The following is a 115,343-nucleotide window of genomic DNA, read 5'->3' as shown; positions in this document are numbered from 1 at the left end:
CCGCTTCGCTCCGCCGGTGAGCTTTATCGTTAGGCTTTCCGCAAACACACGCATTTGCTATTCGCTCAGATTTTTGAACCATGAACATTGATCCCCACAAACTTCATGAGTTGCTCAACTACTGCATCGACTTTGCAAAGACGATGCTGAACAACTCTGGCGAGTTCTATCCGTTCGGTGCAGCAGTAGGCATTGATGGCCAGGTAAAAGCCGTTGGTGGATATGACGGAAAAGAGCACCCAAACCCACAAGACATTTATCGCCTGCTCGGCGAGAGCTTTACCAGCAACGCACAGACGGGCGAAATATGCGCCGCAGCTCTTGCTGCCAATGTCAACATTCCGCAGGAGTATCAGGCACCGGTTCCCGATGGGCTGCGCGTCCACCTAGAATGCGATGGCTTCTCTCGGTTCATCTATGTCCCTTACGAACTGGAACGGAAGGGCATCTTTCGCAAGACAACTGAGGCCAAGTTCTATGAGCCAATTCCTGTCGAAATTGGGCCCGCATTTTTCCGTCCAGCGTAACCCGGCAATGCGTGCTTCTACGCGGTGTTGTCCGATGCGTGATTCGCCGTCTGAGGCACCTGTCACCAGCCTAACGAACCACGATCCAACAAAAAGGCCGTCAATCGACGGCCTTAGTCAGTCTTAACAATACGCAGCCTACCCCACCGGCCAGACCCTAACCCGGCCTTTACTCTTCGAGCGCGACTTCCTTGGGCATATTCCTATTAATCAGAAAATACACCAACGGAATTACCACCAGCGAGAACAACGTGGATGCGATGATGCCGAAGATGAAGCTCCAGGCCAAGCCGGAAAAGATCGGGTCGAGCACGATCATCACCGAGCCCAGCACGGCCGACGCGGCGGTCAGAAAGATCGGGTTCAAACGGGTGGCGCCGGCTTCGATAATGGCGTCGGCCAGACTGATGTCTGGGTTGCCCCGATAGATGTTCTCGATGAAGTCGATCAGAATGATGGAGTTGCGCACAACAATGCCGGCCAGCGCGATCATGCCTATCATCGCGGTGGCGGTGAAGTACACCGGATCGGCATATTGGCCGACGTCCGACGCGAACAGATTGATGAACCAAAAGCCGGGCATGATGCCGATCACGGTCAACGGAATCGCGATCATCATGATCAGCGGCACACCCAGCGAGCCGGTTTGGCCGACCAGCAGGATGTAGATCATCACCATCGCCGCCGCGAAGGCCAAACCTAGGTCGCGGAACACGTCCACGGTAATTTTCCATTCGCCCTCGCCGGCCATTTCGGCGCGATAACCGGGCGGCAGCGGTTTTTCTTCCAACTTGTCGCCCAAATCCCACACTGCCTCGACCGGACTGCGGCCGGCCATTTCGCCGAGCACGTAGGACACCCGCTCCAGGTTTTTATGATAGATGGTCTGATCGCCGTGATCGTGCTCGAAGCGGCCGATTTCGCCCAGCCGCACCAGCTTGCCCTGCCCGGTTTTAACCGACAGCGCCAGCAAATCGGCCTCCGACGAACGGGCCGAACGCGGCAAGCGCAGCTCGATCAACAGCGGCTGGCGCTCGCTGGCAATATGCAAGGTGCCGGCAACCCCACCGTCCACGGCCAATTTCAGACTGTTGGCGACTTGCTCGGTAGTGATGCCAAGCCACGCGGCCTTGTCCTGATCGAGCATGAAATGCAAGCGGTCTTGCGGCGCTTCGACGTAATCGTCGACATCGACCACGCCTTCGGTTTGTTCCAATTCAGCCCGCACCCGGTTGGAAACCTTGATGATGTCCTGATAGCTCGCTTCCGGTGGACCGTAGAGCTCCGCGACCACGCTGGACAATACCGGAGGCCCCGGCGGCATTTCGACGATCTTGATGTTGGCGCCGTATTGGCGTTCGATTTTGTCGATCTCGGGCCTCATTCTTAATGCAATCGCATGCGACTGTTGTTCGCGGCGAGTCTTATCGACGAATACCACGCGGATGTCGCCGACGTAAGCGCCTTGGCGCAAATAGTAATGCCGCACCAAACCGTTGAAATCCATCGGCGAGGCCAAACCGACATAGCTTTGATAATTGGCGACCTCGTTGACGGTGGCCAGATAGCGCCCGACCGCCGCCGCGACTTCGTCGGTGGCTTCCAGCGACGAGCCGCGCGGCATGTCGATGACCAATTGCAGCTCGTTTTTATTGTCGAACGGCAAGAGTTTCAGCGGCACGACGCGGAACACCGCCATCAACGCCGACAACACGAAGGCAATGAATACGATCAGCAAAAACCCCTTGGCCTTGGCTTGATTGCCCAACAGCGGCCGCATGATGGCTTGATACAGCTTGAAGCCGCGCGTGTCGTGTAGTTTGAACTCGGGACCATGATCCTTGCCGTAATCGCCTTTCAGTAGTTTGTAGCTGGCCCAAGGTGTAACGGTAAAGGCGATCAGCAACGACATCAGCATCGCGATCGGCACGTTGAAGGCCATCGGCGCCATGTAGGGGCCCATCATGCCGGTGATGAAAAACATCGGCACGAAGGACATGATCACCGCGAAGGTCGCCAATATCGTCGGCGGACGAATCTCGTTGACCGCGGTCAGCAAGGCTTGCAGCGGCGGTTCCTTGCGCATCTTGTAATGGCGATGGATGTTCTCGACATCGACGATCGGGTCGTCGACCAACAAGCCCAAGGACAAGATCAACGCGAACAGCGTAACCCGATTGATGGTGTAACCGAAGATCAGATCCAGCAGCAGCGTTACAGCGAACGTCATCGGCACCGCCAACGACACGATTAGCGATTCCTTAAAACCCAAGGACAAGGCCAGCAACACGATGATGGTCAAAATCGCGATGCTCAAGTGCATCACCAGTTCGTTGACCTTATGGTTGGCGGTTTCGCCGTAGTTGCGGGTGACGTTGATTTGCACATCATCCGGTATCAGCGTGCCGTGTAATTGTTCGGTTAGCGCCAACACCTGTTCGGCGACGGCTACCGCGTTGGCACCCTTGCGCTTGGCGATCGCGATGGTCGCCATTTGCCTTTCCTCGCCCGCCAGGGATGATGGAAATGCGGCAGCGGGTCCGCCGCCGATTTGCACCTGTTGCCCGGAAGCATATCCAACCGTTTCCGCTTCATGCGCCGCCGGACCAAAACCAATTCGGGTGTAGTAGTCGGTATCTTGCGGACCGTCGAGGATTTCGGCGACGTCACGCAGATAAACCAAACGGCCGCCGACGTTTTTCAACACCGTGGCGCCGACGGCTTCGAGGTTTTGATACTGTGGCCCCGCTTCCAGCAAGATGTCTTTTCCGGCTTGATTGAAATGACCGATTTGCAGATTGGCATTGCCTTGCGACAAGGCCTGCCGCAGCTCCGCCAAATCCAGACCGGCGGCTTGCAGCTTGGCGGGGTCGGGGTATACCGAAATCATCCTGGGCGCCGCGCCGACCACCCAACTTTTGCCGATGTCATCGATCGCGCGCAGGCGTTCGATCAATTCCTCGGCGATCCGGCGAACCGCCATGCTGTCTTCGCCGGCCTTGGGGCTGGACAAGCTCAGCAGCACGATAGGCACGTCGTCGATTTCGACCGGTTTGACCACCCAATCGGTGACGCCCGGCGGGATGATGTCCAGATTGGCCTGCAATTTATCGTGGGTTTTGATCAAACTATCGACGATGCTTTGGCCCACCTCGTAGCGCACCGTGACCAGCGCCTGACCGGGACTGGAGGCTGAGTAAACGTATTCGACGCCCTGAATTTGCTTTAGGAACACTTCCAGCGGCGTCGTGACGCGTTTCTCGACTTCCTCCGCCGTCGCGCCGGGATATTTGACGAACACATCCATCACCGGCACGACGATTTGCGGATCTTCCTCGCGCGGCGTCAGTATCAGTGCCGCCGCGCCGGCCAGCAGCGAGATCAGCAGGAATAGCAGGGACAGATGCGACGTGGTAAACAGCCGGACAATCGCCACCGTCAGCGTGTCTTTTTTGGCCTCGTTGCTCGAACTCATAAGGCTAGCTCGCTATCCGCCAGGATGGTTTCGCCGTCGCGCAGGCCGGTCAGTACTTCCAGCCGCTCGCCGTAACGCTTGCCGGTGCGAATGTGCCGGATATGCCAAGTGCCGTTTTCGACCACGCGTACCGCCTGCAACTGGCCGAAATTCAGTACCGCGCCGGCCGGGATCAATAGGGCCGATTCGGCCGTATCGCAAGGCAGCGCCAACGTGGCGAACTGACCGTGCTGCAAACCGGGCGTGGCCGGCAAATCGATTTTGACCAGACGGGTGCGGGTTTGCGGATCGACTTCCGGGGCCAATTCGGCCACTCGGCCGATCAGATCAACGCCGTCGATACGCACCGCCGCGGTATCGCCCAAACCGATGCGGCCGCTACAAGCGCTGGCAACCGACACTTCCAATCGAAGCGCATCGGGCTGGTGAAAGCTGACCAGTGCCTGACCGGGCGCGCTCATATCGCCGGGATCTTGGTAACGTTCGCCCACCACGCCGTCGAACGGCGCGTACAACACGTTTTCGGCCATCATCACCTGACTTTGCCGAGCCGAGCTGGCGGCCTGTTCGGCCAAGGCCCTGGCCGCCTTCGCCCGAGCCAGCGCGGCGTCATAGCTTTGTCGGGTCGCGGCTTGTTTTTCGAACAGTTCGCTAGCGCGTTTTTCGTCAGCCGCCGCTTGCACGGCCTGAGCCTGAGCCGCTGCCTGCGCCGAAACCGCCGCACTATAGGCGGCACGCGGGTCGCGGTCGTCCAGTTTGGCGATCACCTCGCCTTTTTTCAGCCTGTCTCCGACCTTAACCGGAATCTCCACTATTCGCGCGGAAAATTTCGGACTGATCTTGACAGCCTGACGCGAGCGCACCACGCCCTGCCATTCCAACAGCCGATCTGCACCGGCCAACGAGACCCGGTAAGTTCGAGCGCCGGACGGCACCGAATTAACGGCGGCCGGAGTTGTGCCGACTTCGGTTTTTTCTGGGCCGCCGATGATGCCCAATGCGACGAAAATAACCAACAACAGCGCCGAAACGGCGGCCAGCGGAATTGCCCAAGCAGGCAACGCGGAATGAGTATTCGAAGAGGTCATGTTCCTTCCTGAAGTTTATTGCCAAGCACCGTAAGCCTGCTTGAGTTCCGCATCGGCGCGCAACGCGTCGTATCGGGCGTTGATTTGCCTGGTGTGGGCCTTGTCTCTAGCCACTTCGGCTTCGATATAGCGGGTAACCGTCACGACGCCAGCCTGATATTGCTCGCTGACCTGCCTCAGGGCTTCTTCGGCCGCCAACACCGCGACGCCCGCGACTTGCACGCGATTCAGGGCTTCCGACAGTTTCAGGCGCGCGCTATGCAACTCGTTTTCGATACGTAACCGGGTCTGACGCGCCGCTTCTTGGGCGGCGATCAATTCGTGCTCGGCCTTTTTGATGCGTTCTTGCGTGGCGAAACCTGAAAACAAGTCCAGCTCGACCGTGACGCCGGCAGTGACATTGTCGCGATTGGCACTGAAAGCCAAGTCCCGGCTGTCGGAGCCGTAACTGACGTAAGCATCGGCGCGCGGTAAATGCGCGCCTTGCGCGGCCGAAAGTTGCCGTTCGGCGATTTCGACTCGTTTTTGAGCCGCCTGTAATTCCGGATGGGTCCGCGCTTGATCCAACAGCTCTTCGTAAGTCGCCGGCGTGGTCGGTAACGCGGCCTCCGCCTCCGCTATCGACAATGGCTCGCCGGCACCCAAGCCGAGCAAGGTTTTCAACATGTTCTGCGCCAGTTCGATGGCGTTGGCCGCTTGAATTTCCGCATCCTTGGCTTCGGCCAATTGGACCTCCAGCGACAAGACTTCCGACTTCAGCAAGGTGCCCGCCTCGTAACGCAAGCGGGATTGGCGCAACTCGCTGTCAACCGCGTCGACCGCGCCGATACTGATCTTGTGCGCCGCGACCGCGGCCAGTTCGCCGTAATAGGCGGCGGTCACGTTATTCAGCAAATGATTGCGAAGCGCCGATTTTTCCAGCTCCGACGCCTCAACGCCCAGCTCTGCGGCCTTACCGAGATAGTAATCCCGACCGCCGCGAAACAGCGAATAACTAGCCGTGACTTGGGGGCGATAGTTATCCACGCCACCTGGGTGGTTAAAATCACCGCTGTTAAAATCGAGCCGCCGCTGAGCGATGATCATCGCGAACGCTTGCGCCGGATTGTCGCTGTGCTGGTAGGACAAGCTGGCTTTGACCTGCGGATAAAAACTGGCCAAGGCTTCGCCGAGTTGAGCATTCGCCTGCTCGATTCTAGCTTGCAGAATGCTGAGTTCGGGATTGCCGGCCAACGCTTGATCGATGGCCCGCTCCAATGTGTAAACCGAGCCGGCCGACTCGGCATGGGCCGTCAAACCCAATGACGAAGCCATCAGCAAGACTGCGAAACGTGTACCTGTTGTGTGCATGGCGTTGAAATGGGGGTAATTAAGTATTTCCTAATATATAGCCAAGCCGAGCATTTTTCCAGCCTTAAATTCATAAGACCTCGCAAGCTACCCCTCAAAAATAAACGACTTTTAAACGAATGCTTGAAATGTTTGGTCAGCATGGTAACTTTAGCGGCCCGTCCCATAATAATAACTAGCTTAAGAGGAAACATCGCATGAGCCTTGAAGAAAACACCAACGACACAGAGAACAGCAGCCCTGCCGAGGAACCCAATCAACCGGCATCAGTTGCGGAACCTGCCGCGGCCCCTGTCGAAGCCGGAGCGGCTAACGCTTTGGCGACCATATTGGCCCTGAAGGAATCCAATCCGAAAGTATTTTACGGCGGCGTCGGCGGCGTGGCCTTGCTGTTGCTCTTGATGATCTTTAGCGGCGGATCGAACCCCAAATTGCCCGTTCATCAGCAAAAACCGCTGGTCGTTGGACAAAGTTACGTTCTGAAAAGCCCGAATACTTACGATCCGAATGCCACGGTCAGACTGGTTGGCGTCCCTGGCTCTTTGGCGGCTTACGACGATACCGAGGAAAACGACCGCGACGGCGCATGCAAACATATGCCGATGAATTCGCCGGTCAAGTTGTTACAAATCCAGAACGATACCACCGACAAAAACCTGGTTTGGGCCGAAGTCGAAATTACCGCCAGCGGCGAATGCCAAGGCCGTCGCGCCTGGACTTCCGGCATCAACCTGCAATAACTGTTGACTTAAAAAATTTACACCCTATAATACGCCGGATCGGAAACAAAGCGGGAATAGCTCAGTTGGTAGAGCACAACCTTGCCAAGGTTGGGGTCGCGAGTTCGAGTCTCGTTTCCCGCTCCAAATTTTAAAGCCGCGCCGCTACGCGGCTTTTTTGTTGGACCTTAAACGGCTGCGTAGCAAAGTGGTTATGCAGCGGCCTGCAAAGCCGTATACACCGGTTCGATTCCGGTCGCAGCCTCCATAGGTATTGGACCGATGTCGATATCAAACCGACATTTTCCCAAACGGGCAATGTCATCTTCAAGCGGGAATAGCTCAGTTGGTAGAGCACAACCTTGCCAAGGTTGGGGTCGCGAGTTCGAGTCTCGTTTCCCGCTCCAAATCGTCCATTTCTTCGTCATTCTTATCGCATCCGAGCCGCTCGTACAGGCTGGATTCAGCGACATATCGGATTGAGCCAAACCCGCCGCGAGCGAATCAGTATTCGGAGCAGGGCGGAACGCGCCTCGGAAGCCAGAACTCAAACCCCTTCGTTCGAGTACACACCCTATATAAACCGCCTGCAATGCCGTCACTTGGTGACCGAAAAATCTCCGGTCTTGAGCGAACAGTTCTTTTCAAGACCGACAGTAGTTTTACGTTGAAAGCCGTTGGGCAAAGTACGGAAACACTGGTGTCGGAATATCTTCGGCGCGACTGAAGCCGCCGCCAAGCCCGCCGATTATATTCTCCAAAGCAAAAAATCATTTCCGCTTGTTGGACTAAAGCAGCACCCGCTCCACGCCGCCGCTGCCGGCCTTGGTCAAATAGTCGGCCATCCAATTTTCGCCCAACACATGCTTGGCAATTTCGACGACGATGTAATCGACTTCCAGTTGCTCGACGTCGTCTTGATAACGCTGCAATCCTTGCATGCAGGACGGACAGGAGGTCAACATTCGCACCGGACCATCGTAACCGTCGGCGCGCAGCTTGGCGGCGTCGTTCTGCAACTCCTCGGCCTTGCGATAGCGGACCTGCGTCGAAATGTCCGGCCGCGCCACAGCCAGAGTACCGGATTCGCCGCAACACCGGTCGGACTTGCCGACGGGCGCGCCCAGTAAGCCGCTAACGACTTTCAGCGGCTCTTGCTGCTTAAACGGACTGTGACAAGGATCGTGATACAGATAACGGGCACCGTCGACCCCATCCAGTCTGACGCCCTTTTCCAGCAAATATTCGTGAATATCCAATAGCCGGCAGCCCGGAAAGATTTTTTCGAACTCGTAATCGACCAACTGATCCAGGCAAGTGCCGCAACTAACGATAACCGTCTTGATGTCCAGATAATTCAAGGTATTCGCCACCCGGTGAAACAACACCCGGTTATCGGTGGTGATTTTTTCGGCTTTGTCGAATTGGCCGGCGGCGCGCTGCGGATAACCGCAACACAAATAACCGGGAGGCAACACGGTTTGCACGCCGACCTCGTACAGCATCGCCTGGGTCGCCAGACCGACTTGCGAGAACAAACGTTCGGAACCGCAACCGGGAAAATAAAACACCGACTCGGAATCCGAACGGGTCTTGGCGTGATCGCGAATAATCGGGACGATTTGATTGTCCTCGATATCCAGCAAGGCCCTGGCCGTCTTGTTCGGCAATTTGGCCGGCATCTTCCGATTCATGAAATGAATGACTTGCTCGCGCACGTCCGGCTTGCCCACCGACGCCGGCGGCTGGCGGTTCTGCGCCCTGCCCCACGGTGCCAGCATCGCCGTTCCCAAACGCTGCGCCTTGTATCCCCAATCCACCATCGCCGCGCGTAGCGCCTTCACGGTACCCGGACTGGTCGTATTCAAAAACGCCATCGCCAGCGCCTTGCCCGGGTTGAAACTCTGCTTGCCCATTTTATGCAGCAAATTGCGCATGTTCATCGACACCTCGCCGAAATCGATATCGACCGGACAAGGGTTGAAACATTTATGGCACACCGTGCAGTGTTCGCCGACGTCCTCGAATTCCTTCCAATGCGTAATCGAAATACCGCGCCGGGTTTGCTCCTCGTACAAGAACGCCTCGATCAACAGCGACGTCGCCAAAATCTTGTTGCGCGGCGAATAGAGCAGATTGGCGCGTGGCACGTGAGTCGCGCAGACCGGCTTGCACTTACCGCAACGCAGGCAATCCTTGACCGAATCGGAAATCGCGCCGATGTCGCTCTGCTGCATGATCAGCGACTCGAATCCCATCAAACTGAAGGATGTGGTGTAAGCCGAGCTCAGATCGCCGCCCGGCATCAACTTGCCGCGATTGAAGCGCCCCTCCGGATCGACCTGGTTTTTATAGCGGTGAAACTCGGCGAGCTCCTCCTCATCGAGAAATTCGTACTTAGTAATACCGATACCGTGCTCGCCGGAAATCGCCCCGCCCAGCGAGCGGGCCAGCGCCATGATTCTGGCGACTGCGGCGTTGGCTTCCTGCAGCATTTGATAATGGTCGGAGTTGACCGGCAGATTGGTGTGCACATTGCCGTCGCCGGCGTGCATATGCAAGGCCACGAACACTCGACCACGTAAAATCTCCTTGTGCGTGGCCTCGATCCGTTCGACGACCGGCCGAAAATTATCGCCCTCGAAGATCTCCCGCAAGCGCGGCAACAGCTCGGATTTCCAGGATATACGCAACGAGTAGTCCTGAACCCGGTGAAACAAGGTCGGCTCCGTGGCTCTATTGGTCAACGGACCGACGCCGATGCCGTAACGTTCGAATTCGGCCTCGGCCCGCGCCAGCGGCAAATCCAGATGATCGAACAACCACTGCCAGCGCTCGCGCACCGCCGCGACGGTTTCCACCGCCAGCGCCCGGCGGTCGCCGATCAACTCGCTTTTATCGACGCTATCTTCGTAGGCGCGCAACGGCAAATCGCCGCGCAACAAGTCGCTCAACGCGTCGCACAGCCGCAGTTTATTGCTCAGCGACAATTCGATGTTGATGCGTTCGATGCCGTCGCAATAATCGCCCATGCGCGGTAACGGTATCACCACGTCTTCGTTGATTTTGAAGGCATTGGTATGGCGGGCGATCGCCGCCGTTCTAGCCCTGTCCAGCCAAAACTTGGCGCGGGTTTCCGGACTGACCGCGATAAAACCTTCCGCGCCGCGCGCATTGCACAAGCGGACCACTTCGGACGCGGCCAGCGCGACTTGCTGTTCGTCGTCGCCGACAATATCGCCGATCAATACCATTTTCGGCCGGCCGTGGCGCTTGGCCTTGGTGGCGTAACCGACCGCCTTGACGTAGCGCTCGTCCAGGTGCTCCAAGCCGGCCAGCATCACCCGCGCCGGACCGTCTTTCGGCAGCCCGGCCAGATAATCGCGAATTTCGACGATGGACGGCACCGCCTCGCGCACTTGCCCGAAAAACTCCAGACAGAAGGTGCGCGCGTGCGGCGGCATTTCATGCAGCACCCAGCGCGCCGAAGTAATAATGCCGTCGCAACCCTCTTTCTGTATCCCCGGCAAACCGCCAAGAAACTTGTCGGTCACATCCTTGCCCAAGCCGACCTTGCGGAACAACGCGCCAGGCAGATCCAGGCGTTCTTCGCTTAGCAGATTGCGACGGCTACTGTCGTAGCGCTTCAAGTTAAAACTGACCTGCTCCTGCTCGTGGATCTTGCCCAGATTGTGATTGAGCCGCTCGACTTCCAGCCAATTGCCGTCCGGCGTCACCATCCGCCACGACGCCAGATTGTCCAGCGCGGTCCCCCAAAGCACCGCTTTCTTACCGCCGGCATTCATCGCGATATTGCCGCCCACGCAAGACGCATCGGCCGAGGTTGGATCGCAGGCGAACACCAATCCCGAGCGCTCGGCGGCTTCCATGACCCGGCGCGTCACGACGCCAGCACCGGTGAAAATCGTCGCGTACGGACTATCCACGCCCGGCAAGCGGGATTCGCGCTCAACCGCGCTCATCTCCAGCAGCTTTTCGGTATTGATGATCGCCGAAAACGGCGTCAACGGCACCGCGCCGCCGGTGTAACCGGTGCCACCGCCGCGCGGAATGATGGTCAAACCCAGTTCGATGCAGCCGCGCACCAAATGGCCGATCTCGTCCTCGCTGGACGGATACAACACGACGAAGGGATATTCAACCCGCCAGTCGGTGGCGTCGGTAACATGGCTGACCCTGGCAAAACCGTCGAAACAGATATTGTCCTTGCGGGTATATTGGGTCAACAAACTCAATACGCTACGCCGTAACTGGCCGGTTTGCTCGAAATGCGCCTCGAAATCGGCGACGGCTTGTTGAACGGCGGCGATCAACTGACCGACGCGTTCGGCCCGATCGGAATCGCCGGCAATTTCCGCTTGTCGCGTCTCCATTTGCCGCAACCGGTGACGCAACGCATCGAGCAAGGCCCGGCGCCGGTCGCGATTGTTCAGCAAATCGTCTTCCAGATAGGGATTGCGGCGCACCGCCCAAATATCGCCCAACACTTCGTAAAGCATGCGCGCCGAGCGACCGGTGATTTGTTCGCCGCGCAGCGAATCCAACACCCACCAGATGTCCTCGCCGAGCAGACGGATGACGATTTCCCGGTCGGAAAACGAAGTGTAGTTATAGGGGATTTCCCGCACGCGCGCCGGCGCGGTGTGGTCGCTTAGGAAGGATGAATTGGCCACTGGACTCGCCGAACTGAAAGTCATGATGGCCGGGATTCTAACATGGTGGGGCATTGAGCCCCATCGAAAAACGCCAGCCGCGCCAGGCGGCGCGGACGGCGCTTACCGGGCGGGAAAGACTTAAAACTCCATCCGGCCGCCCAACATGAAGCGGTTGCTGTCGATATGCCGGTAGCCTTGCAGGGTTTCGTAGGATAAAAACGCCGACACGCCGCCCGGCAACACGCTGGACACTTCCGCGCCGAAGGTATAGTAATCGCGACTCGGCGCGTCGTTGACCAACGTAAAGGTACTGCCGCTACCATCCGCGACAAAGCTACCGGTGACTTGGCGTCGGCCGTCCATGAATTGATGATGCCATTCGCCGCGCAACTGCGGAATCACTACCCCCCACGGCACGCTGACCGAATACGCGGTCTGCACGCCGACCGTCGAAATCAGCGATTGAATATTTTGCTTGCCGAAACGCACCGCGCCGGGACTGCCGGTCTCGCTATAGCTGTCGATATCCAGACCGGTATATTCGCCGCGCGCATAAGGCGCTACCGTCAAGGCCTTGAAATTGAAGTCGTAGCCGCCGCCCAGGCTGAAAGCATACTGATCGGCGCTCGGCGCCGCGCTGGCAATCGACGAAGTTCCGCCCAACTTGATGTTGCGGCTGGTTTCGAAATCGACGCCGCCGTATGACGCGGTACCCTCGACGTGCAACGCATCGGTAATGAAGTAACTGCTATAGAGCGTGCCGATGTAGTTGTCGCTCAAAGTCTCGCCGCGGCCGCTGTTAAACGTGGCATTGCCGCGCTTGTAATTGAAGGCGGCGCCGGCGGACCAGCGGTCGCTGATACGGTAATCGGCGCCGGCCATGAAATTATGATTGTCGAATTTAAAGCCGCCCAAATTCAAGGCCGTGTTGTCGTGCAAACCGAAACTACTGTCGACCTTGCCCCAAAACGACAGTTTCGAGAAATCGCCGTCGCCGGCCCCGCCGCCCAAATTGATTTTGCCGGATTGTCCGAACGGCAAGCTATTCTTGCCGCCGTTGACCCGCGTCGCGATACTGCCCATGCCGAACACCTGATCCGGCGTCAGACTCTTTAAGTCCGAGATGCTCTCGATATTACACGCGGATGGCGCGTTGGATTCCTGCTGATTGTAAAAATTCGAGCATTTGGAAATGGCGTTATCCACCGAGCTCTGGTTTTCGTTGAAGCTGGCCGGCGTCGCCCGCGCGGTAGACATCGCCGCTCCGCACAGAGCCAGCGCGACGCCCACGCCGATCCGGCTCGCCGTCGGCGACATTGACGTAACGGTATTTTGCTTATTCTTCATAGTATGTCTCCTCTAAGTCGATGCGGGCATCTTACATGCCAAATCTATTTCGACAAAATTTAAGAATGTAATTAATCATCTTGAATTATAAGCCAAAATAAGAATCACGCAGATTCACTAACTCCGCAATTTGTCTTGCAAGCTCAGCAAGCCCTTGTGACCGGGATTGACCTCCAACCCTTCGCCGACTTTTTTCAAAGCCTCGGCGCGCTGGCCTTTTTCGTAAAGCTCCCAGGCTTGCTGCTCCAACAAATCGGCGATTTTATTGATGCCGTCGACGGCTACCTGATTGTAGGGGTCGATTTTCAAGATTTCCTGATAGGCCCACCAGGCGTTGCTGCCGGTCGGTGCAGTTAGATAGCCGACATCCAAATGAATCGCCGCCAATTCCTGTAAATCCAGGATTTTCTGTACTTCTTCCGGCGTCAAGGCCTTGATCGCAACCTGAGGCACGGTTTCGCCGGGCGGATGCGCCAAACGCCAGTAAATGCTGAATCCGCCGGACAGCGCCACCAGCACCGCCGCGCCCCACAACGCGAAGAAGGCCGCCGAACGCGGCGCCAACGCCGCCAAAAACTCGCGTATCGTCGCGGTGCGTTTGTCCTGACGCAAGGCCAAGGCCTTTTGCAAGCCTTTCCACTGCCGCCGACCCAGCTTGGGAATGGCCTTGGGCTGCAAATTGACTTCTAGTACTTTCTCCGCCGACAGTTTGCCGAACGGGTGTTTGCCGGTCAGCAGCTCGTAACTGATACAGGCCAGCGCGTAAATATCGTCGCGCGGGTCCGGATCGCGGTTTTGCAATTGCTCCAAGCTGGCGTAAGCCGGCGTCAGCGCGCCCAAGTCGCGGGCATTGAACACGGTCGCGTCCTCGCCGCCGGCTTCGGAACGGCCGATCGCGCAAGCGATACCGAAGTCCAACACCCGAATTTCGCCGTCGTCGCCCAAAAACACGTTACCAGGCTTGAAATCGGAATGAACGATCTTCTTCTTGTGCGCGTAACCCAGCGCTTCGGCCATCGCGTGAATGATCGGCCAAGCTTTCTTGAACGGCAAACCGCTATCGAGATGATCGCGAATCAAATGACTGAGCGGCCGGCCTTGCAGATATTCCATCGTCATAAACACGTGGCCGGCGTCGTCGCGGTCGAAGTCGTAGACTTTAATGATATTCGGATGAGCTAGGGTCTGAGCACGCTTGGTCTCGCGCTGCAAGGCCACCAAGGCCATCGGGTTGAACTGAAAATCCCGGTTCAGCACCTTCAACGCGACAAAGGGATCCTTATCGGCCGCCTCGACCTTACGCAGGTCGGTGGCCTTGAATACCATCCCCATCCCGCCGACGCCCAGCAGTTCCTCGAGCACGAAACGTTTCTTGACGGTATGGCCGACCACCAGATCGGTGCGCGGCAGATTGGGATCCAGACCTTGCAGCAAGGACTCGGTATTCAAGGTCGGCGTCTTGGTGGTCGAAGCCGGCGCGGCTTCCGGCACCACGGTCTCGCCAACTCGAGTCGCGTCGTCGGTCGCCGCCGGGTTCAGAATTTCGTTGGCGTCCCCGTCGCCGGCCGCTGTTGCCACCCACGTCGGGTCGTCGCCCGCCTCCGGTTTTTTGGCTTGGGCGAGTTTCCGGCCATCCGCCGGCATCGCCACCAAGGTTGCATCGTCGGCCGCGGTCGGCGGCGTACTCGTGCTCTCGGCCAATCGGGTCCGGTCATCCCAAATGCCGACAAGTAGCCGGTAGGTCGCGCCGTCGAGTTCACCCTCGGCTAGCGCTTGCTCCAGGCTCAGCCGGGCGCAGGCCAAATCCGCTTCCGGTCCGGCGTTTAAGGCCTCGGCCGCCGCCAGCAATTGCGCTAAGCTGATTTGCGATTGCCGAAAGGCGGTGAATGCGTTATCAAAGGCGGACATGACAGTATGCAAAGTTTAAAGACGATGATGGATTTTAGCCTGTTTGGCTCAGGCCGTCGGCAAACCGGCGACCGCCGATGCCGATAAGCCTTGCGCCATTCCGCCGAGCTTGCGCGATTAGGCGGCGGCTGGCGGCACTGCTGTTGACGGTCGTCACGGCCGCTTGCGCCTCGCCCACCGCCAAGCTCCAAAATCAAGCCCGCCAATTCGGCTTAACCGCCGAAACCGTGATCGCCAACGGCTTCCGGCTCGATACCTATTCCCGGTCCGGCTCGACGACATCGGAACGGCTGCATGTCTACCTGGAAGGCGACGGCCGACCCTATGAAGCCGGCATCCTGCCCAGCGCCGACCCCACCACCCGCGCCTCGGTGGCATTACCGTTACAGGCCGTCGATCCGGCGCCCAGTCTTTATATTGCCCGCCCCTGCTACAACGGCCACGCCGCCGATCCCGGCTGCGCGCCGCCGCTGTGGACCGACGCCCGTTACGGCGAGATCGTGGTGCAAACTCTCGCGGACGCCTTGCGCGACTATACCGAACGGCGCGGTTTCAAAAAACTTCTACTGATCGGCCATAGCGGCGGCGGCAGCTTGGCGCTGCTATTAGCCGAACGCCTCCCGCAAACGCTGGGCGTCGTCACGGTCGCCGGTAACTACGACATCGACGCCTGGACCGATCTGCACCATTACCAAGCCTTGACAGCTTCGCTGAACCCGGCGCGGCGGCCGGCCAGCGGCTTGCCGGAATGGCATTTTCTGGGCGCCGCCGACCAAAACATTCCGCCCGCGCTAGTCCAAACGGCCTTACGCCGACGTCCGAACGCCCGCGTCGAGATCGTCGATGCCGGGCACGCCCAAGGCTGGCCCGGACTTTGGCCCGGCATACTCCGGAAAATCGCCGACGATTTGGCCGCCGGCGGCCGTTGATTTGCAGCGCGGGGGTTTTCTGCTATGGTTCCCGCACCGTCCCCACACCCGATAGGTGTCCGCATGAAAGCATCGCATCTTCGTCACCGCGGCTTGGCCCTGGCCATCGCCGGCATTCTGCTCGGCGCCTGCGCCCGCGACGTCAGCCAGGAAGAAATGGCCAAGGCGACCGAAGGCTACATCGTCGCCGACACCAACAAACTCCTGGTCGTGGACTGCCTACTGCCCGGCCAAGTCCGCAAACTCGGCGCCGAAATGACCTATCTGTCCGCCCGCCGGCCGGTCCGCACCACCGCCGCCGATTGCGAAGTGCGCGGCGGCGAGTATGTGGCTTACGACCGCGCCAACTACGCCAGCGCGTTGAAAATCTGGCTGCCCAAGGCCCAGGAAGGCGATGCCGCCGCCCAATTGACGGTCGGCGAGATCTTCGAAAAGGGCTTGGGCACCACGGCCGATTATAAGGCGGCCGCCCAGTGGTATGAAAAAGCCGCCGCCCAGGGCAATTTTCAGGCGCAACTGAATCTCGGCCATTTGTACGAGAAAGGCTTAGGCGTCCCCCAGGACAAGGATGCGGCATTGCGCTGGTACCGCAAGTCGGCGGGCCTCGATCAAACCGACATCCAGTTCGCCCCGGCGGTCGATGCCAAGGAACTGGAAACCCTGCGCGGCGAAGTCGCCGAATCGCGCAAGGAAGCCGAGGCATTGCGAGGCCAGTTGCAGGACATCCGCCAGCAGGCGCTGGACCAGCAAGACAGCCTACGCAAGGCCCAATCCGAACTGGAAACGCTACGCCACAAGCTACAACAGCAAAAAGCCGCGCCGTCCGGCGGCGACACCTCGGCGCTGGAACGGCAGTTGCGCGATAAAGAAGCCCAATTGAAGGAACAGCAAGCGCGACTCGGCACGCTGACCGAAACACTGAAGCAGGAACGCCAACGCCAAAAATCGGACGATGCCCCCGGAGCGGCAAAACACCGGAGGTCATCAAGACCAACGATGTCGAAAATCGATTGAACGAAAAGATCGAAGCCTATCAAAAACAATCGGCCGAATTGACCGCCTGGCTGACCTCGCCGGACAAACTGGACCGCTCGCGCATCGACGCCCGCAAACAAGCGCTGCAACAACAAGCCAAGGACATCGCCGAACTGAAACAACAATTGGAACAGCAAAAGTCCACGCTGCTGGCCTCCGGCTCCGGACCGAACATCGAGTTGCTTGAACCGGCCGTCACCGTGACGCGGGGCATTCCGGCGATCCAATTCAGTAGCGGCGAACGCAGCAAGCGCCTGGTCGGCCGCATCGACGCCATCAAGGGCTTGAGCAAACTGATGCTGAACGACAAAGCCATCAAGGTGGATAGCGACGGCCGCTTCGAGACCGACGTCAGCCTGCAAGGCGACGAAACCCTGGTGCAAATCGTCGCCACCGACAAACGCAACCAAAGCAGCAACCTGAATCTACGCCTGCTGGCCGGCGACAATCAGGCCCAAACCAGTTATCCGAGCAGCAACGCCAACGACATCAAGCGGCCCGGCGACATTCAATTCGGCAAGTTTTACGCGCTAATCATCGGCAACAACGATTACGGCGCCTACGCCCCGCTGAAAACCCCGATCGCCGACGCCAAAAGCGTCGAACTGTTGTTACGCGAGCGCTACGGTTTCAAAACCAAGTTGCTGATCAACGCCAATCGCCACGCGATCATGTCGGCGTTCAACGAACTCAATCAAAAGCTCACCGACCAGGACAATCTGCTGATTTATTACGCCGGCCACGGCGAAATTGACGCCAAAAGCCAGACCGCCTATTGGCTGCCGGTCGACGCCGAAGTCGGCAACAGCGCCAACTGGATTTCCAGCCAAAGCATCACCGAATTCATCGGCATCATGCCGGCCAAGCACATCATGGTCGTCGCCGATTCGTGCTACTCCGGCGCCTTGACCGGCTCGGCGATCGCCAAATTGCCGGACGGCATGGACGAAGCCAAGCGCGAACGCTGGCTGAAGGCGATGAACGCCCGCAAGGCCCGCACCGTGCTGACCTCCGGCGGCGTCAAACCGGTGATGGACCAGGGCGGCGGCGATCATTCGGTATTCGCCAACGCCTTCTTGAAAGTGCTGCGCGGCAACAAGCGCATCATCGAGGATTACGACATCTTTCGCGACGTCGCCAACCAAGTTCGCACCTCGGCCTCGCGCGGCGGTTTCGAGCAAACGCCGCAATACGCCCCGCTGCAACACGCCGGTCACGAAGGTAGCCCGTTCTTTTTCGTACCGGAGGCTTGAGGCCGGACCGCCTTCCATTGCCGGGGCGATGCGGCGGTTCACCGCTGGCTGAGCGGAGTCGAAGCCAGTTCGCTTCGACTCCGCTCAGCGAACGACATAGCTAATATCGAGGTGTTTATCCCCCGCTGCGTCGGGAGAGCAAACGCCGCAATACGCCCCGCTGCAACACGCCGGTCACGAAGGTAGCCCGTTCTTTTTCGTACCGGAGGCTTGAGGCCGGACCGCCTTCCATTGCCGGGGCGACGCGGCGGTTCACCGCTGGCTGAGCGAAGTCGAAGCCAGCCATTTCGCTTCGACTCCGCTCAGCGAACGACATAGCTAATATCGAGGTGTTTATCCCCCGCTCCGTCGGGAGAGCAAACGCCGCAATACGCCCCGCTGCAACACGCCGGTCACGAAGGTAGCCCGTTCTTTTTCGTACCGGAGGCTTGCGGCCGGACCGCCTTCCATTGGCCGGGGGCGATGCGGCGGTTCACCGCTGGCTGAGCGGAGTCGAAGCCAGCCAGTTCGCTTCGACTTCGCTCAGCGAACGACTTAGCCAATAAGGTAGCCCGTTCTTTTTCGTACCGGAAGCTTGCGGCCGGACCGCCTTCCATTGGCCGGGGGCGATGCGGCGGTTCACCGCTGGCTGAGCGGAGTCGAAGCCAGCCAGTTCGCTTCGACTTCGCTCAGCGAACGACATCACTAATATGGAGGCTTACGCTATTCGACATCGGTTGCGGCTCTCATCAGCGACCGACATAGCTAGCATCGAGGTGTTTATCCCCCGCTACGTTGGGAAAGGGCGTTTTTAGTTCGCGCTGAATAATGACCGCTCTTTTTACTCTGAACGTCGTTAGGCAAAATCAGGACATACCTGTCGTTCAAACCGCTCCCTATCCGCTCTATTTCATTGTTCCGAGTGAAACCTCCACCATGATCGTTACCTGATATTCCCGCTATCGACCTATACTTCGCATTCCGCTTGGGCAATACCGATTCTCGATCGACCCACCGGCTATTTATTCCAAAAACTCATAAGCCACGGAATTTATCCGTAAGCTCGGTGACCGCACCCGAGCCTGCCACAAGACCGATTGCGGCATCGCAAGCGGCCACACGGCACCGCAATTAAACTGTGGCATTTCACACACCTGTCAAACGTTTTACACCAGTCGCCTTTAGCGACCGACCGCGCGGCAAACCGGCCCGCAACCTCGGTCGAACGTGCAAACCATGCCAATAGAACGTCTCAAACTCCCCACCGACCGCGTCTGCTTTTTTCACTAACGCCGAATACTTGGCGGCTGCGATTATTTCTCTAATTGTTCTACGTTATTTGCACAGCGTGATTCAAATCACATAATTTTTTAATGGAAATTAGCCATTTAACATAGCTGCAATTTTCAGGTTTTCCATTTAATTGAAAACTATAGCTTTTATGAATGGCACACTTCTTGACTTTATCCAGAGTGCCGATCACCGGCCATCGCGCCAACCACTTGCCGCGATGGCCGCCGAGGCGCCGGAAATGGGCGATCTCGGCTGTTCTGAGGGGGCAGACCTTCGGCATTTACGATATCGCACCACTTACAAGGAATACCCATGTCTTATACCAAAACCAAATTTTCCTCCACCCGCAAAACCATGCTGGCACTCGCGGTTTCGCTAGCCGGCTCCTCCGCCGCGCAGGCGGCCGTGGTCACCGGCACGATTCGCGCCGCGACCGACGCGACCTACGGCGCCGGCACCACCATCGATTACTGGGCCTTCGATTTAAGCGCCGACGCCAACATCGTGATCGATGTCCGCGCTAACGAAGGCTATTCCAACGGCTGGGGTTCACATCCGAACGCTTACGTGGACTTGAACGGCGACGGCGAAATCACGCTGGCCGATACCCAGTTCCGTCTGTATCAGGATACGGTGTCTATCGATACCGAGATCACCAGTGCCGACGACGGTTCCAGCTACACCCCGCCGGGCGACAGCAACGGTTGGGCGGACGGCACCCTGATGTCGCGCGACTCCTATCTATCCACCGCGCTGGGCGCCGGCCATTACATCATTGCGTTCGGCGACTACAAACTGGATTCCAACGATGGCGCGCAAGGCTTCAACTCCGGCGACACCATCACCGCCGCCACCGGGATCAACCCCTTTACCGGCGCTACCGGCCAAGACCATTTCGACTACCAATTGACCTTCCTGGCCAGCGACTTCACCACAGGCGACAGCCTGAACGTCAATGCCTTCCAAGTCAACCTGAACGGCGATCCGATCGACCCCGCACCGGTGCCGGTTCCCGGCGCGGTATGGCTGTTCGGTTCGGTCCTGGCCGGTTATCTGGGTTCGGCCAAACGTAAATCGGCCTAACCATCCCCACTCGGAGTAACCGCAACCGGGCGAATCGCATCGATTTGCCGTTAGCGGTTACTCCCGCACCCTTGAATCATTCCGGCGCCGTTCGATTCGGCACCGAAACAGGAGACTGTAAGCATGTCTATCAATAAATTATTCGAAACCACTTTACTGGCATCAGCGTTGACCCTGGCGTTCGCGCAACCGGCCGCCGCCGCGTGGACCGGCAACGACAACAGCGTCGAATTGGGCACGACCATTACCAACCCTGCCTTCAACGGCAGCACCGTCGGTTTTTCGGGTAACCCGGCGCTGACCAACGACGCCTGGGGGATGCAAGCCGCGTTCACCAATTTCTATCTACCGACTTCCGCGCAAAGCGTCATCATCGACGCGCGTTCGTCCGCCGGCAATTACCCGGCTTTCTCGATCTTCCGGACCAACGTGGCCTATTCCGGCGACACGGTCGGCGTAGACACGCCCGCCGAGGTCACCGGACAAATCCATAAATTCAACTCGGTCGGCCAAGCCGGCGATCCCGGCATCATCTGGGCCACCGGACCGGACGGTATCGTCGAAACCCTGGGTTACGTCAGCTCTTCGTCCCATAACTACGTCAACTCTTACGGCGGCGTGATTGACTCGGGCGCACACGACATCAGTAACGACAACTTGTACGAAACCGGCGTCACCGGTGCCATCGGCGTGACCGGCAACCCAGCCTTCGCCACCACCAAGCGCTACGCGACCTTGACTTTGACCGACCTGCAAGCGGGCTGGTACGCAATATTCGTCGGCGGCGCGGACATCGCCGGCACCGGCGGGGATATCACCGTCAAAGTCACTGCCTCGGCGGCGGCATCGACCTACACGCCACCGGCGGCCGTACCCGTTCCGGCCGCGGTTTGGTTGTTCGGTAGTGCCATGGTCGGCTTCCTGGGCTTGAACCGCAAATCGGTACGCGTCTGACCGACGGCTGCCCCGCCAACCTTCGGTTGGCGGGAAGTCGGCAAATGTGACGCTAACAAAATGTCGCCAAGGATGGCGGCCCTTCAATCGGCTATCTGAACCTTCAGACACGCCGCCGTAATGAATTCCGGGCGACGGCCGATCGGCTCGGCGCCTATTTCTCTTGTTTAAATTCGCAGAGTAAGACCATGCGCATATTCCGCACTATTCGTTTATCAGGCTTGATGGCCGCCGCAATCGTTTTCAACGCACCGCTGTCGGCGGCGGAATTGGCTCTGGGACCGATGCCGATCAGCCTGAAAACGCTGCCGGTGCCGCCAGTACCAGGCCTGGTGGACGGTAGCGCCCCGATTGTCGTCAATAAAGCGGCGGCCATCGCCCTCGGAAAAGCCTTATTCTGGGATAGCAACGTCGGCAGCGACGGCATGGCTTGCGCCTCCTGCCACTTCCACGCCGGTGCGGACGGCCGCACTAAAAACCAAGTTTCGGCCGGCGGCCAATCGGCCTCGATCACCGAACAAATCTTCGACGCCACCGCCGACGCCACCCCGTTGGGTCCCAACCGGCCGCTCAGCGTATTCGACTTTCCGCTACACCAGCGTGAAAACCCGTTGGCCGATTCGACGGTGATGTTCGATACCGACAACGTGGTCGGCTCCGCCGGCACCTTCGCGGGCGATTTCAAAGCGGTCACCCGCTACAGTAGCGGCATCGACACCTGCGACCGCGCCCCCGACCCGATATTCCGGGTCGGCGCGAACGGCACCCGGCGGGTAACGCCGCGCAACGCGCCGACCGTCATCAACGCGGTCTTCAACCACCGCAGCTTCTGGGACGGCCGCGCCAACAACATTTTCAACGGCAGCAGTCCTTGGGGCGACCGCGACCCCAATGCCGGCGTCTGGGTGCTGACCGGCACCCGAACCGTGCAAAAACAACGCTTGCGTTTGATCAATTCGTCGTTGGCCTCGTTGGCGGTGGCACCACCCACCAATCACACCGAAATGAGCTGCAACAATCGGACTTTGCTGGACTTGGGCCGAAAACTGCTGTTCCGCCAACCACTACAAAACCAGTCGGTGCATGCCTCCGACAGCGTGTTGGGTCCCTATAGCTTTAGCGACGCCGACAAGTTGAGTCCGGGACTGAACACCACATACGCCGGCCTGATTCGGCAAGCCTACAACGCCAAATATTGGTCGTATTCGGGTAGAGTGCCGGTTAGCCCGCCGGTCGGCCAATCGCCTTACACCCAGTTGGAAGCCAACTTTCCGATGTTCTTCGCATTGGCGATTCAGCTTTACGAAAGCACTTTGATCTCCGACGAAGCGCCATTCGACACCAGCGCCCGCGATGCCAATCACCAACCGATAGACCTGAGTGCCGAAGAATTGAACGGTTTGAAACAATTCAGAAGCAATCAATGCGGGCTATGCCATTTGGGGCCGAACTTCAGCTCGGCCTCGATCGCAGCCAACGCCGCCATCGCCCAAACCCACCCCGAAGCCTTCGGCGAACCGACCTTCCGCATCAGCGCCAGTCCGAATGTGGTCAACCGCATTCCGCTGATGGTCGGCAACCAAGCGGTCACCGCGTTCTACGACACCGGCTTTTCATCGAACGGCGCCGCGCGCGAGGCCAACGACATCGGTGCCGGCGGCGTGGACGACTTCGGCAATCCATTGTCTTTCAGCAGCCAATATTTACAATTGTTGGCCGGCAATACCGCCGCCATTCTGGACAGCGAAGTCAATGCCGTGCGCGCTTGCGATTTTCAAAATGCGATGGCGACCAATATGACGCTCCGCTATCCGCTACCGAATTTGTTTACTCAAGCCGACGGCCTGCTGCCGCAACCGCAAACCACCGCGAATTGTTTCCTGCCGTTAAGCAACGCCTTCATCCCAACACCGGCGGCGGCGCAAGCGGAGCTAAACAAAGCGGTGAATAAACGTATGGTCGCGGCGGTCGCCGCCACGTTCAAAACGCCGACGCTGCGCAACATCGAATTGACCGGTCCCTACATGCACAACGGCGGCATGGCGACCTTGGAGCAAGTGGTGGAATTTTACAGTCGCGGCGGCAATTTCAACCTGGACAGCAAGCACGTGACGCGGGTATTTCCGCAACCCACCTTGCAGTCCAATCCGCAAAACCGGGCCGATCTAGTGGCTTTCCTGAAAACCTTGACCGACGAGCGCGTGCTTTACCAACGGGCGCCGTTCGACCATCCGGCCTTGAAAATTCCGCACGGACAAGTCGGCGACGAAACCGCAACGGTCGCCGGCAATCCGCTCAACGCGGCCTTGTCCAAGGACGAATATCTGCAGCTCCCGGCCGTCGGCGCGGACGGCGTCGCCGAACCGCTGACCAGCTTCGAACAGCGTCTGGCGCATTGAGGAAATCGAGAACCGCTTGAGCCTCGCGCGTTGCCGGAGCGAGACCGCGACCCTGATTTTCGGACCGCGACACCGGCATTGCGTCGGGGCGGCTTCAGCCGCGATCGAAAGCGTTTGGCGTGGGACACGCTTTCAGTCGCCGCTAAAGCGCCTCCCACAACTTGATGTTTGCGCCGGCCATTCCCGCGCCACGCGCGGGAATGGCCGAACGGCTTGACTTACTTCAAACCCATGCAACTGGCGTAATAGCTGACGGTGCCGGACCAATCGGAAAAGATGCCCAAAATACCGACTTCCCGCGCCAACACATCCAGCGTGGTCATGATATCGCCGTCGTTTTCCAACGCATCCAGCGTGGATTGATAATAAAACGACGGGCTGGCCGTGCCTTTGGTCGGCAACACTTCCTCGACGATACGGCCGGAACGCTCCAAGGTCCAGGTAATGATGCCCAAACCGGCGGCCTTGGCGTCCTTGGCGTATTGCGAAGGCACGATTTTGCCGGCGGCGTCCACGCTGAGCAACATCCACATCGGCGGCGCGACAATCTTGATGCCTTGCGCGGCGTATCCCTTCAGATCCGCTGCGGTCGGAACGTCGGCCGGCGTGTTGGCGTCGTCCAGATAAACCGCTTGCTGGCCGAAAGCCGGTTCATGCTGAATCCAATACAGCACATCTTCCTTGTTAAACGACTGCGCCCAAACGGTTTTCGGCGAAACGCCGGCCGCCTTGTATTCGTCGATCATGGCTTGCGCATACGCGGCCTGACTGCCGAAGACGTCTTCCACCTGCAATTTGGCGTTGCGGTTGGGGCTCTTCAATTCCGGCGTATATTTACTGCCCAGTTTTTTCAACAGCGCGATACTCTCCTGGTGCGTCAGCAGCGTGCCGCCGGTCGAGTAAAGATCGGTCCGCCAGTTGGCGGTACCCGCCAAAAACTGTTCCGGCGTCACCGCGTTGGGGTTGGACGCATCCATCTTGCCTTTCAGCGACTTGAACTCGGACAAGCTCAAATCGCTGGTGCAGCACAGCGCCGACGCGGCCTTGGTGCGCTTGCCGGTCGCATCGAACTCGGCCGGCGAAAACGGCTTGGAGCAGGCGGCCGCCAACGGCGTCGTCAAGATATTGGTCGTGGTATGCAGATCGCATTGGTCGTGACGGCACACTAGTTCGCCGTCCTTGGTAAAGGTCACGTCGCATTCCTGCACGCCCGCGCCCATCCGCGAGCCGGCTTCATGGCTTTCCTGGGTGTGTTCCGGAAATTGCAACGTGCCGCCGCCGCGATGACCGATCGAAAAATGGGTTTTATGGAATGGCCCGTCGCCGCAGCTCTCCAGTTTGGATTTCAAGCGGCCGGGGCTCATTTTATCGATCAAATAATAAGGCCGCGGCCCCACTTGCACGCTTTCGTCTTGCTGCCAGCGATCGGCATCGCGCCCCAAATCCTTACCGTCCGCGCCGGCCAAGGCCGACCACAGACAACCGCTTAACAGCAGCATTCCGGCTGCATGACGCGTCAATCTCTTGCTTATCAACATTGCAATCTCCCAGGGTTCTCGAATAGTTTGCGCCGGCCCCGCCCCGTTGCCGCGACAGCGAACGGGCGCTCTAAAACAGATAGCCGGCAATGCGTTACCGCGAACACTGTGTATCACGCCAATATTTCAACCGCGTTAATCGCAACGATCAGCGGACCTATCGCGCGATGCGCGCGATGGCGAACGACCGCGACGCGACGAGCCGCGCTCACCCTTTGCCCACGCCAACAGACAGACGACAACAAGCCAGCTCGCCGAAGCAATAGCGAGCGTCCTGTAATCAACACGGAACCTTCTCTGGCGAACATCGAGCGATCTCCGATCAACACCGGACGTTCTCCGATCAACACCGGGCGTTCTCCAATCAACACCGGGCGTTCTACGATCAACACCGGACGTTCTCCAATCAACACCGGGCGTTCTCCGATCAACACCGGACGTTCTACGATCAACATCGGACGTTCTACGATCAACATCGGACGTTCTACGATCAACATCGGACGTTCTACGATCAACATCGGACGTTCTACGATCAACATCGGACGTTCTACGATCAACATCGGACGTTCTACGATCAACATCGGACGTTCTACGATCAACACCGGACGTTCTACGATCAACACTGGCCTCCGGCTAAAAATCACTGTTGCTTGCCTGACAAACAATCGACGTTGCGTGTCCGCGCTAAATGCGTGCGTCTTCAGAATAAAAACCCGGCTTCTAAAACAGGATTGCCGGATATTGATCGGCCGACGCCCGATGTTCACCACACACCGTTGCATGTTCAAAATAGAATGCCGGCTGTTCGGCACGGAGCGCCGGAGAATGCGCGGTGCGTCTTGCCGCTTTATCTGATCAGTTCGCCGAACTCGGGCAAATCGATGTCGTTCGAAACATGCCAAGTCGCCCGTGCGACAACGCACAACCCGGTGCCTGAGCGAAGCCGAAGGCCATCCGGCTAAGCCGCCCGTGCGGCGGCGGACGACCCGGTGCCTGAGCGGAGCCGAAGGCCACCCGGCTATGCCGCCCGTGCGGCAGCGCACAACCCGGTGCCTGAGCGAAGCCGAAGGCCATCCGGCTAAGCCGCCCGTGCGGCGGCGGACGACCCGGTGCCTGAGCGGAGCCGAAGGCCATCCGGCTAAGCCGCCCGTGCGCGGACGACCCGGTGCTTGAGCGGAGCCGAAGGCCATCCGGCTAAGCCGCCCGTGCGCGGACGACCCGGTGCTTGAGCGGAGCCGAAGGCCATCCGGCTATGCCGCCCGTGCGGCGGCGGGCGACCCGGTGCCTGAGCGGAGCCGAAGGCCACCCGGCTATGCCGCCCGTGCGGCGGCGGGCGACCCGGTGCCTGAGCGGAGCCGAAGGCCACCCGGCTATGCCGCCCGTGCGGCAGCGGACGACCCGGTGCCTGAGCGGAGCCGAAGGCCATCCGGCTAAGCCGCCCGTGCGCGGACGACCCAGTGCCTGAGCGGAGCCGAAGGCCATCCGGCTAAGCCGCCCGTGCGCGGACGACCCAGTGCTTGAGCGGAGCCGAAGGCCATCCGGCTAAGCCGCCCGTGCGCGGACGACCCGGTGCCTGAGCGGAGCCGAAGGCCATCTGGCTATGCCGCCCGTGCGGCGGCGGACGACCCGGTGCCTGAGCGGAGCCGAAGGCCATCCGGCTATGCCGCCTGTGCGGCGGCGGACCAAAAGCAGCACCTATGCCTGGTTGACCCAATTTTCTAAACCGCCTGTGCGGCGGCGGACCATGGAGATCATCGCCAAGAAGATCGAAGTGCTTTCTAAGCCGCCTGTGCGGAGGCGGACTTGTCATCGCGCAAGACGGTCGTACCCATAAATTTCTAAGCCGCCTGTGCGGCGGCGGACAATATGCGGGATCTTGAGATTCGGAACGCCGTTTTCTAAGCCGCCTGTGCGGCGGCGGACGTGTCAATGCTATACTATCGCGCAAAACTTGATTTCTAAGCCGCCTGTGCGGCGGCGGACGCCATGCGGTGGTGACGGTGGGGCTGGATATTTTTCTAAGCCGCCTGTGCGGCGGCGGACCCGCGTATCTGAGCTAGAAGAGCAGGTCATCTTTTCTAAGCCGCCTGTGCGGCGGCGGACTCCGGATGGCGATGTGGGCGATGGATGACATGTTTCTAAGCCGCCTGTGCGGCGGCGGACACGCGGCAACGTGGAAATCAATGGCACGATTGTTTTCTAAGCCGCCTGTGCGGCGGCGGACTTCTAATGTATGAAAAATCGCTAATCTCGAAATTTCTAAGCCGCCTGTGCGGCGGCGGACTTTTACGAGGGCGACAGCTCGATCGCCTTCCTTTTCTAAGCCGCCTGTGCGGCGGCGGACAACGGTGCCGGCGCCTGGCTGCCGGTCGATTTTTTCTAAGCCGCCTGTGCGGCGGCGGACTTTCGAACTTCGATCATTGCTGAGCCTGTTTTTTCTAAGCCGCCTGTGCGGCGGCGGACTCGTCAATCCGGCCGTCTGGGCGGAAGTGGGTTTTCTAAGCCGCCTGTGCGGCGGCGGACTCTTTTTGATAAGCCAAAAACGACTTAAAAGCTTTCTAAGCCGCCTGTGCGGCGGCGGACCCGGTCGTAGTTGGGAGACAGCGATGTTGATTTTTCTAAGCCGCCTGTGCGGCGGCGGACATTACCGAACGGCGCGGGGCTGGTCGGGAAAAGTTTCTAAGCCGCCTGTGCGGCGGCGGACAATGCTTCGATCTTCCCGTCGAAGTTCAGGCATTTCTAAGCCGCCTGTGCGGCGGCGGACGTCGCTCGGCACCAGTTCGGCAAATACATCTGTTTCTAAGCCGCCTGTGCGGCGGCGGACTGGCGGCGGTTGACGAACACGAGAGCGAAGCTTTCTAAGCCGCCTGTGCGGCGGCGGACGACAAACTGGGACGAACTGGGACGGATTTCTTTTTCTAAGCCGCCTGTGCGGCGGCGGACTCGACGAGAGCAGTCGGATGGTGATGCGGGTTTTCTAAGCCGCCTGTGCGGCGGCGGACACCCGGTCGATTGGTTTGTTCAACAACGATCCTTTCTAAGCCGCCTGTGCGGCGGCGGACGGTTTCCGGAGTATGTGCAGGCGTTTGATGATTTTCTAAGCCGCCTGTGCGGCGGCGGACACGATGTGCATCATTACCACGATTTCATCAACTTTCTAAGCCGCCTGTGCGGCGGCGGACAGGTTATCCGGGTATTTGTTCCAGTTATGCATTTTCTAAGCCGCCTGTGCGGCGGCGGACGGCGACCCGCCGCGCAAGACCTGGGGTTGGTGTTTCTAAGCCGCCTGTGCGGCGGCGGACATTGCCCACTTTCCGCCCCATGACTGCTACGTTTTCTAAGCCGCCTGTGCGGCGGCGGACATCCTTCCAGCGCTGTTCGCCGCCAGGGTTGTTTTCTAAGCCGCCTGTGCGGCGGCGGACAGCATCCAGCATTTTTGCTAGTCCGCGCGCCTTTTCTAAGCCGCCTGTGCGGCGGCGGACTGCCGAGCCGGGCGAGCGCGTGCCGGTGCAGCTTTCTAAGCCGCCTGTGCGGCGGCGGACAAACCCGGCCGAACACGACTTGCCGCCGGGCATTTCTAAGCCGCCTGTGCGGCGGCGGACTGATTATAAATAAACGGGAAGCCGGTTGCGACAAGGGTTGCGGACGGATTAACCCATTTTTACCATCCGCAAAACCAATACCCGTAACCGGCTGATTTAGTTCACATTGTTAAAGAGCGAAAAAAATTGGGTCAAAACTCGGGGACAGTGGCCGTCCGGCTCAAACCGTAAGTGTTGAAATGACCTGCCAGCGGCGCCGCGACGGCCGATTTGCCAATCCACAAACAAAAGCTTTGGCCGTTGCTGAGACTTTGCAAGCGAATAAACGGCGTGGCGTGGCGATACGCTCGGCGCCTACTATATTGCGCCACCGAAAGCGGGCGTTGGCGAGATTGGCTGCATAACGTTTGGCGGCTGCTAAGCAATTCTCGGGATTACAGCATCTGCCGACATTATTAGCAGCGTTCAGCGATAAGAATCATGAATTCAAGAAATGGCCTTTATTCGCAATAACTTACAGATACAATACTTCCAATCATCAGTAGGTAAACCATGAAAACCAACGCCGACAACCGAAATGTTATTCAGGTATTCATAGCCTCCGCTATTCAGTGGATTAAGCGCTTTGTTAGATTGGACCAAAGCAACATCAGCCCCCAAATTACCCTGACCGCAAAAGACTTGCAGGCGCTTTTTGATTTGGAGGATCATCCACCCGAACCGACCGAGCGCATGAAAAAAGCCTTGCAAACTTACAAAAAAATTGTCGCTGAGAAAATATGAGCGGCAGCGGTTGCTAACCATGAGTTAAAAGTACCGGTAACTCTATGCCCAAATTGAACGACAAAAGGCAAGTAACCTTGCCGAAAGCCATTTGCACAGCTATTGGTTTGCATCCTGGCGACTACATCGATGTGTTCGCCCGCGATGGCATGGTTCACGTCGTCAAGATGGACGCCAGCGAAATCTCCGGAAAAATTCTAGCCCCCATCCAAAGCGAAGTTTGCTCGACCAATGAAAACATCGAGACGCCGGGCAAAACACGCGTAGCCGACGACCGTTTATCCGATAGCAACGGCTAGGCCGAGCGCGCATTTACCGCGACACCCGGCCGGTGTTCCCCTAACAGCGTTTGACGCATCGAGGCGACGACATCAACAGTCAGAACTCAGGCACGGTAGCGGTCGCGCTAAGCCCGTAACTACTAAATTCGCCGCTCGACGACTCAGCCACCGTGACCTTTTTAATCCACAAACAAAAGCTTTGGCCGTTGCTGAGACTTTGCAGGCGTATAAACGGCGTGGCGATGCGCTTATCCGACATGTCGCAATAGCGAAACGACTTGGGATAAGTCTCCCCACCCTTCGAATCGGAGCGAAGTTCCACCACGCCGTTCCATGCGGCGTCGAAGTCCAGGTCGTGCCGCTTGGCATAACGCCGCGCCAAGCGCTCCGGGTTGGTTTTGGCATGTTCGCGCCGGTAAATCGCGTAACCCGCCACCTTGTCCGGTACCGGGCGAATACTGGTGCAATGCACGTAATCGCTCAACCGCGCCAGCCACTTCGGCGCGTCGAAGCGGGCCAGCGTGGCTTCGTCTTGGGCAAACAACCGGCACTTTGCGCCGAGCACGCTGTATTTCTCGCCGATCACATATTCCGGAAACGACACGCCAATCGGCACTTGCTTTTGCTCGTCCTGCATTTCGACTAAGCCCAAGTGGATTTGCTGGACGACTTTGAACCACAGAAAATTCAGCCCGACCTCGGGATTGGGCAGCAAGGTGATTTCCAAATAAAACCGCATGGCTCAGTCCTTGCCGCTTTGGCCGAACACGCCGCCGCGCACCAATACCGCCATCACGTAATGCTCTTGCTCCTTGCTGGCAAGCGCTTCGCCGAGTGCGAAGCGGTCGAACAGCGTGTAAAAGTCGGCTTTGTCTTTAGGGGTACGGAAGGCTTTTCCCAGGTTGGTCACCGCGCCGTAAGGTTCGATGGCGATTGGGCCGATGCCAACGGTGCCATCGTCGTGGCCGGGATACCAGGTGTCGATGGTGCGCAGCGCGTTGCCGATTTTTTGCGAATGCAAGGCAGCGGTGCCGTTGACGGCATACAGGATTTTGCTTTTGTCGCCCTTGCCGTTGCCGAGGATCAATTCCTCGCTGGGGTAAACTTCCTGCGCCTTGCCGATTAAGGCGTAGGCCTCGACGCTAATCAATAAATACGGCAAGCGACCGCACAAGGCATCGGCGATTTTTCCGGCCAGTTTTTGCAAATCCGGGGTATCGGCATTGAAATCACGCAGGGAAAATTGCTTGGCGTCGAAAACCAATGCGTCCCCGTCGCCGGTATCGACCACCACTTCGATTTTTTCCGCGCCGACTCGATTGCGCCATAAATAGCGGGCGTTGGCGATGTTGACGGCGTAACGTTTGGCCAGTTCCGCAAAGCCTTCCTGTTCGATGTAGGCTTGGGCGACGCCTGGATAAACCGCGTTGAAATTCGGCCCATTGCTGGCCGACGGTTTATCCACGCCGCCCAACACTTTCAGGGTAAAGCTCAGTTTTAACGTGTCTTGATCCTCGGCCAACGCGCAGGCGTCGACGGTTTGCAAGTTGGGTTTTTCGACTTCGGCGTTGAGTTTTAAGGGGTCGTTTTGCAACGCGGGTTTCAAACGATTGGAAATCGTGCCGCGCACGGATTTTGGTGTTAAACCAAGCGGCTTGGGTTTGCTACGGTCGTCCCATGTAGTGCCATATAGATAACCGTCGGAAGGCACCAATTTTTTTCGAAAGCCAATACGGTTGCGTCGTTTTTTGCTGCCATGTTTTAGTCTCCAATAAGATTTGCTGCTGTGAGGGTTCGGCAAAGGTATAGATTGCGTCCGGTATCGACGTGGTATTGCCATAGCACGTCGTCCAGATTGGTAATGCGGTACGGCATTTTGAATTCGCCCAGCGTGACCACGCTTTCGGCGAAGCGGTGCGGTGTGTCAAGGTCGCGTTGGTTGGCGGCTTGGCCCAATTCGGAAATACCCTGAAAGCCCACCGCAATCGGCACCAGCCAACCCGGCGCCTTGCGTTGACTGCTCCATGTGACTTTGCCGCTTTCGTCCTGCTCGCTGCGGTGCATGACTTTCAGATAATCCAGCAAGGCATCCAGCGCGTCCCGCTGCTCGTCGCGCATGGCCTGCACCATCAGTTCCCGGCGCTCGACTAGCACGTAACCGAGCATCAGCCGGTTGAGTAGTTTCCTGACGCTGCGATCGTCATCTTCATCGACGATATGAATTTCCACCGGCTTAACGGTCAGCACGTCGCCACCGGCCCATTTCATCCGCCGCAGTTGCTGGTTAAGCGTGATTTCGAGACGCTCCCGTTCGTCGGTATCGAAGCCTTGTAATTCCACCAACAGCGACACGTCCAAGTGACAGCGGGCTTCTTCGACGAAGGCTGGCCTGCCACCGTCTTTATCCAACGGATTGGCGGTGCCGACAATGGAATGCACGAAATCGCCTTGGCCTTTGTAGGTCTGTAAATCGAAGCGATGGCAGCTTAACGCCACGCCGGTCAGCTCGATGTCGGTCAATCCCTGTTGTTGTAAATGGCGTTGGACGGCATGCACGCCACCCAACCAAGCGGTCATGGCCGGAAAGCCGATGGTGTACGGACTGCTCATCGCGTTGGCGTTGTGAATGCGCAGATGCGGAATTAACAGAAAACGGCGCGTCATTTGAAAAACTCCTGGTCGGCGGCAACGGCTTGCTCGGCCAACGCTGCCAACTCATGGAATTCGTCGTCGCCGAGCTTGGTGCGGCTGTCCTTGCACAGGTATTCGTAAGTTCGAATGATCCAACGGGCAAAATCGCCGGCCACCTCGTCCAGCCATACTTCGGATTGCTCGCGCTGTTCCAGATAGGCGTCGTCGAGCCAAATCCGTTGCGCTAGCGGTAAGTCGCGGTAATGCTCGGTTTGCGACCAGCCGGGACCGGTGGCGCGAATGGCGAAGGCTAGTCGCAAGACTGCGTCGATCAGGTATTTGAGGGTATGACGGATGCCGTCGCGAACGTGCATGTTGTTGACGCCGCTGCGCATCAAGCGGTCCAGGGTCTGGAAGCTGTCTTGGAAACGGCGGGCGGATAGCGAGTTTCTGAAGAAATGTCGAGTCGGTAATCTCACCTGCCGCTGCTCGAAGATTGGCGGCACACTGCTTAACAGATATGCCCGGCCGGCATTTTGATTGTTCAGGACACTGATATTCTGCGGCTTGGTGCCGCCGTACAAGGTAACGGTCAATCCCAGCATGTCGTCGAAACCGTCGGCGTGGTGTTCATTTTTACGCCGGCTGTCCTTGGCCTGTTTGGTGGCTTCGGAAAAGCGCATTGCATCAATGCGGCTTTTGGTTTGGGTTAGCATACCAGCTGGAGTCAGGATAGACAGCAGGTGATAGTCGGCATCGACCGGAAAATAGACTTGCTTGACCAAGCCGTCGGTCCGATTGCCGTCGTCGCTTTGTTTAACCGTCAAAAACCCGGAACGCAGACTGTCGTAATTTGCAGTCGGCACCGTCAACAGGCGCTTCGCTTCCTCGCTGTCCCGTTCCAGGTGCTGCAACAGCGTTTGCCCGTCATTCAGCGGCAGAGTCAAAAACTTGTAAACATCCATCGCTGCCGCGTTGCCGAATACGTCCAACTCGTAATCCACATTGCCGGTACGCAGGTAGCCGTCGTTCGCCTGTTGGCCTTGGGCGATGACCGAACTGGTTTTGGCGCTGGGATGGCTGAATTTGCCGGGATGGCTGACCATGGATAACCAGGCGGCCCGCCGCGCAGCATCCGGCAACCAGGTCGGTAAGGAAAATTTGTCCTCGGCTTCTTGTTGGATGGCGGCTTGTTGATCCGGGTCTTCCGTGGTTTTTAATTTGGTTTTCAGCCAAGCTGCTTTGCGGTCGGCGAAAAACGTTGTGATCGATTCGTGCATTGGCAATAGCCTCCTTTGAAGCGTGTTTTTATGGTTCCTGCTAATTCATGTCTTGATACAAGCCGAATTGATCCGAATAAAACCAAGGATTGTCGCTATTCGGACGAATCATGATTTCGCCGTAACGCTCGGATGCGGCTTGTAATAGCTGTTCGGGATCGACGTCGGCGCCGGCCGCTACGCTATCGGCGTGTTGGCGCAATATGCTTTGGTAATCGCGCGTCATCCATGATCGGGCCTGGGCTTTAGCCGAAAAGGGTTCCGCCGGCACGATGTTGTATACGGATTGGCGAGGGATGAATTGCCCGCGTTCGTCCTTCTCGCAAAACACCGCTTTACCGTCTCGCCAGACCAAAAATAGCGATGTTTCCGGATTGCCGGCTCGAAACGGGTTGATTTGCTGCGGCACGGCGGTTAGCCACCAATTTTCGTGCAGCCAGGCCTGCAAGGCTTGCGGGCCTTGTTGCCGGTAATCGGTCAGGCTTTGATGTAGGGCTTGGTGTTCCAGGTCAGCTAAGCGCTGTTTCGGCTCCAGCTTTTCCGGGCGTTGAATGCGCGGCACGGCATTAACGACTTTGTTCAATTCGGCTTCGTCCACCAATTGAGCAAAGTCGTGGCTGGTCAACCTTAGACTTTTGCCGTTTTCGTAACCCGGTCGGCAATAGGCCGGGCCGCCCGATTGCCGCAAGGCTTTCAGGTTGTATTGCATCACGGCGATATTGGCGTGTTCGATATCGGCCGATAGTCGACGATGGCGTAGCACCCGGCCTGCCAACTGGATGATGGAACGAAACGACGACGGTTCTATGACGGCCCAATCGAAATCGTGGTCGCGCCCCACTTCTTCCACCGGCGTCGCCACCAGTATGAACAATACGTCATCGGCTGCTGTGGAATCCAAATGCCGGCGGATTGCGGGGACCTGAAATGCTTTCGCTGTTTGGCCTGGTTTTTCCTTGCGTTGCAAAATTTCATCCAAATGTTTTTCCTGTTCATGACGTATTAGCAGCACTTGCCGGCTATGGTAAGCCATGATTTTCGGCTCAATGCTGCAGCCCCATTCCGCTTGCAACATGTAGCGTGTCAGCGCGACGCAAGGCGGAATGTTCGCCATCCGCACTACGCCGAACGATACGCGCTTTCCGGTTTTGGCATCGATGCTGTGATGATCAGCGTGCAGCCGTTCGGCGGCTAGCCGAATTTTGGCGAAATACTGTTGCCGTTGCTCAACAGGCTGGCTTTTCAAGGCAAGCAGTTCGTCGCATCGTTCGATAATGGCTTTACGTTTGACAAGTTGCTTGTGCAGATGGCCGACCCGTTTGCCAATGAACTGCCGGTGTAGCTGCGCGTATTGCCGGCAACGGCTATCGGAATCCGTGTTGTCCAGTCGCTCGACTTGCGTACCGAACTCGTCGATCCAGGCGCAGGCCACTAGCGGATGGGCGGTTTTGAAATGGCTGTGCAATTGCCAACCGGCTTGATACGCATGGAAAAAACCTTCCGCCAAATCCGGTGGAATCGTGGCGGAGGAAATCATCACCTTGCGGCCCAACATGCCGGCCAAATGGATCAAACGGCCGATGGCAATCAAATCGGTGCCGTCAAAGTCGTCCACTTCGTCGATCACCAGATCGGAGGACAACAGGCGCAGACAAGGCAGGATGAATTTGCCGCCGCGCCGGGTTTCGGTGGCGACGATGATGTGGTCTATCGTGCAAGCTAACACCGGCTTGTATAAAAATGCCTTGTGTTTTTCGGTCAGCCGGGGTTGATGCTTGGGAAACAGCACGTCGAGAAATTCGGCATGCGGCATGTCGCCAAAATCCAGATCTTCCGCCAATAGTTGTTCTCTGGATTCGGACCCGATGTCTTCGTAGCCGGGCGGCTGGTCTTTTTTCCGCGCGGCTTTGTCGTAAAGCTGTTTGATTGCCGCCGAGCCGATCAAAACCGCCAGGTCCTGGTCGGTCAAACCCAATCGATTGCGGTATTCGTTGCCGGTTTGCAAGGTCAAGGTCCGCAAACCCAAGGCCAGCACGTAGCGCAAACTATCGCCGTCGTCCGCCAGTGCGCGCATGACTTTGGCATTAGCCACGGTTTTGCCGCAGCCGGTGCTGGCCATATTCACCACGAACCAGCCGTAGCCTTGTTCTTGCTGGGCTTGATGTTGGGCTTTGAAGCGGGCGATGCCGTCCACGGCCTTATCCTGCCATTCGAAACCGGCGGGACTTTTTTGCTTGAGGCTTTTAATGTCGTAGGCGGCATCCATCTCGCTACTGAAGCGCGACAGGGTTTGGCTGATTTTCAAAGCTTGATCGCCGACGCGGACCAAATGCTCGTCCAGTTTTTGTTTGAGCCGTTTTTGGCTATCAGTGTTAGCGTAAAGATCGATTACCGACTGCCAATTGCCGTCGGCTTGGCAGGACGAGTAATAGTGATCGCCCAGCATCAGGCACAAACGCGCATGGTGCAGCAACAGCCGGTAGGCGCCGTTGTCGAGCAAGGCTTGGATCGGCACTTGGTTCTGTAGCAACTTGGCCGACCATTTTTTCAGTTGTTTGCGCCATGGATCGGATTGCGACAACAAACCGTCTGGAAATTCGAAGCAGGCTTTCAGGCGCTTATCGTCGTCGTTGGGATTTTGGTAGCCCCAGTCCGCGTTCAAGCTTTTCAGCATGCGCGCCAGACTTTCTCGATTCTGTCCCGACTCGTCGTTCGGTTTGAAGCGACTCGGCAAGCGGTGATGACTCATGATCAACCAGCCGACGAGTTGTGCAATCGGCGGTAAGTCGGCCAATGGATTTTTCAGGTTTTCGGCGGTCAGATTTTTTAACGCTGCTTCGTCCCAGTTGTCATCGCCCAACAGCCTCAGCCAAGTTTTGTCTTCATCACCCGCAAGCCGTACCAAACCATTCAACAACAGACAGGAAATCCATTCGTGGCGTAGCGGATCGCCTACGCAAGAGCTGGATTTGAGTTTGCTTTGGAACAAAGCAGTTGCCTTGCCCCAATCGTGTAGTAACGCCGCAACTGCGACCAAGGCTTTGATGGCCGGCAAATAGGTCCAGTTGTTTTCCCATTGGCTGTTCAGCAGATTCTTTTGCGTGCTGTTGACCGGCACAACCCCCTCGGCATTGAAGCGCTTGCGATTGCCGACTATCCAAACCAATTCGCTCCGGCTCCGTGACCTAATCCAATGGCAACTAACCGCCGTATTTTTGGTGGCGGTCTTGCGCAGCAGGGTTTTGACGGCGATCAGGCCTTCTTCGGTAATCACGGTTTGCCAGGTGTTGTCGCCGATGCGGTTGGCGAAGGCGTCCAGCACGCGGCGGGTGCGGGCCAGGGCTTTTTCTGGCATTGGCTGACGAAGGTGACCATCATGGGCGGTCGTCCAGTTGATGTGTTCGTGGTTCGACTGGCTCACCACGAACGGTTTTGTTTACGTCATCAGTTTGTGGTTCGACAGGCACATCACGAACAGTTTTGTTTACGCCGTCAGTTTGTGGTTCGACAGGCTCACCACGAACAGTTTTGTTTACGCCGTCAGTTTGTGGTTCGACAGGCTCACCACGAACAGTTTTGTTTACGCCGTCAGTTTGTGGTTCGACAGGCTCACCACGAACGGCATTGTTCACGTCGTCGGTTTGTTGTATGGCGGCTCGCTTGACTTGCTCGAACATAAAATCCAGCGCTTTGTGGTCGGTGAATTTTTGCAGGATTTGCTGGCGGAATTCCTGTTCGCTCATTTTTTCCTTGGCGCAGACGAAAGCCCAGGGCAGGACGATGGCGTCCTTGACCAGGTCGGCAACGTCGAACACCAGCGCGCCGCGCCGGGTTTTGCCGTGCATGACCGCGAAACCGTGCGGGATGCCCAGTACCCATAAGGTGGTGGCGGCCAGGCCGTAGGCCAGGTAATTGCCGTGGTTAAGGAAACCGTTGGCAAGGTCGGTGGCGTCGTGGTCGCGGCTGAAATCGCCGTGTTGGGTGGCCTTGGCGGCGTAACGGTAGAGCTGTTTGGTCAATAGCGCTTCGCGTTGCAGCAGGTCGCCGGTTTTTTCGGCGCTGCCGAGCTTGCCGGCGTAATTGTCCAGCGCGGCAGCTATGGCGCTGTCGTCAGCGAAGATACCTTCAGCCTGCAGTTCGCGGTCCTTGCTCCATACCTTACGAATGTAATCGACGCGGGCTTGTTGAAAAGCCTTGGCGACTGTCAGACGTTGCGCGTCGTCGAACCAGAATTTCAGCCAGCCCTGGATGTATTCGGTGGGGCGGTATTCGCTTTGCGGGGTGAGCCATTCGATTTCGCAGCCGCTAAACAAGGGCGTGCCTCCGCCGCCGCAAAATCCCACCAGCACGCCGGCGCTGGCCAGCATCCGCATCGCTGCCTGGGTAATCGAGGTGCCGGTGCCGAGCAGAATCACCGTGGTATTGGCGATGGGGATGTTCCAATACAGGTTTTCGTCCTTGGCTTCGGTCAGGTACAGCACGCGGCCGTCCTTTTGCATCACCCGGCATTTTTCCAGGTAGTAGATGTTGGCGCGCTTGGAGTGGAGGATGGCTTTTAGGTCGGTGAGTTGTTCCATAACCGTCGGATGATTGTTCCAAAACGGCCCGGATTATTGCCGCGTCGGCGCGCCAGCGTCAAGGCTAGACAAAGGAAGGGAGAACGGCCTGCCGTGCCGGAATATCAGCCATCACGGTTAAAGCCGTTGCAAAGGGTCGAATTTGCGTCGGGGCATCGGAGCGGCGGGAATGCGTAGCTGTCGGTCGAGTCGAGTGCCGCGCCTATTATAACGGCCCTTAGTTACCGTTCGCCCTGTGCCTGTCGAAGGGCTCGCCAGCGGGTTTCGACGAGCTCGGCCCGAACGGACTACCCGTGGTCAATAGGGCCGAGTTTGCGTTTGACGATACCGATTCGGAACGCGTTCCAGTGCTATTGAAGCCGTTTCCACGCCGCGAAATTTTTGCCAAAAAAAGCCCCACGAAGTCAGTGGGGCTTTTGGGGACTGGGCGGACCGGAGCCGCCCTATTTTAGGTAGCAATCAGCGATTAATCCTCGCCGCCGAACACGCCCAGCAATTGCAACAAGCTGGTAAACAAGTTGTAAATCGAAACGTACAAGGACACGGTGGCCAGAATATAATTGGTCTCGCCGCCGTGGATGATTTCACTGGTTTGGTACAGGATCATCGCCGACATCAACAGGATGAACATTGCCGATACCGCCAAGGACAAGGCCGGAATCGAGAACAAGACCGCCGCCAGACCGGCCAGGAAGGCCACCATGATGCCAACCATTAAAAAACCGGCGATGAAGCTGAAATCCTTGCGGCTGATCAGCGCGTAAGCCGACAAGCCCAAAAAGATCACTCCGGTACCGCCCAACGCGGTCAAGACCAATTGATGACCGTTGCTGTAGGCCTGGATGTACATGTTTAAAATCGGTCCCAGCGTCATGCCCATGAAGCCGGTCAACGCGAACACGAATACCAAGCCCAGCGCGCTATTGCTGAACCGGGTGGTCAGGAACAACAAGCCGAAATAGCCGACCATCGTCACGATCAGGCCGGGATGCGGCAGATTCAGCATCATCGCCAACGCGGCGGTGCCGGCGCTGAACAATAAGGTCATCGACAACAACAAATAGGTATTCTTCAAAACTTTATTGGTCGTCAGAATGCGAGATTCCGAACGAACGGTTGCAGTGTTTAAACGCATGATTGGTTATCCTCTTGAGTTGAACAAGTGTCGCTGTGACCGTTTAATCGCGCCGGAGTTTCCCGGCATCGGCAGCGCCGTCTGCTAGTATACCTAAACAATTTGCAAACTAGAGGCTAAAAGGTGATGACAAGCACCACCCCCTACGAACTGGCCGGCGGCGAAGCGGCGCTGCGCAGTCTGGTCGACCGTTTTTATTTCTACATGGACATTCTGCCCGAAGCCCAAGGCATACGGGCGATGCACGCCGACAATCTGGCGTCGGCCAAGGACAAATTGTTCAAGTTTTTCTCCGGCTGGCTGGGCGGCCCGGATCTTTTCATGCAGGAGTTCGGTCATCCGATGCTCAGAGCCAGGCATCTGCCGTTTCGAATCGGCGAGTCCGAGCGCGACCAGTGGATGCTGTGCATGAACAAGGCACTGGACGAAATCGCGATGGACCCCAGACTCCGGGACAATATCCGCGCGGCCTTGCAAAATCTGGCCACGCACATGATCAATCAGGACACCTAGGAAACCCTCCCATGTCTTTATCCAAACAATTGTTAATCCTGATCTCGGCGCTGTTTTTGATGATATTCAGCGTCAACTTCGCGCTGAGCGTCGGCAACATCAAGGATTATCTGGAAGGCGAGTCGAAAAGCCATGCCCAGGATACCGCGACCTCGCTGGGCTTATCGCTGAGCCCGTACATGACCAACCCGGACGATCAAGTCATCCAGTCGATGGCCAGCGCGATTTTCGACATGGGCTATTACAAGGAGATTCGCATCGTGGACGCCGAAAACCGCGAACTGGTCGAACTGATCAGCGAAAAGCGCGTGGAGGGCGTGCCCGATTGGTTCATCGACCGGCTGCCGATGACCTCCGCCACCGCCGAAGCCGAGATCAGTACCGGCTGGAATCTGGCCGGCGTCGTCTACGTGACCGTCAATCCCGGCTTCGCCTATCTGAAACTTTACGAGCAAGCCAAATCGGCGTTTTACTATTCGTTGGCCGCCTTCCTGGTTTCGATCAGTCTGCTGGTGTTTGTGTTGCGGATGACGCTGGCGCCGTTGAACAAGATCGACTGGCTGGCGCACCGGATCAGTGAAGGCCATTACGAAACGATACACGCGCTGCCTTGGACCCGCGAGGTCCGCAATGTCGCCGCGTCGATGAATACGATGTCGCAAAAAATCAAAACCGCGATCGCCTCGCTGCAAACCAAGCTGGACCGAATGGGCGCCAGCCTGTTGCGCGACGATTTGACCGGTTTGTATAAAAAATCGGTGTTCGAAACCGACTTGAAACCGCTGTTCGCCGAGCACGGCGACGCCCACGTCGCCTTGATCCGCCTGGACAGTCTGTCCGAATTGGTCAAGGAACACGACAGCGCGGCCATCGACGATCTGCTGAGCCGCTTCGCCAAACTGCTGCAACACACTGCGGATAGCGCGGCCCATCCGGTCAAGCCTTACCGGTTCTACGGCGCCGAATTCGCGCTATTGATCGAAACCGCCGACCAAGGCTTCGTCGAAGATTTGTTAAGAAGCTTGGCCGTCGATATCGCGCAATTGGGGGAACAGTACCGTAAACCCGACTTGGTCCACATCGGCGTCGCTCGCCTGAACCCGGTCGGCAGCGCCGAATCGCTGTTGGAAGCCGCCCACGAAGCCCACGAACAAGCTCAGCTGATCGGCGCCAACAGTTATTTCATTCGGGCCGGCGACAATATCGCCCGCGACATCACGGCCTGGAAGAGCTTGGTGTTCGATTGCGTGGACCGCTGCGACTATTCCGTGTGGTATATCGGCCAGACCGCCGCGTTCGCCACCGGCGCGCTATTGATGGAAGAAGCCTTTATCCAAGTCCACGACCGTCACGGCGAACTGGTCGCGATCGGCCCGTTCATTTCGATTGCCGAGAAGTTCGCCAAAATCGTCGACTTGGATCGGGGCATCATCGAACAAGTCGTACACCACATCCGCGACGGCCACCTTGCCCATAGCATCGCCGTCAACCTGTCGACCCGCACCGTCAGAAACGGCGAATTTCGCCGTTGGCTGGAAATTTTGTTAAAGCAAAGCCCGATCGCCGCCAAGCAACTGGTCTTTAGCCTGTCGGCTTACGCGGTCGCCAAGGATGTCGAAGCCTACCGGGATTTTATCGCCGACGTGCATAGCCTGGGCGGCCGGGTCATGATCAAACGCTTCGAAACCCAATCGCTATCGGCCGAGACCGTCAAACGTCTGCGGCCGGACTTCATCCGTTTGGCCCGCGACCTCGGCAACGGGGTCTGCGACTCGGCGCAAAAACACGTGTTCGTACAGACCGTTCAAGACATCGCGGCCCTAATGGACATTGCCGTTCTTGCCGAAAACGTTCAATCGGAAGCCGACTACCAAACCTTGAAGGCGATGGGTCTCGCCGGTGCTAGCCGTTAGTATCCGGGCGCCGCGCGGTCTGATCGGCGCGGTATTCGCCGCTTTTTGGCTGGCGTGTCTGGCCTTGGCCCAGGATTTCGGCCTCGATCCGGAAATGCTAGCGGCGGTCGAAAAAATACGGCGCGCCGGCCAAGCAGCGGCTGTTGGACTGGCAGCAACTGATCGCCAGCGGCCGCGACCTTTCCGAAGATGAGAAAATGCGCCGGGTCAACGACTTCTTCAATCAAAACGTCGAATTCGTCGACGACATCGCGCTGTGGCACAAAACCGATTATTGGGCCACGCCGACGGAGTTTTTGGTCAAGGGCGCCGGCGATTGCGAGGATTACTCGATCGCCAAATATTTCACGCTGGTGGAAATGGGCGTCAGCGACAGCAAATTAAGAATCACCTACGTCAAGGCACTGGAGTTGAATCAAGCGCACATGGTACTCACCTATTTCGAATCGCCGCGCGCGGAGCCGCTGGTCTTGGACAACTTGAAAACCGCCATCCTGCCGGCCAGCAAGCGCCGCGATCTGCAACCGGTCTACAGTTTTAACGGTACCGGCTTGTGGCTGGCTAAAAGCAAGGGCTCCGGCCAGCGCGTCGGCGGCTCGGACCGGATCAGCCTGTGGACCGAGCTGAAAGACCGCATGATGGAGCCGCCGCTGTGACCGCCGCCACCGAATTTCATCTGCGCCGCAGCAACCGGGCCAAACGCACCCGCATTGTCGTCAAACCGGGCCGGGTGGAAGTGGTCGCTCCGCCCAAGGTTCCCGAACGACAAATCCAAGCCTTCGTCGCCGCGCAACAGGATTGGATCCGCGCGGCGCTGCGACGGGTCGCCGAAAAACCCGGCCGGCGCCGGCTTGGGCACCGGCGCTATATACTGACGGCGCGGCGGTCCCGTATTTGGGCGAGCGGATTCCGCTGCGGATCGAAACCGCCGCCCGCAAAACGGTTGGCGTCGAGCTACGCGACGGTAGCGGCTTTCACGTACGCATGCCGGCCGGCGAGACCAGCGACGAATCCGAACGCATCCGACTGGCGCTCGGCGACTGGATGAAACGCCAAGCCCGTATCCAAGCCCTGCATTGGATAGAACGCCACGCCCCTCGTCACGGCTTGATGCCGCGCGCCGTCCGCATCAAAACCCAAAAAAGCCGTTGGGGCAGTTGCGGACCGAAGAACGACATCAATTTGAACTGGCTGTTGATGCTGGCACCGCCCGCCGCGCTGGAGTACGTCGTGGTCCACGAACTGTGCCATATCCGCCATAAAAATCATTCGGCCGATTTCTGGCAATTGGTCGAAGCGCATTTGCCGAACTACCGGGAGCAACGGCTTTGGCTGAAGCAACACGGCGCCGCGATCATGCAAGGTTTGTAGCATGCGAAATTCGGTTTTTTACTTGTTCGCGGCCGTGTTGATCTTCGGCGGCCAATTTTTGGTCAGCCAGGATTTGGTGACCGGCAAACCGCCGGCGATCGAGCAACGCACGTTGCAAAACCGCGATGCGCTGGCCGGGGTCGCTCAAGGCCCGGCGCTGATTTATTTCTGGGCCGGTTGGTGCGGCGTCTGTCGCGGGATTCAGACTCAAGTGGATAAGGTGTTGCGCGATTATCCCGGCCTGACCGTGGCCGAGCGCTCCGGCGATGCCGCCGAGGTGGCTCGCTATCTCAACGAACGCGGTCTGGATTGGCCGGTGGTCAACGACCCCGACGGCGAGTTGGGGCTGCGCTACGGATTGCGCGGGGTGCCGGCGCTGTTCTTTCTAAACCGTACCGGCCAAATTGTGTTTACCACGGTGGGTTATACCAGCGAATGGGGCTTGCGCGCCCGTTTGTGGCTGGCCGGACTGATCTAGCGCGATTTAGGAAAAGTCGCCGAGCGCCGCCAAATCGCGCTCCAGCAATTCGCTGTCGCCGAGATTCAATTCGACCAAGCGGCGCAAATAGGAAATGCTTTCGATGTCGATGTGCTCGCATTTGAAACCCACTTGCCCGTCTTCGGCATGGGTGGCGCTGACGGCCATCTTGATCGCCGCGTCGTCGGACAATTCGAAACTCAAGGTATAGTCCCCCCCAGACCGGCGGTCCAGGCTTGATCGAAGCGCAACAGACATCCGCGCAGGCTCAAATCGGCAATCTTGCAAGCCAGCGGACCGTCCGGACCGGTCAACACCGCGCCGGCATGGTAAAAAATCCGTTGAAACCGGCGTTTGTCTTCGCTTTTTTCGAATGCCATGGCGCTATTCCGGGAAAAATTTCATTTCGACATTGTCGACGACAATCACATCGCCGGCGTTTAATCTGACGATCCGGTCGCCCAGCGGCTCCCGGTTGACGGCCAAGCCGTCGTGACCCTGCAGCGCCGACACGAAATAACCGTCCTTGCGACGGGCGATGACCACCACGCCGGCGCCGTCGTGGCCTATCCGGGTCATGGCTTTTCTAAGCCGCAACACCCGGCCGATATGGATACCGTTCATCACCTGTAAATTCGCTTCGGTACTTTTAGCGGCCTCGTCCAAACGGCGATTCAAGGCTTCCACGCCCGCGTCCGGATTGGCGACCGGCGCCGTGAACACCGCTTCCTGAAACCGGCCGGTGGTCTGATAAAGAATGTAATGCTTGCCGATGTTGACGATATCGTTATTGCGCAAATTCCATTCCTTGGCGCGCTGATTGTTGACGACCAGCGGAAACTCCTCGTTCAGCTGCTTGATCACGCAGTCGTCGCCCTTGACCACCGCTACCGCATGGGCCGGCGCGACCGCCAGACTGTCGACGACCACGTCGTTGGTATCGTCGCGGCCGATATGCACGATGCCGGAATCGAATACGCCCGCCTGGATCGCCTTGTCTTTAAAATAAACGGTAAATTTCGCCATCGTCGATAGTCAATTAGTCCCTGCGCCGGTTACCTAGTATAGCCACTATCACTTCCGTTGCAGAGCAAACCGGAATTTGAAAGCGATCCGGCCCGTTATTGGAAAAAGAGATGTTTTACAACAAAATGACTCGGGATGTTTCCCGATTCCGCGACGGCACGAATAATCGCCTTTCGGTCCGCCGTCGCGTTCTGCGCTAAACTTGCCCTATCACCCAGTCAACCGCGACGACCGCCATGCCAGATCTATCCGCGCTCCCGAATCCCGAACCGTTGATTGCCCAGGACATCTATATCGCCGGCACCGACGAGGGCAGCGGCAAGTCCTTGATCATGCTGGCCGTGATGGAGATGCTGTCCGGTTTCGCCGGCCACATCGGCTTTTTCCGGCCTATCATCCAAACCAGTCCGGCCAAGGACGACATGATTCAATTCATCAGCCACCGCTACGCGCTGCCTTGTCCGCCGGAAGCGATGTACGGCTGCAATGCCGACGAGGCCCGCGAGCTGCTGGCCGCCGAACAATACGACGAACTGCTGAAATTGATTTTGGCCAAGTATCGGGCCTTGAAGGCGCGTTGCGAACACATTCTGTGCGTCGGCACCGCGCCGCGCCGCGACAACGCGGCCTTCGCCTTCGAATTCAATCTCGACGTCGCCAACAATTTGGGTTGCTTGCTGATGCCTGTCATTCAGGGCTCCCATCGTACTCAGGAGCAAATCCTGCATAGTCTGGTCAGCCTGAAACACACTTTGCACGAACACGATTGCGAGTTACTGGCCACCGTCGTCAACGGCGCGTCGCTCGAGCTGACCGACACCTTGCGCCACACCCTCCCCCACGATCCGGAATTTCCGGTTTACATCGTTCCCGGCGATCCGGCCCTGGAGAAACCCAGCGTCGGCGACATCGCCTGGGCCATCGACGCCAAGGTATTTTCCGGCGAGAACGGCGCGATGGGCCGGGAAGTGTCGCATTACAAGGTCGCGGCGATGCTGGTACCGGACTTTCTGGATTACGTCGAAGCCGGCGATCTGATCATCACGCCCGGCGACCGCTCCGACATCGTCATGGCCAGCCTGATGGCCTACCATTCCAAAAATTACCCGCAAATCGCCGGTTTGCTGCTGACCGGCCACCAGGAGCCGGCGCCACAAGTGCGGAAATTGATCGACGGCCTCGGCGAAACCCCATTCGCGGTTCTCGGCGTCGATTCCGACACCTTCACCACCGCGATGCAAGTCAGTCAGATCGGGCCGCGCTTACATAGTCAAAACGAACGCAAAATCGCCAAGGCGCTGGGCTTGGTCGAAGCCAATATCAACATGGTCGGCTTGCGCCTGCGGCTAAGCAGCAAAGTCAGCGGCAAGATCACGCCGCTGATGTTCGAATACGATTTGTTGCAACGCGCCAAGGCCAAAAAGCAGCACATCGTGTTGCCGGAAGGGAACGAGGAACGCATTCTGCGCGCCGCCGAAATCCTGCTGCTGCGCGACGTGGTCAAAATCACCCTGCTCGGCAACGAAGCGGAAATCCGCCAAAAGATCCAAAGCCTGTCGCTGAAACTGGACGGCGTCGACATCATCGATCCGATGACTTCCGAACTACGCCGGCTCTACGCCGAAACCTATTACGAAGCCCGCAAGCACAAATGCATCGTCTTCGATACCGCTTACGACTTGGTCGCCGACGTCAGCTATTTCGGTACCTTGATGGTCCACCTCGGCCACGCCGACGGCATGGTATCGGGCGCGGTGCATTCCACCCAGCACACGATCCGCCCGGCGTTCGAAATCATCAAAACCAAACCCGGCGCCTCCATCGTCTCCAGCGTGTTCTTCATGTGTCTGGAAGACCGGGTACTGGTTTACGGCGATTGCGCGGTGATCCCCAACCCCAACGCTCAACAACTGGCCGATATCGCCATCAACGCCGCCGATACCGCGCGATCCTTCAATATCGAACCGCGCGTGGCCATGCTGTCCTACTCGACCGGCGAATCCGGCAAGGGCGAGGCGGTCGATAAGGTCCGCGAAGCGGTGCGCATCGCCCAATCCTTACGCCCCGACCTGCTGCTGGAAGGACCCATGCAATACGACGCGGCGGTCGATGCCAGCGTCGCCAAGACCAAATTGCCGGACAGCCAAGTGGCCGGCAAGGCCACCGTGTTCGTGTTTCCGGACCTGAACACCGGCAACAACACCTACAAAGCCGTGCAGCGCTCGTCCGGCGCAATCGCGATCGGCCCGATTCTGCAAGGCTTGAACAAACCGGTCAACGACTTGAGCCGCGGCTGCACGGTGACCGACATCGTCAATACCGTCGTGATTACCGCGATCCAGGCCCAGCAAGCCGCGCCGGCGTGACGCTGCCGATGAATTCCGCGAGACTAACGATCTGGGCCTGGCTGCTATGGGCCGCGCCGCTAACGGCGGAAACCCGCATCGCGATTCTGAACTTCGAGCTCAAGGATATGACGCTGGCCCCCGGCGTACCGGCCGAAATCCAGCGGACCGCGTCGTTAAAACCGTTGCTGGAACGCGAATTGGCCGGCGCCGGTTATCGCATCGTCGATATACCGGACGCCGAACAACGCGGCGCGGACAGCGGCGTCGGATATTTGTTCGATCATGCCGACGCGGCCGCTCAACTCGGCTCGCGCCATGCCGCCGATTACGTGCTGGTCGGCCGCTTGCACAAACCGTCGTTTTTATTCGTTTACTTGATGGGCCACTTGGTGGAGGTCAAGCAGCAAAAAATAGTCGGCAACTACATCACCGAATCCAAGGGCGGCGACGCCAAATTGACCGGCAAGGCCGTCGAGGCGCTGGCCGCCAAAATCGATCAAGACCTGGAGCGCCGCTACTCGCCGCCACCGCCCGATTCGGCGCGCCGAAGCCAGCCTGACGATGACGAATTCGTGTTCACACCTGGCCGAAAATGAAGTGGCCGTGGGAGCGGCCTCAGCCGCGATCGGCGGCGCTTCACCGGCAAATGACTTTAAACCATCGACCGCCATCCAATCACCGCAAACCACCAATTACTCGCGATGAAAATTCTGGTTCTAAATGCCGGCAGCTCGTCGGTTAAATACAGCGTCGTCGAAACCGACGACCATTCCGTCTCGATTTCCGGCTTGCTGGAACGCATCGGCAGCGCCGATGCCCGCCATGCCTACCGGATCGGCGCCGACAACCGGCAAATCGACGCCGCCATCGCCGACCACGGCCAGGCGCTCGGCCTATTGTTCGAAACGCTGACCGCCAGCGGGGTCGTCAATGGTCAGCCGCTGGCCGGCATCGGCCACCGGGTGGTACACGGCGGCGAGAAATTCCGCGAACCAGCCATGATCGACGCCGACGTCACCCGGCAAATCGCCGAAACCATCCCGCTGGCACCGCTACACAATCCGGCCAATCTGTCCGGCATCGAAGCAGCGTTGCGGCAGATGGGCGAGATTCCGCAAGTCGCGGTATTCGATACCGCCTTCCACCACACGCTGCCCGACTACGCCTTCCGTTATGCCCTGCCCGGCCAGTTGTACAGCGAACACGGCGTGCGCCGCTACGGTTTTCACGGCACCTCCCATGCTTATGTCGCCAAACAAGCCGCCAAATTGCTGGGTAAGCCGCTGGCCGACACCAACCTGATAACCCTGCACTTGGGTAACGGCGCCAGCGTCGCAGCGATCGCCGGCGGCGTCAGCGTCGACACCTCGATGGGCATGACGCCGCTGGAAGGCCTGATGATGGGCAGCCGTTGCGGCGACATCGATCCGGCCATCGCCTTTTATCTGGCCCGCACGCTGGGCATGGACCTGAATGCGATCGACCAGCTCTACAACAAAGCCAGCGGTTGCCTGGGCGTCTGCGGCGAAAACGACATGCGCGCCATCCACGCCAAGGCCGAGCAAGGCGACGACTCGGCCAGGCTGGCCTTAGCGATGTACGCCTACCGAATCAAGAAATACATCGGCGCGTACTTTGCGGTACTCGGCCGAGTGGATGCACTGGTCTTCACCGGCGGCATCGGCGAAAACGATGCTTGGCTGCGCCAAACTTGCTGTGCCGACCTGACCGGCTTGGGCATCGTCGTCGATCCCAAGCTCAACGCCGCGCCGGTCAAGCCGGCCGCGATCCACCCGGCCGGCTCCCCGGTCGCGGTGCTGGTCATCGCCACCAACGAGGAATTGGAAATCGCGTTGCAGACCGCGGATTGTCTGGCAAAGCGGGCAACGTAAAGAGCGATAGTCCGGCAGCCTTTTCGCCTGCCGCGTTCCGTCACTGGAAAGACCGTGGATTTGACTCGGGCTACCGAATACCGCCGACGCTTTGCGGCCCCCGGTTCCACGCTTAAACCGCTAACCGGATTGCGGATCGGCCGCCCCTCCAAATCGTCCAGCGGGGAGACGACGCCTTGCCCACCCTGATGCAGCACATGGGTGTAAATCATCGTGGTTTCCAAATCGTTATGCCCCAACAACGCTTGAATCGTGCGAATGTCCGTGCCGCGTTGCAGCAAATGCGTGGCGAAGCTGTGGCGGAAAGTGTGCGCCGATACCCGCTTGGCGATACCGACTTGCCGCACCGCCACCCGAATCGCCTTATTGATGAGCGACTGATCGTAATGATGCCGCCGTGTCGCAGCGGATAAAGGATCGGCCGACAACGAACGCGCCGGAAACACGTATTGCCAACCCCATTCGCGCTCGGCATTCGGGTATTTTTTCGCCAACGCATAAGGCAGATAAACCGCCCCGTAACCGTCGGCTAAATCCTGATCGTGAACCGCCTTGACCTTGTCGAGATGGTTAAGCAACAACGGCGCCAGCGAGGCGGCAAACGTCGTCACCCTGTCCTTGTCGCCCTTACCGGAACGCACGGTAATTTGCTTGTAGGCAAAATCGATGTCCTGCACCCTGAGGCGGACGGCTTCGCTAATTCTCAAACCGCTGCCGTACAACAGCTTGACCACCAGTTGCGGTAAGCCCTCCAGCCGCGCCAAGACTTGCTTCACTTCGTCCACCGACAACACGACCGGAACATGGCGATGCGTTTTGGAGCGGATCGCGTCTATACGTTTGGTCAAGGGCTTATTCAGGACATGCTTATACAAAAACACCAAGGCATTCATCGCTTGGTTTTGCGTTGCCGACGCGACCTTACGCTGAGTCGCTAAGTGAGATAAAAAAACTTCTATCTTGGCCTCGCTGTCATCGAACAAAGCCTGCCGTTCCGTCATCCGATGAAACTTGACGAACTGCTTGATCCAATCGGAATAACTACGTTCGGTATGCAAGGAATAATGTTTCAGCCGCATCACGCGACGCACATCGTCCAATAAGGCTGGCGATTTGGTGCTTGACATAAAACACCTACCTGATAGAGTCAGCGGCAACATAATACGCAGGCAAGATTGCCTGATTTCCTGGCTAATAGCAAGTTATCGAGGCAAACATGCCCACTTTTCCGGATACGCAGGCAAAAGTGCCTGAAAAGGCGGTTAATATCAACTTATACGGGCAGATTTGCCTGATAATCAATAGTTATGTGGCACAACACCATGGCAACTGACCTCTTTCAGCTAGCAGACACCGTGCATGACGAAAAGACATTCCTTGCCTTCGTTGAGGCCCTGCACGCTGACTGGGAAGATGAAAATGAAAAAGAGCGTAAAACTCCAAGCCCTCCGTTTAGCTCAGGAGCAAACGGATGGGAAAACGGAAGTGTGGGTGCCTTTCTGGATGCTGCGGCAAGTTGGGGAAAGGCATCAAGTCAGGGGCTTTCCACATACACAAAACCAGAAAACCCTTGGCGTCGGGCGGCACACATTCTTCATGCCGGAAAGTTTTATGAGTAAAGTGCCACATAACACGTCGTTCGTGCCGACGCCCGAGACAACGCGCCAAGTTTCCTGGCGTTTCCGTGGCGGGCGCGGCACAACTCAGCGTTAGCGGCAAGAAAAATATGAATCAGACACTACGAACAGAATTGCTAGCTATGAGAGAGAAGGATATTTCTACTCGCGCTAGCTTGGTAGAGAGAGGTGAGCTTGATGACAAGGAGTATCACCCCGAAATGAGGTTGGTTCATGAAGAAAATAATAATAGAATAAAAGAAATAATTGAAGAGTTTGGTTGGCCACTGGAAAGCGAAGTGGGAGAAGATGGCTCTGAAGCAACTTGGTTAATTGTGCAACACGCAGTCCTAGAGCCAGAGTTTCAAGAGGAGTGTATTAACTTACTAAAGGCAGCAGTTGAAAGAAGTGAGGCCAAAGGATGGTACCTCGCCTATTTACAAGATAGAGTTTTAATATGCCAGGGTAAACTTCAAATTTATGGAACTCAGCATGAAGTGAAAGAAGGTTTAATGTATCCATTACCCACTGAAAATCCAGCGGAAGTAAATGTAAGAAGGGCTGCATTAGATCTTTGGTCACAAGAGGAACACACCGAGCATCTCCAAAAGGATTATGACAAAATTCAGTCAAACAAAGCGAGTCATGGGGGTTAGGTCAGCCGCTAACAATGCGCTTCACCCGACCAAAAACCGCGATGCGGTTTTCGTCGGGTGAGCTTGGTCGTTATAAAGCAGGGCCTGAAGATATATGGATGGGATACAACTTCTAATCAATGTAATAAATAAACTTCCACCGTATAAACTAGCGGCGCTTGTAGTAGCCTTCTCCGTTTGGATGTTTGGACTCAGATTTTTAATCAAAAAACACAGTCAACGGCTTGAATCTGAAAACAAGGAATTCACAGAAAATATTCAACTACACCTAGTGAGCGCCAAAGAGTGGCTTGTTTTCACAGTGTTTTTAATTACAGGATTCGGATTATTAGTATTTGCCGCAAATTTGTAAATTGCCTTATAACAACCACATCAACATGGAAAAAATAAAGCTACGTTCGCTATAGCTCACTCCTCTTTATTTTTCCTGTTATGTGGAGCGTTATGTGCAAAAGCATGAATAAAAGTTACGCCATCATCCATTGGGCTCAGGCCATTATTGGCATTATTTTTGGCCTGTTTGTGGCTAATGTGTCCTATGCCAATAGTATTGAAGGTAGACCAGACTTAACTCCTATTCGTGCGATATTATCGATTGTTCTTATATTGTACTCAGTCATGCAAATATGGGTTTTAATGAAAAATCAAATATCAAAAATTCAAATATTTGCGTTTCCAATTATTTACATCACATTTAGTATGTTCTGGGAATATTTAGCCAGAGGCTACACCAAGAATTGGTCACCCGCCACTCAGGCAGAAGCCACATACCAAAATGTAGTTTGTATGTTAATTTTGAGTTTTATTGTGTTTGCGGCGCTATTTACTACTTTCAAAAGGCGGGCAAATGTATAAAGCACATAACACAACGCTCAAAGGGACGCGCCGCCCGCTAGCCGTTTTGAAGTTTTGTTTTTTATCAAGGTGCGCCGGCTTCGCTCAATTCAATCAGCGGCGCGCCCCTTAGTTTGGCGTTAGACCTCACCGATCATGTCTACTGCATCATTTTCCACCGACGGATTTGTTCTCGTTTCTGGTGTATTGCCAGAGACGGAGTGCCTCGAAATTGCGGGTCGCATTACCCTTCCAGATCATCAATCGGCCGGTTCGCGTTGTCTGTTGGCGGAGCCCTGGTGCACGACCCTGGCCGATCGCATTCGTAGTTCCCCGCTTTTCGCTGGCCTCATCCCTCGCACCTCTGTCTGCGTCCAGTGCACCTACTTTGAGAAGTCGATCCAAAGAAACTGGATCGTGCCAATCCACCAGGATCTGAGCATCCCCGTCGTGGAACAGATATCCCATCCCCGCCTACACGGCTGGTCGAGAAAAGAGGGAGAATTGTTCGTCCAGTCACCGCCCGAAGTGCTTGAACAGCTTGTCGCTGTGCGCGTCCACATTGATCCTTGTGGCGCAAATGACGGCCCAGTCAGGGTCTATTGTGGCTCTCATAGCCTTGGCCGAATTGATCCAGCAGCAGCCGTTGCTGAAAAGAACAACTTCAAAGAAGTTGAGTGCACCGCTGAGGTCGGAACTGCCTTAGTCATGCGTCCATTGCTTCTGCATGCTTCCTCCAAAGCAACCGGCAGTAGCCTCCGGCGCGTTCTTCACTTTCTGTTCGGTCAGCCGATGCTCCCTTTAGGTTTGCGGTGGCGATATGCGGTCTAATCGGGTAAGGGCGAGCCGCGTAGGGTATGCACCGCATACCCTATTCAAGGTTTCCGATGAATCAAACTCCCAAGAAGGTACGCGATGCGTACCCTACATCGCTTGCAGCTCAGGCCATAAAATGCGTGCCATCTACGTTCTGTTTGCAATCGCTGCCGCCTTGAATTCGGCGATTGCGGCTACGGCAATCGAAACGGATGATCCATTGAAAGCGTTTGTGTTGGATCTATACCCCCGTGGCTCCGATTACTTCATCAACGGTAAGCACGATACCACCTTGTTTCGTTGCGTCGCCGACTTCAATGGCGACGCGCGACTTGACATCGCTTTATCGGAATTGAGCATTTGGGGAAATCGAACGGGGCCTTTTGATATTTTCACCCGAGAGCCGAACGGTCGATTCAAGTATCTTCGCACATCCGATTATGAGTCAAAGCTCAAAGCGCTCTGCCGCGAACGACTCGAATCGTGTTTCTCGAACGATTACCTGTCAACCGAGAAGTGTCAATGGAAAAATGAATTTGCAGAATAAGCACAGCCCTGCAATCAGAAAGATGTTTTATGCTGGTTCAAATCCAGCGGAGCGTTCAATGGATTTGACGGGTTACCAAATTCCAACTTTCAATCAAATCAACGAATACCGGAGTTACTATTTCTGCTCGCCGGTAACGACGTCGTTCATGGCGGGCGAATTCGACCGTTCCAAACGGCAGCGGATTTTATGGCGGGGTTTCGACCGCCTGCCGTCGAATTGTAAGGCGATATGCCGAGTTACACCGATCGAATAAGGTATGGCTTTATTCGAGGCCGGGCGGCGAATGTTAAACGGCTAGTGGAACGCGGACGTATGATCGGCTTGGTCCCCGCCTGCCGGGGATAGCTCGTCTGATAGGCCAGCCGTCGGCTGTTCTACGACCCGCATGCGCCGCACGTAAATCGACTATGCTGTCCCGATGATCGACTCTCCTTTTTCAAAGTTCAGCCTGACGGATCGGTCGATATTGGCACGATGAACGTCAAACCAGTCACCAAACAGGACTTCCCTCGCTTGAGGCGGCCATTCGCGGTTTGGCTGTTCGTGGCGTTTGCGCTCGGCACGAACGCGGCGGCGAAGGATAGCGGTGCGACCTCGGGGAGAAAAGCTGCCCGCAATTTGCCGGATATTGATGCGACCGAACCCGATGCCGTCTATATTGAACACGAAACCAATATTTTCCATAATGCGGCTGTCGCCAATCTTTCCGCGAATATCGGCCTGGCGCCGGGTTGGGATGCGGGCCTCAGTGTGTTGAACGCGCAATTTGCCTCGACGGCTTCCCCGGCGGCATCGTTCCAGCCGGATATTTTGGTGAATTTGGAAAAACATTGGACGGCTGAAAACGTACAAGTGATCGCGGGGATGCAGAACGGCTTGGGCATTGCCGCGTCCGGCAACGCTTTCATGAATCTTGCCTATCTGGAATATCAACGCCATCTACCGGATTGGGATGTCGATATCGACACTGGTCTTTATTACGCCAACGCGGCGCTCGCCAATCACGATAGCGCGGGTTTGCATCTGAATGTCGAATTGCCGGTATCGGGAGAACTGAGGTTTGACGCCGATTATTGGTCCGGATTCAACGCCTTGGGCGGTACGACTTTCCGATTGTTGTATCCGCTGTACCGGAATTGGCGGGTCGGCTTGGGCGTGCAGTGCCCGACGCTGGACGTCGGCGATCCTGTCGTCGGCGTTTTGGGTGTTTATTGGCGATAATTCCGACCTTGGCCAACGTTGATTGGGATTCGCGCGTTTTTCCGGCTCGGTCGGTGACGGGAATGACGGCTTTAGTCGCACTGGGATCGAACGTCCGTTCCGCCGTCGAACTAAAATATCGGGCGTTCGTTACCTGACGATGCTCCGACCCAGCGGCTTTCGAGGCGACCGAAGGACGCTTTCACAGCTTTTGTTAACGTTGGTATCCATTAATCTCTACCCACCATTTCGCGATGACCGAATTTATGTACGACATTGACAGCGTACTGATAGCCGGGGTGCTATTGGTTTCCATGCTTTTGGCCATAGAAAGCGGTTATCGACTGGGCTCTCGCTCCGAGCATGTCACCGGCGAGGATTTCAAGCAACACGTCAATGCAACCTCGGCGTCGTTGCTGGGGATATTGGCGCTGTTGCTGGGATTTACATTTTCGTTGTCGTTACAGCGTTACGATAGCCGCAGCGAGGCGGTGGTCGACGAAGCTAATGCGATAGGCACGACCTACTTGCGTTCGCGGATGCTGCCGGCCGGCGTGCGGGACGAAGTCGGTAAGTTGTTGCACGAGTATGTCGATCTGCGGGTGAAGGCCGGGGAAATCGATCTGACCGCTCATCAAACCCTAAGCGAGATGGCCGCCGAAACCGGCAGGCTGCACTCGGCGTTGTGGGACTATGCGCGGCGTGCGGTGGAACTCGACCCGAGACCGGTGACCAGCGGCTTGTTCGTGCAAACCTTGAACGAATTGATCGACAATTACGGTAAACGCGACGCCGAACTTGCGCGGCATGTACCTGAGTTCGTGCTGATCCTGCTCTACATCACGTTCATCATGACCGGAGCGGTAGTCGGCTATGCCACCGGGCTCGCCGGACATCGTCCTTCGTTCGTTACCCACATTTTGGTCGGACTGATCGTAATTTTGGTATTTATCATCGTCGATTTGGACCGTCCGCGCCGCGGCTGGATTCAAGTGAGCCAGAAAAGCATGCTCGATCTGCAGACCGATATTCGCGAACTCTCCGGCGTCGGCAAGCAATAAGACAATCCAAGCCAAGGCCATCGCCGGACCCATACGCCAGATTAGCGGTTTTTGGATGCTTCGTTTCCCGACTTCATCGACAAGCGTGCGGCATCAAGCCCGCCTCCAAACAGGCGTCGGAACCACGCTTGATCTCCCGAATAATTTCTAGTAGTGTTCCTGAGTCGAAAAAATGTGACCCAGGTCCGTTTGCGTTGTTCGGCGAAACCTCTAGGAAAACCTATCAACCGGGAGTTTTTATGAACCAGAATGTTTTAAGGGCAGGTGTATTGCTGTTGGCGAGTTTATCGAACGCGGTCGGTGCCGCGGTGTTGGATTTGTCGACCGACGGTTCCAATCCTACTCCGCTCAGTTTTTCCGCGGGCGACAACGTGGTCGACGTGAAATTGGACCCTAGCGCCGGCGCGGATTCGCGTTTTTTAGGTTCGACATCGGAGCTGGCTATCGACTGACTTCTATTCAATTACAGGCTTTCACGTTTAGCCAGATTGGCGGCAACCCCACCGCTACCGGCGTGGCGTTTTTCGGCTTGAAGCAAGGTACGACGATCACGCCCAGCGTTGTCGACCCGTCCGCTGTCGATGGCTACGCGCTGCTGGGCGCTCCGGTCGGCACGACCCCGATCAACGGCGTTATTCCCACGAATGTCGGGGAAGATGTGTTTCCAAGTCTGATCGCTACCGGGGCCTTTACCGGCACCCAATTGCCCGCCACCTTAGGGGTGGGCAGCTACACGGTTTGGTTGCGCGAAAGCAGAACCATGGACACGTTTTCGTTGAACTTTAAAGTCGCCGCCGTTCCATTGCCCGGCGCCGCTTGGTTGATGGGGTCGGTGTTGCTTGGCTTGGTCGGTTGGGGAAATCGACGCTCTCCCCGCTCGAACTCGGTTGCGGCTTAATCGCGGATGGGTTTACCCGTTCGTTAACTCTTCTCGAACCTTCGTCCCATCGGCTATCGCGCCGATGGGTTTTCAAATGTTTCCCAGCGTGCCTGAATTCGGAAAGGTTCTGGTCGTTCCTGATTGGGGTAGGCGTCCACGCCGTCGAGCGAAGCCGGAGCCCGGTTGATGTGGCCAATCGCTGCGGGCCAGCCACCCGTGACGGCGTCCCGACGCGCGGTTATGGACGTCAGTGTGGCGAACGGCTTCTCAGCACAATCAACGCTTTGCCATAATAAACTGCGATCAAGCCCCAGTTTCACGGAATAACTCGCCGCGCGGCCCCAAAAAGCCCTATCATATTAGCTATCTCTTATGTGAGACGGACTGAAAGGCGGTAGGGATTGCCGAAACTTTATTTCTCAATTGGAAATAAACAATGTATTCAGCATGGTATTGTAAATTAATGCCTGAGAGTTATAGTGAAGCCGTCTTCACTAACTCTGCGACTGAATTCAGTCCGGGATGTAAATATGAATGCTTCAAACAGCTTCTATAAAGATATTACCACCGGTTTATTGTTTATTATCGGTATGCTCGGTTTTCTGTCGGGCCAATTCGTAATTTCTACATCGATGTTCGGCGCGGCTTCAATTTTCAGCAATCTAACCTAAGTGATGCTATCGGGCCGTTATGGTTTCAGTTACACAACTCAAGGCGCTGGCGGTGAAAGTCCATGTCTTTCATCATCGGGTTGGGCGCCAATTCGCGTAAGGAGTATCACATGAAAATTCGAAAGGGCCGCGCAACGGTTAAAGTGAATGGGCTGGATTTTTTAGGGCGTTGAGTATCTGGCGAATACCGACGCGACATAAATTAAACGCGGCGATGCTGGTTTTGTTTGGCTTATTGCACATCGCCGATGGCGTGATTACTTATCTCGGCTTGAGCTTTACCGATGTCGACGAGGTCAATCCCATTTTAAATTACTTCGCCGGCTTGGTGGGTTTGGGACTGGCCATTACATCGCTGAAAGTGGCGATACTTCTGGTGATTGCTTTTATCTTCTTCGACCGTCACTCGATCAAAGGGCGTTGGGGTACGGCCACCTTGGTTTGGGCCGATGCCTTTTACAGTTGGGTGGTGACCAATAATTTTACATTGGTCATGGGTGCTTGATTCCTTCTAACGCACCCGTTTGAAAAGCGTGGGCTCGGTTCTTTAGGCTCACGCGGTGTTGATGTAAACCCCGTATTTCTATCGTCCGTTGCCTCGAATCCCGTTTCCCGCTCTGGCGGGAGGGGTTCCGGATTCGAAATCCCGCTTTTATTCCGATTCGTTAGCCACGACAAGGCAACCCTAAACCGTTCAATGTTGGACGCGGCAACCTCTTGCTCCTATACTGCGACCGCTTAACCGCCTGTCCAATTGACGGCCATTTCGAAACGCCGCCGGCTACGAAAAATTCCACATGAAAATTCCGTTCCTGACCTTGCTTGGCCGATTTTACGCGGCCCTGTTTATTGCCGGCTTGACCGGATGCGCCTATGTCACCGAAGGCAGCAAACTGGGGCCGATCACGCCACAGGCTAACGCGATGAGGCCGATGATAGAACATACGGTCGGCGACTTCGCGTTTACGATGGATGGCGGTGGTCTGGTGACTGATCATCTAGCTGGCGTGTTGATCAACCAGAACGTGCTGAATGCCTGGCTGGACAAAGCGTATATCCGCGATCACGAAGCGGTGGCGCCGGGCGAGTTTACCGAGCGGACCGATTATCGTCTGACCTTGTCCGGCAGCCAGCATGGCGAGTCTAGTATCGCGATGCAAATCGTCAGCGGACTGACGTTGTTTATAATCCCTTATACGGTTACCCAACATTACGATATTCGCTTTACGTTGGTCGATGCGAAATCCGGGATGTCTTACGCCGCTAAGGTCGAAGAAGCGAATAAAGCCTATATGGAATTGTTTTTGTGGCTGGCATTGCCGTTTGCCGCACACAACGAGCAGACCCTATTCGAGCGGATAGCCGACCATCTTTACGATCAGCTTTACCGGCAAGGCGCGTTTCAAACGACCAGAGCCCCGGTCGGCTTACCGTGAGGGGATTCGATTCCTGGACACTGTTAGGTCAATGCGAGCGCTATCCCCTCGCCCAAGCCTCGTCGGATTTGAATCCACGTTGGCGTGAAAGTCCACGCTCGGACTGGATTTTATCGATTAGCCATCCATTAATACTAAAGCCACTATGCATATTTGGGTTGACGCGGACGCCTGTCCGAAGCCGGTCAAGGATATCTTATTTAGAGCGGCCGAGCGTTGCCGATTAGGGACGACCTTGGTGGCCAACCAACCGATACCGGTTCCACCGTCGCGCTACATCAAAATGCTGCGCGTCAGCAGCGGCTTCGACGTGGCGGATAACGAAATCGTCAAACGGCTGGAACCTGGCGATCTGGTGATAACCGCCGATATTCCGTTGGCTGCCGAAGTCATCGCCAAGGGCGGTCACGCCATCGATCCGCGCGGCGAGCGCTATTCCAACGAAAACATCGGCGAAAGATTGCAAATCCGCTCGATGATGGACAGTCTGCGCGCCAGCGGTATCGACACCGGCGGTCCAGCGCCCTTGCATCCGCGAGATATTCAAGCATTCGCCAATCAATTGGACCGTTTTTTAGCGACCTTAAGCCGCGCCTGAAGGCGGTAATCATCCGCCACGCCGTTCGGCGAGGTGTTGTCGCGATCACCAGCAAGCCCCTTAGTGTTTCCGTGTCTAAGCGCTCCAACGTACCGACGTCGCGTATCGGACGCGCTAGTCTGTCGTTGGCTTTATGCCAAATCGTGTTGATCGCTGCCGGTATTCGGGCTGAATTGCCGTCGAATTGCCGTCGAATTGCCGGGAAGACATTAACATTTCGATGTTCCTGAGTTAGCTTCAACACCAAGGACAGAAAATGGAAAAAAGACTTCGTTGACCATTGTAAAAGCGGGATTCTGCTTATCGCTGCTTTCGCCGTTGCCGGCGTCAGCGACAAACGTCTACATCGACGTATCGAGCGGAACGCCGGTCATATCCAGCAACGATATTTGGTTTGCGCCGCTAGGTGGCGGCACGTCGGTGACGCAAATCATACCGGGCGGCTGGGCAATATCGTTTAGCATGGGAGGGGTATGGAACGGCTTTGGTGGTCCAAACAGGGGATTGGAACTGACAGATCTTTATACCGGGAAGTTAGTCGACAGTTTTGGCGTCGATTCGGTATCTTGGTCGGGTTTCCTGGATTACACCACGGTTTATTCTCAGTTATATATCCAGGACAGTGCCGGCGACGTCAGAGGACGGCCCCCAGGATCAACAACGCTCCGGTTTCCTCCGCAGTGGAAATTCCCGGGGAATTTCAAGTGGCGATGTCGAACATGCACACCGCCTACACCACGTTTGATGTTTATCTGAAAGGTTTCACCGTCAACGCATCGCCGATACCGCTACCGGCGGCTGCATGGTTGTTCGGTTCGGCGGTTTTCGGATTCGTTGGTTTGTCGCGCGGTCGCGTGAAACGTTCCGCCGGGTAATCGGTGAATAACCGCACTTTGACAAATCGCTCGGTAGCCTCGCGACGAACGCACCATCGTTGATGTTCATTCGCGGTTTTACAGTAATTTTGCCGGCATATCGGCGCGACCTCTTGGCGTCGCCGTCGAGAGATTGTCCAAGCCGGGCCGATTGGTGAACGGTATAGGTTAACGGCGTTAGGCCGTGCCCGGAATGGTTGTTACGATCCCGTTCAATGCGTTGAAGCGGGATCGAGCGCCGTGCGGTACTTATTTCTTGGTCATGAAAAAGTAGATGGACTGACATTTCAAGACCATTTTCGCGCCGTCTTTCTCGACGGCGGTGCAGGTTTCCATTTTAGAGCGGCCCGGTGCGGCTTGTTTGTTCAGTTTGCCGTTTTCCACCGAATAATTCAGTATCGCCTTCAACTGGTCGATTCGGGCGTGAGAGTCGGAGTCCTGGGTAATGCCTTCCAGGGTGCCGTCGTTTTTGAACGTCCAGGTGGTGTTCAGGCCGCGGGCGCCGCTGCCGTCGGCGTTCAAGGATTCCTTATCGATCTGCCAGGTGCCGAGCAACTCGGCTTGGGTCAATGGCTGTTCCGCCGCGCCGGCACCGAAAGAAAGAGTCAACAGCGCCAGCGCCGCCAGTTTGCGATAGGACATGATAAATTCCTTGAATTGCTTGTGGGAAAGGCTGCGATTGTAGCACGCTGGGTGCCGCTCGCTCAGTTGGAATGCCGCCGAAGCGTCGGTGGCGGGTCGCAATCGGCGAACAGCGCGCCGAGCGTCTCGGCCAGCGCATCCGCCGGACCGGCGCCAATGAAAATCAAACGGCCGCGTCTATCGTCGTTGGCGCGGGGCGGTAGCGGCGTTGCCGGGTAAAGCCGACCGGAAGCGGCCTGGATCGCGATCGGCCCATTGAAATCGGGCGGATAAACGACGCCCTTGATTCTCGGCAGCGCCGGACCGAGTTGGACGATGAGTCGCTGCAACGCGCTTTGCAATCGCGGCCAGTCGGGCGTTTGTTCGAAGTACAACGATACGCTTTGGAATGCATGTTCGATCGGATCGGCGTTTGCGGGCAGGCGCCGAAACAGAGGCAACGGCGCATTCAGCAAGTCGCCGGTATCAAGTTGTGCCAATGTCCTGGTCAGGATCGGCGTGGCCGGTGCCAGGGTTTGCAGGTACGCTTCGAGACTACGGAGCTGCGCCGGCTCGGCCAGATCGGCATGGGTCAGCAGCAAGGTGTCGGCCCAGACCGCCTGGGCTTTGGCTTCGGCATGGCGTTGCAAATGCTCGACGGCCGATGGAATCGCCAAGGTCGCGATCACCTGCCGGAGCCGGTAGCGTTTGCTCAGCCACGGTTCGCGCAACAAGGTGTCCAGAATCGGCTCGGGGCTGGCGATGCCGCTGGTTTCGATGATGACTCGCGCGAAAGGCTTGACCGTCGCACCGTCCCAGGCCATGCGCAAATTTTTCAAAGTTGGCGCCAACGCACCCTTGATCTGGCAGCACAAACAGCCGCCGGACAGTACCGTCATTGGGATGCTTTGGTTTTCCAACAAATCCTGATCAACCGGCGTACCGCCGAATTCGTTGATGATCACCGCCGTTTTGATGCCGTCCGCCAGCAGCCGGTTCAGCAAGGTGGTTTTGCCGCTACCGAGAAAGCCGGTGAGGATCAGGACCGGGATGGGTTGAGGCATATTGGCTGGCATGATCGCGGAAGACGAAAGTCAAAGAGGAATCGGTGGAGTACAAACCTAGGTTTGTACTCCGGCTAACGCTAAGAGCTACCCCACGGTAACTAGATAGCAACCGCCCTCAAACCGCATCCAACGCTTGCTCCAAATCTTCGACCAGATCGTCGATGTGCTCGATACCGATCGACAACCGCAGCATCTCCTCGCTGACTCCGGCCTTGGCCAGTTCTTCCGGATTCAACTGGCGATGGGTGGTCGACGCCGGGTGAGTGGCCAGCGATTTGGCGTCGCCGATGTTCACCAGCCGGGTGAACAATTTGAAGGCGTCCAGTACCCGCGCGCCTGCCTCGCGGCCGCCTTGTTTCAAACCGAAACTCAAAATGCCCGAGGCCCTGCCGCCCATGTATTTTTGCACCAAGGCGTGGTCGGGATGTTCCGGCAGGCCGGCGTAATTGACCCAAGCCACTTTCGGATGGTCTTGCAGCAGTTTGGCGATTTCCCAGGCATTCTCGCAGATGCGGTCCATCCGCAACGGCAGCGTTTCGATGCCTTGCAATACCAGGAACGCATTCATCGGCGCGATCGACGCGCCCATGTTGCGCAAGGGCACGACCCTGGCTCGGCCGATGTAGGCTGCGGCGCCTAGCGCTTCGGTGTAGACCACGCCGTGATAGCTGACATCCGGCTCGTTCAGACGCTTGAAGCGGGCCTTGTGTTCAGCCCACGGAAATTGGCCGGAATCGACGATGATGCCGGCCACCGAGTTGCCGTGGCCGCCCATGTATTTGGTCAAGGAGTGCACGACGATGTCGGCGCCGTGCTCGATCGGCCGGCACAAATACGGCGACGGCACGGTGTTGTCGACGATCAGCGGAATGCCGTGGGCGTGGGCGACCTCGGCCAAGGCCGCGAAATCGGTGACATTACCCAGCGGGTTGCCGATGGATTCGCAAAAAATAGCCTTGGTGCGGCTATCGATCAACGGCGCGAAACTGCCCGGCTGACGCGGATCGGCAAAGCGCACTTCTATGCCCAGTTGCGGAAAAGTATGGGCAAACAAATTGTAGGTACCGCCGTACAAAGTCGAGGCCGAGACGATGTTATCGCCGGCTTCGGCGATGGTTTGGATGGCATAAGTGGTGGCCGCCTGGCCGGAAGCCAGCGCCAGCGCCGCCAAGCCGCCCTCCATCGCCGCCACCCGCTGTTCCAACACGTCTTGGGTCGGATTCATGATGCGGGTGTAGATATTACCTTGCACTTTCAGGTCGAACAAATCCGCGCCGTGCTGGGCGCTATCGAAGGCATAGGCGACGGTTTGGTAAATTGGCACGGCGACCGCCTTGGTGGTGGGGTCCGGCGCGTAACCGGCATGGACGGCCTGGGTCTCGATTCTCATACACACTCCTGTTGTTTATTATGGTTTGCTAATCCTCGTCGAGGAAGGCGGGATTATACAAGCCGCCGCCCCCCACGCCAGCCCGGTTCTCGCGATTTGCGGACGATAGGAAAGGCATGGCGGTAGCTCGGACAACTCGAACGACCGTTCGGGGAGCGGGATAGGCTAGACGGGACGCGGGCGGGCGCTCGATAAAAATCGGGACTTTCTCACCTGCCTGGTCAGCGGTTTATCCTAGAAAAATCAGTTGAGCATTCCAAACCCCGTTCGCCCCGAGCCCAGTCGATGGGTGGGCTGGATTGGAAATGCTCGCCAAATGGGGGAGGTTTAACTTCCGCACGGTCTTTGGAAAGCCCGGCAAGAACGGATTTACGCGTTCGAACTGATTTTTTTAGGTTTATTTGCGTTTGGCCTTCTTGGCCGGCGCGGGCGCGGGAGGTTCGGAGACGGGCGGCGTGGTTTCCGCATTAGCCGAACAATCCTTGGGTTTAGGCTCGACGTAGGGAATTTTGACCGACAGATCCTTGCCGTCCACCGGATAATCGCTTTCCAAGTACTTACCGCAACTGACGTGCTTGGGCGAATAATTATCCACGTAGATTTGTTGAGTGTTGTTGGCCGGATAGAATTCGCCGCTCGGGCAGCGCGCCGACTGGGTGGGGCCGATAGCGATCAGGGTGCCTTTCTTCAGGGTACATTTGGCGACCCATTTGAGTTCATTCCAAGCGGGGCAGATCGCATTCTTGGCGCGGTAGTCCTGGTCCGTGCCGGACGGGCGTTCCGCGGTCCACCAAGGGCCGAGCCGGTTACTGCCGCCGTAGGCGTTCAAGCCGCCGTCAGGGCCATTCCACATCCGGTAAACTTCGACGTCGTCGGTGATGCGGAGCAGTTTGCCCGACGCTATCCCGCCTTTTTCCGGTTCGGCAACCGCGCTGGCGAGAACGTCGTTATCGCAGCTTTCGGCGCAGTCCTCGACTAACTCGACCTTGCCGGCCATCGCCGCCGGCAGAAAAATCGGCTTTTGCTGACATTCGCAGCCGGCCGCCAATAACACTAACGCCAACAAGCCGATTTTCGCGCCGGCGCCGATGCCGGCCGCGATGCCGCCGACTACGGGATTGGCGGCGCGAGGATTTTTCATGAGTCGAGGAGATTGTTCGGTCATCGCAAGTTGTCCTGGATTTGGCTGAAGTTAACGGAGAAGGAAGCGCTTATTTATCCGCGTCGGCGGCGGGCGGTTTGCGGCCGGAGCCGCGAATCGCAAACAGTTTGGAGATCGCGTCGAACCAAAACGGCGCGCCCAAGGTACCGGTCATCGCTGTGATTAGCCAGCCTAGCCAGGGAGCTTTTTGGTCGTCCAAGCGTTGGATCGCGCAAGGTGTGCCCTGGCTGTCGTATTTGACGTTCCAACCGATCGGTAACGACAGTTGCCGAAAATGATCGAGGTCGCGGCGCAAGGCTTCGATACTTTGCCGCAGTTTGACTTGCGCTTCGCTGTCGGCGCCGTCCGGATTCAGCGGCCCGGCCGCATTGTCCGCCCGCTGGGCCGTTTCGACCAACGCCGAGACCATGGCCGGATTCGAGCGTAGATAATGGGCGATGTGCAGAGTATCGACATTCAGGACGGCGGCCAATAAAAAGCCGACCGCGAACATCACCGCCTGACTGCGGCGTTTGTACCAACCGCCGACTCTGTCCATCACCAGCGAAAAATGTTGCTCGACCTTGGTCTTGAAAGCCGCAAGATCGCCGCCGGCGGTTTCCAGCATCGGCCCGAACAAGGTTTGCAGATGCGGACTCAGTTCGGCCAGGCTGGCGGCAATCCGTTCCGGGGTGCGCTCGCCCTTGGCCAAAAATTGCACGAAGACCTCGGCGAAGCAGGCCGGCTCGATGTAGGACGGTTTGGAGCCGGGCTGCGACAAGGTATCGATCAAGGGATGGGCGAACAGCTTTTGGGTCAATGCCGGCAAGCCGGGCACCGCCGCCAAATCGGCGGTATCGTTCAGCACCTCGTGGATTTTGCGATCCACTTGTCCCAGCCAGCGCCGCCAGCGGGCGCTGCCTTCCAGTTCGCCCATCAACAACGCGACACCCTCGAACAACACCTTGCCGCGCATTTCCAGCAATTGGGCGACCACTTCGTTGACGCTGCTCACCAAGCCGGCGAACATCGCGAATACCAAACATAAGCCGATTAAAATGTCGATCATGCGCTTTACGTCCCCCCAATTGAAAGGGTGTCGGAATGCCCCTCTCCTCGCGAAAGAGAGGTCGGGGCGCGGGGAAATGCAAGGTAACGCATTGTTTTTACCCCTCCCCCTGCCCTGTCCCGCAAGGATAGGGTTCTGTTTTGACTTTTACGACAGCCTGTTGAAGCTTCAATGACGAATTTAGCCGCCGAACACGATCGGCTGGCCTTCGGTCCTCGCGGCATCGCGAGTATAAGCCACGCCGTCCACCTTTAGACGGCGCTGGTCCAGTAACGTGATGGTACCGCCTTTGTTGGACAATTGCGCGCCCTTGCCGCTCAGCATCACTGTCAAGGCGCGGCCGGGCTCGATTTTGCCGGCAATCGCTTCGACCTTGTCTTGCTGATCCAGAATTTTCCAGCCGGCCAGGTCCAAGGTTCGGCCGGAGGCGTTCAACAGCGTCACGAATTCCTGGCCGGGATCGGCGCCGGGCGGATTGACCATCGCCGCGACGATACGGGCCAAATGATAGGGCGAATCCGGCGCGACCACCGGCCAGGGATCGACGCCGCCGGTATCGGGAATCGGTACTTCGGGCACGGCAGGCGCGTCGCCGATCGGATCGGCGGTCTGGTCGTCGGTATGCCAAACCTGGTTTTGAAATTTGATGAACAGCCCGACCGCGCCGCCGGAGCCTGAGAAATCAAAGATCAAGCCACCATCGTGGAAAGTGCCGTTGCTCTCGCCGGCGCCACCCTGATTCATGTGGATCAAATGTACGCCGTTGCCGGGTTCGAAATGGAAATACTGGTCCGGTTTTCCGGACTCGGGCCCCCATTTTTCGCCGAAGGCGTAAACCACCGCGCCCGGATCGGCGATTGCCCGCTGCGCCAAGTCTTCGACGAATTCGAACAAATCGTTGTTGGGGCCGGGCGCCAGATGCGGGATGGGCTTCATGTCTTGGGCGCGAAACAGATTGCCGCGGATGTAATCGATCGCCGCGCCGTCGGCGACGCCGTCCGCCAGATTGCTCCAACCGTTCGGCAGTTCGCGGGCCCGGTCCAGCACCGGATGCTTCAGATCGTGCACGATCAAGTATTCGACCAAGCGCTGCGCGACCGGACCTCGGCTGGAACGCACGTTGATCGCGATGCGGTATTTGACGCCGGCCACGCCGACCAGCAGTTCCGAGTGCGGATCATCGTCGCTGTCGCGTTGGTAGTCGATGGCCTTGGCTTTTAGTACGCCGTAATTCTTCATTGTCATCTCTCCTGGAGCATGCCGGCTATGTTTTGGGGCTCGCGTGGGTGCTATTCGCAGCCCAACGGCCAACCATTCCGCCCGGTATTCTCGGCCAAGTTCCGCGATGGGGCAACGGGGATTTCGTACTAGTACAAATGTACTGGGCTCACTGAGATTCGCGGCGAAGCGGGCATATGATCGCGCCGAGCGCCCCAGCTGGACAAACCAAACGCGGAACATTTTTCCCGGCCGATCCGGCTCTTCGGCGCGATGCCATAAATCAGTGCCGACCGGCATCGTTAAGGTTGGCTCGGAGGCAATGTCGGGCGGCCTGAGGCGAGCGCTTCCAACCCGGCAACCCGCTCGAAAGCGAGTACCACGAAAACGATATTTCGTAAGCCAAACGAAATATCGTCTCCAAATTCCCCGGCATTTGCCACGCTTGGGCTTGAGCGCCAGGTGTTGATTCGTGCAAATTTGATTGATATCAATCCTTTGTGAGGTTCTAAGCGGTTGACTTCCCAATTGGCACGCTATTTGACTGAAGTATGTCGTCAGCCGCCGAGCGGCTTCCTGTAACTTTGGCTCAATCAGGGTTTTATCTATGAATATCGACTCCGTAGGGACCAGTGCCGCCCCCATGTCCAGCCGTCAATCGGCCGCGATTTTGCGGTCGAATCTGTTTGCCGAGCGCCAGACTCGGCCGGAAGCAACACAGGTGTTCGCCCCCGACATCCCGATCGCTTGGAACGACCGCGCCGGTACCGAGTCGGTGGCCAATGCGGAGCAGGCTGGCGGCGAACGAAATTGCGCATTGCATGGCGATTGTTTGCATTTGCATCAAGTCAACGCCGAAGTCGCCGAACTGAAACGGGCGCTAGCCATCAGCCAGCAGGAATTGGCCGCCGCGCGGCTGACCATTGCCGAATTGACCAAAACCGAAGCGAATTTAAGCCGGCAATTGCAGCAAATCGCCGAAAGTTGCGAGCAAGCCTTGCATCTAGCCCACCATGACGAATTGACCGGTTTGGCGAATCGCAGCCTGCTGCTGGACCGCTTGCAACAAGCCTTGGCGCAGGCCGATCGCCAGCAAAAACCGGTCGCCGTCTTGTTCATCGATCTGGACGATTTCAAGACCATCAACGATAGCTTTGGTCACGATGCCGGCGACCGTTTGTTGCGCGAAGTCGGCCGGCGTTTGTCGGCCGATATTCGTTGCGGCGACACCGCCTGCCGCTACGGTGGCGACGAGTTTTTGTTGCTGTTGACCGACATCGACGGCGAGGCCGGCGTCAATGCGGTGATCGAAAAAATTCACGCATGCCTGGCGGCCCCGTATCAATTGGCCGGTCGGGAAATCTCGGTCAGCGCCAGCATAGGCGCGGCGCTGTATCGCCGGGACGGCCTGAACGGCACCGAATTGTTGAAACAAGCGGACCGGGCGATGTACCGGGCCAAACGGCGGCGGGGTTTAGGCGATTCAGTGTGTTAGTCGGAATGACTTTCCCGTTTCGGCAAGCCGGCGAAACGGGAATGCGTCGCTAGCCGGGGCGGCAATGTACTCCGGCCCCGGCTTTACTTGAACACCTTAGCGCGCAGCTATCCAGCCGCCAACCGCCGCCGGCCGGTCAACCAGCCCAGCAGCATCGTGCCGAACAACCAAGCCGAAGCCGGCACCGGCACCGGGTTGATCGGCCCGGAGTCGTCCGGACGACTGATCATCGTCCGGGCGGACACGGTGGCCCCGAAGGACCCGCTCACCAAATGCTCGCCGTCGCCGGAAATCACGAAGACAAAGCTGCCGTTTCGCGTTTGCGGTACCGCATCGTAGCTGTTGGTGGACACCAGGACCGCCTTGTTGGCGCCCGTGCCGTCGCTGCCGTAATAGTTGGCATAGATATTGGTCGTCGCGTTCGCCCAATTGTAAATATCGCCTTCGCCGCCGCCGCTGACCGAGTGTTGCCAGTCCAGTGTCAATATGGCCAGACCGTTACCGCTTAATTCGAAACTACCGCTGTTGCCGGCAGTCGCAAAGCCATTGGTGTAGTTACCGGTCGTGCTTTGCGAATGACTGTCCAGCGAGTCGGCATTGCGGGTGGCGCGGCTTTGCGAAAGCGTGGTGGCGGTGTCGGTCGTCAACGCGCTGCCGAAATCGGCCGCCGTAACACTTTGGTTCGGATAATCGTTACTGGGTGGATCGGTCCAGACGAAGGCCCAGGAGTTGGCGATGCCACTCTGATCGGTCCAGCGAAATTCCGGCGCGTTAGTGCCGTTCGATAAATCGATAAGCTGAATATTGAAACTGCTCCAGTCTATCGTCGAACTGGCGACGACCGATGCATGGGCGCTAGGCAGGCTCCCGACCGCGCACAATGCGTATAACGCCGCGACGGCGGGGATAGATAAACATTTCATAATGATATTCCTTGGATAACGAATGGGGTTGAGCAACGGGCGAACGGCTGATCCGTGATGGGATGGTCAGCGCCGACCGGGCACGATAAAAGAGTCGGTTGGACAAGGCCGCCGGGTCGCTCGTCGATGCGTGGGTGATCCGGCCTTCGGTGTACGCGCGCTAACATGAAGTTGGTAGCGATTTGCGCTTCAGACCGCCCAATGCCGCAACGACCGTGCCGCCGAACAGCCAGAACGCCGAAGGGATCGGCACGAAAGTGAGCGTGCCGTCATTGACACTGGTATTGACATAGGCCGTGACCACAAAATTACCGCTGACCACATTGACGCCATCGCCGGTGACGGCAAAGCGAAACCTGCCGCTTTTGCTTTCCGAACCCAGAGAAGGGTTGAGTAATGCGTACATGGTACTATAGCCGTTTGTGCCGTTTTGGTCGGTATCATTGCCGGACAGACTGACGGTGGCAAAGCCAGTGGCGGACAACTTATTGACGTACTCCACGCCGCTGACTTCCAAGGTCCAATCCAGCGTGATCAGCGCAACGCCTTTGCCACGCATTTCGAAGCTACCTTGGCTGTCGGCCTCGGTCACTGCGTAATTGTTGCCGAGCACATCGCCTTGGGCCTGGACTTGCACGATCCCATCGCCGCGTTCGGCGTGGCTGCCGGAGAATCTACTATTACTCACGGAGCTTAGCTGAGTCGTGAAATCGTCAACGCTTTGATTGTCGGAGCTGCCCTCCACGTGATCCGTGTAAGCATAGGTATTCGCACTGCCAAACGGCGAAACCCAACTAAATTGCGGCGTATCGAATCCGCCGGACAAGTCGATAATCTCCACGTCTAGCGGGTTCCAATGAACGGTGGCCGTGGCGACGACCGTCGCGCCGGCGGTTTGCGGGCCCATGCTTAGCGCAAGCAAGCCAAAAGCCAGTAAGGGCTTGAAACTGGAAAATGTCATACGATGGTTCCTGAAGGTAATGTTGGGGAATATGAGGCGCTTGTTCCGCGCGATTTAACGCGCATTCGGGCTCAAGCCTCGGCGGCGCGAAACGCCGATTAAACCCAGCAAGGTCGAGGAAAACAGCCACGCGGCGGCCGGCACCGGTACCGGGCTGGTGGGCGTCGTCAGCGACGGGTTCAGCGAGAAATGGCCGATGACGCGGGTATCGCCGTCTAAATTAAAAAATATTCGCGAGTACAGGGAGTCGCCGAGTTTGAAATCGGCGTCGATGCTCAACAAGCCGTTATCCGGATTTACGCCGAAAGCCGGGTCGATCAGTTCGAAGAATGCTCCGCTTGCTGGACCGGCATCGTTGCCGATATACCAACTCTCGGTTTCGCCGCGATGCTCCAACGTCAAGCCCCGCATCCACAGCACGCCGGAAGGCGAGTTGAAATCGCTATGCAGGCGTAGCGAGCCGCCCAGCGCAATCTTGCCGACCCCGGTGGTCGGATCGAAATCGGTCGGGTGATAGCCGTCAGCCCAGCCGGGGTCCAGGCCCTCGCCCAGCGAATCGACCGCCATGGCCCAACCGCCGGCCGGTTGCGCCGCCGGAACTTGCTGTGCGGGATCCAGCACCCGCCATTCGGCAAGAGCCGCCGCAGTCGCGGTACCGTTGGCAATCGCGGCATTGGTGGCCAACCACCAGGGTTGCAATTTGGCAGGCACGCTGTTGTCGACAAACAACTGCGGATAAGCCCAACGCCGCCCGGCTATGTCGGCGGTGGGTATCCGCTGACCACCGTAGAGCTCCTGATAGTTCATGTTTTTATAGCTTTCCAGCGGTTTCAGCGTCGCCCAGGTTGCTTGATCGTAACTGAGATAGGCTGTGCCGCCGATGGAGCCCTCCAGCGCCACGGCGTTGGCCGACGCGGCGATTGCCGCCAAGCCGCAGAGAGAAAGTTGCCGGACCCTGCTCGAAGGTCCGATACGTGAAGTATGCATTGTCATCATGTTTGCTCGAGTAAAGACGTTTTTAGGAAAAGTCGTGAATCGCTAACGGGAATTGCCATCAGCGTATTAACCCGGCCCTACTGATCACGGGTATTCCGTTCGGGCTGAGCGCGTCTAAGCCCCCCGCTGGCGTGGCCTGAGACAGGCTCGCGGCGAACGGTATTTAATAGCCGGGTTAATAATTCAATAGGCATTAACTATGCCGTTAGGAATAGATTCTGGAATTTTTTAGTTCGCCATTTGTTAGCAACTGATTTCATTAGGCAATTTTTCTATTTAGACCGATGGGTCTCGACGAGTGTCTAGGCGTGATTGCTGTCTAACGGAGACAAAGTGCGGCATTTCACATTTGATGCGGGATATGCCGTATTTTTGGCGATTCCCGAAGGTGCGCCGATATTCGTCGGAGACAATGACGATCATCGGAGAGACTCGCGGGGCGGTTGCGGCGCCTACCCAGGCTAGGGGCGTTCGCTTGAACGCCCCTAGCATTTAAGATTTAGCGCCAGGTTTTACCGATTAGTGCTTTAGCGAAGTAGAGCGCGATAACTCGAACAATCAGCGCAATCCCCCTGCCCGTGATGCAGGCGCTCGCATAGGGCTAGGCACTGCCGGCATTCAACCGGCGCACAGGGCTTTGCAGGAAAATCGAAAGATCAACAGCACGATCCAAATCAGCGCTAGGCTTGGCGGGAGAATGTTCAACGGCAACGCGCCGGCCCAATGGGTCCAGTGCAAATCGGCTTGGCGGTTGGGCCGGCTCGCGCCTATCAACGGAATGGAAGCGCCCGCGACCGCGTTGATTCGCCGGGTTAATCTGGCCCGTTCTTCCGCCAACGAACGGACGACCGATTCGGCCGCTTTCGCCGAGAAGAACACGATAACGCTCGAAACCAATCCGAACAGCGGCATCGCCCACAGCAGGAACTCGAAATCTCTTCGCACGTGTACGCCTTGGGCCGTCACCAGCACCGCGTGCGTCGCCAAGCAAAAAGTCTGAGACATATAAAACCACGACAGCCGATTGGATATCCATTGATGCTCGGCAGCGATAATCTGCTCGACATATTGAGCGACCGCGCATAGATCGGCTATTTCGGTTCGATCGGCGTTGTTGGGCTGATTTGGAGTCATGGCGCTAGTCCGAGTTTGGTTGCTTAATACCGAATTCGTTGGCGTTCCGATTGGATCCGCGCCCTATATAAGCTACTCCGTCGCCCGGCGCATCGCAAAGTCCAACCAATCACAGCGGCCAATCGCGCGCCGGAGTACAAACCTAGGTTTGTACTCCAATCAGCAGCATTCGGCTGAGTCTTAGGCTAGAAGGAGAATCCAAGCGAGCGCTGAGGTTTAAATTTGGCGGAGACCGCGAATCAGACCGCGATCTGTGACTGTTTGCGCCGCAAGCCCAACCAGCCCATCAGCGCCGACAACATCAGCCACGCCGATAGCGGTAGCGGGACGATGGCGGCTTGGCGGTAATCGAAACCACTGGAAGCGCTTAAGCTAAAGTTGGAAATGGCATTTCCGTGATCGTCGAACAAGCTGTCGATGCCACCCCACAACAAGGTGTGCGATAGATCGGCCACGGCATTGACGCCACCGCTGCCGGCGGTTTTGAAGTACTGAACGTCCGACAGCGCATGGCTGGACACCGATAGACTGTAACCGATGGTTTGGGCGATGCCGAACCGAAAATTTATCGTGACGGGTATTGTGATTGAGGCGGTGCCGCGATGGTAATCGACATTGGGAATCGGACTGAACCCATAAGAGGTATTGGCGCATGCCAATTGTCCGCCGCCGCACGCGTCGTCCCAAGTTTGAGTGGGCCAATTCAGTCCGCTGCCGGCCAATGAAACCGACGACCGGCCTTCATTGGATGCCAACAGCAGGCCGCCATCCGGGCTCTTAAGCATCACGCCGGGGTCGGTGTGGACCAGCGCATTGCCCGAGACGACGATACTCGCCGAGAAACTGCCAAGACGGCCGTTCATGCCAGACGCGTTGATTGTCAATAGATCGTACCAATTGGCGCTGGCATGGGTATCGGCGCTGCCGCCGCCGGCTCCACTAAGATTGCCTTGAGCATCTTGGTGTTTGGTACTGTACATGCTATCGCTACCGGCATAAACCCCAAGGTGGCCGGCCGAGGCATGAGCGGAGGCGGTCGAGCGCGCGTAACCCGATTCGCCGTCGGCCGACAAGGTATAACTGGCAACCGCCGAGGACGGCGTGTAGCCAGAGTGATTGTCGATGACATTCTTCGTCGCGTTGGTTCCTGGATTGGGAACGCTGTACTTGTTGGTTTGGGCAATAGTCGTACTGACCGAGGCGTTGGTGGACGCGCTTGCGATCGGGCTGGCCAGCACGACGCTGAATATAGTTAAATAATTTTTGATATTCGGCATAGTCGTTACTCGTCGGATTGGATTTTAAATCGATTGTCTTTTAAAACGGTTGCTCTATTCGGCCGGAATGATTGTTTCTGGGTTTCCAATTCTGGTTCGGGTTTGGATTCGCATCGCACGAAAAATAGCCCAAGGAATTATTGGGTACTTCGGTCAAGCAAGAAAAGTTATTGACGTTTCTAATGATAAAAGCATTGTTGTTTGGCACAGGCATGGCTTCCCAGAGCTGGTTGCGGTCAGTCGAATCGCAGATAGCCAGGTTAATTTGATTAGCGTCTCCCACATGCAGGCATAAGCAGGGGTTATCTACACTAGCGATCATACCGATCTGTTGAATACCGTATACGGTCATAAAATCCCAACGACTAGCGGGCGAGCCCGAGTCGGCGGTCATTTCCAAGCCATCGTTGGCGGTTTTTCCGATAACCGAACCGCTCGCTTCGTTGATTAACGTGTAATTTTTTTGTCCGGCGGGCCAGCTTTCCGGGGCGACGCAGATATTCGCTGAGTCGACGAAATGCGTCGGGTTGGGAGAGCAATACCAGCAGGGAATATCGGCTTCGGCGGTTATGGTGTGTTTGCCGGCCGGCAATTGCAAACTACTCGTGCGTTCGCTGTCCGAAATATAAGGCACTTGATGGGTAATATCGATCTCTCGAACCGTGCCGACGTCCAGTTTTACCGAACTTCGGTCGATACTGGGTGTTGCTTTAATATCGATACGGGCGGCGGCGGGCAGTTTGATAGTCGATAGATCCTTGGGAGCATATATTCCAAAACTGGCACAGCCGTTCGCCAATGTCGAGGCAACCAAAAATGGCAGAACGTATTTTATATTCGCCATATCCGCAATCTCCGTGAATTTGGAATTTTTATTGATGGCCGATAAATCCAATGGAAAATCGATTTAATACCAGCGATATTTGAATTGAATTCTACATCAGGCTAAATCGGGTTTTTGAGGTAATTTTTCACAGCCATGATATTCGTGTCGATTCGCCAATCTGCACGGAATTGCCGAACTGAATCTCTCTTGGACTTACCCACTCTTTCCGAATCATTGGTTTGCTGCCGTCGATTGTGGCCGCCATTGCGTTTAGCGCATGCCGCATTAAGCGCATTTCCGGACACGGAATAGAGATTTACCGCCGAATTTAAAACGCCAATCATCGCGCCATAAACACTCACAACGACTTCGGGAACCTTCCTGGCGAGTTCGGGGACATTTTTTCGGCGCCGGGGTGTCCCCAAAAACGGCCGGGAACCTCGCCAAGACTTCTGGGAAAGTTCCCGAGACTTCTGGGAAAGCCCCCAAGATGGCTGAAAACACGGATGAGAGCGCTGGGAACGTTGCTAAAAGTTCTGGGAGCGTTCCCTGAGTCATGGTGAACGTTTCCGACGGCGTAATTCGCATTTATTTCGCCACCGGGAACCGCAAAAAGTCAATCCGCGCGGTTAAATTGGCGCGAAGTACACTTTAACCGCCGTAAATCGCAAGCCTGGCCGTTTTGGCGGTCTGGCCCCGGCGCGCATCGTCAACGTGGCCGCTCGCCATCTTCCCGCAATTTGCGCCGTTTCCGCTCCCTGGCTTTGTCTATGACCGGCCGCAACCGTTCTGACACCCGGCACCAGGCTTGGTCCGGATTGGCGGCGTTGCCGATCCATTCCTCCGGCGCGCCCTGAATCTCGGCCAGCGGCAAGCCTTGCCAGTCGGTTTCCCGTAAGCGAATCGGCATGACGAATTGCTCGCCGCGCCGGTGCGCGGCCAAGGCCGCTTCGAATTCCTACAAGTAGCAAAAATCCGATGCCACGAAGTCGGGGCTGACCAGACATAGCACGATGTCGGCCTGGGCCAGTTGCTGTAAGATCTCCGGCCGCCATTCCTCGCCGGCGTCGATGTCGCGGTCGTGCCACAGGCTGAGTTTTTGCAAACGCACCAGCGGCGACAAGGCGCTTTGCAGGGCTTTGACAAAGTCTAAATCGTTGTGCGAGTACGAGACGAAGGCTTTGACCGGCAGTTGCAGGTCCGCGTCGCGCATCGCCGCTTCCTCGACGCCGTCCAGCAGATCGGCGATCGCGACGCGGGTTTTCAATTCCTTGACGAAAATGGTCGTTTCGCCGGCCTTTTCCGCTTCGACCAATTCTTCGTAATCTTTGTAAGCTCCGCAACCCGGCACCGGCACCCGTTCTTCGAAAGCCAAACCGCTAAAGTCGGCGACGATTTCCTTGATGGTTTCCCGGATAAAACTTAACAAGCGCCGCCGCTCGTTACCGCAAATATCGATCAACAGCTTTTGGTCTTCCCTGTCCCAACGCACCCTGGCCAGCGCGTCGAATACCGAAGGTTTGTGCAGCACCATGCCGGTGCGCCAGCGCTCGCCGCCGCGAATGAAAGCGTGCAGTTTCACCATCAGCCGCGGAAATACGCTGTTCGGCAAAAAGCTGGGAAAGTGCACGACAAAACGCAGCAGCGCGCCGTCGGCCTGAAATTCCGGCGCGCTGGCCGGCAACAATTGCGGCACGATGAAATCGCCGGGACCGGTTGGGAAGCACAGCTCGAATTCCTGCATCACCCGCACGATGTACAGCAATTTGGCTTTGGGATACACGAATTCGCGCTCGCCGGTGTTGTGCTGTTTGTAGCGCGGATCGTTGATCACCGCGTCGAAGTCCGCTTCCCGCAGCACGCCGCCCTGGTCGGCGACCAGCGCGGAATTGACGATCCGGTAAACGCCGTTGGTCAGCCAAAGCGGATTGAGGATTTGGGTGTCGAAATTCTGCAGGTTGCGGAAATTGATCAATACGCCCAGGTCGTGCAGAAATTGCAGCAGCACGTCCTGGCTCAACGGCCGGCTGACGCCGAGTTCCCGGCAAACCCGGCGGTAGGCGTCGGATTCGATAAAGTCGTAATCCTGCTGCATTTCGACGAAGCGTTGCTTGACCGCCAGCCAATGCTTGGGGAACGGCGTGCGGCGGGTGTCGGCGGCTTCGATTTGGCGGCGCAAGGCTTCGCGAAACTCGATAAAGCCAGGATGTTCGGCCTCGGCGCAGGACAGCCGGTAAAAGCCTCGAATGCGCGGATATTTTTCCTTGAGGCTTTTACGTTCGACTTCGAACGACGGGTTCTCGTCGATCTTGTTCAACACCACCAACACCGGCGAACGGCCGCCGAAACTGTCGGCGTGCTTCAGCCATTTCTCGGCTTGGTCGTCGTTGCGGCTGTTCAGCAGCAGCACGTAGATGCTGCGTTGCGACAAAAAGAACTGGTGGGTGGCGTGCATCACTTCCTGGCCGCCGAAGTCCCACAAATGCGCGGCGACTTGCTCGCCGTCGCTCATCTCGAAGTTGGCTTGGCGGATGCGGATGCCGTGGGTCTGGCTTTCATGGTCGTCGAACGGCTCGTTCATCAGCCGTTTGACCAGCGAGGTCTTGCCGGCCGAGGCTTCGCCGAGAAAGATCACCTTGACCTCGTTGAGCCGCGCGCCGTTGTCGCCCAATTCCTCGAAATAATCGCGCACCGCCTGCGGCGAGTCGCGGGCGATTTCAGCCGGTGGGCAGACCAACGGGCAATCGTCGATACAGATAACGGAATCATTCTCGTAAAATTCGTCAGAATTCCAAGATACATCTATTCGATTTTGAATTAGGCCAAGAAGCGGCGAAAGATCGGTAATTTCAGTGAAACCAACATCCAGCTTTTTTAAATTATTTAAGCCGGTCAAAGGCGTCAGATCGTCGATTTGTGCCTTGGAGCAGTTAAGTTCCTGCAACTGGATCAGGCCCGTCAGCGGCGTCAAATCGCTGACTTGCGTCGAGTAGCAATAAAGTTGCTGTAGCTGGGTTAAGCCTGCCAACGGCGTCAGATCGCTGATTTGGGTCTCGGAGCAGTAAAGTTGCTGCAACTGGATCAGGCCCGCCAGCGGCGTCAAATCGCTGATTTGGGTCTCGGAGCAGTTAAGTTCCTGTAGTTGGGTCAAGCCTGCCAACGGCGTCAGATCGCTGATTTGAGTCTCGGAGCAGTAAAGTTGCTGCAACCGGATCAGGCCCGCCAGCGGCGTCAAGTCGCTGATTTGGGTCCTTGAGCAGTAAAGTTGCTGCAACCGGATCAGGCCCGCCAGCGGCGTCAAATTGCTGATTTGGGTCTTGAAGCAGCCAAGTTGTTGTAGCTGGGTCAAGCCTGCCAACGGCGTTAAATCGCTGATTTGGGTCCCGGAGCAGTCAAGTTGCTGCAACTGGATCAGGCCCGCCAGCGGCGTCAGATCGCTGATTTTGGTCGCGGAGCAATAAAGTTGCTGCAACTGGATCAGGCCCGCCAGCGGCGTCAGATCGCTGATTTTGGTACTTGAGCAGTTAAGTTGCTGCAACTGGATCAGGCCCGCCAGCAGGGTAAAGTCGGCAAGCTTGAAATTAAAACGTAGATTTAACGACTGCAGCCAAGTGCATTCTTCAAGCTGGTCCGGCAAATGGACTAAATCACAGCCGCTCAAATCCAGATGAGAACTTTTCGTCAATTTGTTCTCGGCAATTCGCTTCAAGGCTTCTTCGGACATGGGGCGGTTCCTTTGACATCGGTGCCGATAATCTAACACGGAAGGCAATGGGGTTTGTCGACTCAGACGAGGATGATCTACTCCAGGCAGACCGCAATTTCGGCGAAAGCGCGCAACCGCTTCGTTCCGGAACCGCAACGCTCGCGGGTTGGGACTTTCGCCGCGACAGCCGACGTTTCGATAAGCCCGTGACGATAAGATCGCCGCCCGGCCCCAAAACCGGAGAACCTTACACCCCGGCGACTTGCCGAGGCCATCAAACGTCGGAGTACAAACCTAGGTTTGTACTCCAATCAGCGATGCTCCGCATATCCGACCCCGACGCCCGGCTACTGTATTCGTCAGGTCTAACCAATCCATTACCGCCGGTAAGCATGCGGAAAGTTCCGGCTGGACGGCGGCGGCCGATCGCCGGTCATTGCAACCGCTGAACGCTCAGAACTTGAAATTCCAAACCGGCTTGTTCGGTCGCCGAACGAGCCGTCGATATTGCCTAACGGCGGGTAGCGGCAAGCAAGACGGCGATGCGGATCCGCAATCAGCGGTGTCCAAACGCCGGAGTACAAACCTGGGTTTGTACTCCCGGTTTCGCCCGCTCAGGCGACTTGGCAGGACGCCAGTGCTTCCAACATCTCTTGCCTGGGCAGGTTGCGGCCGATGAACACCAGCCGCGAGGCGCGGGTTTCGCCGGCCGGCCAGGGATTGCCGAAGCTTTCGGTCAGCAGCATGTGTACACCTTGATAGATGACTTTCTTGTCGCAGCCGGCGATGTGCAATATGCCTTTGTAGCGCAGCAGGTCGTTACCGTGGTCGCGGACCATGATGTCGAGAAAGGCCAGAATCCGGGCGGCGTCCAGCGCACGGTCGGTTTCGAACACGAAGGACGTGATGTCGTCGTCGTGTTCGTGGCTGAGGTCTTCCAAGAAATCCGGCTCGATATTCAGGATGTCGTCCAGTTTAAAGCCGTCGATGTCCAGAATGTCGCTCAACTCGGTTTCGCCGAAATGTACGCGCTTGATCGGCGCCCTGGGGTTCATCGCCCTTAGCCGGCTTTCCAGGTCGGCGGCGATTTCGGCTGCGACCAAGTCGGTTTTGGACAGCAAGATTCGGTCGGCGAAACCGACTTGTTCCTGGGCTTCGTGGTGTTCCGCCAATTGTTGATGGGCGTGCGCGGCATCGACAACGGTAACGATGGCGTCCAGTTTGTAGTTTTCGGCGATATCCTGATCGATGAAAAAGGTTTGCGCTACCGGCGCCGGATCGGCCAGGCCGGTGGTTTCGATGACGACTCGCTCGAAATACAGCTCGCCGCTTTCCCGGCGCTCGGACAATTCGCCGAGGATGCGTACCAGGTCGCCGCGCACCGTGCAGCAAATGCAGCCGTTGTTCATCGTGACGATTTGCTCGTCGGCTTGCACCAGCAGTTCGTTGTCAATACCGGCCTCGCCGAATTCGTTTTCGATGACCGCGATGCGCCGGCCGTGGTGTTCGGTGAGGATGCGGTTGAGCAACGTGGTTTTGCCGGCGCCGAGGAAACCGGTCAGGATCGTGACCGGTATTCGGTCGCTGTGTGTTAACTTGGTTTGCATGAGGCCTCCGGGATTAGAGCCGCGGCTTGCGGCGCTCGATCAACGCGTAAGCCGAGTGGTTGTGGATCGATTCGAAGTTTTCCGATTCCACGGTGTAGGCGCTGATACGCGCTTCGGCGTCGAGGCGGGCCGCCACGTCTCGAACCATGTCCTCGACGAATTTCGGGTGGTCGTAGGCGTATTCGGTCACGTATTTTTCGTCCGGGCGCTTCAGCAGGCCGTAGATCGGCGACGAGGCTTCGGTTTCAACCAATGCAATCAGATCTTCCACCCAAACAAAGCCGTCGGTGACTACCGTGACCGTGACGTGGGAGCGCTGGTTGTGGGCGCCGCGCTCGGAAATTTCCTTGGAGCACGGGCACAAGCTGGTGACCGGCACCACGACTTGCACCTTGGTGCGGCAGCCTGCGGCGTCGATTTCGCCGATGAAACCGACCTGGTAATCCAGCAGGCTGCGCACACCGCTGACCGGCGCAGCTTTCTCGATGAAGTAAGGAAAGCGCATGTCGATATAGCCGGATTCGGCTTCCAGGCGGTCCAGCATTTCGCGGAGCATGGCCGGAAACGAGGCGATGCTGATTTCCCGGTCGTGGCTATTGAGGATTTCGACGAAGCGCGACATGTGGGTGCCCTTGAAGTCGTGGGGCAGATTCACGTACATCGCGAAGCGAGCCACGGTGCGTTGTTCGCCGACGCTTTTGTCCTGAACCCGCACCGGATGCAGGATGTCCTTGATGCCGACTTTGTCGATGGCGATACGGCGACTGTCGGCGCGGGCTTGGATGTCTTCGATGGGCGTCATGGGTTTGATTTACAGGTAATGAAAACGTGGCCGCTCGCCGAAATCGCCGTCGTTGACCGCGTATTGATTGAGTTTCAGGCTGTAGAAGCGGTCGAAATGCTGCTTGACGGTGCGGGCGATGCCGGCGTCGTAATCCGGCGAGACGGCCTGCGCTTGCCCGTCCGGGCGGTCGACCACCACGCCGTCCTTGACCACCACTCGACCGTTTTTGAACACCAATGCGGCATCGGCGAACATCGCCCGATAGTCGGGACGAGCGCCGGCGCGCCGGCCCGGATCGTAAACGGCGATGTCGGCGATAGCGCCGGGCGCCAGATGGCCGCGATCGTTGAAGCCGAGCAGCTTGGCGGCGGCGGAGCGGGTCATCGTCGCGATGTCGCTAAAATTCAATTCGCGTTTTAGACCCGGCAACAGGGTCAGGGCCAGGGCCTCCTGGTTCAAGCCCACCATGCACTCCTGCCGGTAATCGGCATCCATTAATAAGCGGATTAATTCCGGGTAGGCGGTAAACGGCGCGCCGTTGGGGTGGTCGGTGGTGAAGAACAAACGTTCCGGTGCCTCGGCCAGTAAGAACAATTCCAGGCCGATCGCCCATTGCAAAGTGTTGACGAAACTGACTTCGCGGTAACGATACGGCACCACGCCGCCCGAGCCTTCGTTCTCGGCGTCCCACATCACGTATTTGCTCGGGCTGGCGTCGGCGTGGCGGCTATATTGGGCGATCACGTCGCCGGAGATCGTCACGGTTTGGCCGAACAGGACTTGGCCGACGTCCATCGTGATATTGGGATGGCGGTTGAAGGCTTCAATAATCGCGCCGCCGCCGACGAAAAGCCCTTGGCGCCTTCCGCTCCGTAAGCGTAAAACTGAACGTGGGCCAGATGCATGGGCAGGCCTTGCGCGGCCTCCATCGTGGCGACGGCGGTTTCGACGTTGCCGGGCGTGCCCAGATTGTTGCAGTGCACGTGTACCGGATGCGGTACGCCCAATTCGCAGGCGGCGCGTTGCAGGGTTTGCAGAATCTGTCGTGAGCTGACGCCGTAATCGGGCACGATGTCGTCCAGATCGAATTGGCGAACGTTGCTTTTGAAGGCGTTGGCGCCGCCGGCGTTGATAACCTTCAATCCCAAAGCCCTAGTGGCATTTAAAGTCCAGGCCACGTAGTCGTTGATTTGATTTTGGCCGGCCTTGGCGCGCATCAGCCGTAACAGCAGATCGTCGTTGCCGAGTATCGCCAGCGCGGCGGTGTCGATGATCGGAATGTCGGCCATTTGCAGATGCACGTCCAGCGCGCCGACCGGTAGCATGGCCGGTTCGACCACGCAGGTGTAGCCCATCCGGGCGTAGCGATAGCCGATGTCGGTACTGGACCATTTGGCGGTGGAAAACGGATGATTGAGCCGCCTCGCCATCCGGTTGCGGTGCTGCTCCGGCAGCAATAGCCTTGCGGTGTTGACGTTGCCGCCGGCGATATGGCTGTGGATGTCGATGGCGCCGGCCATGACGATCTGGCCGGTGGCGTCGTAAATCGCATCGAAACGCGCGTTCGGACCGGGGTCGGCGACGATGATGCCGTCGCGGATGAACAGGTCGCCGATCTCGCCGTGCAGGTTTTGCGCCGGGTCGTAAATGGCGCCGTTGCGGAGCTTAATCAACATAAGATGGTAGGGTACGCACCGCGTACCAAGCTTGAGATTCCCAACGAATCAATGGCCGAAAGCCGGGTATAGCCGAACAAGGCTGGCTTCGACTCCGCTCAGCCACCGGAGATTGGCTCCGCTTGACCAACAACCATAGACTCCGCACTGCCAACGGAGACTGGCTCCGCTTGGTCAACGACCATAGACTCCGCTCAGGCAACGGAGATTGGCTCCGCTTGACCAACAACCATAGACTCCGCACTGCCAACGGAGATTGGCTCCGCTTGGCCAACGACCATAGACTCCGCACTGCCAACGGAGATTGGCTCCGCTTGGTCGATGGTGATTGGCGCCGTTCGAGCCGCAACCTTCGACGACGATAGGCCGGAAAGCGAGCGGCAACGACCCGGCGGCTCACAACATATCCAAGGTCAACAACAGCCGCCGCGGCTGGACCGCGGTTGGGGTTGGCGAACGGTGGACCAAACCGCGGCCTTCATTGCCTACCCAGTGCTCGCCCTTCATCAAACCCACCGCGTAAGCCGGCATTTGCCGAATCGCGGTGGCGTCGGCGATCAACCCGGATACTTGATCCGGTACGCCGCACCCACCCATGCCCAGTTTGTCGCGATCGACCGCGTATTCCGGCAGCCATTCGGTGCCGATGCCGCCATAACTGCAAATCATCCGCGCCGGCACCCGATCGACGTGAAAGCGCGGGCACATCGCGTTATCCAGGGTCCGCAAGCGCAGGCCGGCTTCGCGCTGGCCGAACAATTCGCAAAACGCCGAGGTCAACCAGACCACGTCGTCCAGCCAAGCCCGGAAGCCGTCCAGAGCGGTAACTTGCGGCCAAATGGCCCCAAAGTCGTAACGGCTGGGATCGACAGCCTGGCTGATTTCGATTCTGGTCTTGTTGCTTAGCGCGGCGTAGACGAAGCCTTCGATCTCGAGCGGTAACGGTCGGTCGATCAAACACAGATTGACGTCCTCCTCGTAGATTCGGGCCAGATCGGCAAATCGATCGGACATCACGGTTTTGGTCGCGGGGCGTCGCTCCAGCGGTTGAAAGCTGTTGGGCGGTACCCGTGGCGATCCGACCGTTTGAGCGAAAGGTGCGCGGGCAAACATGGGTCACTCCTTAGTGGGCTAACAGGGATTGTTCGAAAACGACGATACCTTGCATGAAGGCAATCCCGAGCGCGAACGACGCGCTTTGGCCGCCGAGATGGCGCAAGGTCGAGCGCTCGTGCAGCACCGGAATCAGGTCGGAAGCGGCAATGTAGATGAAACCGCCGGCGGCGATCGGCAACAACACGACCAAGGACGATGCGGCGACCTGACTGAGCAGCAAGGTAAACAAGGCGCCGGGCACGACGCTCAGCGAGCAATAAAAGTTGTATAACACCGCTTGCTTCGGCGCATAACCGCCGCGCAGCAATGCGCCGACATCGCCGAGTTCCTGAGGTACTTCGTGGGCGACGATGGCCAGCGTGGTGGTCAGGCCCAGCGCCGGATCGGCCAGGAAACTGCCGGCGATCAGAATGCCGTCGACGAAGTTGTGGATGGCGTCGCCGATCAAATTCATTTTTGCCAACGGCAGGATTTCGCTACCGGCAGGCCGGGTGTCGACGTTATGATCGTGGCGCCAACGCACCAGCTTTTCCAACACGAAAAAACCGAACACACCGATCAAAGCGGTCATGCACACCTTACTCACCGAACCTTGGCGGGCGACCGCGTCCGGAATCAAGTGAATGAAGGCGTCGCCCAGTAAAACCCCGACCGCCAGTGCCACCAGGAACGGCACAATGCGCTTCAAACTTGCCGCCGGTAGCCACAATGCAAAAGCGCTGGATAGCGAGCACAGGCTGACCGCGAAACTGGCGGCGATGGTGGCTAAATAAGTATTCATGGCGGCGCTACCCCCGATGTGGAAGCTAAAAGTGTTGGCGGTGCGAGTGGCCGCTAAATTCGGCGATACGCCTGGACGGCGCGTGAAACAGCACCCCTGCGACGGTGCAACCCAGTATCGGCGGATAGGCGGAGGTCAAGGTGTCTCGCCGCGAGGCTTGATCGCGCAAGCTCAGCACGACTCCGAGCATCGACGGCAGTTCGCCACCGGTCAACGGCGGAAAGCCATCAGTGTCCGCCATCGCTAAACCACCGTGGGAAATCGTCCCGGAGTTTGCGCCATGCATCCGGCCCCGCCGCTAATTCGGCGTCGGTCAGCAGGCAAGCGTCCAGTTCGCGACGGACCTTTTCGGCATCCACGTTCTGGCCGATGAAGACCAGTTCCTGGCGGCAATCGCCGTAGGGCTCGACCCATTGTTCGCGGATGTCGTCCAGATACTCGGCCGGCCATTGCTCCTCGGGTGCCGAGGCCCACCAGCGTCCGGCCAGGCCGTGGCGCATGATGCCGCCGGCTTGCGACCAGTTGCCGGCGTATTCGGGGCGCGAAGCCAGCCAGAAAAAGCCCTTGGAGCGCAGCAAGGTGCCGTTGTCCCATTCGCCTTCGTGCAAATGGCGGTAAAAGCGCTCGGTATGAAACGGCCGGCGGGCGCGGTAAACGAAGCTGGAGATGCCGTACTCCTCGGTCTCGGGAACGTGCTCGCCGCGTAACTCCTTCAGCCAACCGGGCGCTTGCTCGGCTTTTTCGAAGTCGAACAGACCGGTGTCCAGCACCTGGCCGAGATCGACTTGGCCCATGACCATCGGCACGATTTCGGCATCGGGATTCAGACTGCGCAAAATCGCTTGCAGATTGGCGATTTCGTCGCCGGCGATCAAGTCGATCTTGGAAATCAAAATGACGTTGGCGAATTCGATCTGGTCGACCAGCAGGTCGGCGACATTGCGCTCGTCGTCTTCGCCCAAGGCTTCGCCGGCTTCCTTCAAACTCAAGGCTTCCTGGTATTGGCGCAGGAAATTCACGGCATCGACCACGGTCACCAGGGTATCCAGCTTGGCGATGTCGGACAGGCTGATGCCGCTGTCGTCGCGAAAGGTGAAGGTCTCGGCAATCGGCAGCGGTTCGGCAATGCCGGTGGACTCGATCACCAAATAATCAAAGCGGCCGTCCTTGGCCAGTTTGCCGACCTCGATCAGCAAATCCTCTCGCAGGGTGCAGCAAATACACCCGTTGCTCATTTCGACCAGCTTTTCCTGGCCGCGATTCAGTTGCACCTCGTTCTTGACCAGCGCGGCGTCGATATTTACCTCGCTCATGTCGTTGACGATCACCGCCACTCGCCGGTTTTCCCGGTTACCGAGAATATGGTTGAGTAGCGTGGTTTTACCGGCGCCGAGAAAGCCGGACAAGACCGTGACGGGCAGCTTGGATGGAATTAGTGTAGCCATGACGATGTTATACTATAACAATAGCAGTCCAAAAAAGGGCGCCAGCGAATCGCGGCGCCCTTGCGTATTAATAACTCAATCTGAAACCGACTTCCGCGCCGCGACCGGCTTCCGGCGCGAAATTGCGTAAATACGAAGTGGCGTTGCGGATGTTTTGATCCAGCAGGTTATTGCCCTTGGCGAACACCAATAACTTGGCGTCGCCGGCGGCTTCGATTTGGTAATTGACGCCAACGTTCAGCAAGCAATAACCGGCCGTCGAAGTCTCGAACTCGCCGACGTGGGTCTGATCGTCGGCGCGGGTCAGGCGCAGATAGCTGGATAGTTGGTCTTTGTTGTAATCCAGTTGCAGGCCGTAGCGCAGCGGCGGCATGCGCGGCACGTCGCCGCCGGTTTTGAATTCGCCCCGGGTGTAATCGCTGAACAAGGTCAGTTCCACCAAACCCAGGTGATTTTCGACGACCGGGAAAATCAGCTTGGCTTCGTAGCCTTTGAAAATGGCGTCTTGCTGGCTGCTTTGCACCACCGGTTTACAGTCCACGGCGCAAGGGTTGCCCTCTTCGTCGACGAAGGCGCCGGTGCGGTGCTGGTAAATGTAATCGCCGGCCCAGTTGTGGAACAAGTCCAATTCGGCGCGCAGCCAGTCGCTTTTAAAACGGTAGCCCAAGTCCAGGTTGTAAGCGGTTTCTTCCTTCAAACTCAAGCTACCTAGCTCGAAGCTGCGGGTGGCGTCGTGATAACCGTTGGCCAGCAGTTCCTGGACGTTGGGCGCCCGCGACGAGCGGGTGATCGCCAAATTCAGGCTGTTGCGGCTGTCCAGCTTCCACAGTGCCGACACCGAGGCGCTAACCGGCGTGTAACTTAACGGCGTGTAGCCGTCCGGATGCACGTCGGTCTGCTCGACGCGGGTGCCGAGTTGGTAGGTGACCGGGCCCAAATCGAAGGCTTCGACGCCGAACACGCCGTAGCTGTAAGTGTCCGAGCGCGGTACGATGCTGGCGCCGGTCAGTTTCTCGATGGCGTTGAAATCGCTGACCTGAGCTTGAAAGCCGACCGCGCCGCGCAACGGGCCGATGTCTTGATGGTTGAGTTCGACGCGGCCTTCGTAGCTTTTATTCGTGAAAAAAGCGCCGGGTTCACCGTTGGCGATTTCGGTGTGTTGGTAATCGGTGTAGCCCAGCCGGGTGCGCAAGGTTTTCGCGAACGGTAGCGGATTAGTCAGTTCGCTCTTGAAATCGTATTTGTTCTGGCGCATCGCGATGCGCACCGTTTCCGTGCCGGTGCCGTCCGGGGCGATGCCGTAACTATTGTTCAAGTTGTTGATCGACGCGCCGGCGAAGCCGTTGTCGCCGACCCAGGACAAGCCGGCCGAACCGCTGATCGCCTCGGCACCGGTGTTGTTCAAATAGCCGCGCGGGTTGTCCACGACTTCCAACGAAGGGTCGGTGATCGCCACCTTGGCGGTATCGATACCCTGGCCACCAATGTCCAGATTATTACGATGCCGGTAGAAGCCGTCCAGGTGGTAAGCGATATGGTCCTTGCTGCCTTCGACTTTCATCGTGGTGCTTGTTTCGTCGCTGGTCGAATCGAAGCGTTGCTCCAGCGCCGCGTTCAAGGCTTTGTCGAAGGCCTTGCCCGGAATCCGGTTGTCGATCACATTGACCACGCCGCCCATCGCACCGCTGCCGTACAACAGCGTTGCCGGGCCGCGCAGCACTTCGATGCGCTCGGCCAACAGCGGCTCGACGCTGGTGGCGTGGTCCGGGCTAATCGCGGATACGTCATTGCTACCGATGCCGTTGCTCAACACCCGCACCCTCGGGCCGGCTTGGCCGCGTATTACCGGAGTGCCGACGCCGGGGCCGAAAGACTGACTGGAAATGCCCAGTTCGTTTTTCAAGGTATCCCCTATGCTGTGGCCGGTTTTCATCCTCAACTCGTCGTCGCTAAGCACAGTGACCGGCGATCCGGCCTCGGCTTTTGTCACCGGCAACGGCGCGGTGACAATAACCTCGTCCAGCGAGATGTCGGCTTGGGTTTCCGCGTGAAGCAAACTCGCGGGCAGCATCAACAAGAAAAAAGCAGTTTTATTCATCGGTGGAACTGGAAAAGGGAGTCGGCAAAAATGTTATATTATAACGAATGCGAATGCAACAATATAACACCCGCATTCGTAGGTAACGCCATAGAAGTGCATCGTAGACGGCTACGGACCATTGTTTAACCGAGCCGGTCGAGGCTCAAACACTTTGCAACATCAGGCTCGGGCTCACGATGCCCTCAAAAGCGGGTGCCGGCGAGTAGCGGATTCAATACACCGATACATCCGTCCGACTGGGGCCGGCCGGACAGGTTTTGCCGAATGCACATACAGGCTTAGTCCGGTTCAACGCCGGTCATTTCATAACGCGACTGTTCGGCGACTTTCGGCCATCCTGGTGTAAGCCGCTATACTCTAACCGCTAGCCGAACTCGCCGTTCATCGGCCAGGCTCCTCGCTTTATTCAACCCAAAGTCATTCAATGACAAGGAGACCACATGCCCCAAAATCCGTTAGTTTGCATCCTGTTTGCCGCAACGTCGCTTTTTAGTTGCGCGGTCGCGGCAAGCGATCCCGCGCCGGATACGCAAGCGCTCAGTAATCCGGCTATCCCGGTGGGCGTTTACTCCATGCCCTCCACGAACGAATGGTCGCTGCTCAAATCCTTCAACGCGACGCTGATCAATCGTCTGGCCGGACTGGCGGTGCCGGATGCGCAAGGCGCGCTGCAGCGAAATCGCGCCGGCTATTTCTCGGTGCGCTTTCAAGACGGCGTGACCTGGACCATCGTTCGCGGCTTGTATCCGCGTAACGCCGCCGTACTGGAATCCGGCATCAAAGCGCTGGAATACGCCTTCGGCCATCAAAATCCCGACGGTTCGTTTCCGATCGTGGTTCCGCCGACGTTGCCGGCCAACCTGATACCTTATCCTCAAGACTACGCCGACGCGACGACCTTCTTTTTCAGCGAGCTCGGCCGCTCGCTGATTTTGCTGGACGGCAACGCGTGGTTTCAAACCAGCGCCGACACGGCCGACCTGCGTCGCCGGGTAGGCATCATCAAGGAACAGGCGGACCGCTCGATCGATTGGTTGTTAACTCAGCAGGACTTGTTGATCGACTACGATACGCCGCTCTCCAATCACCTGTATTACGACGGCGCCGGCTTCTATTTGGTGGGCCGCGCTCTGAACCGCCAGGACGCGATCGATGTCGGTATCGCGTTTACCGAACTGGGCTTGAACGCCCAATGGCCGAACGGCGTGTTGCCGGAACTGGATGGCTATGACAGCAGCTATCAGGGCGTAAGCTTGTTTCGTTTGTTTATTCTGTATCTGAATGCCGATCCGACGGACCAGGCGATCAGGCAAAGGCTGTGGGATGCGATAAGCTCGGGAATCGCTTGGGAACAGACCCGCGTCAAGCCCAGCGGCGAAATCCTGTCCGACGGCAATAGCCGGGTCTATCCCGGCGGCGACAAATTTCTCGGTGTCGAAAAAGGCATTTCCTACGTGAACATCGCACTGTCGTTCTATTACTACGCGGTGCTGACCGGCGACGCCGGCGCCAAGGCCGTCGCCGACAAAATCATTGCCTATTACACGACCGCGCACTGAAGCAGGAGCATCGGTGATGTCGGTAAGTCGAATCGCTCAATGGATCGCACGATCATGAAAGCACTGCTTCGCCTCGAAGAATGAAACAGCGGGGCTGGCAAGGCTTTAACCGCGATCGATGGCATTGCGATTCGGTGACGACCGGACTTTGCCCAACGCCTTTTTGAGTGAACTGAATCATTCGCTTCAATTCCACTCGCTGACCGACCCCAGCTACGATATTTCGTCATCACTACTGAATATCGTAGCCAGAATCCGCAATAATATCAATTTTGTTCAACAGCGAACTTAACTATTCCAAGGTAAATCAGTTATTTAAAATAATCTCGCCAAACTGGCACAGCGTTTGCCCCTCATATATCGATCGTTTCACTTAAATATTTTTTTAAAACATCAATATGAGGATCCAACCATGAAACTAAAATCCACTTTCGCTGCTTTAACATTTGCCAGTATAGCTTGCTTCAGCGGCAACGTATTTTCGGGTATCGATACGGCGGCCTATTCTCACGATGCCTATATTGGCGTTTACAATAACGAGCAGTGGATGAAGACGCTACCGGATACGTTAAAACTCAGCGAACTTTCGCTGCCGGGGACACACGATTCCATGGCTCGTTACGGTGACGACGATATACAAACCCAATCAATGAGCGTCGCCGATCAGTTAAACTCCGGAATCCGCGTGCTGGATATACGCTGCTGGCATAAAAACGATAATTTAATTATTTCTCGCGCAGGGGTTACCCAAAATGCCACCTACCAGGACGTGTTGAACGCTGTGGATGACTTTTTGGCGGCTAATCCCAGCGAGACCGTGATTATGCGAGTTACTGAAGATGTTGTCGGCGTGAATAATACCCGCAGTTTCTCCGATACCTATAATTACATCGTCGGCAAGTTCCCCGGCCTGTTTTTGGATCTGCAAGGTACTACTAATCCCACGCTAGGCGAGATGCGGGGTAAGGCGGTATTGTTACAAAATTATTCCGGTTCGCCCATTGGTATTAACTATTCCGAAATCTACAAGCAAGGTACCGTACAGGACAATTACAAATTGAAAACAAACTGGGATTTGTACGGCAAATGGGAACAAGTCAAAGCGCATTTCATGGCCGCTTCAACCGGCGATGCCAATAAAATTTATATTAACTTCCTGGATGGCGGCAACGGCTCATTCCCTTATTTTGTCGCGAGCGGCCACAGTTCGCATGAAACCAATGCAGCGCAATTATTGACCGGTTTAACCACGCTAACCAGTCCGAATACCTATCCGGATTTTCCCAGAGTCGGCTGCCTGGGTAAATTGTGCTCCATCGCTTTCCTGGGCACCAATCAACTCAGCAGCAAATTCCTGGCGGATTTGGCGCTTAATTACCAATCCATCAATCAGTTGTATAAAAACTTGAATATCAATCTCAAACTGACCAAACGGATGGGCATTGTCATGATGGACTTCCCGGGTAGAAGTTTGGTGAACAACATTATTGCAATGAACGAAGTGCTTCTGAAAAAAACCAATTAACCCATAATACCCGGATCGCCCCTCGACTCTCCGCAACGAGAGAAAACTCGAGGGGCGACTTTATTTTAAATAACTGGTTATGATGGATATTTTTAGCTTCCCCACCGTAAATTAAAGTCAGCTAGTGTTTTTACGAAAGTAGCGACTTTCCACTATCAAACCCGAGGTGTTCCATGAAAGGCAATAACGCGGCATTTCGTCTCAACCCGACAACCTATATGGGCCAAAAACTCATTTACAGTTATAACGCCGGAAAAACCATGGATGGTAAAGACAGCTTAAACGAAACCATTAATGCCAAACATTTGGCTAGTCAATTTAGCGATAGTAAACGAAAGTGCCGGATTCCATTGGAGTTCGACTTAGTACCCATCGCCAAGTATCCGGCCGTCGTCGATTTAAAAATACTTGGCGCACAAGGTGCGTACGCGCAAACGTCGCGCAAGGGCGCGCCGATCATCGCGGGTTGGATACCCTTCATCAACGAAGACACCAACGACGCCAGCAAATTCGGTTACATACCGGCCAACAGCGTGCCGGGAACCGTTCAATATATCTTCACGGTGGGCTTGGGCGGCTGCACCATCGTCGCGGTCGATCGCGGACCCAAAGGCATTTATTTTTATCACGAACCCACCAAGGCCGCGTGGAATAACTTACCCGTTTACCCCGACGGCAATCAGGTGTTGGTCCGAGCATTGCCCGCACTGGCCGGTAGCGCAATCATTCGGCGGAGCACAACGGCCGCACACGGATGGGAAATTTTGGTACAGGACGCCAACGGCTTCACGTCCGGCGGCGTCACCGCGTATCCTGTCTAGTCCGGCGGCCTGCTAGACAAGGCCGACCCTGTCCTTCCGAAGTAAACTTTTTACGATCGATTTCTCTCGAAGTGCGTTAAGGAATATTCAGGCATCTTTACGCAAACCTCCGAGCAATAAACTCAGAGAGCGGCGATTCCCAAACGCCAGTTTGGGAATCACGCCTTGATAACTCCAGCTTTCATTGATTTGACCGGAAATCTGACGCTTCCAAAATCGGGTAACCAAGCTCAAGCGTGATTACCATTCGAAATAAAGCATCGCGGCAGCCTGTCGGCGAACCGGCATTCAATTGATCTTAGCGATAGCGAAACAATATCCCGCCGTTTTAATTCCGCGTGGGCAAAAAAACCGTGCCCACCCTACCCTGCTATTCAAGACCGTAGGGAATATTTATTGCTATCAGCGAGCTAATATCCACTATTTTTCCAGCATGTTGCAGGTCAATACCCACCAAAGCACCGGCCGCATCGAAGTCTAATACAACGCCATCGACAATCTCTCTGGAATCAATAGCCGGTTGATCTTGCAAATGGATATATAGCGAATCGGTCGTTGGTTCGTAACTTAATTTCATTCGACTTTATTCTCCAACAGCGGGTTTTGTCCCCTGATGCCGCGCCGAGCACCGCAGGGTTTGAGCGGATTTGCCCGACAGGGGCGCGGCAGGGACGCCGCGCGTTTTCGGAGGGCTAGGAAAGCCCTTCCGAAAACCCCGCTCAAACCCGGAGGAGCGCAGGATCAAAGCGGCATGGGGTGTCGTTTCTTTTGGATACTTTTCTTTGGACAAGCAAAGAAAAGTATCGCGGTTGCCGGTCCGCGAACCGGCGTTAAATTGAGCCTCGCGATAGCGAGGCATTAAAATCAAAAGTATTTCAATTAAATCATGCGTCCGATTACGCGACCGATGCGCTTCACTTCGTTCAGCACATCCTACGGCCCTACTTGGTCGATGCTTCTTAGTAGTAAATCGCCTAAGTTAGTAATATTGTACCCACTAGCTTTCATCATTCCTGTTTTGTCGTCAAAATCTGGCAACTCTCCTTTTCTTGGTTTGCTAAAGCGAGGTTTAATTAACCCAAGATTTGTTAGGTGAATATTATGGCTTTTATATATTGTTTCTTTGTCTATTTCTTCTTGTGATGAGCCTAAATGTGCAAGTGGTGGGGTAAGCGCTTTTTCGTGCTTCTCCCAGAATTCAGCGCTTTCAGGAAACGATGGGTGTAATAAATGTGATTTTAGTATTATAACTTCAAGGTCATTCAGTTCTCCAAGAATTGATATAAGCCTTTTATATTCTATGTGTTGCAATGTTTTGTCGGTTAACCCATTTTTAAGTAATGATGCAATATATTCTTTTCTTTCTTCAGAAATCGCTTTTGATGCTTGTAAGAAACCATCTTCCATTAGATCAATGGCTTCAGGGGCAGTCATCAAGCCTTTTATGGTTTCAGTGTCTAGGTGTTCTAGTTTTGATTCCAATTTTTTTAGCAACAATTCTATTCTCTGAATTCGTTGGTTAGGAACTAGGACACCTACGATTTCTGCAACAATTGGCCCAATAACAGGAACCATACCAATTACGCCTTTAGTTAATGCAGTTAGAACTTCATTTTTTTCTGTATTCATTTTTTAACTTGCCATATTAGAGAGCTGTAAGGCATAAGCAATAGCGTCATGCGCCAAATGATTAATTGCCATCCGGCGGAAGGCGCTTCGCTTTTCCGCCCTACTTCATACGACTATCTTCAAGCCGCCCGATACTGCCGCACATCAATCTCTACTCCAGCATTAATAGCGGACTCAGCCTGATTCAGGATCGAACGGGTGATGTCATCGCTAAAATATTCTTCGCCGCAGTTGTTACAAATCTGCGCCGGCACGTTTTTAAACACCAGCGTTGCAGAGCCTCGTTCCAAAGTCAGGCTGGCTGTGCCGCTGGCGGTATCGCCATGTTTACAAATCGGACACTTCATGGACGTTTCCTCTTGAAGTCATTTTCCCAAAGAGAGGGGCTTGGTTGGTAAGCCGTGATTACAATAATCTCATCATCGTCGGCTGTTGCTGTTAAAACGTGAATCGGATTTCCGTTTACCCAACCCAAAACTAATTGGCTGGAATATGGCGTATCGTTGGGATAATGCGCAATCACTTCGCCGCTAGCCAACACCGACCGAATATCCTGATCAGTGATTCCGCGTTCGAACATGCGTATGATCGCGTGCTTTCGGAATATCAGTTTCATTTTAGCCGCATTTGCTTTCACCACAATTCAAACAAGTCATACACCCATCCATCAACACCATCGCCTTGGTCGAACACTTGTTACACAGCACGGCCTTTTCCGGAAACGCCTGCCCCTCGCTGGAACCGTGCAAAGCCTCGAATTCCCGGCGCTTCTCGTCCAGCAATTGTTGGTGATGGTCGCTGAGTTTTTCCGGCTTGATCATGCCGATGTGCTTCAGATGCGACTCGATGGCATGGCCAATTTCAGCGACCAAGGACGGCATGAACACCCCGCCTTTTTTGAAATAACCGCCGCGCGGATCGAACACCGCTTTCAGCTCTTCGACCAGGAAACAAGCGTCGCCGCCTTTGCGGAACACCGCGGAGATGACCCGCGTCAACGCCAGAACCCATTGAAAATGCTCCATGTTCTTGGAGTTGATGAAGATTTCGTAAGGCCGGCGCTCTTCGTGGGCGGTGTCCTGGTTGAGGATGATGTCGTTGATCGTGATGTACAAGGCGTGCTCGGATTGCGGCGTCTTGATCTTGTAGGTGGAGCCGACCAGCATTTCCGGACGCTCGACGTTTTCGTGCATCGATTCCAGCGACGGCTTTTCCGCTTCCGCTTGTTGAACCGCTTCGGCGCTGTCTTTGCTCAGGACTTTGTAGCCGACGATTTTTTTGCTGATTTTGTGTAGGGTCATGTTGCTTGCCTTTAAAATTTTGTCTGTTGAATTCGTCAGTTACCGAGCTTGACTAAACAGGTTGCCAAACAGATAATGTCGCCAAGGATTGAGGATACTCGGTCGACAAAAAGCCTCGGTGGTTACATCGGGGCTTTTTGTTTTTCAGGGGTAGCATTTCAATCCGTATCCATGTTTATCGCCCCGGTTATTGGTATAGAATTTTTCGTTCACGATTTCGAACGCCCTGTTGCTTTGTTCCGGCCTTAAATAATGCAGCCCGATAGGGCGCGCTACCAAATCCGCCAATTGCAATCCTGCGGAATTGCTTTTCTTGTCGGCGAACACCAATTGGAACGGCAGAGGCTTGTGCAAGTAGTTATCACCAGCGCAAATACGCCGAAACTCCAATTCCAATTCATCGTCTTCTACTTTGCCGCGTTGTTCCACGACGATATGGGTCAAAGACGATTGTCGCAAACAATAAAAAATCCGTTCTAATCCAAAACGCAGGCCGATATGGTAAGGGTTTTCCACCATATGATGTTTTTGCCGGTAACGTTGTTTATCGATCACGGAACTGATTGAGGTAAACGGCGATTGTTGAATGATTAACGTCAATTCGTTCAAAAAATCGAATTTAAGCTGCCGACTTTTCAAGAAAGCAAAACTGCCGCGATCCCGACGAATATCTGTTTCATGCAAGATTATCTGATCGTGGCCGAAATGCTTGAGTTTAAACGCCTGAATCAACGGCACCACACTTTGAACATAATCCTGCTTTTTGAAAATACAAAACACCAGTACGAATATCGGATAACTCGGGTCAATACTATTCAAACCGTGGTCACCGCTTTCATCGACGTATACGATGTAATCAGAAAATGATCCGTTCATCTGGAATCGTTCGACGAATCAAAACTTGCCGTAATAGCCTTCCTTCAACGCATCGAACAGATTGGCGGCGGTGTGGATTTCGCCGTCGTATTCCACTTCCTCGTTGCCTTTGAATTCCACCACATGACCGTCTTCCAATGTGAACTGGTAGGTGGTGTTTTCCAGGTCGGACTCTTTCACCAACACGCCCTGGAATACTTCCGGGTTGAAGCGGAAGGTGGTGCAACCTTTCAGGCCTTGTTCGTAGGCGTATTCGTAGATCGACTTGAAGTCTTCGTAGGGGTAGTCGGTCGGCACGTTGGCGGTCTTGGAAATCGACGAGTCGATCCAGCGTTGCGCGGCGGCCTGAATATCCACGTGCTGTTTCGGCGAGATGTCGTCGGCGGCGATGAAGTAGTCCGGCAGTTGTTGCGCGGGATTGTCGCTATAGGGCATCGCGTCCGGGTTGACCAAGTGGCGGTAGGCCAGCAGTTCGAACGAGAACACGTCGATTTTTTCCTTGGACTTCTTGCCCTCGCGGATCACGTTGCGCGAATAATGATGGGCAAAGCTGGGTTCGATGCCATTGCTGGCGTTGTTGGCCAGGGATAGCGAGATGGTGCCGGTCGGCGCGATCGAACTGTGATGGGTAAAGCGGCAGCCGGTTTCGGCCAATTGCGCGACCAGTTCCGGTTCGACTTGCGCCAATTTTTGCATGTAGCGGCTGTATTTGGCGTGCAGCACCTTACCCGGCACCTGGTCACCCAGTTTGTAGCCGTCGGCCAGCATTTCCGGGCGTTTGTGCAGCATTTCGCCGCTCACTTCAAACAACTGCTCCATGATCGGCGCCGGGCCTTTTTCCTTCGCCAGTTCCAGGCCGGTTTTCCAGCCCTCCACGGCCATGACTTTGGTGACTTCCTCGGTGAAGTCCAGCGACTCGGTGTTGCCGTATTTCAGGCCCAGCATCGTGATTGTCGACCCCAGACCGAGATAGCCCATGCCGTGGCGGCGCTTGCCGGTGATTTCGTCGCGCTGTTTTTGCAGCGGCAGGCCGTTGATCTCGACGACGTTGTCCAACATGCGGGTAAAGATGCGCACGGTCTTGCGGTAGTCGTCCCAGTTGAAGCGGGCTTGCTCGGTGAACGGCTGCTCGACGAAGCGGGTCAGATTGATCGAGCCCAACAGGCAGGAGCCGTAAGGCGGTAGCGGTTGTTCGCCACAAGGGTTGGTGGCGCGTATGTGCTCGCAGAACCAGTTGTTGTTCATCTCGTTGACCTTGTCGATCAGGATGAAGCCGGGCTCGGCGTAGTCGTAGGTCGAGGACATGATGATGTCCCACAGGCGGCGGGCCGGCATCACTTTGCTGATCCGGCAGGCCACCAGACCGGCCTCGTTGACCACGTAACCTTTCTTATTGGGCAAATCGCGCCAGATCACTTTGGCGCCATCGTTCAAATCCAACTGGTCGGCGATCTGTTCGCGCTCGGTAATCGGGAAAGACAGCGACCACGGGCCGTTGTTTTTGACCGCTTCGACGAATTCGCTGGTAATCAGCAGCGACAAGTTGAATTGGCGCAGTCGGCCGTCCTCGCGCTTGGCGCGGATGAAGTCCACCACGTCCGGATGGGCGACGTCGAAGGTCGCCATTTGCGCGCCGCGCCGGCCACCGGCCGACGATACCGTGAAACACATCTTGTCGTAGATGTCCATGAACGACAGCGGGCCGGAAGTATAGGCGCCGGCACCGGACACGTAGGCGTCGCGCGGCCGCAAGGTCGAGAATTCGTAGCCGATGCCGCAGCCGGCTTTCAGGGTCAAACCGGCCTCGTGGACCTTATGCAGAATGTCGTCCATAGAATCTTCGATGATGCCCGACACGGTGCAATTGATGGTCGAAGTCGCGGGCTTGTGCTCCAACGCGCCGGCATTCGACACAATCCGCCCGGCCGGAATCGCGCCCTGGCGCAAGGCCCACAGGAATTCCTTGTAATGCTGTTCGCGCAAGGCCTTGGTTTTCTCGACATCGGCCAACGCGCGGGCAACCCGTTTGTATGTGTCGTCGATACTGGCGTCGATGGCCTTGCCGTCCTTGGTCTTCAAACGATATTTGCTGTCCCAGATGTCCAGGGAAGCGCTTTGCAGCGGAATATCGGTATCGGTGGACGGTACAACGGAAAGTTTTGCGGTCATGCGCGGATTCCCTTTTGGTCTGATGGTTACTGGACGAACCCGCTCGTCGGAGCGAGTTTCACAAGCCGACAAACGCGCCGCCGCGAACCGATAGTGTCCGAACCGGCGAACTCGGCGACGTTTGTGCTTGTAAGATATTGATGTTTATTACGAATTAAAGCGAAGACACTGCGCGGGCTTGCGCCACTGCATGTAGTGCCATTGGAAAAATGTTAGCACAATATATTGTGATGCCGGCAGAACTTTTTACGCTACGCCCGAGGAAAAACGCGCAGCCTTTTCAGTTCAAGGAGTTAGCGCGCGCAGTTGAAACCGAATCGATTTCCCGGTTAGCCGGCAGGGTTAAGAAAGGTTTAATGGTAGCGACTAAAATGGGCCCGCCGGCTTGAAGCAAGCCGGCGCCCGGCCGATAGGCCGAGCTCACTCAACTCACGAGGAAAACCACCGATGAACAACATCGCCAAGATTGTTAGCACGACCGCCCTGTTCGCGGCGATCGGGTTCTGCCAACCGGGCGTGGCCGGCACGCCGGGCATCGATCAGCGCCAAATCGATCAAGAACGTCGTATCGAACAAGGCGAAGCCTCCGGCGCGCTGACCACCCGCGAAGCCAATCGTCTGGAACATCAACAAACCCGTATCGAACGCCAGGAAGCCAATGCCAAGGCCGACGGCGTGGTGACGAATACGGAACGCGCCCGCTTGACGCATCAACAGAATAAGGCCGATCGGGCGATCGCTCGCAAGAAGCACAATCTAAGGCGGCAATAAGCCGCTATGCGACTTCGGCCTTCATCAAATCCAGCAATTCGTTGGCCGTGACCTTGCCGCTCAAGTCGGCGCCATCCAACAGACTATCGGCCAGGTCGCGCTTATGGCCATGCAGCGCGACGATTTTTTCCTCGATGGTTTGCTTGGCGATCATCCGGTAAATCGTCACCGGCCGCTGCTGGCCCATCCGGTGGGCGCGGTCGGACGCCTGATCCTCGACCGCCGGATTCCACCACGGGTCCATGTGGATCACGTAGTCGGCGGCGGTCAGGTTCAAACCGACGCCGCCGGCTTTCAAACTGATCAAAAACAGTTCTCCTTCGCCGCGTTGAAAGGCATCGACCCGCGTCTGGCGCTCCTTGGCCGGCGTGGAGCCGTCCAGATACTGGTAACGAATGCCGCGCCGCTCAACGTATTGCTTGATTAATTGCAAATGATCGACGAACTGGCTGAACACCAGCGCCTTGTGTTTGTTATCCAGCAATTCGTCGACGATCTCGCCGAAGGCGGCCAATTTGCTGCTGGGCAGTGCCAGATCCGGGTTGACCAACTGAGTGTTGCAGCAACTGCGCCGTAATTTGGTGATCGCGGCCAGGATCTGCAGATGGCGTTGGCCGGCCGGTCCTTCCGCCGCGCTGAGCACGCGCAGACTGTCGCGGCGCAAAGCCTCGTAATAAGCGGTTTCTTCCGGACTGAGTTCAACGTAAATCGGGATTTCGGTGCGCGGCGGCAACTCCTGCAACACCTGAGTCTTGGTCCGGCGCAGGATGAAGGGCTGGATCAATTTCTTCAAGCGAAACCGCGCTTCGGCGCTACGTTCGCGTTCGATAGGTCCGGCGAAGCGCTGATTAAATTGTTCCAGCGAGCCGAGCAGGCCCGGATTGATGAAGCGAAACAGATTCCACAGCTCGCCCAAATGATTTTCCAACGGCGTGCCGGTCATGATCAACTTGAAGCCGGCCTGTAAATTCATCGCGCCTTGGGAGCGGCGAGTGGCTACGTTTTTAATGGCCTGCGCCTCATCGAGAATCACGGTGCCGAACTCGATTTTCGCCAGCATCTCGGCCACCTGCTCCTGCTGCAACAAGCCGTAGCTGCAAATCAGCAGATCGAAGGCTTGCAAATTTTCCAGCAAGCGCTGGCGGTCGCCGGTACCGAGCACGATAGGGTTCAGAGTCGGCGCGAAGCGGATCGCTTCGTTCTCCCAATTGGCGCACACCGAGGTCGGCGCGACGATCAAGGCCGGTCCCAGCGGCGCGCGCTCGACCAGCAAGGCCAGACCCTGCACGGTCTTGCCCAAGCCCATGTCGTCGGCCAGACAGGCGCCCACGCCCCATTGCGCCAGCCGCGCCAGCCAACGATAACCGTCCATCTGATAGTCGCGCAATTCGGCCTGAAAGGTGGACGGCACTCGCGGCTGGTAATCGCGGGACGCCTGCAAGCGCTGCATATGCGCCTGCCAATGCTGATCGGCCTTGAAGCCGACCTCGTCTTCCCAGTCTTCCAAGGTCAGCGCCGCCAACGGATTGATGCGGACCTTCTTGCCGCTAAGATCGGCGTAGGCTTTCAAATCTTCCAGACGGCGGCGGAATTCGTCGGTCAACGCGATGAACTGGCCGTCCTTTAGTTGCAGAAAACGGCCTTCGCGGTTGTCGAGCAAACCCAACAGTTGCTGCATGTCCAGCACGGTGTCGTCGCCGACTTTCAGCTCGCCCTGTAGGCTGAACCAATCGTTGTCGCGCTTGATTTGCAGGCTGAGGCCCTTGCCGCTGGAATGACCCAACACCTTGAACCGCACGCCTTCCGGCCATTCCAGAATCGCCTGACCCTCCGGCAAGGCCTGGATTTGCAGCAGCAACTCCAGACAGGTTTCCGGATGATCGAGCAGCCAGTCGCCGGCGCTGTCGCGCTCGCCGTCGCCGAGAATCGGACAGGCATCCAGCACCGCCTCGGCCCGGCGTTTTTCCAAGCGCAGATTACGCGCGGCCTGCAAGGCCTTGCCGTCGATCTCGGCCAGCACGCTTTCGCCGCCCTGGCCGGGCTGAAAATAGGCGCCGCCATTGGCGAAGGGCCGCACCAGCAAGGCTACCCGCAATCCTTCGCCATGCGGCAACAAATGTAGGCGCGGGGTCGGATCGGCTTCGACCTGCTCGGCGCTGCTGGAACTGCCGCCGATGTCGGAATGCACGGTCAGCAACCCGGAAATGCCGGTCAGGGTTTGCAACACCCGCTCCTGGGCGGACATCGGCACTTCCAAGCCCTTGGGGCCCAACACGCCGTAAATTTTGTGGTGCTCGGCGGTAAATTCCACCACCTTCAAGCGGGTCGGCGCTTCCTTGGCGATATAAAACTTTTGCTCGAAACCGGGCGCCGGCTCCAGACTGATCTTGATTCGGTCGTCCTTGCCCAATTTCTTGACCCGCAATTCCGCCTCGCCCTTAACGATTTCGACCCGGACTTCCGACGCGTCGGCCCAAAACACCAAGGGATGGCCGATCAAGGCTTGCGGCGTGCCGGCGTCGAACGCGAAAAAAGTGTTGCTGCCGTACCAGCCGCTATCGCGGTATTCCTTGATGTGGGCGCAGATTTTCAGGTCCTGGTCGGTCAGGTAATCGAAACCGGCGGTTTCCTGGGCCAGGCGCTTCAACGCCACCGCCCGGCCCTTGCTCCAGCCGCCCTTGCCCTGCTGTTTTTGCTCGCGCGGCTCGATTTCGATACGGTGATTTTTCTCGTCGTGACTGATCAGCCAAACCAGCCGCAATGCCTTGTCGCTGGCGGCCGCGTCCGGCTTTTTATCGGCCAGCGGCAAATTCAGCAGCGCATCCAAGGCCACTTCCCAATCGGCGCGACTGACGAACAACGTGCTCAGCGCGGTCCGACCTTCCAAGAAACCGGCATCCCATTGCTTGGCGCGCGGCAAGTCGATACCGGCGAAGATCTTGGCCAGCTCCGCCGCCGGCCAGCGATAACCGTTGGCCAGCAAATGACTGTAGAGCTTCTGCTCCAACGGATCGACCTTATCGACAAAGTCGGTTTTGACCCAGGACTTGATGACCAACAACAACACGTATTGAAACAACGACGTGGCGTGCACGCCGTCCGGCGTGCCGCTGTCGCGAAAACCGCCGCTGAGCCGGAATGGCAGCTCCAGGCGCAACAGTTGATCGCGAACCGACAGGTCGCCTTGCAAAAACTGGTTGAAGACCGCCAGATAGTGATAGATGCCTGTCCAAGGACCGCCCAGCTTGCCGGCTTGATTCAGCAAGGTCGCCAATTTGGCGCGCTGCTTGGTGTCGCCGTATTTGAGAATGGCCAGCGGATAAAACACCCCCGCCAACCCGTAAAAGTAAATGTTGCGTTGGCCGCTGAGCTTGCGAAACGCCGCCAACGCCTTATCGTAACCGGTCAGCGCGGCGGAAGCTTCGCCACGCAAAAAAGCCAGCATCGCCGCGACCGCCTGCAACTCGGGATCTTCGGTACCCCGCACCGCGCCGGCCACGCCGTCCCAGTCGCCCTCCAACAACTTCAACTCCAGTACCACCCGCGGCAACAAGGCATCCTCGCGGCCCTTGTCGGTATCCAGCAAATGCCGGTAAAGCTGTTGCAAGTCGGAGTTGGCGTACAGATAAACCAACTGGTGCATCGCCGCGAATCCGGCCATTTCCAGTAATAGCGGGCCGTGTTGGCGGGCGAATCCGGCCAAGTCCAGCGGATTCAGAAACCAGGACAGGTATAAATCGATCGGGTCCGGAATTTTGCCGGGATAGTGATCGCCGATCTTCAAACATTGCGCGACTTGCGCGTAATCGCCGCGATGAAAAAACAGTCTGGCCTCGCGGATGCAATCGTCGACGCTGTTATAGCGGTAATAACCGTGACCGGGCGGATTATGGGTGGTAACGACGGCCGCGTAGCGTTCGAATTCGTTGTCGTCGACCATTTGCCGAACGATCACTTCCGCCAGGGCCCGCGAACAACGGGTACCGCCGGGCCGGGGTTTTCCTCGAGCAATCCGGCGGCGATCAGCGGCTTGATCCTGGCCTTGACCGACTCGGACTTCAACACCTTGCCGCCTTCCTTGATGCCCAGACTCGCCAGACATTTAGCCAACGTGGTTAACGAGCAGTATCCGTAATACATCGCCAGCAATTTCACGATCGTCTGGTGTTCGGCCGGCAGACGGCGGTAATGGTCGAGACACTGGCCTCGTTGCGATGCGGATGTCATAACTCGGATCTAGGCAAAAGGAACATTGGAAATAAAAAAGCCCGCATCCCGCGGGCTTGGTGGCGGCTGGCCCGGCCGGATTTACAGCTTGGCCAGTACTTTGGCGATCGTCTCGCCCATTGCCGCCGGTGTCGGCGCGATGGTCACGCCCAGTTCTTTCAGCCTTTCGACTTTCTCCGCCGCCGATTCGCCGGTCGAGGAAATAATCGCGCCGGCATGGCCCATGCGGCGGCCCTTCGGCGCGGTCAGACCCGCGATGTAGGCCACCACCGGTTTACTCATGTTTTCCTTGGCGAATACGCCGGCTTCAACTTCTTGCGGACCGCCGATCTCGCCGATCATCATCACTACCTTGGTTTCCGGGTCTTGCTCGAAGCGTTCCAGAATGTCGCGGTGCGAGCTGCCGTTGATCGGGTCGCCGCCGATACCAACCGAAGTCGATACGCCGATGCCCAGCGCTTTCATCTGATCGGCGGCCTCATAGCCCAGCGTACCGGAACGGCCGACGATGCCGACGCTGCCGGGAATGTAAATATGGCCAGGCATGATGCCCAGCATCGCCTTGCCTGGGCTGATGGTGCCGGCGCAGTTAGGCCCGGTCAACACCATGCGTTTTTCCTTGGGGAATTTGCTCAGAAAGTTTTTGACCTTCATCATGTCCTGAGTCGGAATGCCGTCGGTAATCGACACGCAGTATTTAATACCGGCGTCGGCGGCTTCCATGATCGAATCGGCGGCGTAAGCCGGCGGCACGAACACGATGCTGGCTTCGGCGCCAGCCTGCTCGACCGCTTCCTTGACGGTATTGAACACCGGCCGGCCCAAATGGGTTTGACCGCCCTTGCCCGGCGTGATGCCGCCGACCACGTTGGAACCGTAGTCGATCATTTCCTGGGCGTGAAAGCTGCCGATCTTGCCGGTAAAGCCTTGAACGATGATGCGGGTGGATTTATCGATGAAAATTGACATAGTGTTTCCTTATCCTTGCTCGGCCACGACTTGGTTGCGCGCGGCGACGGCTTTTTCGGCGGCTTCCGCCAAGGTATCGGCGGTAATGATCGGCAATCCGCTATCCTCGATGATCTTGCGGCCCTGCTCGACGTTGGTGCCGGACAAGCGCACCACCAGCGGCACTTTCATATCGATGTTCTTGACCGCTTGGACGACGCCCTCGGCGATCCAGTCGCAACGGTTGATGCCGGCGAAGATATTGACCAGCATGGCTTTGACGTTTTTGTCCTGCAACACCATCCGGAAGGCTTTTTCGGTACGCTCGGCCGAGGCGCCGCCGCCGACGTCCAAAAAGTTGGCCGGCTCGCCGCCCGCCAGTTTGATCATGTCCATCGTCGCCATCGCCAGACCGGCGCCGTTGATCATGCAACCGATGTCGCCGTCCAGGCCGACGTAGCTCAAGCCGCGGTCGGCCGCCGCCATTTCGCGCGGATCTTCCTGGGTCTTGTCGCGCAACTCGGAAATTTTTTGACGGCGGAACAAGGCGTTATCGTCGAAACCCATTTTGGCGTCCAATGCGATCAATTCGTCGTGACCGGTTATCACCAGCGGATTGATCTCGATCATATTGGCGTCAAGGTCGCGCATCGCCCGGTAACAACCTTGAATCAATTTAACCGCTTGCGGCACTTGGTCGGCGGTCATGCCCAACGCGAACGCCATCTCGCGCGCTTGAAAATCTTGCAAGCCGACAGCCGGCTCGATGTGGATTTTCTTGATCGCGTCCGGGTTGGTCTCGGCCAGTTCTTCGATTTCCATGCCGCCTTGCGCCGAACCGACCATGACGATGCGCTCGTGGGCGCGGTCGATCAGCAGGCTGAAATACAGTTCCTTAACGATGTCGGCGCCGGCTTCGACATACAGGCGCAAACATTGTTTACCGGCCGGACCGGTTTGATGGGTTACCAAACGTTTGCCGAGCAAGGCTTCGGCGGCGGCGCTGACGTCGTCGTGGGTTTTGCACACCTTGATACCGCCGGCCTTGCCGCGCGCGCCGGAATGAATTTGGGCCTTGACGACCCAGACGTGGCCGCCGATTTCGCGCGAGCGTTGCACCGCGTCTTCCGGACTGTAAGCCAGACCGCCCTCGGCGATTTTCACGCCGTATTCCGCGAGCAACTGTTTTGCTTGGTACTCATGAATGTCCATGGGTTCTCTCGTGATATTAGAAAATGTAGGTTGGGTTAGCGAAGCCTAACCCAACATTTAAAGCCTTCGTGTTGGGTTACGCCCTTCGCCTTCGCTCAGGACCGACCCAACCTACAAGAATTGAATTATTTGGTTTTCGCGGCGATCGCTTCGGCGGCGCGCACAATGTTGTTGGCCATCCGTTCGGACGCGGCGTCGATCAAACGACCGTCCAGCGCGGCGGCGCCCTTGCCTTGGGCGGCAGCTTCCTTCAAGGCTTGCAGGATACGCTTGGCTTTTTCAACTTCGGCCGGCGGCGGGGTGAACACTTCGTTGGCCAACGCGATTTGCGACGGATGGATCGCCCATTTGCCTTCGCAACCCAGCGCTGCGGCACGGCGGGCGCCGGCTTTGTAGCCTTCCGGGTCCTTGATGTCGCCGAACGGACCGTCGATCGGCCGCAGGCCGTAAGCCCGGCAAGCCACCGTCATCCGGCTGATCGCGAAATGCCATTGGTCGCCCGGATAATCCGGATTCAAACCGCCGATGTTGACGGTACGGGCGCGATTGCTGGCCGCGTAATCGGCGACACCGAAATGCAGGGCTTCCAAACGGCCGCCGATGGCGCCCTGCTTGGCGATGTCTTCGACGTTGGCCATGCCCAACGCGGTTTCGATCAAGGCTTCGATACCGATTTTATTGGTCAGGCCTTGCTGCATTTCCAACTGGCTCAGCATCGCATCGACCATGTAAACGTCGCTGTAAACGCCGACCTTGGGCACCAACAGGGTTTTGATTTTAGCGCCGGCCTGCTCGACCAGATCGACCACGTCGCGCACCATATATTGAGTATCCAGACCGTTGATCCGCACCGACAAGGTGATGCCGTGGCCTTCCCAGTCCAAGTCGTTGATGGCTTGGATCACGTTTTTACGGGCTTGCAGCTTGTCGTCCGGCGCGACCGCGTCCTCCAAATCCAGGAAAATGAAGTCCACACCGCTTTTCAGGGCTTTTTCGAACATGTCCGGATTGGAACCCGGCACCGCCAGTTCGCAGCGTTGCACGCGTTGCGCGTTGGCTTGGTAAAGAGTGTGGCTCATGAATCAATTCCTAAGGTTAGTGAGAGAACGGCTGTTTTTGCTGTTCCGGCAATGATTTAAATAGCCAGCCATTTTACTTTCGGGACGTGCAAAGTCAACGCTTGCGGACGGATGCGCGCACTATCATGGAGCAAACGCCGACGCCCTAGCCAGCGGTCCGTACGCACCGACTGCCGGTAGAGTAAATGGCTTAGCCTGAAAATCGTCGGTTAAAACGCCGGCTAGCGGTGCCGCGATGCCAGCGATTGCGGGTGACGTGGAGATTGCGGCGCCGATAGGCTTAGCGCCGGCCGGGATTTGGCATGGTCGCGGGAAGTCGAACGGGACTACTCAAGACCGACAAATTCATTTTAGGATGCACGACTAACCTCAAGTCATGCCTGAGCCAAACGGCGAGCATGGCCCAGGCGACTTAAATACCCTCGGCACTCACGGTGCGCAATTCACCACCAGTTCCTGACTGTACTGACCAACTTCCTGGTCCTTGGACATGAACACGGCGGTGTAGCGGCGCAGTTCCGGCTTGCCGGGCGTCAGCAGCGGCCGGCGATCGACGAAGGGCGAAACGGTGGCGCGGCCCAGCAACACCCAGTCGCTGTCGATGTCGCGCTGGCAATAGAGATTCACGCCATCGCTGCGGTGCTTCACAAAACTCAGTACCACCACCCCACCGGTTTGATCGTTGCCGCTCAATTTGGGGTTGGCCGTGGACAGATCGCCGGTCCGGCTGCTGCTGTCGATACCCAATTGCGCACCGATACCGTCGGTGTAATTGGCGCGCGCCTTGATGCGCCGCACTTCCGCCCGAATCAGGTTTTCGGATGCTTTACGACTGTCGCTCTTGTCGGCGGTGGCCTGCTTGGCGAGCGCGGCGGCGTTGCCGGCCAGCCGAGACTTATCGTGAAAATCGGCGTTCGCCGCCGTCAGCGCCGCCAAGTCGGCATCCGCCACGCCGTGTTCGGGTTTCAGATTGGCCAGGAAATGGTCGAACCAGGCCAGAAAGTCGTGATCGGCGTTCGGGATAAACGTGGATTTGGGCATGTTAAATTCCTCGATGAATGAATTGAATCCGCCCACCTACTCCAGTTTCGCCACCGGCAACGCCCGCGACGAGGGTATCGGCGTTTCCGTGCCGTGTTTTTATGTTGGAAACACGTCCTTCCGCTTTCCAGTGACGTGCTTCCACGGTTCCGTGACATCCTTCCAGCGCTCCGTGACGTGCCTCCAGGCTTCCGTGACGTCCTTCGAACGTTCCGTGACATCCTTCCAGGCTTCCGTGTCGTGATTCTACAGCCCCGTGAAACCAGAATCGCCGGAAGCCTTGCCAGCCGTAGCCTGCAGCGGTTTTCCCCCAACGTTGGAAACACGTGTAAAAACCGTTCCGGGACGGGCAAGCAAAGAGGCTTACCGCCAGCCGCGTTGAGATGCGCGCCTATTCGCTCGCCAGCGAGCTAACTTATGCAGAAAAGCTAGTGGATTAGCAAACGCGCGCCCTCTTTGAGCGTTCGAAAGAATAGTCTATAAATTGGAAACAGCATAGAATAGCCGCTAACGACTTCGCGTAGGCATTTTTCCATGCGCTATGCTCGCGGCTCGTTGCGTTTGGAAAGTTAGCGGGCGGCTTACGACCCATTGCGGTCTATCGTTCATTCTGATTCAATGACCGCAATTTGATGTTTCCCAGTCATATATACTTAGCTCCGATAATATACAGAAACTATCGACTTCCCTATTAGACACTAAGAGTTACTATATGCCCATAGACTTATCTGAATCATTGGTGATTGGAATTTCTGCTACAGCTCTATTTGATCTTTCTGAGGCCGATAGAATTTTTAGGGAGAAAATTGACCATGATCCAGATACGGCAATGGAAGAATATAGAAGCTACATGCTCCAAAATGAATCGACCGCTCTTAGCGACGGCACAGGAATGCCGCTTGTAAAGGCACTGTTAAACTTGAACAAGTACAAAAAAGATGGGGAGCCACCAATTGTTGAGGTAGTTGTGATGTCAAGGAATAGCCCGGAAACAGGTTTCAGGGTACTTCGTGAGATACGGAACAGAGGATTGAAAATATCTAGGTCGGCATTTACTGCTGGCGAATCAAATGTAGATTACTTAGAAAGTTTTTATGTGGACTTGTTTTTAACTACAAGCGAGACAGATGCACAGCGTGTTATTGATAGTGGAGTATGTGCTGCTGCAATTGTAAAAGCCCCACCTACAACAAATGAACATTTACCAGACGATCAAGAGCAAGTGAGATTTGCTTTTGACGCTGATGCCGTAATATTTAGTGAGGCTAGCGAAATTGTAAATCAGATAAAGGGATTGTCCGCATTTCATGAAAATGAAGATTTAGAACAGGATACTCCTTTACCAGAAGGGCCTCATGCCAAATTACTTAAAAAACTTTCAAAAATGAAGGAAAGGTTGCCAGGAAGAAAAGAGTATTCCCCAGTTAAGCTTGCAATTATTACTGCAAGAAACAGCCCTGCTGAAATGCGAGTCGTTAAAACTCTTAGAGAATGGGATGTTTACGTTGATATGGCATTCTTTCTTGGTGGATTGCAAAAAAGTAGATTTCTAAAGTCTTTTAAGCCACACATATTTTTTGATGATCAAGACTCGCACTTGGATCCAGCATCGTCAGATATACCTTGTGCCAAGGTGTTGTATCCGAGCAATTCCCCATTGAAGCAAATAATTGCAAAGAAGAATGGCTAACCCAATGCTCCAGCCGATTTCACCAAAGCTTCGCCGCTGAACTTCGCGATAGAGTTTAAGCAGCGTCGGTTACTAATATCATCAAAGGATGTAAATGCAGAATTTAGTAAAACATACACTATACCTATTTTTATGGATTACTGGATTAACCGCAGCCATGACCCTGGCAGGAATTGGCTATGCTTGGTTTTTTTCAGAATCCAAAGAACTCCAATATTTAGAACTACTAATTAGCTCTGTAATTATTGAAGTAATTGCCGTAATCCTGATGCTTGCAAAAAAAGGAATAAAGTATCTTCCTGATACACAAACTGATAAGGAACCAAAAGACACGCTCAAGTTCATGGAAGATTTCATTTCTGCTGGAACAAGTGCGACAGTTGTAAGTAATAGAGTTTCATGGCTAGCAGGAAACGATAAGCTGATTTCTATTCTTCAATCCAAGATTGAGAAAGGAACTCGTATCGAAATTATTACCCCCAATGAAGTTTCAGAAATACTAAAGACAAATCTTAAAGGTGCGTCTTTTATCGTCACTAAAGAAATTGCCTCACCAGAAGCAAGGTTTACTTTAGTCAATGGTGATCGTAGTGGAGCAGAAAAACTTGCCATCGCGCGAGGCGTTCATCCTGATCATGAGATAACCATATTTGACAATAATTCTGGCCCTCAAATAATTGCAATGGCAAAGGATATTATTAGGAAATCAAAGGAACTAGCAAATGCCTCATAGATGGTGCAACTCTGCGAAGATACGTAGAGATCAAATAGAGTCCGGTTCAGATTTGACGTTTAATGAGGTTTTTCGGCCTCTTATTATTAATCTTATTAGAAGCTTATCTCCGAAAAATGTTCTTGAGGTTGGTGCAGGTACGGGTCACCTTTCCAAGGAACTATTTAACTTAGGGTTGACCGTAACTGCTATCGAGCCATCTTTAGGTATGTATGAAGTAGCACGGGATGTGTTGTCCTTTACAGATGTTAGGTTGATTAATTGCGCTTCATTCGAATTGGAAAAAGATAAGTCATACGATATTGCTTTTTCACACCTAGTCGCTCACGTCGTAGATGACTTAACAGGCTTCTTTAAGTCGGTTGGCCAACATTTAGAGTGCAACGGCCACTTTATTTTTACTATTCCACACCCTTGCTTTTATAACGAATACAAGAATTTCTTTGGGGATAAGTACAACTATATGACGCCAATGACAAAAAATGTGTCATTCACTATTACCAAAGACTCAAAAAACGTCATCAGTGACGTTCCCTATCACCACCGCCCTTTGTCTGAATATTTCAATAAGCTGGTGGCGTCAGGATTTGCAATTGACGGATTTGATGAAACTTATCCTGATGATGAAATACAAGCTAAATATGGCGCTAGGTGGGAATCTCCCCGTTACTGCGTTTTTACCTGTAAAAAGCTTTAGCAAAGCGCCATTTTCTGACAAATTCTTCGCTGCACTCAAAAATTGCCGCAGAGTTAAGCTTTAGGCTATACATATGGATGAAACTGAGAAAAAGTTAATACGTGAATATTTTGAATCTGTAGCAAAGCTACAGGATCAAAATATTGTGCGTTCGGATAAAGTACTAGGTGATCTTGGGGAATGGCTTTGCGTTAAGAAATTTGGCCTGGTATTGGAGGAGAGCGGTAGACACCCAGGTTATGACGGAAAGATCAATGGCGAGAAAGTCCAAGTCAAAGTTCACAATTCTCCTGAAAGAACAAATCTTTCAGTAGGTGACCCAGAAAAATATGATCACTTAATTGTTCTAATAGGGCCAAGAAGTAAATTGAGAATTGGTAGTAGGGATGAAGCATTTCATGCGTATTGTTTCACCTCTGCTGAAGTAAAAAATACGATGGCTAGAGATTCTGGGTATTACTGCGCGAAGGGAACACTAGAGGCAAAGTCTCATAAATCAATTGACTATAAAGCCTAACCACTGCGTTAACATAGACGCTCACTTCGTTCTCACCTGTTACTCTGGCCGTTAAACGAGCACCTTCCAGCATTAAGCGGCCATTCAAAAATTTACCTGGATAGGCCGCTTTTGGCCGATTTTAACTTTCAGCCCGGAAGTGTGCTGCGGTACGAACCGCATCGATCAAGAAAGTGAAGTAGGTTGCAACGATGACAGACCAGCAACCGGCCTTATTCAAGCTTTCATCGTTACGTGAAATTAGGTGTTTATTCCGAGAATGGGGACATGAAATCGATTTGCCTAAGATAGCGGCTAGAGAATTACGCGATCGATGCGGTTGATTTTGTTCACCGCGTCTACGTGCTTACGATTCTCGTCACCGGTGTCGGCAGTCCCGCAGGGTGAATCCGTGCAATTCCCTTTGCGCCATCCCTCCATCGCTCGGCAAACCGGCTTTAGCGGGCGAACCTCAAGCAGCCAAATCCAGAATTATTAACCCGGCCCTACTGATCTGGTATTCCGTTCGGGCCGAGCTCGGCTAAGCCCGGACCAGTACGCCCTTCGACAGGCTCGGGGCGAACGGTTTTTAGGGGCCGGATGAATAGAAGATACGCAAGAATCGGAAAATACCGGGATACCAGTCCGTGGCGATTTTGGAAAATCATGATAATTCCAAAGACTCCCAGTAACGAGGAAACATGCTGATGCGCCGCTTCAGGGCCAATGGCAAGGCCTTGTGTATCCAGCCTAGCCGATACCCCAACAATTTCAGCGCGGAACGCAAAATGCATTCGGGTATGCGCCAAGTTTGCCCCAACTGCATGATGTGTTTAACTTCTGAAATGACAAAACGCCGCCCTTCCCCGCGCGCCTTACCAAATTGGCGCTCAATCCAGTCTTCCTGGCCGTAAAACACGCCAATATCGAAATAGCGCCGAAACTCTTGCCAAAGAGAATAACTGTGCGAATGAACGACGAGAGCGTCGGCTTCATACCGAACGCTCCAGCCGGACAGCAGCATTTTAGCGGCAACATAGGCGTCTTCGCTGCCGATCACGTCGAGTGGAAATCCGCCGACCGCATCAAGGGCCGTGCGTCTGTACGCGGCGAACGAGTCGGAGCTGAAGCAAGTCTTGATACCCAAGCTGGCGGAATCGGAAAGTTTCTTGGTTCTGCTTCGCGCGGGGTAGTTGAAATAACGGGCGTGCGCTTCAAGAGTGCCGGCTTCCGGGCGCGGCAACTGCCGCCCGTATGCCACGCCCACGTTGACATCCAACAACACCGCATCCCGCAACTTACGCAAACTTTCCGTATCGGCCAAGATCGCATCCTGCGTCATAAAGATCAGTATGTCCGCAGACACCAAGTGGCTGGCCCAACGCCGAGTCCCGCCATGGTTGAATGTTCCCGGCGGAATCGTTTCGACTCTAGCGCCCGCCGCCAAACAACGTTGAACGGTGTCATCCGTCGAGTGACTATCGACTATCAGCCATTCATCGGGTTGCAAAGACTGGCTCGCCAGTGCCGGCAACAGCCGATCCAAGTGCTGACTGGCATTCCAAACGGGAACGATGACTGCGGTTCGTACTAATTCAGTATTCATCTACTTACTCCTAGGGTTCAAAAATAAATTCAAAATTTCAACGACGTCTGTGATGGCTCAATGCCGGGCATTTGCGTGACGTCCAAAACCAACTGCTCGCTTCTCGCTGAATGCAAGTCGCTGCCTATCTGAATCCGTACTCCCGCTGACTTAAACGCCTCGCTCTCATCGAAAGAACTCGTGCTGTAATAGCAAGACCCTGGCGACGAATTACCGAGATCGTCGAGATCTTTGGCCAGGTTGAGTGCTTTCAGTAAGGTGATCGGCATACGCAGAGTCCCACAATTTGTTTGATTAATCTGTTAACTGCGACCTCTAATCGAGGTCATGACGACGGTGTCGTTTATGCCCGCCGGCCGCTGACTAAATCATTGGTTGAGGCGTTTCCGACCCACTTGCTAAAAACAACGCAAACCCCATGCCGATTTATTTGAAATACATAAGCAGTTGAATTTAAATAGACAAATTGATCTTTGTAGGAAAGATAAGGCTTATGGCAACATCAAACCGAGACGACATGTCGTATATCTGCGATATTTCGCCCCGGTTTGTCATGACTACTGTCATCGGTGTCAAACCGCTTCGACAGGTCACTCAACCAAAACAGTGAAGGCGCGTAAATTTGGGCGGCTCTATTGGCCGACTTTTACCTTCAATCTAAAATCGCCGCGATAAATCCAATTCAATCCTGCCATGGACACACCATCCCATCCGTTACCGCCGGCTGACCGCGCTCAAACCCGGCTGTACTATTGGGTCTTGGCGGCGATTGTATTGGGTGGATTATTCGGCCATTTCGATGCGGCGCATGCGGTGGCATTGAAGCCGGTCGGCGACGGTTTTATCGGCTTGATCAAAATGCTGATCGCGCCGGTGGTGTTTTGCACCGTGGTGCTGGGCATTGCCGGGGCGGGCGACATGAAGAAAGCCGGGCGCGTCGGCTTTAAAGCCCTAGTGTATTTCGAAGTGGTATCGACCTTTGCGTTGGCCTTGGGTGTCATAGTGGCCAATGTGCTGGCGCCGGGCCAGGGCTTTAACGTCGATCCGGCCAGCCTGGATGCGCCGGCGGTCGCGGGTTTCGCCAAGCAGGCCGGTCAACAAACCGTCGCCGAGTTTTTCTTACACATCATCCCCAAAACCTTTACCGACGCCTTCACCGGCTCGGGCGATTTGCTGCAGGTGTTGCTGGTCTCGGTGCTGTTTGGGCTGGCGCTGCAGAAAATGGGCGAAGCCGGGCGTTTGGTGCATCGCTTTGCCGAGGAATGCGCCCATCTATTCTTTGCGATGATGAACGTGGTCATGAAGTTGGCGCCGATCGGCGCGGGCGCGGCGATGGCTTTTACCATCGGCAAATACGGCATAGATGCCTTGAAACCCTTGGCCGCGTTGATGGGCTGTTTTTATCTGACCTGCGCGCTGTTCGTGGTGCTGGTGCTGGGCGGGATAGGTAAACTGACCGGTTTCAACATCTTCAAGCTGCTGCGTTACCTCAAGGAAGAGTTGCTGCTGGTGCTGGGAACGTCTTCGTCGGAATCGGCACTGGTGCCGTTGATGAATAAACTGGAGCGCTTGGGTTGTTCGCGGTCGGTGGTCGGCTTGGTCGTCCCTTCCGGCTATTCCTTTAATTTGGACGGCACCAATATTTATCTGACCCTGTCGGCCTTGTTTATTGCTCAGGCGTTGAATGTCGATTTGAGCTTGTCTCAGCAATTGACCTTGTTGTTGGTGGCGATGTTGACGAGCAAAGGCGCCTCCGGCGTGACCGGCGCCGGCTTCATTACGCTGGCCGCGACGCTGGCGGTGGTGCCGGCGGTACCGGTGGCCGCCTTGTCGCTGATCTTGGGCATAGACCGCTTTATGTCGGAAGCCCGCGCCTTGACCAATCTGATCGGCAACGCCGTGGCAACCATCGTGGTGTCGCAGTCCGAGCGCGAGCTAAATCAGGCCCAACTGCGGGCGGAATTGGAGGGTGGCGTTCGCGGCTAGAGCCGCCGCTTAGCCTGCTTCAGCCGGGCGCCAAACGCCGGTTTTTCCTTCGGTAGAAGTATGGTCTAGCGCCGATTTTATCGAATCGCGCCTTAAAATCTCTCATCGGCTACGGGCGTTGAGAAGAGCGGGAACGAAGCCGAAGCCAAGTCTGGAAACTAGACCGTTCCTTGCGTAGAGACTTGCTCAAAACCCGCTTCTGTGGCACTATCCGGCGATTTTTCACGAAACAATCAATCCCTTTAAGGAGTCAGCAGATGGCGGGTCGCAATCACCTTTTTGTCCCAGGTCCAACCAATACCCCACACGAAATCTTGAGCGCGATGCACGTGCCGATGGAAGACCACCGCTCGCCGATCTTCCCCAAGCTGCTGGCGCCGATTCTGGAAGACCTGAAAAAAGTGTTCCGCACCGAAACCGGCCAATGCTTCGTGTTCCCGGCCACCGGTACCGCCGGCTGGGAAGTGGCAATGACCAACTGCTTGAACCAGGGCGACAAAGTATTGATTTACCGCTTCGGCCAATTCGGCCATTTGTGGGCGGAAGCCGCGCGCAAATTGGGCTTCGACGTGGAAATCCAGCAAGTCGAATGGGGCAAGGGCATTCCTTTGGACCACCTGGAAGTGCGCCTGAAAGACGACAAAAACCACGAGATCAAAGCCGTGTTGGCGACGCATAACGAAACCTCGACCGGCGTCACCAGCGACATCCCCGGCGTGCGCAAAGCGCTGGACGCGGCCGGCCACCCTGCCCTGCTGTTCTCGGACGGTGTCAGCGCCATCGGCAGCATCGATTTCCGCCAAGACGAATGGGGCGTGGACGCCAGCATCGCCGGTTCGCAAAAAGGCTTTATGCTGCCGGCGGGTTTGGCGATTTTGGGCTTTAGCCAAAAAGCCCTGGCGGCGATCGACAACAGCAACTTCCCTCGCTCGTTCTTTTCGCTGAAAGACATGGCGGCCTCCAACAAGGACGGCTACACCCCTTACACCCCGTCCACGCCGATGTTGTACGGTTTGCGTAAAGCGCTGGAATTGTTGCTGGAAGAAGGCATGGAGAACGTTTACGCCCGCCACTACCGCTTGGGCGAAGGCGTGCGCCGCGCCGTGGCGGCCTGGGGCTTGCAAACT

General features: G+C 56.5%; 98 protein-coding genes, 3 tRNA genes, 4 pseudogenes and 1 CRISPR repeat array (1 of these 106 only partly in view). Of the genes and pseudogenes, 46 read left to right on the top strand and 59 right to left on the bottom strand.

The features are described 5' to 3' along the window. Positions 1-80 precede the first annotated feature (80 nt). Complete coding sequence (locus ACP4CD_RS01050) at positions 81-527, top strand: hypothetical protein (protein WP_426993027.1); 447 nt, start codon at positions 81-83, stop codon at positions 525-527. Positions 528-696: 169 nt separating this feature from the next. Here the strand turns inward: ACP4CD_RS01050 and ACP4CD_RS01045 are convergent, their stop codons facing one another. Genes ACP4CD_RS01045 through ACP4CD_RS01035 form a run of 3 tightly spaced genes read right to left on the bottom strand, consistent with a single transcriptional unit; the run spans position 697 to position 6,404 of the window. Next, complete coding sequence (locus tag ACP4CD_RS01045; protein ID WP_426993025.1) at positions 697-4,002, bottom strand: efflux RND transporter permease subunit; 3,306 nt, start codon at positions 4,000-4,002, stop codon at positions 697-699. Beyond that, positions 3,999-5,090: an efflux RND transporter periplasmic adaptor subunit gene (locus ACP4CD_RS01040; RefSeq protein ID WP_426993023.1), complete on the bottom strand. Its 1,092-nt coding sequence runs from the start codon at positions 5,088-5,090 to the stop codon at positions 3,999-4,001. Before ACP4CD_RS01040 ends, ACP4CD_RS01045 begins: the two co-directional genes overlap by 4 nt. Before the next feature lie 15 nt (positions 5,091-5,105). Further along, positions 5,106-6,404 (bottom strand): TolC family protein, encoded by a 1,299-nt coding sequence (locus ACP4CD_RS01035; RefSeq protein WP_281020859.1) that lies wholly within the window; start codon positions 6,402-6,404, stop codon positions 5,106-5,108. 233 nt (positions 6,405-6,637) lie between these two features. Here ACP4CD_RS01035 and ACP4CD_RS01030 point away from each other — a divergent pair, with 233 nt between their 5' ends. From ACP4CD_RS01030 to ACP4CD_RS01015, 4 genes are all read left to right on the top strand, one after another. After that, the gene (locus ACP4CD_RS01030; protein ID WP_071155652.1) at positions 6,638-7,180 is read left to right on the top strand and encodes a hypothetical protein; all 543 of its coding nucleotides are present in this window, start codon (positions 6,638-6,640) and stop codon (positions 7,178-7,180) included. A gap of 50 nt (positions 7,181-7,230) precedes the next feature. Next, positions 7,231-7,306: transfer RNA gene (locus ACP4CD_RS01025), tRNA-Gly, on the top strand. A gap of 47 nt (positions 7,307-7,353) precedes the next feature. After that, positions 7,354-7,427 (top strand) — tRNA-Cys (locus ACP4CD_RS01020). A 63-nt stretch (positions 7,428-7,490) separates the two neighbouring features. Beyond that, positions 7,491-7,566, top strand: a tRNA-Gly gene (locus ACP4CD_RS01015). A gap of 381 nt (positions 7,567-7,947) precedes the next feature. Here the strand turns inward: ACP4CD_RS01015 and ACP4CD_RS01010 are convergent. The 3 genes from ACP4CD_RS01010 to ACP4CD_RS01000 all read right to left on the bottom strand — a co-directional run bounded on the left by ACP4CD_RS01010 (position 7,948) and on the right by ACP4CD_RS01000 (position 15,090). Further along, complete coding sequence (locus tag ACP4CD_RS01010; protein ID WP_426993021.1) at positions 7,948-11,853, bottom strand: DUF3683 domain-containing protein; 3,906 nt, start codon at positions 11,851-11,853, stop codon at positions 7,948-7,950. Between the two features lie 120 nt (positions 11,854-11,973). Further along, a complete protein-coding gene (locus ACP4CD_RS01005) occupies positions 11,974-13,182 on the bottom strand; it encodes an autotransporter outer membrane beta-barrel domain-containing protein (RefSeq protein ID WP_175463641.1) in 1,209 nt (402 codons plus the stop codon). Between the two features lie 117 nt (positions 13,183-13,299). After that, positions 13,300-15,090 carry a serine/threonine-protein kinase gene (locus ACP4CD_RS01000; RefSeq protein WP_426993018.1) on the bottom strand — a complete coding sequence of 597 codons (1,791 nt, stop codon included), beginning with the start codon at positions 15,088-15,090 and terminating at the stop codon, positions 13,300-13,302. Between the two features lie 77 nt (positions 15,091-15,167). Here ACP4CD_RS01000 and ACP4CD_RS00995 point away from each other — a divergent pair, with 77 nt between their 5' ends. From ACP4CD_RS00995 to ACP4CD_RS00970, 6 genes are all read left to right on the top strand, one after another. Beyond that, positions 15,168-16,019 carry an alpha/beta fold hydrolase gene (locus tag ACP4CD_RS00995; protein WP_426993017.1) on the top strand — a complete coding sequence of 284 codons (852 nt, stop codon included), beginning with the start codon at positions 15,168-15,170 and terminating at the stop codon, positions 16,017-16,019. A gap of 63 nt (positions 16,020-16,082) precedes the next feature. Further along, positions 16,083-17,033: a hypothetical protein gene (locus ACP4CD_RS00990; protein WP_426993016.1), complete on the top strand. Its 951-nt coding sequence runs from the start codon at positions 16,083-16,085 to the stop codon at positions 17,031-17,033. Beyond that, positions 17,030-18,307, top strand: coding sequence for a caspase family protein (locus ACP4CD_RS00985; protein ID WP_426993015.1), 1,278 nt, complete (start codon positions 17,030-17,032; stop codon positions 18,305-18,307). Before ACP4CD_RS00990 ends, ACP4CD_RS00985 begins: the two co-directional genes overlap by 4 nt. A gap of 1,584 nt (positions 18,308-19,891) precedes the next feature. Beyond that, entirely contained in the window at positions 19,892-20,662 is a 771-nt protein-coding gene (locus ACP4CD_RS00980) for a hypothetical protein (protein ID WP_426993013.1), read from the top strand. Between the two features lie 123 nt (positions 20,663-20,785). Further along, positions 20,786-21,616 carry a hypothetical protein gene (locus ACP4CD_RS00975; protein WP_426993011.1) on the top strand — a complete coding sequence of 277 codons (831 nt, stop codon included), beginning with the start codon at positions 20,786-20,788 and terminating at the stop codon, positions 21,614-21,616. A gap of 188 nt (positions 21,617-21,804) precedes the next feature. After that, positions 21,805-24,015: a cytochrome-c peroxidase gene (locus tag ACP4CD_RS00970; protein ID WP_426993009.1), complete on the top strand. Its 2,211-nt coding sequence runs from the start codon at positions 21,805-21,807 to the stop codon at positions 24,013-24,015. Between the two features lie 218 nt (positions 24,016-24,233). On the opposite strand, the gene ACP4CD_RS00965 is transcribed toward ACP4CD_RS00970, so the two are convergent. The 4 genes and pseudogenes from ACP4CD_RS00965 to ACP4CD_RS00950 form a co-directional block, all read right to left on the bottom strand. Then, on the bottom strand, positions 24,234-25,553 hold the full coding sequence (locus ACP4CD_RS00965; protein ID WP_426993007.1) for a glycerophosphodiester phosphodiesterase family protein: 1,320 nt from the start codon (positions 25,551-25,553) through the stop codon (positions 24,234-24,236). A gap of 113 nt (positions 25,554-25,666) precedes the next feature. Next, positions 25,667-26,173: a hypothetical protein gene (locus tag ACP4CD_RS00960; RefSeq protein WP_426993006.1), complete on the bottom strand. Its 507-nt coding sequence runs from the start codon at positions 26,171-26,173 to the stop codon at positions 25,667-25,669. Positions 26,174-27,148: 975 nt separating this feature from the next. After that, a CRISPR array of direct repeats spans positions 27,149-29,155; the repeat unit is 28 nt; unit sequence TTTCTAAGCCGCCTGTGCGGCGGCGGAC. 131 nt (positions 29,156-29,286) lie between these two features. After that, complete coding sequence (cas6f, locus tag ACP4CD_RS00955; RefSeq protein WP_426993005.1) at positions 29,287-29,466, bottom strand: type I-F CRISPR-associated endoribonuclease Cas6/Csy4; 180 nt, start codon at positions 29,464-29,466, stop codon at positions 29,287-29,289. After that, positions 29,445-29,564: pseudogene (locus tag ACP4CD_RS00950) on the bottom strand (type I-F CRISPR-associated protein Cas7f/Csy3); the annotation flags it as partial. The pseudogene ACP4CD_RS00950 and the gene cas6f (ACP4CD_RS00955), both read right to left, overlap by 22 nt. Positions 29,565-29,647: 83 nt before the next feature. Here ACP4CD_RS00950 and ACP4CD_RS00945 point away from each other — a divergent pair. Both ACP4CD_RS00945 and ACP4CD_RS00940 read left to right on the top strand, forming a co-directional pair. Continuing rightward, on the top strand, positions 29,648-29,878 hold the full coding sequence (locus ACP4CD_RS00945; RefSeq protein ID WP_064024391.1) for a hypothetical protein: 231 nt from the start codon (positions 29,648-29,650) through the stop codon (positions 29,876-29,878). A gap of 44 nt (positions 29,879-29,922) precedes the next feature. After that, entirely contained in the window at positions 29,923-30,177 is a 255-nt protein-coding gene (locus ACP4CD_RS00940) for an AbrB/MazE/SpoVT family DNA-binding domain-containing protein (RefSeq protein ID WP_426993002.1), read from the top strand. Between the two features lie 79 nt (positions 30,178-30,256). On the opposite strand, the gene cas6f (ACP4CD_RS00935) is transcribed toward ACP4CD_RS00940, so the two are convergent. The 7 genes from cas6f (ACP4CD_RS00935) to ACP4CD_RS00905 form a co-directional block, all read right to left on the bottom strand. Next, positions 30,257-30,898 carry a type I-F CRISPR-associated endoribonuclease Cas6/Csy4 gene (gene cas6f, locus ACP4CD_RS00935; protein ID WP_064024396.1) on the bottom strand — a complete coding sequence of 214 codons (642 nt, stop codon included), beginning with the start codon at positions 30,896-30,898 and terminating at the stop codon, positions 30,257-30,259. A 3-nt stretch (positions 30,899-30,901) separates the two neighbouring features. Next, the gene (csy3, locus tag ACP4CD_RS00930) at positions 30,902-31,870 is read right to left on the bottom strand and encodes a type I-F CRISPR-associated protein Csy3 (RefSeq protein WP_426993001.1); all 969 of its coding nucleotides are present in this window, start codon (positions 31,868-31,870) and stop codon (positions 30,902-30,904) included. A gap of 50 nt (positions 31,871-31,920) precedes the next feature. Beyond that, a complete protein-coding gene (gene csy2 / locus ACP4CD_RS00925) occupies positions 31,921-32,823 on the bottom strand; it encodes a type I-F CRISPR-associated protein Csy2 (protein ID WP_064024400.1) in 903 nt (300 codons plus the stop codon). Continuing rightward, entirely contained in the window at positions 32,820-34,070 is a 1,251-nt protein-coding gene (csy1, locus tag ACP4CD_RS00920; protein ID WP_064024402.1) for a type I-F CRISPR-associated protein Csy1, read from the bottom strand. The genes csy2 and csy1 overlap by 4 nt, the downstream gene beginning before the upstream one ends. Positions 34,071-34,110: 40 nt before the next feature. Further along, entirely contained in the window at positions 34,111-37,425 is a 3,315-nt protein-coding gene (gene cas3f, locus ACP4CD_RS00915) for a type I-F CRISPR-associated helicase Cas3f (RefSeq protein WP_426993000.1), read from the bottom strand. A gap of 19 nt (positions 37,426-37,444) precedes the next feature. Next, positions 37,445-38,647 carry a type I-F CRISPR-associated endonuclease Cas1f gene (gene cas1f, locus ACP4CD_RS00910; RefSeq protein ID WP_313729770.1) on the bottom strand — a complete coding sequence of 401 codons (1,203 nt, stop codon included), beginning with the start codon at positions 38,645-38,647 and terminating at the stop codon, positions 37,445-37,447. 466 nt (positions 38,648-39,113) lie between these two features. Beyond that, positions 39,114-39,782: a Bax inhibitor-1/YccA family protein gene (locus tag ACP4CD_RS00905; RefSeq protein ID WP_139306118.1), complete on the bottom strand. Its 669-nt coding sequence runs from the start codon at positions 39,780-39,782 to the stop codon at positions 39,114-39,116. Between the two features lie 126 nt (positions 39,783-39,908). On the opposite strand from ACP4CD_RS00905, the gene ACP4CD_RS00900 reads away from it, so the two are divergent. From ACP4CD_RS00900 to ACP4CD_RS00875, 6 genes and pseudogenes are all read left to right on the top strand, one after another. Beyond that, a complete protein-coding gene (locus tag ACP4CD_RS00900; protein ID WP_064031493.1) occupies positions 39,909-40,295 on the top strand; it encodes a group II truncated hemoglobin in 387 nt (128 codons plus the stop codon). 11 nt (positions 40,296-40,306) lie between these two features. Beyond that, positions 40,307-42,208, top strand: coding sequence for a LapD/MoxY N-terminal periplasmic domain-containing protein (locus tag ACP4CD_RS00895; RefSeq protein WP_426992998.1), 1,902 nt, complete (start codon positions 40,307-40,309; stop codon positions 42,206-42,208). 143 nt (positions 42,209-42,351) lie between these two features. Next, on the top strand, positions 42,352-42,864 hold the full coding sequence (locus tag ACP4CD_RS00890) for a transglutaminase-like cysteine peptidase (RefSeq protein ID WP_426992996.1): 513 nt from the start codon (positions 42,352-42,354) through the stop codon (positions 42,862-42,864). After that, positions 42,822-42,986 (top strand): annotated as a pseudogene (locus ACP4CD_RS00885) (hypothetical protein); the annotation flags it as partial. The gene ACP4CD_RS00890 and the pseudogene ACP4CD_RS00885, both read left to right, overlap by 43 nt. 116 nt (positions 42,987-43,102) lie before the next feature. Beyond that, positions 43,103-43,579 carry a M48 family metallopeptidase gene (locus tag ACP4CD_RS00880; RefSeq protein WP_426992995.1) on the top strand — a complete coding sequence of 159 codons (477 nt, stop codon included), beginning with the start codon at positions 43,103-43,105 and terminating at the stop codon, positions 43,577-43,579. A gap of 1 nt (position 43,580) precedes the next feature. After that, positions 43,581-44,057, top strand: a complete 477-nt coding sequence (locus tag ACP4CD_RS00875) for a protein disulfide oxidoreductase (protein ID WP_071155678.1) — start codon at positions 43,581-43,583, stop codon at positions 44,055-44,057. A gap of 6 nt (positions 44,058-44,063) precedes the next feature. On the opposite strand, the gene ACP4CD_RS00870 is transcribed toward ACP4CD_RS00875, so the two are convergent. Genes ACP4CD_RS00870 through ACP4CD_RS00860 form a run of 3 tightly spaced genes read right to left on the bottom strand, consistent with a single transcriptional unit; the run spans position 44,064 to position 45,083 of the window. Beyond that, positions 44,064-44,261, bottom strand: coding sequence for a hypothetical protein (locus tag ACP4CD_RS00870; RefSeq protein WP_426992993.1), 198 nt, complete (start codon positions 44,259-44,261; stop codon positions 44,064-44,066). Beyond that, on the bottom strand, positions 44,258-44,437 hold the full coding sequence (locus ACP4CD_RS00865) for a PilZ domain-containing protein (RefSeq protein WP_426992991.1): 180 nt from the start codon (positions 44,435-44,437) through the stop codon (positions 44,258-44,260). The genes ACP4CD_RS00870 and ACP4CD_RS00865 overlap by 4 nt, the downstream gene beginning before the upstream one ends. A 4-nt stretch (positions 44,438-44,441) precedes the next feature. Continuing rightward, the gene (locus ACP4CD_RS00860) at positions 44,442-45,083 is read right to left on the bottom strand and encodes an FHA domain-containing protein (protein ID WP_064028012.1); all 642 of its coding nucleotides are present in this window, start codon (positions 45,081-45,083) and stop codon (positions 44,442-44,444) included. 236 nt (positions 45,084-45,319) lie between these two features. Between ACP4CD_RS00860 and pta the strand changes: the two genes are divergently transcribed. The 3 genes from pta (at position 45,320) to ACP4CD_RS00845 (ending at position 49,323) form a co-directional block, all read left to right on the top strand. Further along, on the top strand, positions 45,320-47,449 hold the full coding sequence (gene pta, locus ACP4CD_RS00855; RefSeq protein WP_426992989.1) for a phosphate acetyltransferase: 2,130 nt from the start codon (positions 45,320-45,322) through the stop codon (positions 47,447-47,449). 8 nt (positions 47,450-47,457) lie between these two features. Further along, positions 47,458-48,027: a DUF2380 domain-containing protein gene (locus tag ACP4CD_RS00850; RefSeq protein ID WP_426992987.1), complete on the top strand. Its 570-nt coding sequence runs from the start codon at positions 47,458-47,460 to the stop codon at positions 48,025-48,027. 105 nt (positions 48,028-48,132) lie between these two features. Beyond that, entirely contained in the window at positions 48,133-49,323 is a 1,191-nt protein-coding gene (locus tag ACP4CD_RS00845; protein WP_426992985.1) for an acetate/propionate family kinase, read from the top strand. A 161-nt stretch (positions 49,324-49,484) separates the two neighbouring features. Here the strand turns inward: ACP4CD_RS00845 and ACP4CD_RS00840 are convergent. Further along, a pseudogene (locus ACP4CD_RS00840) lies at positions 49,485-50,450 on the bottom strand (integron integrase); the annotation flags it as partial. Positions 50,451-50,645: 195 nt separating this feature from the next. Between ACP4CD_RS00840 and ACP4CD_RS00835 the strand changes: the two are divergent. The 12 genes from ACP4CD_RS00835 to ACP4CD_RS00780 all read left to right on the top strand — a co-directional run bounded on the left by ACP4CD_RS00835 (position 50,646) and on the right by ACP4CD_RS00780 (position 59,641). Beyond that, on the top strand, positions 50,646-50,942 hold the full coding sequence (locus tag ACP4CD_RS00835) for a DUF7660 family protein (RefSeq protein WP_071159982.1): 297 nt from the start codon (positions 50,646-50,648) through the stop codon (positions 50,940-50,942). 65 nt (positions 50,943-51,007) lie between these two features. Further along, the gene (locus tag ACP4CD_RS00830) at positions 51,008-51,595 is read left to right on the top strand and encodes a DUF6624 domain-containing protein (protein ID WP_426992983.1); all 588 of its coding nucleotides are present in this window, start codon (positions 51,008-51,010) and stop codon (positions 51,593-51,595) included. A gap of 456 nt (positions 51,596-52,051) precedes the next feature. After that, positions 52,052-52,450 carry a hypothetical protein gene (locus ACP4CD_RS00825; RefSeq protein WP_157197848.1) on the top strand — a complete coding sequence of 133 codons (399 nt, stop codon included), beginning with the start codon at positions 52,052-52,054 and terminating at the stop codon, positions 52,448-52,450. 135 nt (positions 52,451-52,585) lie between these two features. Continuing rightward, positions 52,586-53,260: a phytanoyl-CoA dioxygenase family protein gene (locus ACP4CD_RS00820; protein WP_082885495.1), complete on the top strand. Its 675-nt coding sequence runs from the start codon at positions 52,586-52,588 to the stop codon at positions 53,258-53,260. Positions 53,261-53,381: 121 nt separating this feature from the next. Then, positions 53,382-53,792 carry a hypothetical protein gene (locus ACP4CD_RS00815; protein WP_064027996.1) on the top strand — a complete coding sequence of 137 codons (411 nt, stop codon included), beginning with the start codon at positions 53,382-53,384 and terminating at the stop codon, positions 53,790-53,792. A gap of 477 nt (positions 53,793-54,269) precedes the next feature. Next, positions 54,270-55,016, top strand: a complete 747-nt coding sequence (locus tag ACP4CD_RS00810) for a hypothetical protein (protein ID WP_426992981.1) — start codon at positions 54,270-54,272, stop codon at positions 55,014-55,016. 233 nt (positions 55,017-55,249) lie between these two features. Next, positions 55,250-56,056, top strand: coding sequence for a DUF4239 domain-containing protein (locus ACP4CD_RS00805; protein ID WP_082885494.1), 807 nt, complete (start codon positions 55,250-55,252; stop codon positions 56,054-56,056). A 239-nt stretch (positions 56,057-56,295) separates the two neighbouring features. Next, positions 56,296-56,508: a hypothetical protein gene (locus ACP4CD_RS00800; protein ID WP_426992979.1), complete on the top strand. Its 213-nt coding sequence runs from the start codon at positions 56,296-56,298 to the stop codon at positions 56,506-56,508. Between the two features lie 62 nt (positions 56,509-56,570). After that, positions 56,571-56,954 (top strand): hypothetical protein, encoded by a 384-nt coding sequence (locus ACP4CD_RS00795; protein WP_426992977.1) that lies wholly within the window; start codon positions 56,571-56,573, stop codon positions 56,952-56,954. Positions 56,955-57,821: 867 nt separating this feature from the next. Next, positions 57,822-58,112 carry a DUF5658 family protein gene (locus ACP4CD_RS00790; protein ID WP_426992975.1) on the top strand — a complete coding sequence of 97 codons (291 nt, stop codon included), beginning with the start codon at positions 57,822-57,824 and terminating at the stop codon, positions 58,110-58,112. 292 nt (positions 58,113-58,404) lie between these two features. Beyond that, positions 58,405-59,043, top strand: coding sequence for a hypothetical protein (locus ACP4CD_RS00785; RefSeq protein WP_426992974.1), 639 nt, complete (start codon positions 58,405-58,407; stop codon positions 59,041-59,043). Positions 59,044-59,188: 145 nt separating this feature from the next. Beyond that, on the top strand, positions 59,189-59,641 hold the full coding sequence (locus tag ACP4CD_RS00780) for a YaiI/YqxD family protein (RefSeq protein ID WP_426992973.1): 453 nt from the start codon (positions 59,189-59,191) through the stop codon (positions 59,639-59,641). A 341-nt stretch (positions 59,642-59,982) separates the two neighbouring features. On the opposite strand, the gene ACP4CD_RS00775 is transcribed toward ACP4CD_RS00780, so the two are convergent. Beyond that, positions 59,983-60,105 (bottom strand): hypothetical protein, encoded by a 123-nt coding sequence (locus ACP4CD_RS00775; RefSeq protein WP_426992971.1) that lies wholly within the window; start codon positions 60,103-60,105, stop codon positions 59,983-59,985. A 216-nt stretch (positions 60,106-60,321) separates the two neighbouring features. Here ACP4CD_RS00775 and ACP4CD_RS00770 point away from each other — a divergent pair, with 216 nt between their 5' ends. Continuing rightward, positions 60,322-60,516, top strand: coding sequence for a hypothetical protein (locus ACP4CD_RS00770; protein ID WP_426992969.1), 195 nt, complete (start codon positions 60,322-60,324; stop codon positions 60,514-60,516). 249 nt (positions 60,517-60,765) lie between these two features. On the opposite strand, the gene ACP4CD_RS00765 is transcribed toward ACP4CD_RS00770, so the two are convergent. From ACP4CD_RS00765 to ACP4CD_RS00740, 6 genes are all read right to left on the bottom strand, one after another. Then, positions 60,766-61,158, bottom strand: coding sequence for a hypothetical protein (locus tag ACP4CD_RS00765; protein WP_168031381.1), 393 nt, complete (start codon positions 61,156-61,158; stop codon positions 60,766-60,768). 62 nt (positions 61,159-61,220) lie between these two features. After that, positions 61,221-62,201 (bottom strand): CobW family GTP-binding protein, encoded by a 981-nt coding sequence (locus ACP4CD_RS00760; RefSeq protein WP_083386232.1) that lies wholly within the window; start codon positions 62,199-62,201, stop codon positions 61,221-61,223. Between the two features lie 118 nt (positions 62,202-62,319). Further along, positions 62,320-63,594 (bottom strand): O-acetylhomoserine aminocarboxypropyltransferase/cysteine synthase family protein, encoded by a 1,275-nt coding sequence (locus ACP4CD_RS00755; protein WP_064027975.1) that lies wholly within the window; start codon positions 63,592-63,594, stop codon positions 62,320-62,322. 397 nt (positions 63,595-63,991) lie between these two features. Further along, entirely contained in the window at positions 63,992-64,735 is a 744-nt protein-coding gene (locus ACP4CD_RS00750) for a hypothetical protein (protein ID WP_426992967.1), read from the bottom strand. Between the two features lie 70 nt (positions 64,736-64,805). Then, the gene (locus ACP4CD_RS00745; protein WP_426992966.1) at positions 64,806-65,804 is read right to left on the bottom strand and encodes a hypothetical protein; all 999 of its coding nucleotides are present in this window, start codon (positions 65,802-65,804) and stop codon (positions 64,806-64,808) included. Between the two features lie 180 nt (positions 65,805-65,984). Continuing rightward, the gene (locus tag ACP4CD_RS00740) at positions 65,985-67,043 is read right to left on the bottom strand and encodes a DUF2278 family protein (protein WP_426992965.1); all 1,059 of its coding nucleotides are present in this window, start codon (positions 67,041-67,043) and stop codon (positions 65,985-65,987) included. A gap of 586 nt (positions 67,044-67,629) precedes the next feature. On the opposite strand from ACP4CD_RS00740, the gene ACP4CD_RS00735 reads away from it, so the two are divergent. Further along, positions 67,630-68,517 carry a diguanylate cyclase domain-containing protein gene (locus tag ACP4CD_RS00735; protein WP_426992964.1) on the top strand — a complete coding sequence of 296 codons (888 nt, stop codon included), beginning with the start codon at positions 67,630-67,632 and terminating at the stop codon, positions 68,515-68,517. 107 nt (positions 68,518-68,624) lie between these two features. Here the strand turns inward: ACP4CD_RS00735 and ACP4CD_RS00730 are convergent, their stop codons facing one another. The 16 genes and pseudogenes from ACP4CD_RS00730 to ACP4CD_RS00655 all read right to left on the bottom strand — a co-directional run bounded on the left by ACP4CD_RS00730 (position 68,625) and on the right by ACP4CD_RS00655 (position 87,847). Then, the gene (locus ACP4CD_RS00730) at positions 68,625-69,440 is read right to left on the bottom strand and encodes a hypothetical protein (protein WP_426992962.1); all 816 of its coding nucleotides are present in this window, start codon (positions 69,438-69,440) and stop codon (positions 68,625-68,627) included. A gap of 160 nt (positions 69,441-69,600) precedes the next feature. Beyond that, positions 69,601-70,401 (bottom strand): hypothetical protein, encoded by an 801-nt coding sequence (locus tag ACP4CD_RS00725; RefSeq protein WP_426992960.1) that lies wholly within the window; start codon positions 70,399-70,401, stop codon positions 69,601-69,603. Positions 70,402-70,455: 54 nt separating this feature from the next. Beyond that, positions 70,456-71,331 carry a hypothetical protein gene (locus ACP4CD_RS00720; protein ID WP_426992958.1) on the bottom strand — a complete coding sequence of 292 codons (876 nt, stop codon included), beginning with the start codon at positions 71,329-71,331 and terminating at the stop codon, positions 70,456-70,458. A gap of 684 nt (positions 71,332-72,015) precedes the next feature. After that, positions 72,016-72,531, bottom strand: coding sequence for a hypothetical protein (locus ACP4CD_RS00715; RefSeq protein ID WP_426992957.1), 516 nt, complete (start codon positions 72,529-72,531; stop codon positions 72,016-72,018). A gap of 239 nt (positions 72,532-72,770) precedes the next feature. Then, positions 72,771-73,808, bottom strand: coding sequence for a hypothetical protein (locus ACP4CD_RS00710; protein ID WP_426992955.1), 1,038 nt, complete (start codon positions 73,806-73,808; stop codon positions 72,771-72,773). 40 nt (positions 73,809-73,848) lie between these two features. Further along, on the bottom strand, positions 73,849-74,400 hold the full coding sequence (locus ACP4CD_RS00705; RefSeq protein ID WP_426992954.1) for a ricin-type beta-trefoil lectin domain protein: 552 nt from the start codon (positions 74,398-74,400) through the stop codon (positions 73,849-73,851). Between the two features lie 943 nt (positions 74,401-75,343). Next, a complete protein-coding gene (locus ACP4CD_RS00700; protein WP_426992953.1) occupies positions 75,344-75,544 on the bottom strand; it encodes a hypothetical protein in 201 nt (66 codons plus the stop codon). A 48-nt stretch (positions 75,545-75,592) separates the two neighbouring features. Continuing rightward, positions 75,593-78,358, bottom strand: coding sequence for a COR domain-containing protein (locus ACP4CD_RS00695; protein ID WP_426992952.1), 2,766 nt, complete (start codon positions 78,356-78,358; stop codon positions 75,593-75,595). A gap of 596 nt (positions 78,359-78,954) precedes the next feature. Then, entirely contained in the window at positions 78,955-79,947 is a 993-nt protein-coding gene (locus ACP4CD_RS00690; RefSeq protein WP_426992951.1) for a CobW family GTP-binding protein, read from the bottom strand. A gap of 13 nt (positions 79,948-79,960) precedes the next feature. Next, positions 79,961-80,749 carry a GTP cyclohydrolase FolE2 gene (folE2, locus tag ACP4CD_RS00685; RefSeq protein WP_426992950.1) on the bottom strand — a complete coding sequence of 263 codons (789 nt, stop codon included), beginning with the start codon at positions 80,747-80,749 and terminating at the stop codon, positions 79,961-79,963. Positions 80,750-80,758: 9 nt separating this feature from the next. Next, positions 80,759-82,251 (bottom strand): annotated as a pseudogene (locus tag ACP4CD_RS00680) (formylmethanofuran dehydrogenase subunit A). Between the two features lie 552 nt (positions 82,252-82,803). Next, complete coding sequence (locus ACP4CD_RS00675) at positions 82,804-83,520, bottom strand: DUF1826 domain-containing protein (protein ID WP_426992948.1); 717 nt, start codon at positions 83,518-83,520, stop codon at positions 82,804-82,806. A 10-nt stretch (positions 83,521-83,530) separates the two neighbouring features. Continuing rightward, positions 83,531-84,304, bottom strand: coding sequence for a ZIP family metal transporter (locus ACP4CD_RS00670; protein ID WP_426992946.1), 774 nt, complete (start codon positions 84,302-84,304; stop codon positions 83,531-83,533). Positions 84,305-84,329: 25 nt separating this feature from the next. Next, on the bottom strand, positions 84,330-84,545 hold the full coding sequence (locus ACP4CD_RS00665; RefSeq protein ID WP_426992945.1) for a hypothetical protein: 216 nt from the start codon (positions 84,543-84,545) through the stop codon (positions 84,330-84,332). Next, positions 84,532-85,749 carry a zinc metallochaperone GTPase ZigA gene (gene zigA, locus ACP4CD_RS00660; RefSeq protein WP_426992944.1) on the bottom strand — a complete coding sequence of 406 codons (1,218 nt, stop codon included), beginning with the start codon at positions 85,747-85,749 and terminating at the stop codon, positions 84,532-84,534. The genes ACP4CD_RS00665 and zigA overlap by 14 nt, the downstream gene beginning before the upstream one ends. Positions 85,750-85,816: 67 nt before the next feature. Then, positions 85,817-87,847: a TonB-dependent receptor gene (locus ACP4CD_RS00655; RefSeq protein ID WP_426992942.1), complete on the bottom strand. Its 2,031-nt coding sequence runs from the start codon at positions 87,845-87,847 to the stop codon at positions 85,817-85,819. Between the two features lie 443 nt (positions 87,848-88,290). Between ACP4CD_RS00655 and ACP4CD_RS00650 the strand changes: the two genes are divergently transcribed. The 3 genes from ACP4CD_RS00650 to ACP4CD_RS00640 all read left to right on the top strand — a co-directional run bounded on the left by ACP4CD_RS00650 (position 88,291) and on the right by ACP4CD_RS00640 (position 91,755). Beyond that, on the top strand, positions 88,291-89,409 hold the full coding sequence (locus ACP4CD_RS00650; RefSeq protein ID WP_426992941.1) for a hypothetical protein: 1,119 nt from the start codon (positions 88,291-88,293) through the stop codon (positions 89,407-89,409). Positions 89,410-89,821: 412 nt separating this feature from the next. Then, positions 89,822-90,934 carry a phosphatidylinositol-specific phospholipase C gene (locus tag ACP4CD_RS00645; protein ID WP_426992939.1) on the top strand — a complete coding sequence of 371 codons (1,113 nt, stop codon included), beginning with the start codon at positions 89,822-89,824 and terminating at the stop codon, positions 90,932-90,934. A 173-nt stretch (positions 90,935-91,107) separates the two neighbouring features. Then, a complete protein-coding gene (locus tag ACP4CD_RS00640; protein ID WP_426992938.1) occupies positions 91,108-91,755 on the top strand; it encodes a hypothetical protein in 648 nt (215 codons plus the stop codon). A gap of 370 nt (positions 91,756-92,125) precedes the next feature. Here the strand turns inward: ACP4CD_RS00640 and ACP4CD_RS00635 are convergent, their stop codons facing one another. The 7 genes from ACP4CD_RS00635 to ACP4CD_RS00605 all read right to left on the bottom strand — a co-directional run bounded on the left by ACP4CD_RS00635 (position 92,126) and on the right by ACP4CD_RS00605 (position 97,730). Continuing rightward, the gene (locus ACP4CD_RS00635; RefSeq protein ID WP_071160886.1) at positions 92,126-92,332 is read right to left on the bottom strand and encodes a DUF2283 domain-containing protein; all 207 of its coding nucleotides are present in this window, start codon (positions 92,330-92,332) and stop codon (positions 92,126-92,128) included. A gap of 356 nt (positions 92,333-92,688) precedes the next feature. Beyond that, entirely contained in the window at positions 92,689-93,384 is a 696-nt protein-coding gene (locus ACP4CD_RS00630; RefSeq protein ID WP_426992937.1) for a hypothetical protein, read from the bottom strand. Between the two features lie 119 nt (positions 93,385-93,503). Beyond that, positions 93,504-93,731: a type II toxin-antitoxin system MqsA family antitoxin gene (locus ACP4CD_RS00625; protein ID WP_192375181.1), complete on the bottom strand. Its 228-nt coding sequence runs from the start codon at positions 93,729-93,731 to the stop codon at positions 93,504-93,506. After that, entirely contained in the window at positions 93,728-94,000 is a 273-nt protein-coding gene (locus ACP4CD_RS00620) for a DUF4258 domain-containing protein (protein ID WP_426992936.1), read from the bottom strand. The genes ACP4CD_RS00625 and ACP4CD_RS00620 overlap by 4 nt, the downstream gene beginning before the upstream one ends. A 1-nt stretch (position 94,001) precedes the next feature. After that, complete coding sequence (locus ACP4CD_RS00615; protein ID WP_064024982.1) at positions 94,002-94,685, bottom strand: hypothetical protein; 684 nt, start codon at positions 94,683-94,685, stop codon at positions 94,002-94,004. Between the two features lie 144 nt (positions 94,686-94,829). Continuing rightward, a complete protein-coding gene (locus ACP4CD_RS00610; RefSeq protein WP_426992935.1) occupies positions 94,830-95,561 on the bottom strand; it encodes a DUF3800 domain-containing protein in 732 nt (243 codons plus the stop codon). 18 nt (positions 95,562-95,579) lie between these two features. After that, complete coding sequence (locus ACP4CD_RS00605) at positions 95,580-97,730, bottom strand: adenosylcobalamin-dependent ribonucleoside-diphosphate reductase (RefSeq protein ID WP_426992933.1); 2,151 nt, start codon at positions 97,728-97,730, stop codon at positions 95,580-95,582. A gap of 447 nt (positions 97,731-98,177) precedes the next feature. On the opposite strand from ACP4CD_RS00605, the gene ACP4CD_RS00600 reads away from it, so the two are divergent. After that, a complete protein-coding gene (locus ACP4CD_RS00600; RefSeq protein ID WP_426992931.1) occupies positions 98,178-98,501 on the top strand; it encodes a hypothetical protein in 324 nt (107 codons plus the stop codon). 4 nt (positions 98,502-98,505) lie between these two features. Here ACP4CD_RS00600 and ACP4CD_RS00595 read toward each other — a convergent pair whose 3' ends face one another. The 6 genes from ACP4CD_RS00595 to ACP4CD_RS00570 form a co-directional block, all read right to left on the bottom strand. Then, a complete protein-coding gene (locus ACP4CD_RS00595; protein ID WP_426992929.1) occupies positions 98,506-102,441 on the bottom strand; it encodes a DEAD/DEAH box helicase in 3,936 nt (1,311 codons plus the stop codon). An 11-nt stretch (positions 102,442-102,452) separates the two neighbouring features. Further along, entirely contained in the window at positions 102,453-102,728 is a 276-nt protein-coding gene (locus ACP4CD_RS00590) for a hypothetical protein (protein ID WP_426992927.1), read from the bottom strand. A gap of 81 nt (positions 102,729-102,809) precedes the next feature. After that, the gene (gene sucD / locus ACP4CD_RS00585; RefSeq protein ID WP_064024975.1) at positions 102,810-103,697 is read right to left on the bottom strand and encodes a succinate--CoA ligase subunit alpha; all 888 of its coding nucleotides are present in this window, start codon (positions 103,695-103,697) and stop codon (positions 102,810-102,812) included. Between the two features lie 9 nt (positions 103,698-103,706). Continuing rightward, positions 103,707-104,888, bottom strand: coding sequence for a malate--CoA ligase subunit beta (locus ACP4CD_RS00580; RefSeq protein ID WP_071160893.1), 1,182 nt, complete (start codon positions 104,886-104,888; stop codon positions 103,707-103,709). A gap of 125 nt (positions 104,889-105,013) precedes the next feature. Next, positions 105,014-105,967 (bottom strand): HpcH/HpaI aldolase/citrate lyase family protein, encoded by a 954-nt coding sequence (locus tag ACP4CD_RS00575; protein WP_064024973.1) that lies wholly within the window; start codon positions 105,965-105,967, stop codon positions 105,014-105,016. A gap of 429 nt (positions 105,968-106,396) precedes the next feature. Continuing rightward, entirely contained in the window at positions 106,397-107,008 is a 612-nt protein-coding gene (locus ACP4CD_RS00570; RefSeq protein WP_426992925.1) for a hypothetical protein, read from the bottom strand. 712 nt (positions 107,009-107,720) lie between these two features. On the opposite strand from ACP4CD_RS00570, the gene ACP4CD_RS00565 reads away from it, so the two are divergent. The 4 genes from ACP4CD_RS00565 (at position 107,721) to ACP4CD_RS00550 (ending at position 110,645) form a co-directional block, all read left to right on the top strand. Further along, the gene (locus ACP4CD_RS00565) at positions 107,721-108,698 is read left to right on the top strand and encodes a 5'-nucleotidase (RefSeq protein WP_426992924.1); all 978 of its coding nucleotides are present in this window, start codon (positions 107,721-107,723) and stop codon (positions 108,696-108,698) included. Positions 108,699-108,792: 94 nt separating this feature from the next. Continuing rightward, on the top strand, positions 108,793-109,431 hold the full coding sequence (locus ACP4CD_RS00560) for a hypothetical protein (RefSeq protein ID WP_426992923.1): 639 nt from the start codon (positions 108,793-108,795) through the stop codon (positions 109,429-109,431). Further along, positions 109,421-110,128, top strand: a complete 708-nt coding sequence (locus tag ACP4CD_RS00555) for a class I SAM-dependent methyltransferase (RefSeq protein WP_426992922.1) — start codon at positions 109,421-109,423, stop codon at positions 110,126-110,128. The genes ACP4CD_RS00560 and ACP4CD_RS00555 overlap by 11 nt, the downstream gene beginning before the upstream one ends. 73 nt (positions 110,129-110,201) lie before the next feature. Further along, positions 110,202-110,645, top strand: coding sequence for a hypothetical protein (locus ACP4CD_RS00550; RefSeq protein WP_426992920.1), 444 nt, complete (start codon positions 110,202-110,204; stop codon positions 110,643-110,645). 643 nt (positions 110,646-111,288) lie between these two features. Here ACP4CD_RS00550 and ACP4CD_RS00545 read toward each other — a convergent pair. Together ACP4CD_RS00545 and ACP4CD_RS00540 are read right to left on the bottom strand one after the other, a co-directional pair. Beyond that, positions 111,289-112,230 (bottom strand): glycosyltransferase family 2 protein, encoded by a 942-nt coding sequence (locus ACP4CD_RS00545; RefSeq protein ID WP_426992919.1) that lies wholly within the window; start codon positions 112,228-112,230, stop codon positions 111,289-111,291. 29 nt (positions 112,231-112,259) lie between these two features. Continuing rightward, a complete protein-coding gene (locus ACP4CD_RS00540; protein WP_313729715.1) occupies positions 112,260-112,499 on the bottom strand; it encodes a hypothetical protein in 240 nt (79 codons plus the stop codon). Between the two features lie 424 nt (positions 112,500-112,923). Here ACP4CD_RS00540 and dctA point away from each other — a divergent pair, with 424 nt between their 5' ends. Both dctA and ACP4CD_RS00530 read left to right on the top strand, forming a co-directional pair. Beyond that, positions 112,924-114,216, top strand: coding sequence for a C4-dicarboxylate transporter DctA (gene dctA, locus ACP4CD_RS00535; protein WP_426992918.1), 1,293 nt, complete (start codon positions 112,924-112,926; stop codon positions 114,214-114,216). Between the two features lie 257 nt (positions 114,217-114,473). After that, a protein-coding gene (locus ACP4CD_RS00530; protein WP_281020930.1) for an aminotransferase class V-fold PLP-dependent enzyme crosses the window boundary here: on the top strand, positions 114,474-115,343 show its 5' portion. 297 nt of this gene lie beyond the right edge of the window; 870 of the gene's 1,167 nt are visible here — the first part of the coding sequence; it begins with the start codon at positions 114,474-114,476; the stop codon falls past the right edge of the window.

This window comes from Methylomonas stagni, from assembly GCF_050154735.1.
GTDB lineage: Bacteria > Pseudomonadota > Gammaproteobacteria > Methylococcales > Methylomonadaceae > Methylomonas > Methylomonas koyamae_A.
This window is presented reverse-complemented; position numbering and strand designations above follow the sequence as displayed.

Bases quoted from the DNA above. Each gene is read 5' to 3' on its own strand.
- ACP4CD_RS01050 (WP_426993027.1), top strand. From the start codon at position 81: ATGAACATTGATCCCCACAAACTTCATGAGTTGCTCAACTACTGCATC.
- ACP4CD_RS01045 (WP_426993025.1), bottom strand. From the start codon at position 4,002: ATGAGTTCGAGCAACGAGGCCAAAAAAGACACGCTGACGGTGGCGATT.
- ACP4CD_RS01040 (WP_426993023.1), bottom strand. From the start codon at position 5,090: ATGACCTCTTCGAATACTCATTCCGCGTTGCCTGCTTGGGCAATTCCG.
- ACP4CD_RS01035 (WP_281020859.1), bottom strand. From the start codon at position 6,404: ATGGCTTCGTCATTGGGTTTGACGGCCCATGCCGAGTCGGCCGGCTCG.
- ACP4CD_RS01030 (WP_071155652.1), top strand. From the start codon at position 6,638: ATGAGCCTTGAAGAAAACACCAACGACACAGAGAACAGCAGCCCTGCC.
- ACP4CD_RS01005 (WP_175463641.1), bottom strand. From the start codon at position 13,182: ATGAAGAATAAGCAAAATACCGTTACGTCAATGTCGCCGACGGCGAGC.
- ACP4CD_RS01000 (WP_426993018.1), bottom strand. From the start codon at position 15,090: ATGTCCGCCTTTGATAACGCATTCACCGCCTTTCGGCAATCGCAAATC.
- ACP4CD_RS00995 (WP_426993017.1), top strand. From the start codon at position 15,168: ATGCCGATAAGCCTTGCGCCATTCCGCCGAGCTTGCGCGATTAGGCGG.
- ACP4CD_RS00990 (WP_426993016.1), top strand. From the start codon at position 16,083: ATGAAAGCATCGCATCTTCGTCACCGCGGCTTGGCCCTGGCCATCGCC.
- ACP4CD_RS00980 (WP_426993013.1), top strand. From the start codon at position 19,892: ATGTCTTATACCAAAACCAAATTTTCCTCCACCCGCAAAACCATGCTG.
- ACP4CD_RS00975 (WP_426993011.1), top strand. From the start codon at position 20,786: ATGTCTATCAATAAATTATTCGAAACCACTTTACTGGCATCAGCGTTG.
- ACP4CD_RS00970 (WP_426993009.1), top strand. From the start codon at position 21,805: ATGCGCATATTCCGCACTATTCGTTTATCAGGCTTGATGGCCGCCGCA.
- ACP4CD_RS00965 (WP_426993007.1), bottom strand. From the start codon at position 25,553: ATGTTGATAAGCAAGAGATTGACGCGTCATGCAGCCGGAATGCTGCTG.
- ACP4CD_RS00945 (WP_064024391.1), top strand. From the start codon at position 29,648: ATGAAAACCAACGCCGACAACCGAAATGTTATTCAGGTATTCATAGCC.
- ACP4CD_RS00940 (WP_426993002.1), top strand. From the start codon at position 29,923: ATGCCCAAATTGAACGACAAAAGGCAAGTAACCTTGCCGAAAGCCATT.
- cas6f (WP_064024396.1), bottom strand. From the start codon at position 30,898: ATGCGGTTTTATTTGGAAATCACCTTGCTGCCCAATCCCGAGGTCGGG.
- csy2 (WP_064024400.1), bottom strand. From the start codon at position 32,823: ATGACGCGCCGTTTTCTGTTAATTCCGCATCTGCGCATTCACAACGCC.
- csy1 (WP_064024402.1), bottom strand. From the start codon at position 34,070: ATGCACGAATCGATCACAACGTTTTTCGCCGACCGCAAAGCAGCTTGG.
- cas3f (WP_426993000.1), bottom strand. From the start codon at position 37,425: ATGCCAGAAAAAGCCCTGGCCCGCACCCGCCGCGTGCTGGACGCCTTC.
- cas1f (WP_313729770.1), bottom strand. From the start codon at position 38,647: ATGGAACAACTCACCGACCTAAAAGCCATCCTCCACTCCAAGCGCGCC.
- ACP4CD_RS00905 (WP_139306118.1), bottom strand. From the start codon at position 39,782: ATGCGTTTAAACACTGCAACCGTTCGTTCGGAATCTCGCATTCTGACG.
- ACP4CD_RS00900 (WP_064031493.1), top strand. From the start codon at position 39,909: ATGACAAGCACCACCCCCTACGAACTGGCCGGCGGCGAAGCGGCGCTG.
- ACP4CD_RS00895 (WP_426992998.1), top strand. From the start codon at position 40,307: ATGTCTTTATCCAAACAATTGTTAATCCTGATCTCGGCGCTGTTTTTG.
- ACP4CD_RS00875 (WP_071155678.1), top strand. From the start codon at position 43,581: ATGCGAAATTCGGTTTTTTACTTGTTCGCGGCCGTGTTGATCTTCGGC.
- ACP4CD_RS00865 (WP_426992991.1), bottom strand. From the start codon at position 44,437: ATGGCATTCGAAAAAAGCGAAGACAAACGCCGGTTTCAACGGATTTTT.
- ACP4CD_RS00860 (WP_064028012.1), bottom strand. From the start codon at position 45,083: ATGGCGAAATTTACCGTTTATTTTAAAGACAAGGCGATCCAGGCGGGC.
- pta (WP_426992989.1), top strand. From the start codon at position 45,320: ATGCCAGATCTATCCGCGCTCCCGAATCCCGAACCGTTGATTGCCCAG.
- ACP4CD_RS00850 (WP_426992987.1), top strand. From the start codon at position 47,458: ATGAATTCCGCGAGACTAACGATCTGGGCCTGGCTGCTATGGGCCGCG.
- ACP4CD_RS00845 (WP_426992985.1), top strand. From the start codon at position 48,133: ATGAAAATTCTGGTTCTAAATGCCGGCAGCTCGTCGGTTAAATACAGC.
- ACP4CD_RS00835 (WP_071159982.1), top strand. From the start codon at position 50,646: ATGGCAACTGACCTCTTTCAGCTAGCAGACACCGTGCATGACGAAAAG.
- ACP4CD_RS00825 (WP_157197848.1), top strand. From the start codon at position 52,052: ATGAATAAAAGTTACGCCATCATCCATTGGGCTCAGGCCATTATTGGC.
- ACP4CD_RS00820 (WP_082885495.1), top strand. From the start codon at position 52,586: ATGTCTACTGCATCATTTTCCACCGACGGATTTGTTCTCGTTTCTGGT.
- ACP4CD_RS00815 (WP_064027996.1), top strand. From the start codon at position 53,382: ATGCGTGCCATCTACGTTCTGTTTGCAATCGCTGCCGCCTTGAATTCG.
- ACP4CD_RS00810 (WP_426992981.1), top strand. From the start codon at position 54,270: ATGAACGTCAAACCAGTCACCAAACAGGACTTCCCTCGCTTGAGGCGG.
- ACP4CD_RS00805 (WP_082885494.1), top strand. From the start codon at position 55,250: ATGACCGAATTTATGTACGACATTGACAGCGTACTGATAGCCGGGGTG.
- ACP4CD_RS00800 (WP_426992979.1), top strand. From the start codon at position 56,296: ATGAACCAGAATGTTTTAAGGGCAGGTGTATTGCTGTTGGCGAGTTTA.
- ACP4CD_RS00790 (WP_426992975.1), top strand. From the start codon at position 57,822: ATGCTGGTTTTGTTTGGCTTATTGCACATCGCCGATGGCGTGATTACT.
- ACP4CD_RS00785 (WP_426992974.1), top strand. From the start codon at position 58,405: ATGAAAATTCCGTTCCTGACCTTGCTTGGCCGATTTTACGCGGCCCTG.
- ACP4CD_RS00780 (WP_426992973.1), top strand. From the start codon at position 59,189: ATGCATATTTGGGTTGACGCGGACGCCTGTCCGAAGCCGGTCAAGGAT.
- ACP4CD_RS00775 (WP_426992971.1), bottom strand. From the start codon at position 60,105: ATGCTAAACGATATTGCCCAGCCGCCCGGTATGATTTGCGTCACCGAC.
- ACP4CD_RS00765 (WP_168031381.1), bottom strand. From the start codon at position 61,158: ATGTCCTATCGCAAACTGGCGGCGCTGGCGCTGTTGACTCTTTCTTTC.
- ACP4CD_RS00760 (WP_083386232.1), bottom strand. From the start codon at position 62,201: ATGCCTCAACCCATCCCGGTCCTGATCCTCACCGGCTTTCTCGGTAGC.
- ACP4CD_RS00755 (WP_064027975.1), bottom strand. From the start codon at position 63,594: ATGAGAATCGAGACCCAGGCCGTCCATGCCGGTTACGCGCCGGACCCC.
- ACP4CD_RS00750 (WP_426992967.1), bottom strand. From the start codon at position 64,735: ATGAAAAATCCTCGCGCCGCCAATCCCGTAGTCGGCGGCATCGCGGCC.
- ACP4CD_RS00745 (WP_426992966.1), bottom strand. From the start codon at position 65,804: ATGATCGACATTTTAATCGGCTTATGTTTGGTATTCGCGATGTTCGCC.
- ACP4CD_RS00740 (WP_426992965.1), bottom strand. From the start codon at position 67,043: ATGAAGAATTACGGCGTACTAAAAGCCAAGGCCATCGACTACCAACGC.
- ACP4CD_RS00735 (WP_426992964.1), top strand. From the start codon at position 67,630: ATGAATATCGACTCCGTAGGGACCAGTGCCGCCCCCATGTCCAGCCGT.
- ACP4CD_RS00730 (WP_426992962.1), bottom strand. From the start codon at position 69,440: ATGAAATGTTTATCTATCCCCGCCGTCGCGGCGTTATACGCATTGTGC.
- ACP4CD_RS00725 (WP_426992960.1), bottom strand. From the start codon at position 70,401: ATGACATTTTCCAGTTTCAAGCCCTTACTGGCTTTTGGCTTGCTTGCG.
- ACP4CD_RS00715 (WP_426992957.1), bottom strand. From the start codon at position 72,531: ATGACTCCAAATCAGCCCAACAACGCCGATCGAACCGAAATAGCCGAT.
- ACP4CD_RS00710 (WP_426992955.1), bottom strand. From the start codon at position 73,808: ATGCCGAATATCAAAAATTATTTAACTATATTCAGCGTCGTGCTGGCC.
- ACP4CD_RS00700 (WP_426992953.1), bottom strand. From the start codon at position 75,544: ATGCCGATTCGCTTACGGGAAACCGACTGGCAAGGCTTGCCGCTGGCC.
- ACP4CD_RS00695 (WP_426992952.1), bottom strand. From the start codon at position 78,358: ATGTCCGAAGAAGCCTTGAAGCGAATTGCCGAGAACAAATTGACGAAA.
- ACP4CD_RS00690 (WP_426992951.1), bottom strand. From the start codon at position 79,947: ATGCAAACCAAGTTAACACACAGCGACCGAATACCGGTCACGATCCTG.
- folE2 (WP_426992950.1), bottom strand. From the start codon at position 80,749: ATGACGCCCATCGAAGACATCCAAGCCCGCGCCGACAGTCGCCGTATC.
- ACP4CD_RS00675 (WP_426992948.1), bottom strand. From the start codon at position 83,520: ATGTTTGCCCGCGCACCTTTCGCTCAAACGGTCGGATCGCCACGGGTA.
- ACP4CD_RS00670 (WP_426992946.1), bottom strand. From the start codon at position 84,304: ATGAATACTTATTTAGCCACCATCGCCGCCAGTTTCGCGGTCAGCCTG.
- ACP4CD_RS00665 (WP_426992945.1), bottom strand. From the start codon at position 84,545: ATGGCGGACACTGATGGCTTTCCGCCGTTGACCGGTGGCGAACTGCCG.
- zigA (WP_426992944.1), bottom strand. From the start codon at position 85,749: ATGGCTACACTAATTCCATCCAAGCTGCCCGTCACGGTCTTGTCCGGC.
- ACP4CD_RS00655 (WP_426992942.1), bottom strand. From the start codon at position 87,847: ATGAATAAAACTGCTTTTTTCTTGTTGATGCTGCCCGCGAGTTTGCTT.
- ACP4CD_RS00650 (WP_426992941.1), top strand. From the start codon at position 88,291: ATGCCCCAAAATCCGTTAGTTTGCATCCTGTTTGCCGCAACGTCGCTT.
- ACP4CD_RS00645 (WP_426992939.1), top strand. From the start codon at position 89,822: ATGAAACTAAAATCCACTTTCGCTGCTTTAACATTTGCCAGTATAGCT.
- ACP4CD_RS00640 (WP_426992938.1), top strand. From the start codon at position 91,108: ATGAAAGGCAATAACGCGGCATTTCGTCTCAACCCGACAACCTATATG.
- ACP4CD_RS00635 (WP_071160886.1), bottom strand. From the start codon at position 92,332: ATGAAATTAAGTTACGAACCAACGACCGATTCGCTATATATCCATTTG.
- ACP4CD_RS00630 (WP_426992937.1), bottom strand. From the start codon at position 93,384: ATGAATACAGAAAAAAATGAAGTTCTAACTGCATTAACTAAAGGCGTA.
- ACP4CD_RS00625 (WP_192375181.1), bottom strand. From the start codon at position 93,731: ATGAAGTGTCCGATTTGTAAACATGGCGATACCGCCAGCGGCACAGCC.
- ACP4CD_RS00620 (WP_426992936.1), bottom strand. From the start codon at position 94,000: ATGAAACTGATATTCCGAAAGCACGCGATCATACGCATGTTCGAACGC.
- ACP4CD_RS00615 (WP_064024982.1), bottom strand. From the start codon at position 94,685: ATGACCCTACACAAAATCAGCAAAAAAATCGTCGGCTACAAAGTCCTG.
- ACP4CD_RS00610 (WP_426992935.1), bottom strand. From the start codon at position 95,561: ATGAACGGATCATTTTCTGATTACATCGTATACGTCGATGAAAGCGGT.
- ACP4CD_RS00605 (WP_426992933.1), bottom strand. From the start codon at position 97,730: ATGACCGCAAAACTTTCCGTTGTACCGTCCACCGATACCGATATTCCG.
- ACP4CD_RS00600 (WP_426992931.1), top strand. From the start codon at position 98,178: ATGAACAACATCGCCAAGATTGTTAGCACGACCGCCCTGTTCGCGGCG.
- ACP4CD_RS00595 (WP_426992929.1), bottom strand. From the start codon at position 102,441: ATGGTCGACGACAACGAATTCGAACGCTACGCGGCCGTCGTTACCACC.
- ACP4CD_RS00590 (WP_426992927.1), bottom strand. From the start codon at position 102,728: ATGACATCCGCATCGCAACGAGGCCAGTGTCTCGACCATTACCGCCGT.
- sucD (WP_064024975.1), bottom strand. From the start codon at position 103,697: ATGTCAATTTTCATCGATAAATCCACCCGCATCATCGTTCAAGGCTTT.
- ACP4CD_RS00580 (WP_071160893.1), bottom strand. From the start codon at position 104,888: ATGGACATTCATGAGTACCAAGCAAAACAGTTGCTCGCGGAATACGGC.
- ACP4CD_RS00575 (WP_064024973.1), bottom strand. From the start codon at position 105,967: ATGAGCCACACTCTTTACCAAGCCAACGCGCAACGCGTGCAACGCTGC.
- ACP4CD_RS00570 (WP_426992925.1), bottom strand. From the start codon at position 107,008: ATGCCCAAATCCACGTTTATCCCGAACGCCGATCACGACTTTCTGGCC.
- ACP4CD_RS00565 (WP_426992924.1), top strand. From the start codon at position 107,721: ATGCCCATAGACTTATCTGAATCATTGGTGATTGGAATTTCTGCTACA.
- ACP4CD_RS00560 (WP_426992923.1), top strand. From the start codon at position 108,793: ATGCAGAATTTAGTAAAACATACACTATACCTATTTTTATGGATTACT.
- ACP4CD_RS00555 (WP_426992922.1), top strand. From the start codon at position 109,421: ATGCCTCATAGATGGTGCAACTCTGCGAAGATACGTAGAGATCAAATA.
- ACP4CD_RS00550 (WP_426992920.1), top strand. From the start codon at position 110,202: ATGGATGAAACTGAGAAAAAGTTAATACGTGAATATTTTGAATCTGTA.
- ACP4CD_RS00545 (WP_426992919.1), bottom strand. From the start codon at position 112,230: ATGAATACTGAATTAGTACGAACCGCAGTCATCGTTCCCGTTTGGAAT.
- ACP4CD_RS00540 (WP_313729715.1), bottom strand. From the start codon at position 112,499: ATGCCGATCACCTTACTGAAAGCACTCAACCTGGCCAAAGATCTCGAC.
- dctA (WP_426992918.1), top strand. From the start codon at position 112,924: ATGGACACACCATCCCATCCGTTACCGCCGGCTGACCGCGCTCAAACC.